At 64.8% G+C, this 93,647-nt stretch carries 92 protein-coding genes, 3 tRNA genes and 2 pseudogenes (1 of these 97 cut by a window edge); 29 read left to right on the plus strand and 68 right to left on the minus strand.

Features of this window, described 5'->3' with window-relative positions; genetic code table 11:
- From pepP to ACZ2IA_RS08900, 22 genes are all read right to left on the minus strand, one after another.
- Positions 1–580, minus strand: the 5' portion of a protein-coding gene (gene pepP / locus ACZ2IA_RS08795; protein WP_470292199.1) for a Xaa-Pro aminopeptidase. Its footprint begins 713 nt before the window's first position; only the first 580 of its 1,293 coding nucleotides appear in the window; its start codon is at positions 578–580; its stop codon lies off the left edge, out of view.
- 209 nt (positions 581–789) lie between these two features.
- Complete coding sequence (locus ACZ2IA_RS08800; protein WP_470292200.1) at positions 790–999, minus strand: dioxygenase; 210 nt, start codon at positions 997–999, stop codon at positions 790–792.
- A gap of 77 nt (positions 1,000–1,076) precedes the next feature.
- Entirely contained in the window at positions 1,077–1,802 is a 726-nt protein-coding gene (locus ACZ2IA_RS08805; RefSeq protein ID WP_470292201.1) for a YebC/PmpR family DNA-binding transcriptional regulator, read from the minus strand.
- A gap of 87 nt (positions 1,803–1,889) precedes the next feature.
- Positions 1,890–2,672 carry a flagellar biosynthetic protein FliR gene (gene fliR, locus ACZ2IA_RS08810; protein WP_470292202.1) on the minus strand — a complete coding sequence of 261 codons (783 nt, stop codon included), beginning with the start codon at positions 2,670–2,672 and terminating at the stop codon, positions 1,890–1,892.
- Positions 2,672–2,941, minus strand: a complete 270-nt coding sequence (gene fliQ / locus ACZ2IA_RS08815) for a flagellar biosynthesis protein FliQ (RefSeq protein WP_470292203.1) — start codon at positions 2,939–2,941, stop codon at positions 2,672–2,674. Before fliQ ends, fliR begins: the two co-directional genes overlap by 1 nt.
- Before the next feature lie 2 nt (positions 2,942–2,943).
- The gene (locus ACZ2IA_RS08820) at positions 2,944–3,444 is read right to left on the minus strand and encodes a GNAT family N-acetyltransferase (protein WP_470292204.1); all 501 of its coding nucleotides are present in this window, start codon (positions 3,442–3,444) and stop codon (positions 2,944–2,946) included.
- Positions 3,441–4,184 carry a flagellar type III secretion system pore protein FliP gene (gene fliP / locus ACZ2IA_RS08825; RefSeq protein WP_470292205.1) on the minus strand — a complete coding sequence of 248 codons (744 nt, stop codon included), beginning with the start codon at positions 4,182–4,184 and terminating at the stop codon, positions 3,441–3,443. Before fliP ends, ACZ2IA_RS08820 begins: the two co-directional genes overlap by 4 nt.
- Entirely contained in the window at positions 4,181–4,588 is a 408-nt protein-coding gene (fliO, locus tag ACZ2IA_RS08830; protein ID WP_470292206.1) for a flagellar biosynthetic protein FliO, read from the minus strand. The genes fliP and fliO overlap by 4 nt, the downstream gene beginning before the upstream one ends.
- Positions 4,589–4,632: 44 nt before the next feature.
- Positions 4,633–5,139: a flagellar motor switch protein FliN gene (gene fliN / locus ACZ2IA_RS08835; protein WP_470292289.1), complete on the minus strand. Its 507-nt coding sequence runs from the start codon at positions 5,137–5,139 to the stop codon at positions 4,633–4,635.
- A 76-nt stretch (positions 5,140–5,215) separates the two neighbouring features.
- A complete protein-coding gene (gene fliM, locus ACZ2IA_RS08840; protein WP_470292207.1) occupies positions 5,216–6,226 on the minus strand; it encodes a flagellar motor switch protein FliM in 1,011 nt (336 codons plus the stop codon).
- A gap of 3 nt (positions 6,227–6,229) precedes the next feature.
- Positions 6,230–6,736: a flagellar basal body-associated FliL family protein gene (locus ACZ2IA_RS08845; RefSeq protein WP_470292208.1), complete on the minus strand. Its 507-nt coding sequence runs from the start codon at positions 6,734–6,736 to the stop codon at positions 6,230–6,232.
- Positions 6,737–6,830: 94 nt separating this feature from the next.
- Positions 6,831–7,922 (minus strand): flagellar hook-length control protein FliK, encoded by a 1,092-nt coding sequence (locus tag ACZ2IA_RS08850; RefSeq protein WP_470292209.1) that lies wholly within the window; start codon positions 7,920–7,922, stop codon positions 6,831–6,833.
- 59 nt (positions 7,923–7,981) lie between these two features.
- On the minus strand, positions 7,982–8,443 hold the full coding sequence (gene fliJ / locus ACZ2IA_RS08855; RefSeq protein ID WP_470292210.1) for a flagellar export protein FliJ: 462 nt from the start codon (positions 8,441–8,443) through the stop codon (positions 7,982–7,984).
- A 17-nt stretch (positions 8,444–8,460) separates the two neighbouring features.
- Positions 8,461–9,852 carry a flagellar protein export ATPase FliI gene (gene fliI, locus ACZ2IA_RS08860; RefSeq protein WP_470292211.1) on the minus strand — a complete coding sequence of 464 codons (1,392 nt, stop codon included), beginning with the start codon at positions 9,850–9,852 and terminating at the stop codon, positions 8,461–8,463.
- A complete protein-coding gene (locus ACZ2IA_RS08865) occupies positions 9,836–10,639 on the minus strand; it encodes a FliH/SctL family protein (RefSeq protein ID WP_470292290.1) in 804 nt (267 codons plus the stop codon). The genes fliI and ACZ2IA_RS08865 overlap by 17 nt, the downstream gene beginning before the upstream one ends.
- Positions 10,620–11,618: a flagellar motor switch protein FliG gene (gene fliG, locus ACZ2IA_RS08870; protein ID WP_470292212.1), complete on the minus strand. Its 999-nt coding sequence runs from the start codon at positions 11,616–11,618 to the stop codon at positions 10,620–10,622. The genes ACZ2IA_RS08865 and fliG overlap by 20 nt, the downstream gene beginning before the upstream one ends.
- Positions 11,611–13,281, minus strand: coding sequence for a flagellar basal-body MS-ring/collar protein FliF (gene fliF / locus ACZ2IA_RS08875; RefSeq protein ID WP_470292213.1), 1,671 nt, complete (start codon positions 13,279–13,281; stop codon positions 11,611–11,613). Before fliF ends, fliG begins: the two co-directional genes overlap by 8 nt.
- Positions 13,282–13,503: 222 nt before the next feature.
- Positions 13,504–13,821: a flagellar hook-basal body complex protein FliE gene (gene fliE / locus ACZ2IA_RS08880; protein WP_470292214.1), complete on the minus strand. Its 318-nt coding sequence runs from the start codon at positions 13,819–13,821 to the stop codon at positions 13,504–13,506.
- A complete protein-coding gene (locus tag ACZ2IA_RS08885) occupies positions 13,818–15,191 on the minus strand; it encodes a sigma-54-dependent transcriptional regulator (RefSeq protein WP_470292291.1) in 1,374 nt (457 codons plus the stop codon). Before ACZ2IA_RS08885 ends, fliE begins: the two co-directional genes overlap by 4 nt.
- 15 nt (positions 15,192–15,206) lie before the next feature.
- Positions 15,207–15,893: a CheB methylesterase domain-containing protein gene (locus tag ACZ2IA_RS08890; protein ID WP_470292215.1), complete on the minus strand. Its 687-nt coding sequence runs from the start codon at positions 15,891–15,893 to the stop codon at positions 15,207–15,209.
- Positions 15,890–19,981 carry an EAL domain-containing protein gene (locus ACZ2IA_RS08895; protein WP_470292216.1) on the minus strand — a complete coding sequence of 1,364 codons (4,092 nt, stop codon included), beginning with the start codon at positions 19,979–19,981 and terminating at the stop codon, positions 15,890–15,892. Before ACZ2IA_RS08895 ends, ACZ2IA_RS08890 begins: the two co-directional genes overlap by 4 nt.
- Positions 19,982–19,985: 4 nt before the next feature.
- Complete coding sequence (locus tag ACZ2IA_RS08900) at positions 19,986–20,456, minus strand: low molecular weight protein-tyrosine-phosphatase (RefSeq protein ID WP_470292217.1); 471 nt, start codon at positions 20,454–20,456, stop codon at positions 19,986–19,988.
- Positions 20,457–20,714: 258 nt separating this feature from the next.
- Here ACZ2IA_RS08900 and ACZ2IA_RS08905 point away from each other — a divergent pair, with 258 nt between their 5' ends.
- The 5 genes from ACZ2IA_RS08905 to ACZ2IA_RS08925 all read left to right on the plus strand — a co-directional run bounded on the left by ACZ2IA_RS08905 (position 20,715) and on the right by ACZ2IA_RS08925 (position 25,509).
- A complete protein-coding gene (locus ACZ2IA_RS08905) occupies positions 20,715–21,953 on the plus strand; it encodes a DUF1615 domain-containing protein (protein ID WP_470292218.1) in 1,239 nt (412 codons plus the stop codon).
- 107 nt (positions 21,954–22,060) lie between these two features.
- Positions 22,061–22,693: a paraquat-inducible protein A gene (locus tag ACZ2IA_RS08910; protein WP_470292219.1), complete on the plus strand. Its 633-nt coding sequence runs from the start codon at positions 22,061–22,063 to the stop codon at positions 22,691–22,693.
- Positions 22,678–23,307: a paraquat-inducible protein A gene (locus tag ACZ2IA_RS08915; protein WP_470292220.1), complete on the plus strand. Its 630-nt coding sequence runs from the start codon at positions 22,678–22,680 to the stop codon at positions 23,305–23,307. Before ACZ2IA_RS08910 ends, ACZ2IA_RS08915 begins: the two co-directional genes overlap by 16 nt.
- The gene (locus tag ACZ2IA_RS08920; protein WP_470292221.1) at positions 23,300–24,916 is read left to right on the plus strand and encodes a PqiB family protein; all 1,617 of its coding nucleotides are present in this window, start codon (positions 23,300–23,302) and stop codon (positions 24,914–24,916) included. The genes ACZ2IA_RS08915 and ACZ2IA_RS08920 overlap by 8 nt, the downstream gene beginning before the upstream one ends.
- A complete protein-coding gene (locus tag ACZ2IA_RS08925) occupies positions 24,913–25,509 on the plus strand; it encodes a PqiC family protein (RefSeq protein WP_470292222.1) in 597 nt (198 codons plus the stop codon). Before ACZ2IA_RS08920 ends, ACZ2IA_RS08925 begins: the two co-directional genes overlap by 4 nt.
- Positions 25,510–25,593: 84 nt before the next feature.
- Here the strand turns inward: ACZ2IA_RS08925 and uvrB are convergent, their stop codons facing one another.
- A complete protein-coding gene (gene uvrB / locus ACZ2IA_RS08930) occupies positions 25,594–27,606 on the minus strand; it encodes an excinuclease ABC subunit UvrB (protein WP_470292223.1) in 2,013 nt (670 codons plus the stop codon).
- A 264-nt stretch (positions 27,607–27,870) separates the two neighbouring features.
- Between uvrB and ACZ2IA_RS08935 the strand changes: the two genes are divergently transcribed.
- Both ACZ2IA_RS08935 and ACZ2IA_RS08940 read left to right on the plus strand, forming a co-directional pair.
- Entirely contained in the window at positions 27,871–28,749 is an 879-nt protein-coding gene (locus tag ACZ2IA_RS08935; protein WP_470292224.1) for a serine hydrolase, read from the plus strand.
- A gap of 269 nt (positions 28,750–29,018) precedes the next feature.
- Entirely contained in the window at positions 29,019–30,758 is a 1,740-nt protein-coding gene (locus ACZ2IA_RS08940; protein ID WP_470292225.1) for an ArnT family glycosyltransferase, read from the plus strand.
- A 61-nt stretch (positions 30,759–30,819) separates the two neighbouring features.
- On the opposite strand, the gene ACZ2IA_RS08945 is transcribed toward ACZ2IA_RS08940, so the two are convergent.
- A complete protein-coding gene (locus ACZ2IA_RS08945; RefSeq protein WP_470292226.1) occupies positions 30,820–31,740 on the minus strand; it encodes a LysR family transcriptional regulator in 921 nt (306 codons plus the stop codon).
- Between the two features lie 90 nt (positions 31,741–31,830).
- Here ACZ2IA_RS08945 and ACZ2IA_RS08950 point away from each other — a divergent pair, with 90 nt between their 5' ends.
- On the plus strand, positions 31,831–32,844 hold the full coding sequence (locus tag ACZ2IA_RS08950; protein ID WP_470292227.1) for a zinc-binding alcohol dehydrogenase family protein: 1,014 nt from the start codon (positions 31,831–31,833) through the stop codon (positions 32,842–32,844).
- Positions 32,845–32,902: 58 nt separating this feature from the next.
- Entirely contained in the window at positions 32,903–33,541 is a 639-nt protein-coding gene (locus ACZ2IA_RS08955; RefSeq protein ID WP_470292228.1) for a LysE family translocator, read from the plus strand.
- Positions 33,542–33,671: 130 nt separating this feature from the next.
- Here ACZ2IA_RS08955 and ACZ2IA_RS08960 read toward each other — a convergent pair whose 3' ends face one another.
- From ACZ2IA_RS08960 to ACZ2IA_RS08980, 5 genes are all read right to left on the minus strand, one after another.
- Positions 33,672–34,508, minus strand: a complete 837-nt coding sequence (locus ACZ2IA_RS08960) for a hypothetical protein (RefSeq protein ID WP_470292229.1) — start codon at positions 34,506–34,508, stop codon at positions 33,672–33,674.
- Between the two features lie 3 nt (positions 34,509–34,511).
- Positions 34,512–36,044: a hypothetical protein gene (locus ACZ2IA_RS08965; protein WP_470292230.1), complete on the minus strand. Its 1,533-nt coding sequence runs from the start codon at positions 36,042–36,044 to the stop codon at positions 34,512–34,514.
- 12 nt (positions 36,045–36,056) lie between these two features.
- Positions 36,057–37,760 (minus strand): OmpA family protein, encoded by a 1,704-nt coding sequence (locus ACZ2IA_RS08970; RefSeq protein WP_470292231.1) that lies wholly within the window; start codon positions 37,758–37,760, stop codon positions 36,057–36,059.
- A gap of 187 nt (positions 37,761–37,947) precedes the next feature.
- Positions 37,948–38,979: an ABC transporter ATP-binding protein gene (locus ACZ2IA_RS08975; protein WP_470292232.1), complete on the minus strand. Its 1,032-nt coding sequence runs from the start codon at positions 38,977–38,979 to the stop codon at positions 37,948–37,950.
- Positions 38,976–40,571, minus strand: a complete 1,596-nt coding sequence (locus ACZ2IA_RS08980) for an ABC transporter permease (protein WP_470292233.1) — start codon at positions 40,569–40,571, stop codon at positions 38,976–38,978. Before ACZ2IA_RS08980 ends, ACZ2IA_RS08975 begins: the two co-directional genes overlap by 4 nt.
- Positions 40,572–40,733: 162 nt before the next feature.
- On the opposite strand from ACZ2IA_RS08980, the gene ACZ2IA_RS08985 reads away from it, so the two are divergent.
- The gene (locus ACZ2IA_RS08985) at positions 40,734–41,264 is read left to right on the plus strand and encodes a YbhB/YbcL family Raf kinase inhibitor-like protein (protein ID WP_470292234.1); all 531 of its coding nucleotides are present in this window, start codon (positions 40,734–40,736) and stop codon (positions 41,262–41,264) included.
- 161 nt (positions 41,265–41,425) lie between these two features.
- Here ACZ2IA_RS08985 and ACZ2IA_RS08990 read toward each other — a convergent pair whose 3' ends face one another.
- Together ACZ2IA_RS08990 and ACZ2IA_RS08995 are read right to left on the minus strand one after the other, a co-directional pair.
- The gene (locus tag ACZ2IA_RS08990) at positions 41,426–42,421 is read right to left on the minus strand and encodes a Fe(3+) ABC transporter substrate-binding protein (RefSeq protein WP_470292235.1); all 996 of its coding nucleotides are present in this window, start codon (positions 42,419–42,421) and stop codon (positions 41,426–41,428) included.
- 67 nt (positions 42,422–42,488) lie between these two features.
- Complete coding sequence (locus tag ACZ2IA_RS08995) at positions 42,489–43,493, minus strand: flagella assembly protein FlgT middle domain-containing protein (RefSeq protein ID WP_470292236.1); 1,005 nt, start codon at positions 43,491–43,493, stop codon at positions 42,489–42,491.
- A 378-nt stretch (positions 43,494–43,871) separates the two neighbouring features.
- On the opposite strand from ACZ2IA_RS08995, the gene ACZ2IA_RS09000 reads away from it, so the two are divergent.
- Positions 43,872–45,638, plus strand: coding sequence for a cation:proton antiporter (locus ACZ2IA_RS09000; RefSeq protein WP_470292237.1), 1,767 nt, complete (start codon positions 43,872–43,874; stop codon positions 45,636–45,638).
- Positions 45,639–45,712: 74 nt separating this feature from the next.
- Here the strand turns inward: ACZ2IA_RS09000 and ACZ2IA_RS09005 are convergent, their stop codons facing one another.
- From ACZ2IA_RS09005 to ACZ2IA_RS09020, 4 genes are all read right to left on the minus strand, one after another.
- Complete coding sequence (locus ACZ2IA_RS09005; protein WP_470292238.1) at positions 45,713–46,639, minus strand: GlxA family transcriptional regulator; 927 nt, start codon at positions 46,637–46,639, stop codon at positions 45,713–45,715.
- Positions 46,636–47,541 (minus strand): EamA family transporter, encoded by a 906-nt coding sequence (locus ACZ2IA_RS09010; RefSeq protein ID WP_470292239.1) that lies wholly within the window; start codon positions 47,539–47,541, stop codon positions 46,636–46,638. The genes ACZ2IA_RS09005 and ACZ2IA_RS09010 overlap by 4 nt, the downstream gene beginning before the upstream one ends.
- A 90-nt stretch (positions 47,542–47,631) precedes the next feature.
- Positions 47,632–47,940, minus strand: coding sequence for a DUF1272 domain-containing protein (locus ACZ2IA_RS09015; protein ID WP_470292240.1), 309 nt, complete (start codon positions 47,938–47,940; stop codon positions 47,632–47,634).
- A 26-nt stretch (positions 47,941–47,966) separates the two neighbouring features.
- Complete coding sequence (locus ACZ2IA_RS09020; RefSeq protein ID WP_470292241.1) at positions 47,967–48,515, minus strand: cysteine hydrolase family protein; 549 nt, start codon at positions 48,513–48,515, stop codon at positions 47,967–47,969.
- A gap of 261 nt (positions 48,516–48,776) precedes the next feature.
- Here ACZ2IA_RS09020 and ACZ2IA_RS09025 point away from each other — a divergent pair, with 261 nt between their 5' ends.
- The gene (locus ACZ2IA_RS09025; protein ID WP_470292242.1) at positions 48,777–49,199 is read left to right on the plus strand and encodes a DUF488 domain-containing protein; all 423 of its coding nucleotides are present in this window, start codon (positions 48,777–48,779) and stop codon (positions 49,197–49,199) included.
- Here ACZ2IA_RS09025 and ACZ2IA_RS09030 read toward each other — a convergent pair.
- A complete protein-coding gene (locus ACZ2IA_RS09030; protein ID WP_470292243.1) occupies positions 49,169–50,011 on the minus strand; it encodes a helix-turn-helix transcriptional regulator in 843 nt (280 codons plus the stop codon). The two genes, ACZ2IA_RS09025 and ACZ2IA_RS09030, sit on opposite strands and share 31 nt — an antisense overlap.
- Before the next feature lie 118 nt (positions 50,012–50,129).
- Here ACZ2IA_RS09030 and ACZ2IA_RS09035 point away from each other — a divergent pair, with 118 nt between their 5' ends.
- Complete coding sequence (locus ACZ2IA_RS09035) at positions 50,130–51,494, plus strand: APC family permease (RefSeq protein WP_470292244.1); 1,365 nt, start codon at positions 50,130–50,132, stop codon at positions 51,492–51,494.
- A gap of 1 nt (position 51,495) precedes the next feature.
- On the plus strand, positions 51,496–52,620 hold the full coding sequence (locus ACZ2IA_RS09040; protein WP_470292245.1) for a DmpA family aminopeptidase: 1,125 nt from the start codon (positions 51,496–51,498) through the stop codon (positions 52,618–52,620).
- 49 nt (positions 52,621–52,669) lie between these two features.
- On the opposite strand, the gene ACZ2IA_RS09045 is transcribed toward ACZ2IA_RS09040, so the two are convergent.
- Positions 52,670–53,275, minus strand: coding sequence for a LysE family translocator (locus tag ACZ2IA_RS09045; RefSeq protein ID WP_470292246.1), 606 nt, complete (start codon positions 53,273–53,275; stop codon positions 52,670–52,672).
- Positions 53,276–53,448: 173 nt separating this feature from the next.
- Between ACZ2IA_RS09045 and ACZ2IA_RS09050 the strand changes: the two genes are divergently transcribed.
- The 5 genes and pseudogenes from ACZ2IA_RS09050 to ACZ2IA_RS09070 all read left to right on the plus strand — a co-directional run.
- Entirely contained in the window at positions 53,449–54,900 is a 1,452-nt protein-coding gene (locus tag ACZ2IA_RS09050) for an aminotransferase-like domain-containing protein (protein WP_470292247.1), read from the plus strand.
- A 106-nt stretch (positions 54,901–55,006) separates the two neighbouring features.
- Positions 55,007–55,327: a quaternary ammonium compound efflux SMR transporter SugE gene (sugE, locus tag ACZ2IA_RS09055; RefSeq protein ID WP_470292248.1), complete on the plus strand. Its 321-nt coding sequence runs from the start codon at positions 55,007–55,009 to the stop codon at positions 55,325–55,327.
- 185 nt (positions 55,328–55,512) lie between these two features.
- Complete coding sequence (locus ACZ2IA_RS09060; protein WP_470292249.1) at positions 55,513–56,202, plus strand: helix-turn-helix transcriptional regulator; 690 nt, start codon at positions 55,513–55,515, stop codon at positions 56,200–56,202.
- Between the two features lie 216 nt (positions 56,203–56,418).
- Positions 56,419–56,790, plus strand: coding sequence for a VOC family protein (locus ACZ2IA_RS09065; protein WP_470292250.1), 372 nt, complete (start codon positions 56,419–56,421; stop codon positions 56,788–56,790).
- Positions 56,787–57,143 (plus strand): annotated as a pseudogene (locus ACZ2IA_RS09070) (EVE domain-containing protein); the annotation flags it as partial. The gene ACZ2IA_RS09065 and the pseudogene ACZ2IA_RS09070, both read left to right, overlap by 4 nt.
- 154 nt (positions 57,144–57,297) lie before the next feature.
- On the opposite strand, the gene ACZ2IA_RS09075 reads toward ACZ2IA_RS09070, so the two are convergent.
- From ACZ2IA_RS09075 to ACZ2IA_RS09090, 4 genes are all read right to left on the minus strand, one after another.
- A complete protein-coding gene (locus ACZ2IA_RS09075; RefSeq protein ID WP_470292251.1) occupies positions 57,298–58,047 on the minus strand; it encodes a head GIN domain-containing protein in 750 nt (249 codons plus the stop codon).
- A gap of 295 nt (positions 58,048–58,342) precedes the next feature.
- The gene (locus ACZ2IA_RS09080) at positions 58,343–58,864 is read right to left on the minus strand and encodes a hypothetical protein (RefSeq protein ID WP_470292252.1); all 522 of its coding nucleotides are present in this window, start codon (positions 58,862–58,864) and stop codon (positions 58,343–58,345) included.
- Positions 58,865–59,052: 188 nt separating this feature from the next.
- A complete protein-coding gene (locus ACZ2IA_RS09085) occupies positions 59,053–59,730 on the minus strand; it encodes a hypothetical protein (RefSeq protein WP_470292253.1) in 678 nt (225 codons plus the stop codon).
- 524 nt (positions 59,731–60,254) lie between these two features.
- Positions 60,255–60,974: a glutathione binding-like protein gene (locus tag ACZ2IA_RS09090; protein ID WP_470292254.1), complete on the minus strand. Its 720-nt coding sequence runs from the start codon at positions 60,972–60,974 to the stop codon at positions 60,255–60,257.
- 462 nt (positions 60,975–61,436) lie between these two features.
- On the opposite strand from ACZ2IA_RS09090, the gene ACZ2IA_RS09095 reads away from it, so the two are divergent.
- The gene (locus ACZ2IA_RS09095; protein ID WP_470292255.1) at positions 61,437–63,299 is read left to right on the plus strand and encodes a DUF3300 domain-containing protein; all 1,863 of its coding nucleotides are present in this window, start codon (positions 61,437–61,439) and stop codon (positions 63,297–63,299) included.
- A 335-nt stretch (positions 63,300–63,634) separates the two neighbouring features.
- Here the strand turns inward: ACZ2IA_RS09095 and ACZ2IA_RS09100 are convergent, their stop codons facing one another.
- From ACZ2IA_RS09100 to ACZ2IA_RS09110, 3 genes are all read right to left on the minus strand, one after another.
- Positions 63,635–64,240: an isochorismatase family protein gene (locus ACZ2IA_RS09100; protein ID WP_470292256.1), complete on the minus strand. Its 606-nt coding sequence runs from the start codon at positions 64,238–64,240 to the stop codon at positions 63,635–63,637.
- 61 nt (positions 64,241–64,301) lie between these two features.
- Entirely contained in the window at positions 64,302–64,685 is a 384-nt protein-coding gene (locus ACZ2IA_RS09105; RefSeq protein WP_470292257.1) for a pirin-like C-terminal cupin domain-containing protein, read from the minus strand.
- Positions 64,686–65,058: 373 nt separating this feature from the next.
- Positions 65,059–65,580, minus strand: a complete 522-nt coding sequence (locus ACZ2IA_RS09110; protein WP_470292258.1) for a hypothetical protein — start codon at positions 65,578–65,580, stop codon at positions 65,059–65,061.
- A 465-nt stretch (positions 65,581–66,045) separates the two neighbouring features.
- Between ACZ2IA_RS09110 and ACZ2IA_RS09115 the strand changes: the two genes are divergently transcribed.
- Entirely contained in the window at positions 66,046–66,381 is a 336-nt protein-coding gene (locus ACZ2IA_RS09115) for a hypothetical protein (RefSeq protein WP_470292259.1), read from the plus strand.
- Positions 66,382–66,401: 20 nt separating this feature from the next.
- Here the strand turns inward: ACZ2IA_RS09115 and ACZ2IA_RS09120 are convergent.
- The 6 genes from ACZ2IA_RS09120 to ACZ2IA_RS09145 form a co-directional block, all read right to left on the minus strand.
- Positions 66,402–66,485, minus strand: a tRNA-Leu gene (locus ACZ2IA_RS09120).
- An 81-nt stretch (positions 66,486–66,566) separates the two neighbouring features.
- On the minus strand, positions 66,567–67,154 hold the full coding sequence (locus ACZ2IA_RS09125; RefSeq protein WP_470292260.1) for a nucleotidyltransferase family protein: 588 nt from the start codon (positions 67,152–67,154) through the stop codon (positions 66,567–66,569).
- Positions 67,142–68,143 carry an XdhC family protein gene (locus ACZ2IA_RS09130; RefSeq protein WP_470292261.1) on the minus strand — a complete coding sequence of 334 codons (1,002 nt, stop codon included), beginning with the start codon at positions 68,141–68,143 and terminating at the stop codon, positions 67,142–67,144. The genes ACZ2IA_RS09125 and ACZ2IA_RS09130 overlap by 13 nt, the downstream gene beginning before the upstream one ends.
- A gap of 195 nt (positions 68,144–68,338) precedes the next feature.
- A complete protein-coding gene (locus ACZ2IA_RS09135; RefSeq protein WP_470292262.1) occupies positions 68,339–69,574 on the minus strand; it encodes a cytochrome c in 1,236 nt (411 codons plus the stop codon).
- Complete coding sequence (locus ACZ2IA_RS09140; RefSeq protein WP_470292263.1) at positions 69,574–70,125, minus strand: (2Fe-2S)-binding protein; 552 nt, start codon at positions 70,123–70,125, stop codon at positions 69,574–69,576. Before ACZ2IA_RS09140 ends, ACZ2IA_RS09135 begins: the two co-directional genes overlap by 1 nt.
- Positions 70,122–72,956, minus strand: coding sequence for a xanthine dehydrogenase family protein molybdopterin-binding subunit (locus tag ACZ2IA_RS09145; RefSeq protein ID WP_470292264.1), 2,835 nt, complete (start codon positions 72,954–72,956; stop codon positions 70,122–70,124). The genes ACZ2IA_RS09140 and ACZ2IA_RS09145 overlap by 4 nt, the downstream gene beginning before the upstream one ends.
- A gap of 341 nt (positions 72,957–73,297) precedes the next feature.
- On the opposite strand from ACZ2IA_RS09145, the gene ACZ2IA_RS09150 reads away from it, so the two are divergent.
- The 3 genes from ACZ2IA_RS09150 to ACZ2IA_RS09160 all read left to right on the plus strand — a co-directional run bounded on the left by ACZ2IA_RS09150 (position 73,298) and on the right by ACZ2IA_RS09160 (position 74,520).
- The gene (locus ACZ2IA_RS09150; RefSeq protein ID WP_470292265.1) at positions 73,298–73,498 is read left to right on the plus strand and encodes a hypothetical protein; all 201 of its coding nucleotides are present in this window, start codon (positions 73,298–73,300) and stop codon (positions 73,496–73,498) included.
- Between the two features lie 125 nt (positions 73,499–73,623).
- A complete protein-coding gene (locus ACZ2IA_RS09155) occupies positions 73,624–73,923 on the plus strand; it encodes a hypothetical protein (RefSeq protein ID WP_470292266.1) in 300 nt (99 codons plus the stop codon).
- A gap of 93 nt (positions 73,924–74,016) precedes the next feature.
- Positions 74,017–74,520, plus strand: a complete 504-nt coding sequence (locus tag ACZ2IA_RS09160) for a glycine zipper family protein (protein WP_470292267.1) — start codon at positions 74,017–74,019, stop codon at positions 74,518–74,520.
- 143 nt (positions 74,521–74,663) lie between these two features.
- Here the strand turns inward: ACZ2IA_RS09160 and ACZ2IA_RS09165 are convergent, their stop codons facing one another.
- Positions 74,664–75,428, minus strand: coding sequence for a class I SAM-dependent methyltransferase (locus tag ACZ2IA_RS09165; RefSeq protein ID WP_470292268.1), 765 nt, complete (start codon positions 75,426–75,428; stop codon positions 74,664–74,666).
- Positions 75,429–75,545: 117 nt separating this feature from the next.
- Here ACZ2IA_RS09165 and ACZ2IA_RS09170 point away from each other — a divergent pair, with 117 nt between their 5' ends.
- Entirely contained in the window at positions 75,546–76,319 is a 774-nt protein-coding gene (locus ACZ2IA_RS09170) for a helix-turn-helix transcriptional regulator (RefSeq protein WP_470292269.1), read from the plus strand.
- A 13-nt stretch (positions 76,320–76,332) separates the two neighbouring features.
- On the opposite strand, the gene ACZ2IA_RS09175 is transcribed toward ACZ2IA_RS09170, so the two are convergent.
- A complete protein-coding gene (locus ACZ2IA_RS09175; RefSeq protein ID WP_470292270.1) occupies positions 76,333–77,517 on the minus strand; it encodes a citrate synthase family protein in 1,185 nt (394 codons plus the stop codon).
- Positions 77,518–77,618: 101 nt separating this feature from the next.
- On the opposite strand from ACZ2IA_RS09175, the gene ACZ2IA_RS09180 reads away from it, so the two are divergent.
- Positions 77,619–79,019, plus strand: a complete 1,401-nt coding sequence (locus tag ACZ2IA_RS09180; RefSeq protein WP_470292271.1) for a CoA transferase — start codon at positions 77,619–77,621, stop codon at positions 79,017–79,019.
- Between the two features lie 295 nt (positions 79,020–79,314).
- Here the strand turns inward: ACZ2IA_RS09180 and ACZ2IA_RS09185 are convergent, their stop codons facing one another.
- Positions 79,315–79,716, minus strand: coding sequence for a YkvA family protein (locus ACZ2IA_RS09185; protein ID WP_470292272.1), 402 nt, complete (start codon positions 79,714–79,716; stop codon positions 79,315–79,317).
- A gap of 83 nt (positions 79,717–79,799) precedes the next feature.
- Here ACZ2IA_RS09185 and ACZ2IA_RS09190 point away from each other — a divergent pair, with 83 nt between their 5' ends.
- A complete protein-coding gene (locus tag ACZ2IA_RS09190; RefSeq protein ID WP_470292273.1) occupies positions 79,800–80,111 on the plus strand; it encodes an H-NS histone family protein in 312 nt (103 codons plus the stop codon).
- 3 nt (positions 80,112–80,114) lie between these two features.
- Here the strand turns inward: ACZ2IA_RS09190 and ACZ2IA_RS09195 are convergent, their stop codons facing one another.
- The 4 genes from ACZ2IA_RS09195 to ACZ2IA_RS09210 all read right to left on the minus strand — a co-directional run bounded on the left by ACZ2IA_RS09195 (position 80,115) and on the right by ACZ2IA_RS09210 (position 83,303).
- Complete coding sequence (locus ACZ2IA_RS09195; RefSeq protein ID WP_470292274.1) at positions 80,115–80,276, minus strand: hypothetical protein; 162 nt, start codon at positions 80,274–80,276, stop codon at positions 80,115–80,117.
- A 77-nt stretch (positions 80,277–80,353) separates the two neighbouring features.
- Positions 80,354–81,124, minus strand: a complete 771-nt coding sequence (locus ACZ2IA_RS09200) for a CDP-diacylglycerol diphosphatase (protein ID WP_470292275.1) — start codon at positions 81,122–81,124, stop codon at positions 80,354–80,356.
- A gap of 86 nt (positions 81,125–81,210) precedes the next feature.
- Positions 81,211–81,900 (minus strand): HAD family acid phosphatase, encoded by a 690-nt coding sequence (locus ACZ2IA_RS09205; protein WP_470292276.1) that lies wholly within the window; start codon positions 81,898–81,900, stop codon positions 81,211–81,213.
- A 341-nt stretch (positions 81,901–82,241) separates the two neighbouring features.
- Positions 82,242–83,303 carry a porin gene (locus ACZ2IA_RS09210; RefSeq protein ID WP_470292277.1) on the minus strand — a complete coding sequence of 354 codons (1,062 nt, stop codon included), beginning with the start codon at positions 83,301–83,303 and terminating at the stop codon, positions 82,242–82,244.
- 416 nt (positions 83,304–83,719) lie between these two features.
- Between ACZ2IA_RS09210 and ACZ2IA_RS09215 the strand changes: the two genes are divergently transcribed.
- Positions 83,720–83,998, plus strand: a complete 279-nt coding sequence (locus ACZ2IA_RS09215) for an SOS response-associated peptidase family protein (protein ID WP_470292292.1) — start codon at positions 83,720–83,722, stop codon at positions 83,996–83,998.
- 211 nt (positions 83,999–84,209) lie between these two features.
- Here the strand turns inward: ACZ2IA_RS09215 and ACZ2IA_RS09220 are convergent, their stop codons facing one another.
- From ACZ2IA_RS09220 to ACZ2IA_RS09230, 3 genes are all read right to left on the minus strand, one after another.
- Positions 84,210–84,599, minus strand: coding sequence for an H-NS histone family protein (locus ACZ2IA_RS09220; RefSeq protein ID WP_470292278.1), 390 nt, complete (start codon positions 84,597–84,599; stop codon positions 84,210–84,212).
- Between the two features lie 481 nt (positions 84,600–85,080).
- Positions 85,081–85,578 carry a VOC family protein gene (locus ACZ2IA_RS09225; protein WP_470292279.1) on the minus strand — a complete coding sequence of 166 codons (498 nt, stop codon included), beginning with the start codon at positions 85,576–85,578 and terminating at the stop codon, positions 85,081–85,083.
- A gap of 350 nt (positions 85,579–85,928) precedes the next feature.
- Positions 85,929–86,303: a hypothetical protein gene (locus ACZ2IA_RS09230; protein ID WP_470292280.1), complete on the minus strand. Its 375-nt coding sequence runs from the start codon at positions 86,301–86,303 to the stop codon at positions 85,929–85,931.
- A 60-nt stretch (positions 86,304–86,363) separates the two neighbouring features.
- Between ACZ2IA_RS09230 and ACZ2IA_RS09235 the strand changes: the two genes are divergently transcribed.
- Positions 86,364–87,158 (plus strand): SDR family NAD(P)-dependent oxidoreductase, encoded by a 795-nt coding sequence (locus ACZ2IA_RS09235; protein WP_470292281.1) that lies wholly within the window; start codon positions 86,364–86,366, stop codon positions 87,156–87,158.
- A 370-nt stretch (positions 87,159–87,528) separates the two neighbouring features.
- On the opposite strand, the gene ACZ2IA_RS09240 is transcribed toward ACZ2IA_RS09235, so the two are convergent.
- The 8 genes and pseudogenes from ACZ2IA_RS09240 to ACZ2IA_RS09275 form a co-directional block, all read right to left on the minus strand.
- A complete protein-coding gene (locus tag ACZ2IA_RS09240; protein WP_470292282.1) occupies positions 87,529–87,825 on the minus strand; it encodes a putative quinol monooxygenase in 297 nt (98 codons plus the stop codon).
- A 404-nt stretch (positions 87,826–88,229) separates the two neighbouring features.
- Positions 88,230–88,868 (minus strand): hydrolase, encoded by a 639-nt coding sequence (locus ACZ2IA_RS09245; protein ID WP_470292283.1) that lies wholly within the window; start codon positions 88,866–88,868, stop codon positions 88,230–88,232.
- A 140-nt stretch (positions 88,869–89,008) separates the two neighbouring features.
- On the minus strand, positions 89,009–89,929 hold the full coding sequence (locus tag ACZ2IA_RS09250) for a LysR family transcriptional regulator (RefSeq protein ID WP_470292284.1): 921 nt from the start codon (positions 89,927–89,929) through the stop codon (positions 89,009–89,011).
- A 462-nt stretch (positions 89,930–90,391) separates the two neighbouring features.
- Positions 90,392–91,802 (minus strand): annotated as a pseudogene (locus ACZ2IA_RS09255) (IS1182 family transposase).
- A gap of 404 nt (positions 91,803–92,206) precedes the next feature.
- A complete protein-coding gene (locus ACZ2IA_RS09260; protein WP_470292285.1) occupies positions 92,207–92,584 on the minus strand; it encodes a YMGG-like glycine zipper-containing protein in 378 nt (125 codons plus the stop codon).
- Between the two features lie 187 nt (positions 92,585–92,771).
- Positions 92,772–93,062, minus strand: a complete 291-nt coding sequence (locus ACZ2IA_RS09265) for a hypothetical protein (protein ID WP_470292286.1) — start codon at positions 93,060–93,062, stop codon at positions 92,772–92,774.
- 392 nt (positions 93,063–93,454) lie between these two features.
- A tRNA-Cys gene (locus tag ACZ2IA_RS09270) sits at positions 93,455–93,528 on the minus strand.
- 42 nt (positions 93,529–93,570) lie between these two features.
- Positions 93,571–93,646, minus strand: a tRNA-Gly gene (locus tag ACZ2IA_RS09275).
- Between the last annotated feature and the right edge of the window lies 1 nt (position 93,647).

A 93,647-nucleotide genomic window follows, 5' to 3' on the forward strand; every position in this document is an offset into this window, starting at 1 on the left:
CCTGCATCGCGCGCACGTGCGCTTCGGCGCTGATCTGGCCGGCGCGGCGCAGCGTGTCGATCTCGCCGGCGTCCTTGATCAGGCGCAGGCTGTCGATCAGCGGCAGCAGATCGTGGAAGCGCGCCGGCGCGGCGATCGCCTGGCGTTCCTTGGCACGGACCCGTTCCAGCCAGCCGCCGACGCGGGCGTCGAACGCGGCGTTGCGGCCGACCGGCCAGTAGACGTCGGCGCGGTTGCCGAGCAGCTCCGGCAGGCGTTGGTCCAGCTCGGCGATCGGGTAGGCGGCATCGAAGCCGAATGCCTCGCGGGCACCGGCCGGGCCGTAGCGGAAACCATCCCAGATCTCACGGTCCAGATTCTTCTCGCGACAGAACAGGATGCTCTGGCCCTTGTCGGCGTCCAGCACCAGCATCGCCTCCGGCTCGGCAAAGCCGGTCAGGTAGACGAAGTGGCTGTCGGCGCGGTACGGGTAGTGGGTGTCGGCGTTGCGGGTGACCTCGGGCGCGGTCGGCAGTACGGCGATCCCCTTGCCCATCAGGGCCAGCAAACGGTTACGGCGGTCGGTGTGGGTCTGGAACATGGAATCCTCTTGGCTTTGTAGAGCGGATGAGGCCGCCGCTAGCGCGGACGGGAGGCGCGCGGGTCTCCTGAACCCGGGCCCCGGCAGCGCGACCCAAGCCGCCCTGCCCCTGTTGTTATGGACATGGCTAGTTTACACCGCCCCACGAACGCACAGCACGCCCAGCGTCAGCCACGCCGCCCGCTTCGGCCTGCCGAACGGCACGGCCATTACGGATTCTGGCGCAGCCACTCGTGGCACAGCTTGGCGTAACGCTCGAACTTGCCGCCGCGCTTTTGCAGCACTTTTTCCCACTCGATCACTTCGGCACGCTCCGGCGCCTGGTCGAGCGAGCACTCCCAGAGCATGAATTCGACCAGAAACGCCACCTCGTCGGGTTTGCCATTCCAGCAAATGTCTAACGCGTTATCGATCGCCATCGGGGATTACCTATTCAGAGAAACAAAAACGGGCCTGCCCCTACACAGGCAGGCCCGGTTGACCAAACGAGGCTCGCTTAGTCTTCGAGTACCGCGGAGGTATACACCTCCTGCACATCGTCCAGGTCTTCCAGCGCGTCGAGCAGCTTCTGCATGCGCACCGCGTCGTCGCCGGCCAGCACGGTCTCGTTCTGCGCGCGCATCGTCACCTCGCCGTCTTCGGCCTTGAAGCCGGCCGCCTCCAGCGTCGCCTTCACGTCGGCGAATTCGTACGGGCCGGTCAGCACCTCCATCGAGCCGTCGTCGTTGGTGACCACGTCTTCGGCACCGGCTTCCAGCGCCGCTTCCATCAGTGCGTCCTCGTTCACGCCCGGCGCGAACAACAGGTAACCTTCGTGTTTGAACTGGAACGCCACGCAGCCGTCGGTGCCGAGGTTGCCGCCGTACTTGCTGAAGGCGTGGCGCACGTCGGCGACGGTGCGGGTCTTGTTGTCGGTCAGGCAGTCGACCATCACCGCCGCGCCGCCGATGCCGTAGCCTTCGTAGCGCAGTTCCAGGTAATCGACGCCCTCCTGGTTACCGGCACCGCGGTCGACCGCACGCTGGATGTTGTCCTTCGGCATATTGGCGTCGAGCGCCTTGTCGATCGCCAGGCGCAAGCGCGGGTTGATCGCCGCATCGCCGCCGCCCAAACGGGCCGCCACGTTGATCTCCTTGATCAGACGGGTAAAGATTTTGCCGCGCTTGGCGTCAGCGCGTTCTTTCTTGTGCTTGATGTTTGCCCATTTACTGTGGCCAGCCATAATCGCCTCGAAAATGCTGCAAAGCGTGCCTAGGCACGCTTTGTCGTCAGTTCAACAACCGGAAATTCACCGCAGTTTAGCAGAAAGCTATGTGACCTTCAGCAGGGCGTCGAGGAAGCCGAACGCGTCGCGATAGATCGTCTCGATCGCCGGCACGGTCAACGGCAGCGCGATGTACATCGCGATGAAACCGACCAGCAAGGTCAGCGGGAAACCGAAGGTGAAGATGTTGAACTGCGGCGCGGCGCGGGTCATCACGCCGATCGCAAGGTTGGTCACCAAGAGCGCGCCGACCACCGGCAAGGCCAGCCACAGCCCCCAGCCGATCATCTGCCCGCCCCATTCGGCCAAGGTCTTGAAGTCGGTCAGCGGCAGCGCGGTGCCGATCGGCATCGAGCGGAAGCTGTCGAGCAGCGTCTCGATCACGAGCCGGTGACCGTCGAAGGATAGGAACAACAGGAAGGTGAACGTCGACAGCAGCCGCGACACCGCCGGCACCGACGCGAAGTGCAGCGGATCGAAGAAACTCGCGAAGCCGAGCCCCATCTGCGTCGCCATCAGCGAGCCGGCGATCTCCACCGCGGTGATCACGATGCGCATCACGAAGCCGATGGTCACGCCGATCAGCAGTTGCTGGAACACGATCAGGATGCCTTCGGCCGACACCAGCGGCACCGCCGGCAACGGCGGCAGCAGCGGCGCCAACAGCAGCGTCAGCATCAGCGCGAAGCCCGCCTTGAAACGGCGTGGGATCGATTTCGAGGCAAACAGCGGATCGGCGACGAACAGGCCGATGATGCGGGCGAACGGCCAGACGAACACGCTGACCAGCGCGTTGATCTGCCCGTCGGTAATCGTGACGACCGCCATCAGCCGACCACGTGTGGAATGCTCTGGAACAGCCGGGTGGTGTAATCGGTGAGCGTGTTGAGAATCCACGGCCCGGCCAGCACCAGCACCAGAAACATCGCCAGCAGCTTCGGGATGAAGGTCAGCGTCATCTCGTTGATCTGCGTCGCCGCCTGCAGAATGCTCACCAACAGGCCGACCAGCAGCGACACGCCGAGCACCGGTGCCGATACCAGGATCATTACGTAGAGCGCGTTCTGCACGATATTGATGACGACTTCCGGACCCATCCTTACTCCTCGTGCGCCGTTGCCGGCGCCTTTCTCATTAGCCAATTGTCGATCGTAACGCCGTTGCGCTCCACCCGATTGGCGCGCAGCAGCCGGTAACCGGCGCGCTCGAACACCGGCCGGGCGGCGTGGCTGGCCCAGGCGGTGAAGTTCTCGACGCCGACGGCGCGGGCCTCGGCCTCGAGCGCGGCGATCATCCGCGCCGCCAGCCCCTGCCCGGCACACTCGGGCGCGACGAACAGCATGTCGAACTCGCCGTCGTGACAAAGCCAGGCAAAGCCGGCCAGCCGCCCGTCGTCGGCGAGCGCCTTGCAGCCCCAGGCGCGGCCGAGCCGCTCGGCCCAGCCGGCGCGCCAGGCCGGGGACATCTCGCCCGGTGGCGCCCAGGCGGCGCACTGCTCGGCGCTGTAGAAGCGGCCGGCGAGACCGTGCACGCTCGCCACGAACAGCGCGTGACAGGCCGGGATATCGGCCTCGGTCAGCCCCGTCAGTTGGAAGTTCATCCGGTATAGAAGCTCTGCACCAGCGAGCCCATCAGCAGCGTCCAGCCATCGACCAACACGAACAGCATGATCTTAAACGGCAGCGAGATGATCACCGGCGACACCATCATCATGCCCATCGCCATCAGAATACTCGCCACCACCAGGTCGATGATCAGGAACGGGATGAACACCATGAAACCGATCTGGAACGCGGTCTTCAACTCGCTGACCACGAAGGCCGGGATCAGCGTCTTGATCGACACGTCGGCCGGGGTGGCCGGCTTCGCCGACTGCGACACCTCGATGAAGAACTGCAGGTCCTTCTCGCGGGTCTGCTTGAGCATGAACTCCTTCATCGGCCCGCTGCCGGCGTCGAGCGCCTGCTGGAAGCTGATCTTGTCTTCGGAGAACGGCACCCAGGCCTTGCTGTAGACCTGGTCGAGCGTCGGGCCCATCACGAAGATGGTTAAAAACAACGCCAAGCCGACCAGTACCTGGTTGGGCGGCGACTGGCCGGTGCCGAGCGCCTGGCGCAGCAAGGAGAGCACGATCACGATGCGGGTGAACGCCGTCATCATCAGCAGCATCGACGGGATGAAACCGAGCGCGGTCATGAACAGCAGCATCTGCAGGCTGAGCGAGTACTGCTGCCCGCCTCCGCTGGCTGGAGTGCTCGACAGCAGCGGCAGACCGGCCGCTTCGGCCAAGCCGGCCGCGCTCAACAGCGCGCCGGCGACAAACAGGGAACGGAGCTTCACTTCGGGGAACCGGTATCAAACGAATCGGCCGACGGGCGGCGACTGGCGGCGAGCGCCGATTTCAGGAGACGGGCAAACGGCGGCTCGCTGCCGCCGGCGGCCGGCGGCAGGCCGGCCGGGCGCGGTTCGCGCGCCAACAGCGTGACCTGCTGGCCGGTCACGCCGAGTACCAGCCAATCGCCGGCGAACTCGACGATCACCACCCGCTCGCGCGAGCCGACCATCACGCCGCTGACCACCTTCAGGTGCTGCGCTACGCCGAACGCCCCACCCTGCAGCCGACGCACCGCCCAGGCCAACGCCAGGATCGCGCCGACCACCAGCGCCAGCGCCAGCACCACCTGCACCACGCCCATAACGGGCGACGGCAGCTGAGGGGCTGCCGTCGCTGCCGCGCGGGCCATGCTGCAAAGCAACAGACCCACGACCAGAAGGCCGAACCGCGGCACTATTTCTGCAGCCGGCGAATCCGCTCGGCCGGCGTGATGATGTCGGTCAGGCGGATGCCGAACTTGTCGTTCACCACCACCACCTCACCCTGCGCGATCAAGCAGCCGTTGACCAGCACGTCCATCGGCTCACCGGCCAGACCATCGAGCTCGACCACCGAGCCCTGCGCCAATTGCAGCAGGTTGCGGATCGCGATCTTGGTGCGGCCGAGTTCGACGGTGATCTGCACCGGGATATCGAGAATCATGTCGAGATTCTGCGACGCGTTGCCGCCAGTGATCGAACCGCTCGCTTGACCGAAATCCTGGAACAGGTTGGTAGCCGGCGCCACCTGCGGCTTGGCCGCCTCGGCGACTGGCTCGCTTTCCTCCTGTTCGGCCAACGCGGCCGCCCAGTCGTCTAGCGTGCTCGATTCACTGGCGGCGCTCGGCGCGGCGAAATCGTCGGGCAGCTCGACCGCCGCCGTGGTCTCCTGCTCGGCTAGCGCGGCCGACCAGTCGTCCATCGAAATCGCGTCGGCGTCAGCCTGTGCGGATGCCTGCTCGCCGGCGGCCTGGTCTTCCATTTTCAGCAAATCTTCATCAGCCACGGCTGTTGTCTCCCATGCCCAGCTCGCCCATCTCCAGGGCGCTGGCAAGAATGTTTTCTACCTTGAGCGCCATGCGCCCGTTCAGCATGCCGTAACGGCACTCCAGCACCGGGATGCCGGATACGTCGGCGACGATGGTCTCCGGAATGTCCAGCGTGACCACATCGCCTTCCTTGAGATTCAAGATCTGGCTGAGCGTTACCTCGGCGTGCGCCAACGTCGCCACCAATTCCACCTCGGCCGCCTGCACCTGATGCTTCATCAGGTTGACCCAGCGGTTGTCCACCTCGGTACGGTCGGCCTGCATCGTACTCGACAGCACGTCGCGCAGCGGCTCGATCATCGAATACGGCAGGCAGACATGGAAGTCGCCGCCGCCCGCGCCGAGCTCGATGTGGAAGGTCATCGCCACCACCACCTCGGTCGGCGTGGCGATGTTGGCGAACTGGGTGTTCATCTCCGAGCGCACGTAGTGGAAGTCGAGCGGATAGACCGGCTGCCACGCCTTCTTGTACTCGGTGAACACCACGTCGAGCAGCCGCTGGATGATGCGCTGCTCGGTCGGTGTGAAGTCGCGCCCCTCGACCCGCACGTGATAGCGGCCGTCCGAGCCGAACAGGTTGTCGACCACCAGGAACACCAGGTCCGGGTCGAAGATGAACAGACCGGTGCCGCGCAGCGGCTTGACCTGCACCAGGTTCAGGTTGGTCGGCACCACCAGGTTGCGGATGAACTCGCTGTACTTTTGCACGCGCACCGGGCCGACCGAAATCTCGGTGTTGCGGCGCATGAAGTTGAACAGGCCGATGCGCAGGTTGCGGGCGAAGCGTTCGTTCAGGATTTCGAGCGACGGCATCCGGCCGCGTACGATCCGTTCCTGACGACCGATGTCGTAGTTGCGGATGCCGGCCCGGTCGCTGGCGCTTTCGCTTGCCGCCTCTTCACCGGTCACGCCGCGCAGCAGCGCGTCGACCTCTTCCTGGGAGAGGATATCGTCAGCCATGAATTACTGAGCCTGAATGATGAACGAGGTGAACAGCACGCTTTCCACCGGCTCTTCACCGCCGGCACCGTCCATCGATTCGTTGATGATCTTCTTGACCTGGGCCTTCAGCTTGACCTTGCCGTCCGGCGTCGACAGTTCCTCGCCGCCCTTCGACGACAACAACAGGATCAGCCCGCTGCGGATCTTCGGCATGTAGTCGACAAACACCTTCTGCGCGTCGGTGTTGGCCAGCTGCGCCTGCATTTCCACCTGCAGCAGCATGCCGTCCTTGCCGGCCAGGTTGACCACGAAGGTGTCCATCTTCTGGAAGATCGGCGGACCGCTCTTCGGTTTCTTCTGCTCGGCAGAAGCAACCGCCCCCTGCGCCGAGTTGCCGTTGATCAGCACGTAGGCCAAGCCGCCGATCGCGCCGATCAAGAGGACCAGCAGCGCGATCACCACGATCATCAGCTTCTGACTCCCTCCCGACTTGCCCGCCTCTTTCAGGTTTCTTTTCTCATCTGCCATTGCCATGTTGTCTTATCGTCCGAGCAAAAGGTATTGATCATTTAATCGGTTATTTTCGACATTTCATTACAAATGAAATGGCAAAAAATTCTGCTTACGCAAACGTGCTCAGAATGCCGCGCGCCGCCTTGATCGTCGCGAGCGCTTCGGGCTCGTCGGTGGCACCGTCATCCTGGCGCCGGCCACGCTGCTGCTGCGAGAACGCCTGGCGCTGGTCACCGGATTGGCCACTCGACACCTGAGCGTCGGACAGCTGGATGCCGTTGCCGGCCAGCATCGACGCCAGTCGCGGCAAGCTGTTTTCCACCGCCTCGCGCGCCTGCGGCGTCACCGTGTTAAACACCACCTGCGCCTGGTTCTGCTCGATCTTCAGCGAGACCTCGATCGGGCCGAGGTGGGACGGGTTGAGCGAGATATGCGCCTGGTCCGACTTCAGATTGACCATCGTCATCAGCTGCTGGCCCATCGCCTGCGACCAGTTGCTGTCCGAGAGGTGCTCGCGAATCGTCAGCGGCAACGCCTGCGGTGCGCTGACGACCATCACCGGCGGCGCCCCGGCCGGCTGGGCCAGCGCGACGGCTTCGGCCAACAGCGGATGGGCATTGGCCGGCGTGCCGGCAGCAGCCGACTCGTTCAACGCCGGCTGGAACAGCTCCAGCGCCTTGTCGGCCTTCTTGCCCGTCGCCTCACCGGTCACCAACGGCTGCAATTGGCCATTCTGCACAGGCTCTGCCTTTGAAGCGTTTAAGGCGGCAACTTGGGGGGTGACCTCTTTACCAGCGGTCCCCAGTGCGGCGTCAGCCAGCGGCAGGTTCGCACCGGGCAGCGTCGCCGCGAGCGGCTCGGCCTTGGCCGTTCCGGCCGGCGCGGCGGCCTGCAATTGCACCGCCTGCTGCACCATCACCGGCGGCACGAACACCGGCATCGCCAGCAAGGTGGCCGGATCCACCGCGGCGGCGGCGGTCTTACCGGCCTCGCCGTCGGCCGCCTCGTGGCTCGCCCCCTTGCCGTCGGCCAGTGCCGCGTCCAATTTCCCGCCCTGTGCCTTGCCCGGCAGCGCGGTAACGGCACTCAGTTGGCTGCCCAGCAGCGCGGCAAACAGGTCGTTCGGCGTATCGTTGACGACGCTGGCGGCGCCGCTGGGCGCAGCCGGCACGGCGGTCGAGGCTTGTACACGGATCGTCATGATTATTCTTTCACGTTGAGTGACGGACTATCCCATGCAGATAGAGGGCCAATTATCGACTAAGACGCTTCGCCCTGGGAGACATTCTGTCGATCCCAGAATTGTCGGGTCGCAAATTCGTCCGATACTTTCTGCTGGCGCCGGCCTTCGGCCAACTGCCATAACGCTCTTTCTCGTTCCAACAACTTCTCGAAGGCCTTTTCGCGCTTCCTAGCATCCTGCCAACCTTGCCGCTCCAGCAAGAAGCGCTGCATCGCCCGGTCGACCTCGCCCTGCTGAGTGTCGACCGCCTCGTTGAGTCGCAACAGGAAGCGCTGGAAGTCCTGCCACAGCACCGGCGCGATACCCTGCGCACCTTGTGTCAGGCTGCGGTTGCGGTATTCCTCGCGAAAACCGCCGAGCTGGCGCAGCCGCTCTTCCGCTGCCTGCAGCCGACCCTGTGCCAGACGCATCCGTTCGGCGGCGGCCTGCTGGTTCTCAGCGGCCAGTCTCAACAGCAGCGCGTACTGGCTCTTGAACATTCGTCTTCCTCAGGCCGTCAATGCAGCACTGCGGCCAACTGCTCCAGGCTAGCGACGTAATCGTGCGCCTCGTGCATCGCCTGGTTCAGGAAACCGGCCATCGGTAGCTGGCGGCGCATCGCCTCGTCCAGCACCGGATCGGAACCGGGCACATAGGCGCCGACGCTGATCAGATCGCGGCTGCGCTGGTAGCGCGAGTACAGCTGCTTGAAGTGCCGCGCCAGGCCGGTCTGCTCGGGCGTCACCACGTCGACCATCACCCGGCTGATCGACTGTTCGATGTCGATGGCCGGATAGTGGCCGGCTTCGGCCAACTGCCGCGACAGCACGAAGTGGCCGTCGAGGATCGCCCGCGCCGAATCGGCAATCGGGTCCTGCTGGTCGTCGCCCTCCGACAACACCGTGTAGAAGGCGGTGATCGAACCGCCGCCCTCTTGCGCGTTACCGGCGCGTTCGATCAATTGCGGCAGCTTGGCGAATACCGATGGGGGGTAGCCGCGCGTTACCGGCGGCTCGCCGATCGCCAAAGCGATCTCGCGTTGCGCCATCGCGTAACGGGTCACCGAATCCATCAGCAGCAACACCTGCTTGCCCTCGGCACGGAAGTGCTCGGCCAACGCGGTCGCGTAAGCGGCACCGTGCAGGCGCATCAGCGGCGGCATGTCGGCCGGCGCGGCGACCACCACCGAGCGCGCCCGGCCTTCGGCACCGAGGATGTTCTCGATGAAGTCCTTCACCTCGCGACCGCGCTCGCCGATCAGCCCGACCACCACCACGTCGGCCTTGGTAAAACGCGCCATCATGCCGAGCAAGACCGATTTACCGACACCGGAGCCGGCAAACAGACCGAGACGCTGACCGCGACCGACCGTCAGCAAGCCGTTGATCGCCTTCACGCCGACGTCGAGCACATCCTCGACCGGCGCGCGGTCGAGCGGATTCATCGGCGCGGCGTACAGCGGCGCGTAGGCATTCGGGTGAATCGGACCCTGTTCGTCGAGCGGCCGGCCCAACGAGTCGAGCACTCGGCCGAGCAAGTTGTCACCGACCGGCACCATTCGACCGCTTTGTGCGCTGCGGCCGTGTTCAGCCAGCCGTTGGCCGAAGCGCGGCGGATGGTCGCTCGCCACCGGCACCACCGGGATGCCCGGCACCAGCCCGTAAACATTGGAGAGCGGCATCAGGAACACCTTGTCGCCGGCAAAACCGACCACCTCGGCATCGACCCGCTGCGCCTCCGACAGCAGCACCTGGCAGGCGCTGCCGACCGGCAACTTGAGACCGGTCGCCTCCATCACCATGCCGGTGACCCGGGTCAGCCGGCCGCTCGCCTGCCACAGCGGCGCCCGCCGCGCCGCCTCGGCGCAGTCGGCCAGATACTGGCGCTGCCGCTCAATCAGCCCGCTCATCCACCAACTCCCGCGAAGTCAGACCCAGCGCGGCGGCCAGCGCCTCGCGACGTCGTGTCAGCGTCAGATCCAGCCGCGCACCGTCCGAATCGATCAGGCAGCCTCCGCGTTCGATCGCCGGGTCTTCCACCCACTGCCAAACGGTCTGCGGCGCCTCGCGCTCGAGGAAGCGGCGCACCACCGCCAGGTCGTCCGGATTGACGCGCAAGCGCGCCGCCTTCAGGTTCGGTGGCAAGGCCAGCAGCGCGTCGCGCAACAACGGTTCGAGCACGGCCGGCCGGCTCGCCACTTCGCTGCCGACCAGCTTGCCGGCCAGCAGCAAGGCCAGCTGCAACAGGTCGTCGGCCAGCACCGGCTCGAAGCGGGCGATCTCGCCCTCCAGCGAGTCCGCCAGCTGTGCGAGCGGCGCCCAGGCGTCGGCGAACTGCTGGTGCACGGCGGCCATTCCGGCGTCGCGGCCGGCCGCCTCGCCGGCCTGCTGCCCGGTCGTCAGGCCAGCGGCATGACCGGCGTCGTAGCCGGTCTGCCAGGCCTCTTGATGGATCGCGTCCAGCTCGGCCGCCGTCGGGTAGCTCAGCGCCGGCTCGATCACTGCCTCGACCGACGACGCCACCTCGGCTTGCACCTCGGCAGGTTCGGCCACGACCGCCGGCGCGTCCGGCAGAGCCGGCTCCGCGACGGTCGGCGTGACTGGACGGACGTTCAGATCGGCGAACTGCCAGGGCGACCAGGCCGATGCCGGCAAGGCCGCGCCACTGAGGACGGCGTTACTCGACGAGGCCTTCATCACCACCCTTGCCGCCTAGCACGATCTGACCCTCGTCGGCGAGCTTGCGCACGATCTTGAGGATTTCCTTCTGCTCGGCCTCGACTTCGGCCAGCTTGACCGGGCCCTTGGCCTCCAGGTCGTCGCGCAGCATCTCGGCGGCGCGCTGCGACATATTCTTGAAGATCTTCTCGCGCAGACTGGCGCTGGTGCCCTTCAGCGCGATCACCAGCGAGTCGGACTGCACCTCGCGCAGGATGATCTGGATCGAACGGTCGTCGATATCGAGCAGGTTCTCGAACACGAACATCTTGTCCTGGATGCGCAGCGCCAGTTCCGGGTCGTATTCGCGGATATAGTTAAGCGCCGACACCTCGACGTTCGAGCCCATGAAGTTGAGGATTTCGGCGGTGAGCCCCACGCCACCGGCCGCGCTCTTCTTGATGCGGTCGGAGCCGGACAGCAGCTGGGTCAGCACATCGTTGAGCTCGCGGATCGCGGTCGGCTGCACGCCTTCCAGCGTCGCGGTACGGATCAGCACCTCGTTGCGCAGGCGCTCCGGGAAGCACTGCAGGATGCCGCTCGACATGTCCGGCTCGAGGTGCACCAGGATGGTCGCGATGATCTGCGGGTGCTCGTTGCGGATCAGGTCGGCCGCCGACGACGGGTCCATCCACTTCAGGCTCTCGATGCCGCTGTTGTCGGCGCCCTGCATGATCTTGTCGAGCAGATTGCCTGCCTTGTCGGCGCCGAGCGCCTCGGTCAGCACATTGCGCAGGTATTCGTCCGATGCGCCGATGCTGGCGCGCTGCGCACACTGATCGCGGAATAGGTTGACCGCGCTGTCGACCTCGTCGTGATTGACGTTGTTGATCGCGGCCATCGCAAGCGACAGCTTCTGCACCTCTTTCGGGCCGAGGTACTTGAACACTTCCACCGCCTGGGCCTGGCCCAGGCTGAACAGCAATACCGCGCTGCGACGGATACCGGCATCACTCATCGGCGCTGATCCATTCCTTGATTACCTGGGCCGCCATGCGCGGATCGGCCTTCACCAGCTCACGGGCGTGTTCGAGGTTGCTGGCGTACTGGCGCCGCATCACCTCGCGACCGTCGACGCTGCCGGCGGCGGTCGTGCCCTCCTCGTCGTCGACCACGGCCAGCAGCGAACCGGCGGGGCCTTCGCCGGCCATCATCGGGCCGCCAGCCCCGGCCAGCGCCGGTTCCAGCGCGGCCGGACGGACCACGTCGCGCATGATCGGCCGGATCACGCCGAAGATCAGGTAGAGCAGCGCCAGGCCGAGCAGACCGTACTTGGCCAGTTCCCAGACGTTGGCCGACATGAAGTCGATCACTTTTTCCCGCATCGTGGCCGGGCCTTCGACACCGGCGAACGCCGCGTTCACCACGTTCAGGCTGTCGCCGCGATCCTGACTATAGCCGATCGCCTGACGAGCCAGATTATTGATCTGCTCGACCTCCTTGGCGGTCAGCGCGGTCGGCTTCAGCTCACCGTTACGATCCGGCAGCAGCCGGTAGTTGACCACCACCGCGGCCGACAGGCGCTTGACGTTGCCCTTGGGCTGCTTGACGTGCTGGATGGTCTTGTCGACTTCGTAATTGGTGGTGATCTCACGATCCAGCGTGCCGGTGGCGCCCATCGGCTGGCCGGACAACGTCACCGAACCAGGTGCGGTGCCCGGCGGCAGCGAGATCGGTGCCGACGCGGCGGACGGCGGCTGATTGCTCAGCGCTCCGGGCACGCCACCCGGCAGCGGCGCGCCGTTGGCGAGCTTTTCGACGATCTGCTGGCTGCGGGTCGCCGACGGGTTCGGCGACGAGTTAGGACGGAAGGTTTCCGAAGTCTGCTCGACTTCGGAGAAATCGATCTGCGCGGTCACCTGGGCGCGCACATTGCCCTTGCCGAAGATCGGCTCGAGGATCGCTTCGATCCGCTTAGTGTAGTCGCCCTCCAGGTCGCGCACGAAGGTGCGCTGGCGCTGGTCGAGACCGGAGGCGTTGTTGAGATCGGGCAGGCTGGACAGCAGGTTGCCGTCCTGATCGACCACGGTGACGTTCTTCGGCGACAGCCCCGGCACCGAGCTCGACACCAAATGGAGGATGCCGGCGACTTGCGCCGCGTCGAGCATCCGCCCTGGGTAGAGGTCGAGCAGTACCGACGCGGTCGGCGGCTGGGCATCACGCACGAACACGCTCTGCTTCGGGATTGCCAGGTGCACCCGGGCCGCCTTGACCGACGACACCGATTCGATGGTGCGGCCCAGTTCGCCCTCGATCGAGCGTTGGTAGTTCACCTGCTCGGCAAACTGGCTGATACCGAACTTCTGGTTATCCATCAGCTCGAAACCGACGCCGCCCGCTTTGGGCAGCCCCTGGCTCGCCAGTTTCAACCGAACGTCATAGACCTTATCCGCCGGCACCGAAATGACACCGCCGTCACCGAGCTGGTAGGGAATGTTCTGCTGTTGGAGCACCGACGTGATCTGGCCGCCGTCGCGATCCGACAGATTGGCGAACAGTACCTTGTAGGACGGTGTGCGGTTGAGCAGCGCCACCCCGATCACGACCGACACGATGGCCGCCACGGCACCGGCAAACAACAGCTTGCGGCTCAGCGGCAATGCCTTAAAGCGGTCAACCACCCGATTGACCTGGCTCCGCCATGCAGGCGTAGCATTCTCGACCTGATCTGACATTCTGATGAATTTGTAATTATTTAGTTTCGGCAACACACACCCGTAGGGATACACCCATACCCCATGGTGAGACCACTAAGCTTATGCCACTTGCTTAGCCGGAAGGTATAATACACGCTGGTTGTAAATTTTGTGATTATTTTAAACGACAACCTGCATAATTATTTTTCAGACCTGGGTATTTATGATTTCCTGATACGCCGACACCAGCTTGTTACGTGCCTGCACCATCGTCTGGAACGACAGGCTGGCCTTTTGCATCGCCACCATCACGTCCTGCAGGTTAACCCCCTCATCGCCCAGCTCGAAGCGCTTCTGCAGGTCTTCAGAGGTCTTCTGCGCCGAGTTGACCTGATCCAGTGTCGACTTGAGCACGTCGGAGAACTCGACTTGCGGCGTTTCGGCGGCGGCTACCGGCTTACCGGCCGCCAGCGCCGTGCTGGCGCGCAGCTCGGAGAGCAGCATATCGATGTTCTGTGTCGTCATTGCACTTCCCCAATCCATTCGGCCGCCGGGAACCCGGCCGCCTCTTCATCACGATATCGCGCCAATTTGTAACGCAGCGTCCGCTCGCTCATCCCCAAGCGTTCGGCCGCCAACCTTTTGACTCCGCCGGCCGCGGCCAGCGTGTCGAGAATGTGTCGCTTCTCCAACGATTTGATGTCCAGCGCCGCATTTTCCGTCGCGCTCCCGGCCAGCACCGGCGGCGCCACCGCGGGCTCCGGTGTTGACGGCGGGTCGAGCAGCAGATCGGCGGCAAGAATTTCCGAGCCGGTGGCAAGAATCACCGCCCGCTGAATGACATTTTCAAGCTCGCGGATATTGCCTTGCCAGCCATGGGCTGTCAAACAACGTTCCGCGTCGGCCGAAAAGGCCAGCGAGCCCCGTCCCGCGTCGGTCTCGTATCGCTTAAGCACACTACGTGCCAAAGGCATGATGTCTTCGCGCCGTTCGGCCAATGCCGGCACGCTCAGCGGGAACACATTGAGCCGAAAATACAGGTCTTCGCGGAACCGCCCGGCCGCCACTTCAGCCGGCATGTCGCGGTTAGTGGTTGCCAGCACGCGGATGTCGAGCTTGATGATGCGCGCCCCACCGACCCGCTCGATCTCGCGCTCCTGCAGCACCCTCAACAGTTTAGCCTGCAATGCCAACGGCATCTCACTAATTTCGTCCAATAATAGCGAACCGCCCTGCGCTTGCTCGAATTTTCCGGGCTGCGAGGCGCTGGCACCGGTAAAAGCCCCCTTCTCGTGGCCGAATAGCGTCGATTCGAGCAGATTGTCGGGGATCGCCGCGCAGTTGATCGCGATGAACGGCCCAGCCGCGCGCGCCGAATGGCGATGAATGAACCGCGCCAGCACCTCCTTGCCGGTGCCGCTCGGACCGCCGATCAACACGGTGGCATCGGACTGTGCCACCCGTTCGGCCAGGGTGAACAGCTGGCGCATGCACGGCGCGACCGCCACCACCGCGTCGCCGCTCGGCGCACCGCGCAAGCGATACTTTTCCACCTCGGCGATCAGTTGCACCGGCTCGAACGGCTTCAGCAGATAGTGCGAGGCGCCGGCGCGCAGCAGCTCGATCGCCCGCTCGATCACGCCGTAGGCGGTCATCAGGATGAACGGCAGGCCGGGATGGCGACGGCGCACCTCGTCGAACAAGGCATAGCCGTCCATCGGCGCCATCTGCGCGTCGGAGATCACCAGGCCGACCGGCTCGGCGGCGAGGCAGCGCAACGCCGCTTCGCCGTCGGCCGCTTCACGCACCGGGTAGCCGGACAGGGTCAGCGTGTCGACCAGCGCCTCGCGCAGGTCGGCATCGTCTTCCACCACCAGAATGGGCAAGGAATTCATCACGGGCAGTTCACTTCATAATGACAGGAAGGCCGGCCGCTGGCCGACCAGCGCCACCAGGCGCGCGGCGATCGCGCTCAGCGGCAGGGTTTCGTCGGCGGCGCCGAGCGCGATCGCCTCCTTGGGCATACCGAACACCACGCAGCTCGCTTCATCTTGGGCGATGGTGCGCGCGCCGGCCTGTTTCAGCTCCAATAGGCCGCTCGCACCGTCGCGTCCCATGCCGGTCAAAATCACTCCGATCGCATGCAGGCCGGCGCCGTTGGCGCCGGAGCGGAACAGCACGTCGACCGACGGCCGGTGACGGTTGACCGGCGCGCCCGGGTTGAGCTCGACCTGGTAGCCGGACGGCGCCACCGGTTTGAGCAGCAGGTGCGAATGGCCGGGGGCGATGTATGCCACCCCGGGGCGCAGCCGCTCACCCGCCTCGGCCTCCTTCACCTGCAGCGCGCATTGCGCGTCGAGCCGGCTGGCGAACGAGGCGGTGAACATCTCCGGCATATGCTGGGTGACCAGGATTGGCGGCATCTGGGTCGGCAGCGCCGACAGTAGCACGCGCAGCGCTTCGGTGCCGCCGGTCGATGCGCCGATCAGGATCACCGTCTGGCGAATCCCACCCTGGCGGTACGGCTGGCGCGGCAGGATCACGTCGGCGCTCAGACTCGGCGCGACCGGAAACGGCGAAAACGAGGTGTTGCTCATGCGTGTTCGTCCAGGAATGTCAGCAGCGCCGGCAGCGGCAACGGTTCGGCCAACCAGTAACCCTGCCCGACGTCGCACGCCATGCTGCGAAGCATAGCCGCCTGCTCGGCGGTTTCGATCCCTTCGGCGACCACCTTGAGGCGCAGCCCGTGCGCCAGGTCGATCATCGCCCGGGTGATCAGCGCATCGTCGTCGCGCACCGGCAGCTCGGCGACGAACGAGCGGTCGATCTTGACCTTGTGGAACGGGAACTGGCGCAGGTAGCTGAGGCTCGAGTAGCCGACGCCGAAGTCGTCGAGCACCAGGCCGATGCCGGTCTCGCGCAGCTCGGTCAGCAGTTGTAGCACCCTCTCGCTATTGGTGAGCAGCATGGTTTCGGTCACCTCGACGTCGATCGAACCGGCCGGCAGGCCGCTCGCCCGCACCCGCTCACAGATCACGTCGATCACCTCGGCGCGGAATTGGCTGACCGACAGATTCACCACCACCGGCACCGAGCGCCCTTCGGCGCGCAGCCGCGCCGCCAGCGCCAGCGCCTGCTCGACCACCCACAGGCTGATCGGCACGATCAGACCGGTCTCCTCGGCGATCGGAATGAAGCGGTCCGGCGCCACCTGGCCGAGCGTCGGGTGGCGCCAGCGCAGCAGCGCCTCGATCGAGTCGACCCGGCCGCTCGCCAGCTCCAACTGCGGCTGGAAGTGCAGCGACAGCTGTTGCTGCGGCAGCGCCTGGCGCAACGCGATCTCCAGTGCCAGGTACTCGGCGGCACGCTGCTTCATCTCCGGCTGGAAGAAGCAATAGGTGTCGCGCCCGCCGGCCTTGGCCTGATAGAGCGCCGCGTCGGCGTGCTTGAGCAGCGCCTCGGCCTCTTCGCCGTCCTGCGGGTAAAAACTGACGCCGATGCTCGGCGATACCTGCATCAACAGGCCGAAGCCGATGTCGGTCGGGTTGGCCACCGCCCGTTGCAGCCGGCCGAGCAGCGGCTCGACCGCCGCCGGCGTCGCCAGCGTCTCGAGCAGGATCACGAACTCGTCGCCACCGTAACGGCACACCAGCCCGTCGCTGCCGACCACCGCCTGCAGCCGGTTGGCGACGTCGCGCAGTATCTGGTCGCCGGCCGAGTGACCGTGGGTATCGTTGATGTTCTTGAAGCGGTCGAGGTCGACGAACAGCAGCGCAAAGCACCGTCCGGCCGCCTCGGCGCGCTCGATCGCCTGGCTCAGCGCCTCCTCCAGCACCACCCGGTTGGGCAGGCCGGTCAGGAAGTCGTAGCGCGCCATCTGCGCGATCTGCGCCTCGGCGCGCTTGCGTTCGGAAAAGTCGGTGATCACCGCGATATAGTGCGACGGCACGCCGTGGCTGTCGCGCACGCACGACAGCGTGCCCCACAGCGCCAGGTCGTCGCCGCGCCGTGGGTGGCCGACCAGCTCGCCCGACCAGCCGTCCGCTCCGGCAGCCAGCCGCCACACGTCGAGCGCCGCGCCCGGCTCGCTCATCAGCGCGTCCGGGCGGCGACCGAGCAGGCGCTCGGCATGGCAGCCGAACAGCCGGCAGCTAGCCGGGTTGGCCGAAATGATCGTCAGCGCGGCGTCCATCACCAACACGCCGTCGTTGCAATGCTCGAACACCAGCGCCGACAGCTTCAGTTCGGCGCTGGCGCGTTTCTCGGCGGTGACGTCCTGCACCGCGCCGACCAGCCGCCGCTCGCTCTCGCCGAACGCCCGCACCTCGCCGCGGAAGCGCACGTGGCGCGGCGCGCCGTCTCGCTCCAGCCGCAGGTCGAGCGCCAGCTCGCCGCTGTCGGCGAACGCCTGCGCCACCGCCTCGGTCAGCCGGACCCGGCCGTCCTCGGGCAGCGCCGCGAACAGTCCGGCCAGCCCCGTGCCCGCCTCCGGCCAAGGCAAGCCGAGCGCGGCGGCGACACCGTCGGTGGCGTGCACCCGTTCCAGCTGCGGATCGGCTTCCCAGCCGCCGATCACCGCCACCCGCTGCACCTCGCGCAGCAGCTCGCTGTCGCGGGCGCGGCGGGTCACGTCGCGCACCGCCAGCATCAGGCCGGCCGGCTGGTCGAGCGTGGCGTCGAGGCGCTCGAAGCGCACGTCGAACACGCCGGGACCGGCGTTCGGCAAGGGCAGCCAGCGCTGGAAATGCACCCGTGGCGCGTCGCCGAGCCGAGTCAGCAGGAAGTCGGCCAGGTCCTCGCCCAGGCAGTCGCCGAGCGTGCGCTGCAACACCGCGGCGCGGGGTTGGCCGAACAGCGCCAGCATCGCGTCGTTGACGATCTGCAGCCGGCCGTCGTTGCAGAAGAACGCGATCGCGTCGGAGGTGACGGCGATCATCTGCCGGTAACGGCCCAGGTCGGCGAGCAGCCGGTACTGTTCGGTCACGTCCGACAGCGTGCCGATCATTCGCCGCGCGCCGTTATCCGAGCGCAGCACCCGGCCGCGCACCCGCACCCACAGCCAGCCGTGCTCGCAGCGCAGCCGGTATTCGGCCTCGAAGCGTTCGGAATGGGCGGCGATGTGCTGGTTGATCAGATGGTTGACCCGTTCGAGGTCGTCCGGGTGGATGCGGCGCCGCCATTCTTTCAGCAGCGCACGCCCCTCCAGCCCGGCGGCCACGCCGAGGAAGGCGCACCAACATTCCGGCGTATCGATCTCGCCGGTGTCGACGTTGATGTCGAACACCAGGTCGCCGGCGCACTCCAGCGCCAGCCGCCAGCGCGCCTCGCTGTCGCCCAAGGCCATTTCGGCGGTGCGCTGGCGGGTGATATCGCTGAACGAGCAGATCACCGCAAACGGCGTTTCTTCGCCGGCCTGGAACAGCGGCCGGGTGTTGATCGAGATCCAGCAGCGCCGGCCGTCCGGGCGCCGCAGCCCCAGCACCTCGCCGCTGAGCGGCCGGCCGTCGCGCAAGGTGCGGCGGTACGGAAATTCCTCGACCGGATACGGGCTGCCGTCGCTGCACAACGGTTGCCAGCCGAACGCCTTGCGCAGCGTTGAGTACAGCTCGTGATGCGACAGACCGAGAATCGCTTCGGCCGACGGATTGTTCAGCAGCATCTCGTCGTCGCACGACACCAGGATCAGCCCCTCGGCCAGGCTGTCGAGCACCGCCTGCAGCCGGCCTTCGCTCTGCTGCAGGTGCTGCGCCGCCGCGTGGTGTTCGCGCTCGCTGCGCTGCGCGGCCAACAGGGCGCTGCAACTGTTGACCAAGGGCATCAGGCTGGCGACCAGCTCGGCGGCGAAACCGCCCGGCCGGTTGGCGACGCCGAGCATGCCGATCATCACGCCGCGATGGTAGAGCGGTAGGCCGAGGTAGTTATGGAGGACCGGGTGACCCGGAGGGGTGCCGGCGGCGCGTGGGTCGCTGGCCGGATCGTTGGCGATCACCGTCTTGCCGCTCGTCAGCGTCGCGCCGAACAGGGTATCGAGGTTGCGGAACAGCATGCCGCCGCTGGCGTGCTGGCGGTACAGCGCCCGGCTCGCCTCGTCCCAGCCGATGTCGCTGATCACATGCGCCTTGAGATAGGGAGTGCCGTCCGGCTCGCGCAACACCTCGCCGATGAAGCCGTATTCGCTGTCGGTCTCGGCCAGCAACAGTTCGAGCAGCAGGCTGAACAGCTGATGCGGATCGTCCTTCTGGATGAAACGGGTATGAATCTGGGTGAGCTTCTGCAGCAGCACCCGGTTGCGTTCGAACTCGACGTAGTGCTGGCGGTTCGCCGACGCATCGTCGAGCAGCAACAACAGGTAGTCGACCCGGCCGCCGGCGTCGCACAGCGGCAGCAGCTGGCCGGTCAACCAGCGCCCGTCATCGGCCGCTCGCTCGAACGCCCAGCGGCCCTGCCGGGCCAGCGCGGCGAGCAGCGCGGCGTCGCCCGGGTAGCTGGCCGATGCGACCAGTTCGGCCAGGGTCTGGCCCGGCAGCTGGTCGACACTCGTCGCCAACAGCTCGCCGAGTCGCGGATTGGCGTAGCGCAACACCAGGCCGGCCGAACGGGCGTCGCATAGCGCCACGCCGCCGCCCAGGCGGGCAAACTGCTGCTGGTACCGGGCCAGCGCCGGGTCGGCGAACACCGCTTCCATCACGTCAGTGCGCCTCGGCCTGCCAGTGCGCGATCCAGGCGTCGCAGGCCGCTTCGAGCAGGTCGAGCACCTGTTCGAAGCCGGCGGCGCCGCCGTAGTACGGGTCGGGCACTGGCTGCCCGGGCGGGTCGAGCGAATCGAGCATCAACGCCAGCCGGGCCCGGTCGCCGGGGCGGGCCAGCGCCTTGAGCTCGGCGAGGTGGCCGGCGTCGGCGGCGAGGATCAGGTCGAAACGGTTGAAGTCGTCGCGGCAGACCTGGCGGGCGCGTTGCGTCGACAGGTCGTAACCGCGCCGCCGCGCCGCCGCGGTCGAGCGCGCATCGGGCGCCTCGCCGACGTGATAGCCGTGGGTGCCGGCCGAATCGACAGTGATTTCCCCGGCGAGGCCGGCCGCGGCCAGCTTGGCGCGCAGGATGGCTTCGGCGGTCGGGGAGCGGCAGATATTGCCGGTACAGCAAAACAGGATTGCGATCATCTGCTTGATTCTTCAACCTTTTGTACAGCCCGACCACCCATTGCGCCGGCCCTGCCGGCGCACTCTTGTCCTGCCCGGTCGAATTTCGGGCGCAAATATGTTAACAGCGTAGCGACCCGCGCGCCGAATCCGCAGCAAATCTTTTGCTCTGCCATGGCCGCGACTGTGGCGGCCGGCGCGGCAGCGCTGACGCTTGCCCCTTGCCGCCCGCCCGGCGGCCGCCTACTCTTGCGGTCTTTACCGTTTTGCGGATGCCCCGTGTCCTACCGTTCCCTGCTTGTCGCCCCGCTGCTTGCCGGCCTGCTCGCTGCCTGCGCCACCTCCCAGCCCGCCGCCCCAATCACCGCGCCGGCGCCCGACCAAGCCGCTTCCGAGCCGCTGGCGGTGCCGATGCCGCCGGAAGGCCTCGACACCGTACCACCACCGGCGCAGCCCAGCGCGACCAAACCGGTCGCCGCACCGGCCTGGCGTGACGAAAAGCAGGGCCGCATCCTGCTTAACCAGCTGCTGCCCCACTACGCCGACGACCGCAAGGGCTGGCTCAACGACATCATGAACGCGTTCACCGCGCTGAAGATCCCGTACACCCCGGAATACTTCTGTGCGGTGATCGCGGTGGCCGACCAGGAGTCGAACCTGCAGTCCGACCCGGCGATGGCGCGACTGCCGCAAATCGTCTGGGGCGAGATCCAGAAGCGCGCCGACAAGTACCACATCCCGATGGTGGTGGTGGAGACCGCGCTGCGTAAGAATTCGCCGGACGGCCGCAGCTACAAGGAGCGGATCGACACGCTGCGCACCAAGCGCCAGATGAACGCACTGTTCGAGGACATGGTGCGCGAGGTGCCGTTCAGCCAGACCGCGTTCGAGCACAAGAACCCGATCCGCGACGGCGGGCCGATGCAGGTCAGCGTGGCGTTCGCCGAATCGCACGTCAAGGCCTGGCCCTTCCCCTACCAGTTAAGAACCAGTCTGCGCGACGAGGTGTTCACTCGCCGCGGCAGCGTCTATTTCGGCACCGCCATCCTGCTGCAGTACCCGGCGCCGTACACGCAGATGATCTACCGCTTCGCCGACTTCAACGCCGGACGCTACGCCAGCCGCAACGCGGCGTTCCAGGCGGCGGTCGCCCGGCTGACCGGCCGCAAGCTGGCGCTCGACGGCGACCTGCTGCTGTACAACCCGGACCGCACCCCGTCGAGCCAGACTAGCAATACCCAGACCGCGGTGCTGTCGCTCGGCAGGCGCTTAGGTCTCAGCAGCGCCGACATCCAGCGCGACCTGAAGCTGGAGAAGGCCGCCGGCTTCGCCCAGACGCCGCTCTACCTGAAGCTGTACGCGCTGGCCGACCAGAGTACCGGCACGCGCGTCGCCCGCGAACGGATCCCGCAGATCGAGCTGATCAGCCCGAAGTTCACCCACACGCTGACCACCGAATGGTTCGCCAACAAGGTGAACGGTCGCTATCAGAGCTGCCTGCTGCGCAAGCCATCCTGAGCACCCTTCACGCTCGGCCGACCGCCGCCTTGCCCTGCAACGCGGCGGCTTTGCCTTTATAGTGTCGGAAGTGAGTCCCCTGGACTCCTGACCCCGCGAGCCATTGCATGCCTGAGCCATCGCCGGATAACCATCACGCCCTGATCGCCTGCCACGACTGCGATCTCGTCTACCGTGAGACCGCCCTGCCCCCCGGCGGCGAGGCGCGTTGCAGCCGCTGCGGCGCGCTGCTCTACCGCGACACCACCCGGAGCATCGAGCACGCGCTGGCGTACAGCAGCGCCGCGCTCTTGGTGTTCATCCTGGTCAACGCCTTTCCGATCCTGGAACTGGAAAGCCGGGGCATCCGCCGCGACGCGACGCTGTATGGCACCGCGCTGACGCTCTACCACGAGAGCATGGCGCCGGTCGCCGCGCTGGTGGCGCTGACCACCTTGGTGCTGCCGCTGCTCGAACTGTCGGCGGTCTGCTACCTGCTGTTTTTCCTCAACCTCCGCAAGCCGCCGCCGGGTTTTGCCGATCTAATGCGCCTCATCCGACTGATCCACCCGTGGGGGATGGTCGAGGTGTTCCTGATCGGCGTGCTGGTGTCGCTGGTGAAACTCGCCCACATGGCGCACGTGCTGCCCGGCCTCGGGCTGTGGTCGTTCGGCGCGCTGATCGTGCTGCTCGCCGCCACCGCCGGGGCGTTCGACCCGCATGAGATCTGGAGGCAGTACGACGCATGCAAAAACCGCTGACCGCCACCGCGATGGGCCTGGTGCAATGCCACGGCTGCGGCCTGCTCTGCCAGGCACCGCCCCCCGGCCAGCACGGCTACTGCCCGCGGTGCGAAGCGCCGCTGCACCCACGTCGCCCCGGCGGCCTGCAGCGCGCCTGGGCGTTTCTGATCGCCGCTGCGATCCTGCTCTTTCCGGCCAACCTGATGCCGATCATGCTTACCACATCGCTTGGCAGAACACAAAAAGACACGATCATGAGCGGCGTGGTATACCTGTGGGTTTCCGGCTCCTGGCCGCTAGCACTGGTGGTATTCGTCGCGAGCATTCTGGTGCCGTTCGCCAAGGTACTGACGCTGTTCCTGCTGTTGATCACCATCCAGCTGCGCTCCGACTGGGCGCCGTTGCAACGCACCCGGCTCTACCGGCTCCTTGAGGTGGTCGGGCCGTGGTCGATGCTCGATATCTACGTGCTGGGCCTGCTCGTTTCGCTGGTCCAGCTGCAGACGCTTGCCACCATCCTGCCTGGACCGGCCGCGCTGGCCTTTGCCGGCGTGGTGGTGCTGTCGATGCTGTCCGCCATGAACCTCGACCCCAGGCTGATCTGGGACCCGATCGGAGAAAACCGTGACTGAGCCCGTCTCGCCCACCCCGCCACCGGCCGAGGTCCGCCCGCGACGGCGCTGGAGCCCGTCGCTGGTCTGGCTGATTCCGGCGGTGGCGGCGGTGATCGCCGGCTACCTGGCGATCCACGCCGTGCTGTCGCGCGGCCCGGCCATCACGATCGCGTTCAAGAGCGCCGAGGGGCTGGAAGCCGGCAAGACCAAGATCAAATACAAGGACGTCGACGTCGGCGAGGTCACCGCCATCACCTTCAGCCCCGACCGCAAGCACATCGTCGCCACCGCCCAGATGTCGCGCGACATCGAGCCATATCTGGTCGACGACAGCCGCTTCTGGGTGGTGCGGCCGCGCATCGCTGGCGGCACCGTGTCGGGCCTCGGCACCTTGCTGTCCGGCGCCTACATCGGCCTCGACGTCGGCCACGCGCAGAAGGAACGACGCGACTTCACCGGCCTCGATGTCCCGCCGATCATCACCGGAGACCAGCCCGGCCGGCAGTTCCAGCTCATCGCCGATGACCTCGGCTCGCTCGACGTCGGCGCCCCACTCTACTACCGACGCATCGCGGTCGGCCGGGTGATCGGCTACAAGCTCGACCCGACTGGTCACAGCGTCGCCGTCTCGGTGTTCGTTGAAGCGCCGTACGACCGGTTCGTCAGCCCGCAGACCCGCTTCTGGAACGCCAGCGGTGTCGAGCTGAAAATCGACGCCAACGGCGTCAAGCTCAACACCCAGTCGATGGCGAGCATCGTGCTCGGCGGCATCGCCTTCGAAACCCCGGACAGCGACGAGACAATGGAGCAGGCCGCACCGAACACCAGCTTCACGCTGGCGCGCGACCGCGAGCAGGCGCTGCGCAGCCCGGATCGGGTGGTCCGCACCATACTGTTCCGCTTTCACCAATCGCTGCGCGGCCTGACCGTCGGTGCGCCGGTCGACTTCCGCGGCATCCTGCTCGGCGAGGTCACCAAGATCGGCGTCGAGTACAACAAGGCACGCAACAACCTCGACATGCTGGTGCAGGCCCGCGTCTACCCGAGCCGGCTGCGCAACCTGTCGCGGCAGAGCATCACCACCGACGAGAGCGACCGCCGCCTCGAATTCATCGCCGCGCAGGGCCTGCGCGCCCAGTTGCGTTCGGCCAACCTGTTGACCGGCCAACTCTACGTCGCGCTCGACTTCTTCCCTAACGCCAAGCCGGGACACATCGTCGATCGCAACGGTGTACTCGAGCTGCCGACCACCCCGGGCGACCTGGAAGAATTGCAGGCGACGCTGAAACGCATCGCCGCCCGGCTCGACAAGATCCCGCTCGACACCATCGGCAAGCAGTTGCAGCAGAACCTCGACACCCTGAACAAGACGCTAAACGAGGCCAACGGCCTGATGAAACAGCTGAACGGCCAAGTCGCGCCCGAGGCGCAGAAGACGCTGCAGCAGCTCAACGACACGCTGCAGTCGGCGCAGCGCACGCTGTCGCCCGACTCGCCGGCGCAGCAGGACGTGCGCGCCGCCGCGCAGGAGGTCAGCAAGGCGGCACAGAGTTTCCGCGCGCTGAGCGACTATCTGGAACGTCACCCCGAGGCGCTGGTCCGGGGCAAACAGGAGGACAAACCATGATCGCGCGCCTGACGCTGGCGGCCGGCCTCGCAGCGCTATTGGCCGGCTGCGCCTCGCCGTCCGCCCAGTTTTACCAGTTGCGTGCACTGGCGCCCGCGCCGACCAACCCGGCCGGCGACAACCGCAACCTGCTGGTCGGCCCGGTGACGGTGCCGGCCGCGCACGACAGGCCGCAGTTGGTGATCGACCAGGGCGACAACCGGCTCGCCATCCTCGAACAGCAGCGCTGGGCCGGCTCGCTGCAGCGCAACCTGGCCGAGGCGCTGGCCGGCAATCTGCGCCGCGAACTCGGCCTCGCCCGCGTCTACCTCTACCCGGTGGTCGGCATGCCGGAAGCCGACCGCCAGCTGCTGCTCGACGTGCAGGCGATCGACAACCGGGTCGGCCTATCGGTGCGCCTCGCCGGCACCTGGACACTGGTCGCGCGCGGCAAGACGCTGGCCGCCGGCCCGGTCAGCGCCGAGGCACCGACCGCCGGCGCCGGCTATCCGGCGCTGATCGCGGCGCAGGAGCAAGCGCTGCTGGCGATCAGCCGGCAGATCGCCGACGGTATACGCGCCGCCGGCGTGTCTAAAGTAAGCGCGATCAGATAGCCCTCATCAAAAACGGCGGCGGGCAACCGGTGTCCCCGGTGCCCGCCGCCGTGCTAGGCTCGACGCAAGGTTGGCCGAAGGCGCCTATACCCCGCCGATAAACGCCCGCTCCTTCAGCGTCTTCAACTGGTCGCGCAAACGGGCGGCGGACTCGAACTCCAGATTGCGCGCCGCCGCCAGCATTTCCTTTTCCAGCCGCTTGATTTCCTTGGCCAGCGCCTTCTCGTCCATCTGTTCGACGCGCGCGATGTCGAGGCGATCCTTCAGCTTTGCCTCGCCGCCGTAGACGCCGTCGATCAGGTCCTTGATGCGTTTCTCCACCCCTTTTGGCGTGATGCCGTTGGCCTCGTTGAACGCCAGCTGCTTGGCGCGGCGCCGCTCGGTCTCGTCGATCGCGCGCTGCATCGAGTTGGTGATCCGGTCGGCGTAGAGCAGCGCCTTGCCCTCCAGGTGGCGGGCGGCGCGGCCGATGGTCTGGATCAGCGAGCGCTCGGAGCGCAGGAAGCCCTCCTTGTCGGCGTCGAGGATCGCCACCAGGCTGACCTCGGGGATGTCGAGGCCCTCGCGCAGCAGGTTGATGCCGATCAGCACGTCGAACATGCCGAGGCGCAGGTCGCGGATGATCTCGACCCGCTCCACCGTGTCGATGTCACTGTGCAGGTAGCGCACCTTCACGCCGTGCTCGGTGTAGTAGTCGGCCAGCTGTTCGGCCATTCGCTTGGTCAGCGTGGTGACCAGCACGCGCTGGTTGAGTTCGATGCGCGCGCGGATTTCCGACAGCAGGTCGTCGACCTGGGTGCCAACCGGGCGGATCTCGATCACCGGGTCGACCAGGCCGGTCGGGCGCACCACCTGCTCGACCACCTGGCCGGCGTGCTCCTGCTCGTACACCGACGGGGTGGCCGACACGAACACCGTCTGCGGCATCATCTGCTCGAACTCGTGGAACTTCAGCGGCCGGTTATCTACCGCCGACGGCAGGCGGAAGCCGTAGTCGACCAGATTTTCCTTGCGCGCCCTATCGCCCTTGTACATCGCGCCGACCTGCGGAATGGTGACGTGTGACTCGTCGATGAACATCAGCGCGTCCTTGGGCAGGTAGTCGATCAGGGTCGGCGGCGGGTCGCCCGGGCCGCGCCCGGAGAAGTGCCGCGAGTAGTTCTCGATGCCCTTGCAGAAGCCCATCTCGTACAGCATTTCCAGGTCGAAGCGGGTGCGCTGCTCGATGCGCTGCGCCTCGACCAGCTTGCCCTCCTTCTGGTACCACTCGATCCGTTCGGCCAACTCCAGCTTGATCTTCTCGCAGGCCTTCAGCACCGTGTCGCGCGGCGTCACATAGTGGCTGGACGGGAACACCGTGTAGCGCCCGACGCGCTGGCGGGTGACGCCGGTCAACGGATCGAACAGGGTGAGCGTTTCTACCTCGTCGTCGAACAGCGAGATGCGCACCGCGGTCTCGGCGCTTTCGGCCGGGAAGATGTCGATCACGTCGCCACGCACCCGGAAGGTGCCGCGCGCGAAGTCCATGTCATTGCGGTCGTACTGCATGGTGGTGAGTCGGCCGATGATCTCGCGCTGCTGGAGCTTTTCACCCTCCTTCAGGTGCAGGATCATCTGGTGGTAGTCGGACGGGTCGCCGATACCGTAGATCGCCGACACGGTGGCGACGATCACGCAGTCCTTGCGCTCGAGGATCGACTTGGTCGCCGACAGCCGCATCTGCTCGATGTGCTCGTTGATGCTCGAGTCCTTCTCGATGAACAGGTCGCGGCTCGGGACGTACGCCTCCGGCTGGTAGTAGTCGTAGTACGACACGAAGTACTCGATCGCGTTCTCGGGAAAAAACTCGCGCATCTCGCTGTAGAGCTGCGCGGCCAGCGTCTTGTTGTGCGCCATGACGATCGCCGGCCGGCCGGTGGCGGCGATCACATTGGCCATCGTGTAGGTTTTTCCGGAACCGGTGACGCCCAACAGTGTCTGGTAGGACAGTCCGTCGGCGAGTCCTTCCACCAGTTGGGCGATCGCGGTCGGCTGGTCGCCGGCCGGTGGGAACGGCTGGTGCAGTTTGAACGGGCTGTCGGGATAGGTGACGAGCATGGCGAACGGGTCTCGAAGGCTGTGCCGGGAGTGGGTGACGGAAGGTCGGTCAACCCCGTCCGCGGCGACGAATGACAGGGCTAGGCTCATTTTACGCGAGCCTGTCGCGTCAAGCGACGCCGAGGACGCTTTTAACCACCCACGGCATTAATTCCTTGTTTACAATGCGGTACGAATCAACCATAGAGCGAGAGAGGGTCGCCGTTTCTGCGTGTTTTCGCAGCGGCCCGGCTCGCTCTAATCTGTTTAACGGAGAGTGACCTTATGCTCAGACTCGCAGCCCGTTGGCTGGTGTCCGCGGCATTGTGCGGCGCCGCCACGGTCGTGGCCCCCTACGCGCTGGCACAAGGAGTGCAAGTGGCCAGCCAGATGCTGGCCGAAACCGCCCCACGCCTTAGTTCCAGTTCGGTCCTGGTGATCAACGGCGCCACCGGTGAGCCGCTGTATCAGAAGAATATCAACCAGCGCATGCCGATCGCCTCGATCAGCAAGCTGATGACCGCGATGGTGATCCTCGATTCCGGTGTGTCGATGGACGAATCGGTGACGGTCAGCGACGCCGAGATCGACCGGCTGAAGAACACCCATTCGCGCCTGGCGGTCGGCACCACGATGACCCGCCGCGAGCTGCTGCTGTTAGCGCTGATGTCGTCGGAGAACCGCGCCGCCCACGCGCTGGCGCGCTCCTACCCGGCCGGGCTGCAGGCCTTCGTCGCCAAGATGAACCAGAAGGCCGCTAGTCTCGGCATGCATAGCACGGTGTTCTACGACCCGACCGGCCTCGACATGCGCAACACCTCGACCGCCGCCGATCTCGCGCTGATGGTGAAGGCCGCCTCCCAATACCCGCTGATCCGTCAGGACAGCACCACCACCGAGCACTTCGCCACCATCGTCAACGGCCGTCAGCTGCACTACAAGAACAGCAACGCGCTGGTGCGTCAGGGCGAGTGGGACATCGGCCTGCAGAAGACCGGCTACATCCAGGAAGCCGGCCGCTGCATGGTGATGTACGCCAACGTCGGCACCAAGCCGCTGATCATCGTGCTGTTGGCCGCCGGCGGCAGCGCCGCGCGGGTCAACGATGCCAAGTCGCTCAAGAACTGGCTGGAGGCGCACCCGTCGTACTGGCTGGCCGGCTGAGCTGTTCGGCCAAGCATGACCATCACGCCGCTCCGTCCCGGGCGGCGTTTTTCATAACCCAGCCTCGTCCATCAGGCCGAACACCCTGCCAAACCATAACGGTGGCATAATGCCCCCCCCCGACGGTTTCGTCAGGGCCGCCAGTGGCCATGCCGGCGTTCTTCTCGCCGCTCGCCTTGCCGGTCGTCATACTCGGTCCCCCAAGAGCTGAATTGACTCGGCACCGACTATTGCACTAACTTTTGAATTCACAGTTACTTTGTAATGTTATGAGCAGTAAAACCCTGTCTTCCCTGGCGCATCCGGCCACCTCGTCGACCGCTTCCCGCGCCGCGCTCGCTATCGTAGTGGTGCTGACCATGCTGGTGTACGCCCTGCCGGGCGCGATCGGCCATACCCCGTGGAAACAGGACGAGGCGTATAGCTTCGGCATCATCCAGCATATGCTCGAGACCGGGCAGCTGCTGGTACCGACCAATGCCGGCCAGCCGTTCATGGAAAAGCCGCCGCTCTACTACTGGACCGCGACGGCGTTTGCGTCGGTCCTGCACGGCTGGTTGCCCCTATACGATGCCGCCCGCATGGCCAGCGTGTTCTATGTCGGCCTGGGCACCTGCTTCGTCGCCCTGTTTGCGCAGACATCGTTCCGGACGCGCAGCGTGTTCCACTGGCGCGTACTGATCACGGTGGCGCTCTACGCCGGCACCGTCGGCATGGTGAAGCACGCGCACGACCTGTTCACCGATATGTCGCTGTGTGCCGGCACGGCCATCGCGCTGTACGGCCTGCAGCGCATCGCCAGCGCGGCCGGCGGCACGCTACGCGATGCGCTGTGGCTGGGCCTCGGCGTCGGCATCGCCGCCCTGTCCAAGGGTGTGTTCATCCCCGGAGTATTCGTCGCGACCAGTGTGATCCTGCCGCTGTTCGTGCGCACCTGCCGCACTCGCGCCTATCGCAACCGACTGTTGCAGGCCGCCTTCGTCGCGGTGCCGCTGGCGGTGAGCTGGCCGATCGCGCTTTATCTGGATTCTCGCGAACTGTTCAACGCCTGGTTCTGGCAGAACAATGTCGGCCGCTTCGTCGGCTTCTCGGTGCCGCAACTGGGGGCCGGCGCCAACCGCACCCGGGTGATCGAGGCGTTCCTGTTCTTCGCCTTCCCGGTCGGCATCCTGGCGCTGAGCTACGTCGTGCGGGGCGGCTGGCGCAAGATCGAGCGCGCCGAAGTGGCGATGCCGTTGCTGTTCGTCGGCATCGGGCTCGCGGTGCTACAGGCCTCGGCCACCTCGCGCCACCTGTATCTGCTGCCGTTCACCGCGCCGCTGGCCGTGCTGGGCGCACGTGGGCTGATGCTGCTGCCGCGCGGCTTCCTGCGTCACTGGAACCGTATCGTGCCCTGGGTATTCGGCGTGCTGGCGCTGACGGTGTGGCTGATTTATCTCGCCTCGCTGTCGCAGCAGACGATGCAGACGCTGCTGCAGCCGCTGGCGACCTGGCTGCCAATGGACTACACCATGCCGATCAAGCCGATCCCGGTGCTGTTTGCGCTGACGCTGACCGTGACATGGTTGAAGCGGGCCCAGTGGATCTCGGTCAATACCCGGGTGGCGGCGGCGCTGCAGTGGCTGTTCGGCATCGTGCTGATCTGGAGCCTGCCGTTCACGCTGCTCTTGCCCTGGATGGACCAGGCCAAGGGCTATGGCGCGGTCTACGCGCGCATGGAAGCCGCGATGCGCCACGACTGGCAGTCAGGCGACTGCATGTCGTCGCTCGAGCTGGGCGAATCGGAAGCCCCGCTGCTCTATTACTTCACCGGCATCCTGCACCAGCCGGTGGCCTCGCCGGAACAGGCCCGGGAATGCCGCTGGCTACTGATCGAATCGAAGGGTCAGCCGGCGAAAGACCCGGCGGGCTGGTCGCCGGTCTGGCAGGGCAGCCGCGACGGCGATGCCTCGGAATTCCTGATGCTGTTCGCGCGCGCTTCGCACTTGCCGGGCGCTAGCGCCCAATAAGCGCCGCCCCGGCCTGCACTTTCCTCAGGAGCGCAGGCCGGGCCGTTCGGCCAACCTTCCGCTACAGCCCGGCCTCCCAGTACGGCACCGCGCCGTAACACTCACACAGATAGTCGACGAACACCCCGATCCGCGCCAAGGCGGCGCGCTGCGGATAGAGCGCGTAGACGTCCTGCGCCGGCAACCGGTAGCCCGGCAGCACCGTTACCACCCGGCCCGCCCGCAAGGCATGGCCGATGTCCCACACCGACTTGATCGCGATCCCGCCACCGGCCGCGCACGCCTCGCCGAGCGCCTCGCCGTGGTCGCAGACCAACCGGCCGCCGACCCGCACCGTCTCGGCCCCGTTCGGGCCGTCCAGCGTCCAGTTCTGGTAGCGGGTGCCGGGGTCGGCGAGCAGCAGGCAGTCGTGTTCGGCCAACTCGGCGGCACAGTGCGGCACGCCGCGCCGAGCCAGGTAGTCGGGCGACGCGCACAGCACCCGGCGGCTGTCGGCCAGCTTACGCGCCACCCAGTCGCTGTCCTGCGGCCGACCGATACGGATCGCCAGGTCCATCCGCTCGGCGACCAGGTCGACCACGTTATCGGTCAGCTGCAGATGCACCGCCAGTTGCGGGTAGCGCGCCAGAAACGCCGGCAGGAACGGCGCGATGTGCTGGCGGCCGAACGACGCCGACGCGGTCACCCGCAATACCCCGGCCGGCTCGGCACGGCTGGCGCGCAAGCGCTCCTCGGTGTCTGCCAAGAGCGCCAGCGCCTCGCGGCCGCTCTGATAGTAGAGCTCGCCCTCGGCGGTCAGCGACAGCCGCCGCGTGGTGCGCGTCACCAACCGCACGCCGAGCCGCGCCTCGAGCCGGATCAGCCGCTTGCTGACCAGCGCACCGGACACACCGAGCCGCGCCCCAGTGCCGACCAGGCTGCCCTCCTCCGCAATCGCGCAAAACAGCGCGAGTTCGCCGAACTCGTCCATCATTCTCGCCATTTCGTTGTCAATCTATCGCAGGATTATGGCTTTATCCGGCGATAAAGTCGTCCCACAATGACGCCATTCCTCACCGTTCGGAGACCCCACATGAAAGCCGTCGCCCTGACCCGTTACCTGCCGATCGACCACCCCGAAGCGCTGCTCGACGTCGAGCTGCCCACCCCGACCATCGGCGAACACGACCTCTTGGTGCGCGTCGCCGCGGTGTCGGTCAACCCGGTCGACACCAAGGTGCGCGCGCCGAAGGACAAGGTCGAGACCAGCCCGCGCGTGCTGGGCTGGGACGCCGCCGGCACCATTGAGGCGGTCGGCGCCAAGGTGAGCGGCTTCGCCGTCGGCGACACGGTCTACTACGCCGGCGACATCACCCGCCCGGGCAGCAATGCAGAACTACAGGCGGTCGACGCGCGCCTCGTCGCCAAGGCCCCGGCCACGCTGCGGCCGGAACAGGCCGCCGCGCTGCCTTTGACCGCGCTGACCGCCTGGGAAGGACTGTTCGACCGGCTCGGCATCGACCCGGACGGCGCCGACAAGGGCAAGTCGCTGCTGATCATCGGCGGCGCCGGCGGGGTCGGCTCGCTGGTGATCCAACTGGCCAAGCACGCCGGCCTCACAGTCATCGCCACCGCCGGACGGCCACAAAGCGCCGCCTGGTGCCGCGACCTGGGCGCCGACCTGACCGTCGGCCGCGACCAGTCGCTAGTCAAAACCTTGGCCGAACAGAACATCCACGAGGTCGACTACATCTACAACGCCGCCGACACCGACGGCTGGTGGGACGATATGGTCGCGCTGATCCGCCCGCAGGGCCGCATCGTCACCATCGTCGAGAACAAGGGTCCGCTGTCGCAGGACGTGCTGAAGACCAAGAGCGCCGCGTTCGGCTGGGAATTCATGTTTACCCGCGCGATGTACCGGACCGCCGACATGGCCGAACAGGGCCGCATCCTCGAACGCGTCGCCGCGCTGATCGACCAGGGCGAACTGAAGCTGACCCTGGCCGAAACGCTCAGCCCGATCTCGGCGGCGACGCTGATCGAGGCGCACCGCAAGCTGGAGAGCGGCACGATGATAGGCAAGCTGGTGGTGCACGGCTGGTAAGCTGACAAAAACGACATTGGCGGCGCTTCGGGTGCCGCTTTTACTGAGGGGGAACAAGATGGCATTGTCGACATGGCTGATCTACTGCACGATTGCACTGGCGACCGCGTTCAGCCCGGGGCCGGCGGTGTTGCTGGCGATTTCGAACTCGCTCACTATGGGCGCGCGCCGTGCGCTGATCTGTTCGACGGGCAATGTGCTCGGCGTGTTTATCGTGTCGGGCACGGCGATGGCCGGCCTCGGCCTGCTGCTGAAGAGCTCGGCGACGCTGTTCCTGCTGCTCAAGGCGTTCGGCGCGGCCTACCTGATCTACCTGGGCGTACGCCAGTGGAGAAGCCGCGCCAACCTGTTCGAACAGGCCGCTGCGACCGCTCCGGCACACGCCCCGTCGATCCGCCAGCTGTTCAGCCGCGGCGCCCTCGTCTCCATCACCAACCCCAAGTGCATCCTGTTCTTCACCGCGCTGTTCCCGCAGTTCATGCGTCCCGACCAGGCAGTGGCCGAGCAGTTTCTGGTGCTGACCGCGACGTTTGCCGCCTGCACCGTGCTGTCGCATCTGGCCTATGTGCTGCTGGCGCGCTCGCTGAAGGGCTGGTTCACCACCGACTGGCGCGCGCGGCTGTTCAACCGGGTGTGCGGCGGCGCCTTCATGCTGCTGGGGGTCGGTCTGTTCCGGCTGAAGAATCACACCAGCTGAACCGATAGTGCGAGCAGGAAAAAGGTTGGCCGAACGCTGTCACAAGCGTTCGGCCAACCTTTTTGTCGTTTACAAGCGATGGACGACTCACCGGGTGGTCGATCCCCCCACCGGTGGCGTGCTCAAACCCTTACTGCAAAGGATTGAGCAGGGCCGGTTGACCGAACTCCACCAACTGGCCATTGGACTGCTGGAAGTAGCTGTGCCAGAACGACTGCAATGCCTGCATCGTCTGCGGGTCGCGGTAGACGCCCTTGCGCTGTTTGCCATCCTCGGCCAACAGGCCAGCGCCCAGTACATAGACGCTGGCGCGGTTGAAATTGCCGAACAGCTGGTTTTGCTCGACCCGCTTCAACTCGATCGTCGGGTCGATCTTGCGCACCGCCTGCTTGGCGTAAAAACTGGACAGCGAGGAGTTTTCCAACATGTCCGACGCGACCAATACCACCTTGCGGCGCGCGGTCGAGGCCCGCACCCGGCTGGAAATGTCCTTCAGGCTGGCCACCACATCCGACTTGCTGATCTCGCTGGAAGCGCCCCCGAACAAGGCCTTCAGCGCCCTGCCGGCGAGCTGGCCGGCCTGCTGGGCCTGCACGCCGAGGCACTGATCGAATTTGGCCAAGGCCGGCTTGGAGACGTCATTGCGCGCCGCCACGTCAAGCACCGGGTCGAGCTGATACGCCGTCAGCACCTGGGTGTAATGCCCTTGGGTAAACGCGGAAAATTGCGTCACCGACAGCGCATTCCCCGGCTTGATGAAAGGCTTGATATTGTCGGCGATCATCTGCTTCAGATTGCCGTCAAACAAGGTAGTCTGATCCACCAGCACGAACAGCTCGGTCTCGACCGGTTTGGTCGGACGTGCAACGCCCGCATAGTCGTAGCAGCTTTTCAGCGCGTTGGCGGTGCCGGCCTGCACGGTGCCGGCCATGCCCAAAGCTAACAGCAAGGTTATCGATTTCATCACGGTTCAATCCAACAGGGAGTCGAGATCGGCGGCGCGGCGTTCCCGCTCTTCTTTCTGCGCTTTCAACGCGGCCGCCACGTCATCGAACAGCGCCGGGGGCAGCGTGCTCAAATAGGCCTTCTTGGCGTCCTTGTCGGCCAGGGTATCCAGATGGCGCAAGACTTCCTCGAGACTTGGTGCGGCATTCGGAGCCACCTCGACGGCGTTTCGCTGCGCCGGTACCGGGGAGCTCACCACGGCCGGCTGAAGTGGGGTCTGCTCCACGTAGGCGCGGGCCACCTCATGCTGACGCTCGTTGGTTCTCTCCAAGGTGTCGTTGCGGCGTTCTTCTTCCATAAAGTCACGGAAGGTCTTGCTGGTGTGAATGCCATCGGTACCGGATTCGCTGTTGCGGTACATCAAGCGCTGCTGCAATTGCTCCAGCTTGGCCTGCGCCGTATCGGCGATTTCCTTGTAATGCTCGCGAACATCCGAATAGGTCGCGTAACGTCCCGACGCTATCGAGCGATGAGCGGCAGCACTCTCCTTACCGGCAAAGCCCCAGTGGAAACCGAAATACACGCCGAGTATCTGCAGAAACACGAACAGAAAGGCCAGCACGATAAAGGTGCCCCAGCCGCCGTGCCGTTCGATCGACTGACCATCCTCACGAGCCTTGTCCTCGGCCTTTTTCGCCTGTGCCACGTCGGCATCAGGCAATTGTGCCGCCGTCAGCGGAGCGTTCATGTCCAGCGCGTCGATACTGGTTGCCCCTGGTGAAGACTGCCCCACCGTCTCACGATGAATCTGTGCTTCCAACACTTGGCCACGCACGTAGGTGGCCCCTCCAGCTATGAGAGCCACAAATAAGGCAACGGCAATCGCCAGCTTGTAGCTGGGCTGGGTGCCGACCCGATTGGCTAGTTGGGTATAACCCGGTTGGTCGTCATCGATTTGCTGCGGCTTGGCCAGCGCAATGGCACCAGTGGTGAGTTTATGTTTTCGCCCCTCGTCAACCCACTCGCGGCGAGCTTGTTTGATCTGACTGGAGATGAACAGTTTATGACCGGCAAAATGGGTGAATGCCACCAGTACTGCCGAAATCAGAAAAGCAATAACGTATGCCCCCTTCTCCTGCAGGTTTTCGCTAGCCCCAGGCAAGGTGTAGCCGGCCAGGACATAGCTGAAACCCATCGCTTCACCAAACACCATGGCGATGGTCAGGATCCAGATCAGTTTCGGGGTTTCCTTGCGCCCCAGATCGCCGGCCTTGGTCAAGTAGCTGATCTTCTGGTTAAAGTCATATTCACTCTGGATGCGAATGAATTTCTTGTAGTCACGGCACAGGGTGCGTTCGGCCTTGAACCAGCCGGTTTCCTGGGCGCGATTGCTGTCACGAGACAGTGCGGCAATCTTGCCGATCAGCGGGAAGCTGTACCAGGTGTTATGCCACCACCATTTCAACTTTTCCCACAACAGCATCACCGCCACCCCGGCCAGCATCACACTGACCACGCTCCACGCGGCCAGCGGATAGGTTGCAAATAGTTCTTTCATGACAGTTTTCTCTCAGAGCTTTTTAGGAGTGAAATCGGCGACGTAAAACCCGTGCTGACCTCGGTATGCCAGTTTGCCGGCCTTGGCGACGGTGCCTCCCTGCAAGGGAAACAGTACGTCGAGACATTGCACGCCGCGCTCGTCGTGGGCAAACATCCGATACAGCACCCCCTTGCTGCCGCGATAGGTATTGACGGCAGGGTTCAGCAGTAGATCGGGCTTGGCGTTGCGATGGGCCTGCGGGTTGTAATCGAGGTAGACCTTGAGTTCGGGCGGATGCACCGGCACGGCACCGTCGCGCAGCACCTCGACCCTGTTGAGCATCACCAGGTGGCCATTGACCCGATCAAGCCAACTGGTGTTGTAGAGGCCGGTCAAATGCTCATTGGCCACGTACACCTTGCCGCTGCCGAGCGCCCGCACCTCTCCGCCAGCGCGCGGCCGGTCACGCAGACAACTGGTCAGCAGACTCGGCTCGGCGGCTTGCGCTTTTGGAATCAACGAAAAGCCCCCCTCCTCACTCAGCAGACGGCCTGTATCGACCCGAGCATTCACCGCATTGGCCGGCGATCCGCCAAAGTCGATCGTGCCAGCACCGCTGGCCACTGCCTTCGCGACATTTGGGGTCTTGGCTGGGCTGGCCTGCGCCGCACTTGGCGTTTTGTTAACAGCAGCCTCTGACGGGGCACCGGCGGCACTACCCAGGCTCACGGCAGGAGCGGCGGGAACCGCCTTGCTTGCTACCGGACGTTCTGCGGAGCTTGGCGGCTGCTTAGCCGCCTTGGCCGAGGAGGTCACTTTGGTACGGGGGGTCTTGCTTGGAGCCGTAGTCGCACTCGTGCTGAGCTCATCCGCGGGACGGTAATACTCGATACGGGGCGTGCGAGCCGCCAGGTAGCCACGCAAGGCAGCTTCGTTGTTCACATCGATGATCTCGACCCGGCGGTTGAGCTGGCGACCTTCGCTAGTACGGTTGTCGGCAATCGGCAGCGTCTCGCCAGCCCCCTGGTAGTAAAGATTCATCTCAGGGACCCCCTGTTCACGGAACAGTTTGGCCACCGCACGGGCGCGGCGCTCGGACAGGTCGGCATTCAAGCGCGAATCGCCGGTGTCGTCGGTGTGGCCGATCAGGATCAGCTTCTTGTCGGCCAGCTGCTGACGCAGCACCTCGCGCTCATTGGTGGTGGACTTGGGCGACAGGTTGTAAAGCTGCACAGACAGACTGTATTGACGGGCGATGTCGGTGAAGTAGCGTCGAGCCTCGACCGTCAGCACCTCAGAACCCGTCTTGAAGTGTCCACCGCCACTGCGTTCGGGTAGGCTGATTGAGAGGCCAATGGGCTCCGACTGTCCATCGAGCTGAATGGGAGTAGACCTCAGGTCGATCTGGTAGCGCTGGGCAATTTTATGCAACTCGCAACGATGGCGATCCATCTTGCTACCAATTTGCCACCCAGCCGTGCCAGCCAGCCCAGCCCCCAAAGCGGCGCCGGCCAAAGCCGCATTCTTATCATTACTGATCGCCTTCCCAAGGACGATACCCAGACCCGCCCCCAATACGGCTCCTGCCGTGACCCCGATATTTCGGGCATTGTTCGAGCACGGATCGTCGCTGGCAAAGGTATCGGCCACCGCTCGCCGGCCTTGTTCCATATTGGCGCAGCCATTTAAGGCCAGGCTACCTGCAACTACCAAGCAAAGCGTCTCTCGTTTCATGCCAAAAAATTAATTACAAAATCATATTTTTAGCATTTTGCACGTTTATTACCAATTTTTATTTAATTTACATTAAGTAAAGCAATTTGGACTCGCAAAGATCAAATTGGCCGACAAAAACAAAAAAAGCTTGGCCGAACGCCCCTATCGGCGTTCGGCCAAGCTTTTTTGTCGGCGAGCGCTCGGCTCAGCCGCGCCCAAACGCGATCAGGTGATCCAACTCCAGCCGGATGCCGATCGCCTCGCCGATCGCATGGTCGTGCTGACTCGGCACCTGCGCAAGCACCCGCTGGCCGGACGGCAGGCCGAGGGTGTAGTGGAATGCAGTGCCGCGAAAGTCGCGCGCCAGCACCGTCGCCTTGAACGCGCTGGCGTCGTCGTGCACCACGTCGTCCGGGCGCAGCAGCACGTCGACCGCGTCGCCGGTGGCGAAGCCGCTGGGCAGCAAGCCGCAGAATTCGCCGAGCTCCAGCGCCAGGCACTGCGGGCCGCTGATGGTGCCCGGCACCAGCACGCCCTGGCCAATGAAGTCGGCGACGAAGCGGTCGGCCGGCTGGTGGTAGAGCCGGTACGGCGTGTCCCACTGGCGCAGCCGGCCCTGGTGCATCACGCCGACCTGGTCGGCCATCGCGAACGCCTCATGCTGGTCGTGCGTGACCAGGATCGCGCTCATGCCCTCGCGCTTGAGGATGTCGCGCACCTCGCGCGACAAGCGCTCGCGCAGGTCGACGTCGAGGTTGGAGAACGGCTCGTCGAGCAGGATCAACTGCGGCTTGGGCGCCAGCGCGCGCGCCAAGGCGACGCGCTGCTGCTGGCCGCCGGACAGCTCGTGCGGGTACTTGTCGCCCGAATCGGCGAGACCCACCAGCTCCAGCAGCTCGGCCACCCGCGTCGCGCGTTCGCGCCGCCCATTGCCCCGCAGGCCGAAGCCGACGTTGGCCGACACGCTCAGGTGCGGAAACAGCGCGTAGTCCTGGAACACCATGCCGACCGGACGACGGTGCGCCGGCACCCGGCCGAGCGACTGGCCGGCCAGCCGTATCTCGCCGCTTTGCAGCGGCTCGAAGCCGGCGATGCAACGCAGCACCGTGGTCTTGCCGCAGCCGGAGCTGCCGAGCAGGCAGCCGATCTCGCCGTCGGCGAGCGCGAAGCTCATTGCGTCGATCACCGGCGCAGCGCCGTAGGATTGGGTGACGGTATCGAATTCGAGCAGCATCATGACGCCGATTCTTTCTGGCGGGACAGCACGATCACCGGCACTAGGCCGGCGAGCACCAGCGCGATCGCCGGCAGCGCGGCGCGCTCCCATTCGCCTTCGGAAGTGAAATTGAAAATGCGCACGGCCAGCGTGTCCCAGCCGAACGGACGGGTCATCAGCGTGATCGGCATTTCCTTCATCACGTCGACGAACACCATCAGCACGGCGGTGAACAGCCCGCCGGACAGCAGCGGCAGGTGCAGCCGGCCGAGCAGCCGCACGCCCGAGTAGCCGAGATTGCGCGCCGCCTCTTCCTGGCTGTGGGTGATGCGGTGCATCGCCGCGTCGACCGCCGAGTGGCCGACCGCCAGGAAGCGCGCGGTGTAGGCGAGCAGCATCACCAAGAGCGTGCCCTTCAGGATCGCGCTGGTGCCCTCCGGCCAAGCGGAGTGCGCCAGCAGCCAGTTGTCGAGCCAGGCGATAGGCACGAACACCCCGACCGCCAGCACCGTGCCCGGCACCGCATAACCGAGCGTCGCCAGCCGTGCGACCAAGGCGCTCTTGGCATCGCGGCGCTGTGCGTACGACAGCAGCAGCGCCACCAGCGTCACCACCAGCGCGGCGATCAGCGCCAGCAGCAGCGAGCGGCCGACATAGCCGACGAAGTCGGCGTCGAACTCAGCGTCGAACACCGACCAGGCCCACCAGGCTAGCTGCGCCACCGGCAGCACGAAGGCGAGCAGCAGCACCAGCAGCGCGAAGCCGCTCGCAGCCCAGGCGGTGAGGCCATGCAGGCGCAGCCGCGGTTGCGGCGCTGCCTTGCCGGCCTGCGTATAGGCGCGCCGGCCGCGCGAGCGCTGCTCGAGCACCACCAGCACGAACACCAGCGCCACCAGCAGCGACGCCAGCTGCATCGCGGTCGGCAGCGAGAAGAACGAGAACCAGGCCTTGTAGATCGCGGTGGTGAAGGTGTCGAAATTGAAGGTCGCCACCGTGCCGAAGTCGGCCAGCGTTTCCATCAGCGCCAGGGTCAGGCCGCCGACGATCCACGGCCGCGCCATCGGCAGCGCCACGCGCCAGAAGCCGGCCCACGGCGACAGGCCGAGCGACTGGCCGACCTCGAGCGCACGCCGGCCCATCGTAGCGAAGGCGTTGCGCGCCAAGAGGTAGACGTAGGGGTAGAACGCCAGCGCCATCACCAGGATCACCCCGCCGGTCGAGCGGATGCTCGGCACCCAGCTCGAATCGCCGGTGGTGTCGCGCAGCCAGCTCTGGATCGGGCCGGTGAAGTCGAACAGGCCCAGCTGCGAGAACGCCATCACGTAGGCGGGCAACGCCAAGGGCAGCATCAGCGCCCAGTTGAAGAAGCGCCGGCCGGGAAAGTCGTACACCGCGGTCAGCCAGGCGAGCGGCACGCCCAGCGCCAGCACACCGACGCCGACCCCGCCAAGCAGCCAGGCGGTGTTGACCAGGAGTTCCGGCAGCTGGAAGTCGAGCAGGTGCGACCAGAGCTCGGCGTCGGGCCGGGCGACCGAGGCGAGGATCAAGAGCAGCGGAACCAGCGTGATCAGGCTGATCGACAGCGCCACGATGCGCCAGCGTGGCAGGGGCATGTCTCTCCCGTTGGATAGTTCGCGAGCCGTCGATTATCCCGGCTCGTGCCGGACGATGCAAACGCAAATCGATCGCATTCGTTGACGGCGCGGCGAAAAAACCGCGCCCGACGACCGGCAGTGCCGATACTGCAGGTAGTCTCTCTGCCCGGAGCGCCCACCATGCGTACCGCCCTGCTCGCCCTGCTGTTGATCGCACCACTCACCGCCCGCGCCTTCGAGCTGACCAGCCCGGACATCAAGCCCGGCGCGACGCTGTCACCCAGCCAGGTGTACAACGGCCTCAGCTGCCGCGGCGGCAACCACTCGCCGGCGCTCTCCTGGCAAAACCCGCCGGCCGGCACCAAGAGCTTCGCGGTGACGCTGTTCGACCCGGACGCCCCGGGCGGTGGCTGGTGGCACTGGATCGTGTTCGACCTGCCGGCGGCCACCCGCAGTCTGCCCGCCGACGCCGGCAGCGGCACCGGCCTGCCCGCTGGGGCGCAGCAGGGACGCAACGACTTCGGCCAGACGGGCTTCGGCGGCGCCTGCCCGCCCGCGGGCGCTACGCCGCACCGCTACGTGTTCACCGTGTACGCGCTGAAGCTCGCGCATATCGCGCTGCCGGCCGACGCGTCGCCGGGCAAGTTCGGCCTGCTGTTCGAGCAGGCCGCGCTCGGCAAGGCGAGCCTGACCGCCCGTTACGGGCGCTGAGAGCCGCTAACAAAACGAAGTTTCTGCGAAGCTAAAACCCTCCCGGCGTTGTTGTGCTGCCTTGCCGGGACCGCTTCGCTGGGTTTTGTTAGCGACTCTAGGCCATCGGCAAGCAAAAACGGCGGCCCGCGGGCCGCCGTTGTCGTGTCGGGAAGCGTCGCTTACTTGTAGCCGACGCGGTCCATCAGCATCACCGCGTCTTTCTGGCGGCTGCCGGCGTTCGACACGTTGATCAGGTTCTGCTTGAAGCTGCCCCAGGCCGCCACCTTCGGGACCGGCTTCACCTTCGGGTTGGCCGGGAACTCCATGTTCACGTCGGCGAACAGGTTCTGCGCCTTATCCGACGACAGCCACTCGAGGAACTTCACCGCGCCGGCCTCGTTCTTGGCGTATTTCACCACGCCCGCGCCGGAGATGTTCACATGGGTGCCCTTGTCGGCCTGGTTGGCCCAGAAGATGCCGACCGGCAGCTTCGGGTTCTTTTCCATCAGGCGGCCGTAGTAGTAGGTGTTGGCGATGCCGACGTCGCACTGGCCGGCAGCGATCGCTTCGAGCATCTTGGTGTCGTCGCCGAACACCGGGGTCGCCAGGTTGGCGACCCAGCCCTTCACCACGCGCTCGGTCTTCACCGGGTCGTCGTTGGCGATCAGCATCGCCACCAGCGACTGGTTGTAGACCTTCTTCGAGGTGCGCAGGCACAGCTTGCCCTTCCACTTCGGATCGGCCAGATCCTCGTAGCTGGACAGCTCGGTCGGTTTCACCTTCTGGGTGTTGTAGAAGAGGGTGCGGGCGCGGATCGACAGGCCGAACCACTCACCCTTCGGGTCGCGCAGGTGCGCCGGGATGTTGGCGTCGAGCACCTTGGACTTGACCGGCTTGAGCAGGCCCAGGCTCTCGGCCTGCCACAGGTTGCCGGCGTCGACGGTCAGCAGGAGGTCGGCCGGGGTGTTGCTGCCTTCGGCGCGCAGGCGCTCCATCAGCGGGCCTTCCTTGTCGGACACCAGCTTGACGGTGACGCCAGTTTCTTTCTGGTACGCATCGATCAGCGGCTTGATCAGCTGCTCGCCGCGCGCGCTATAGACCACTACCTCGTCGGCGGCGAACGCCGAGCCGGCAAAGGCCGCTGCAACGGCGGCCAGAATCAGCGACTTCTTCATGGGTTTTTCCCTGCGCTTTTGTTGTTGATGACGGAGGCAGGATACTAGCCCATAACAAGAACCGTTATCAATCAGCCCGCACCGGAGCGACCGCCGCGATTGCCGTAGCTGTGGCACCAGCCGCCACCGGTTCGGCCGACTTGGCCGCCGCGCCCGGCGCCGGTGCTCCTGCCGCAGGCGGGCAGGCCAGCTGCTGGCCGATCTTATCGACCGCCTCGTTCAGCGCCGAGTCGACTACCTTGCCGTAGTCGCTCTGCCAGAACGCGGCCGAGCCGAACGGCGCCGGCTGCGGCGGGAACACCTTGCCGTTGGCGACCTTGTGCACCCGCTCGGTGGCACGCACCGCGCCGGTGGCCGCGTCGTACAGCCACAGCTCGACGTCGAACTGGCGTTCGGTGGCGCGGTACAGCACGCCGGAATCGAGAAGCGCCGAGAACGGGCCGTTATAGCGCGCGCCGCTGTCGCGGTAGCGGGTCGCCTCCAGCAGCGACATGCGCAGGCCGCGGTCGCTGACGCCGGTGTCGATCACCCGACCGGCCAGCACGTAGCGGACGTTCTCGCGCCAGCCCAGCTGTCGCGCGCCGGCGCTGCCGGTGGCCGGTTCGGTGACATTCGGGTCGGGCAGCACCGACACGTCCGGCTGCGCGCGCGCCTTGACGCGCAGGCTCGGCTTGGCCGAAAGGCGGCTGGCCAGCTCGACCGGCAGCTGGTAGGCGAGCCGGTTCATGTCCGACATCTGCGCCGGCCGGTCGACGGTGAAATACGTTGCCAACAGCGGCGCCGGACCGCCGTAGCAGCGGTTGTCGACGTAAGGGCTCTCGGCCGGGAACGGCGCAACCGGGCGCAGCGCCGGCACGATGCGCGGTGGCGGCAAGTGGGTGGCCTTCTTCGGCTTGTGCACGGTCTTTTTCTTGGCGACCTTCTTCTTCACCGGCTTGCACGCCACGGTGGACGCCGCAGGGGGCGTTACCGTGCTCGCCGCCTTGGTGGCGGTCGCTGCGGGCGGATCGGCAAGCACCGACAGCGGCAGTGTCAGGGTGGCGAGCAACAAGGACAGGCGGACAGGTTTCATGACGTGGGGGCCGACGACGGAGGGCAACGAGATGCCGCTAGATTATCAGGATATATCGGCTTTTTATCGGCGACGACGCGACCGGCTTGAGTTCGGCTCGCCGACGGTGCGTCCCCCAAAACATGCCATTCATTTAATATTCTAATGTTACAATTTGTACGATATTAGAAAGCAATCGGCATCAGCAGCACGATTGCCCGTCATCGCCCTGACCGACCCCACCGGTCTAGAGCCACTAAGAAAAAACCCTTGGCGTTGTAGTGCTGCCTTGCCAAGGCTGCTTCGCTGAATTTTGTTCGCGGCTCTTTGAAACGGGCGAACCGTCACTCATCAACCCGGCCGGCGCCGCACGCGTCGGCCGCCCGTCACGAGGTGCCCATGCACGGAGCCGACTTCCTGCGCGATCTCGCGGTGATCATGCTGATCGCCGGCGCCACCACCGTCCTGTTTTCCCGCCTGCGCCAGCCGGTGGTGCTCGGCTATATCCTGGCCGGCCTGATCATCGGTCCGCATACCCCGCCCTACCCGCTGATCACCAACCCGCACACGATAGAGACGCTCGCCGAAATGGGTGTGGTGTTCCTGATGTTCTCGCTCGGACTCGAGTTCAGTCTGAAGAAGCTGCGCGAGGTCGGCTCGACCGCGCTGGTGGCGGCGCTGATGGAAATCGTGGTGATGATCTGGGTCGGCTTCGAGATCGGCCGCTTCTTCGGCTGGCGCACCATGGACTCGCTGTTCCTCGGCGCGATGCTGGCGGTGTCGTCGACCACCATCATCGTGAAGGCCCTGTCCGAACTGAAGCTGAAGCGCGAGCGCTTCGCGCAGCTGGTGTTCGGCATCCTGATCGTCGAGGACATCCTGGCGATCGGCCTGATCGCGCTGTTGTCCGGCATCGCGGTCAGCGGCGACATCAGCGTCGGCACGGTGGTGGCCACCCTCGGCAAGCTGGGGATCTTCCTGGCGGTGTCGCTGACCGTCGGCATCCTGGTGGTGCCGCGGCTGTTGGCCTACGTGGCGCGCTTCGACAACGACGAGATGCTGCTGGTGACGGTGCTGGGCCTCTGTTTCGGCTTCTGCCTCTTGGTGATCGAGCTCGGCTACAGCGTCGCGCTCGGCGCCTTCGTGATCGGCGCGATCATGGCCGAGTCGCGCCAGCTGCACCTGATCGAGCGGCTGATCGCGCCGGTGCGCGACATGTTCTCGGCGATCTTCTTCGTCGCGGTCGGGCTGATGCTCGACCCGAGCGTGCTCATCGACTACTGGCTGCCGATCACGGTGATCACCGTGGCGGTGGTGCTCGGCAAGCTGCTCAGCTGCGGCACCGGGGCGTTTCTCGCCGGCCAGAACGGCCGCACCTCGATGCGGGTCGGCATGGGCTTGGCGCAGATCGGCGAGTTCTCGTTCATCATCGCCGCGCTCGGCGTCAGCCTGAAGGTGACCAGCGACTTCCTCTACCCGATCGCGGTGGCGGTATCGGCGCTGACCACGCTGCTCACCCCGTATCTGATCCAGGCGGCCGACCCGCTGTCGCACCGACTCGGCAAGACGCTGCCCGGCTGGCTCACCTCGGTATTCGGCCTCTACACCCGCTGGTTGAACGGCTTGCAGCTGGCCGGCGACAACGCGCTCGCCGCGGCGATCGTGCGCCGCTGCCTGCTGCAGATCCTGGTCAATCTGTGCCTAGTGGCCGGGGTGTTCCTGGGGATCGCGGCGCTGTTCGAGAGCGGCCAGCTCGCCTTCCTGCCCGCCCCGCTCGACCACAAGAGCATACTGTGGGGCGCGGCGCTGCTCTTGTCGCTGCCCTTCCTGGTCGCCTGCTATCGCAAGCAGAAGGCGCTCGGCCAGATGTTGGCCGAAATGACGGTACGCGGCAGCGCCGGCCGCTACCCGGACACCGCCCGCCAGATCATTGCCGAGCTGGTGCCACTGTTGGGCATCGGCATGATGCTGCTGGTGATCTCGGCGGTGAGCGGCAGCCTGCTGCCACCGCTGCAGACCCGGCTGGTGGTGCTGGCCGTGGCGATCGTGGCGGTGCTGCTACTCAGCCGCCAGCTGATCCGGCTGCATTCGCGGCTGCAGATCGCGCTGAAGGAGACGCTGGATACCCCGCCCGATCCTCTGCGACCGGAACGCCAGGATCACTGAGCGTTCGGCCAAGCTCGAACACGACAAACCCCGGCTCGCCGGGGTTTTTGCTGGTCACGACGTTGGCCGAACACTCACACGTGGTGAGACTCCGCCAGCCGGCTCGCCTGCCGCCAGGCGCGCGCCGACGCGAAGCCGGCCGCCAGCGCGGCCTTTTCCTTTCCCATGCCGCCGGCGCGCCACTGCTCGGCGAGGCCCAGCCGCAACACCGTCTGGTAGCCGAGCACCGTGGTGCCGCTGTGCTCGCGAAACAGCCGCGCCAGGTGGCGCGGGCTGACGTGCACCCGTTCGGCCAACGCCTCCAGCGACCAGCGCTGCGCCGGATCGGCGGCGATCAGGTCCTGCACCGCGTGCACCTTGTCGTGCAGGTGGTTGCGGTAGGCGAGCCACGGCGACAGCGCCGGGTCGGACGGGCTACGCCTGAAGTACACCACCATGTGCCGTGCCACCTGGCGCGCCAGCTCGGCACCGGCGAGCTCCGCCACCAGGAACAGCGCCAGATCGATGCCGGCGCAGATGCCGGCGCTGGTCGCCACCGGCCCGTCGCTGACGAACACCCGGTTCGCCTGCACCTGCGCGCCCGGCACCCGTTCGGCCAACGTAGCCAGCAGGCTGAAATGCGTGGTGCAGGCGCGCCCGGCGAGCAGCCCGGCCGCACCGAGGAACAGCGCGCCCGAGCACACCGCCGCCAGCCGCGCGCCGGACGGCGCCACCCGTTCGGCCAGCCAGCGCACCAGCGCGCGCCCTGCCGGTTCGTCGACATCGTGCTCGTCGTTGAGCGTGCCCGGCACCAGCACCAGCGCGTTGGCCGGCACCGTGTCGGGCAAGGGTTCCAACCCGCCGAGCGCCAACCCGACCGAGCTGGCCACGTTCGGTTCGGCGGCGACGAAGCGCAGCCGAAACGGCGCACCGCAGCGCGCCGCCACCCGGAATGCCTCGGCCGGCCCGGCTAGGTCGAGCAGCAGCACGTTCGGCGGCAGCGCGAAGATCACCTCGTTCATGGACGGCTCACGGCCAACAGCCCGGCCCGCGCCAGCCAACGTTGGCCGAACACATTGAGCAGCAGGCCGGCCATCAGCATCAGGCTGCCGGCCGCCTGCCAGCCGTTGAGCCGCTCGTCGAGCACCAGAGCGGCGGTGAGCAAGCCGACCACCGGCACCAGCAAGGAAAACGGCGCCACCTTGCCGGCCGGATGGCGGGTCAGCAAGCGGCTCCACAGCGCGTAGCCGAGCAAGGTCGCGACGAAGGCCAGATAACCGGTGGCGAACAGCGCCGCGCCAGTCAGATGGGTGAGCGTGTAAGCAATCTTGTCGGCGCCGTCGAAGGCCAACAACAGGCCAAGGAAGGGCAAGGGCGGGATCAGGCTCGCCCACACCACCAGCGCCAGCGGCTCGGGCTTGTAGCCGGCGCGGCCGATCGCGCGCACCACCACGTTCGAGGTCGCCCAGCACAGCGCCGCGGCGACCGTCAGCGCGAAGCCGACCAGGCCGAGCGCCCCGCCCTTGCCGATGCCGATCAGCACCAGCCCGGCCAGTGCACAGAGGAGCCCGAGCAACTGCGCCGGCTGCCAGCGCTCGCCGAGCCACGCGGCGGCGATCAGCAGGGTAAAGAAGGCCTGCGACTGCAGCACCACCGAGGCGAGCCCGGCCGGCATGCCGAGCTTGATCGCGGTGAACAGCAGCGCGAACTGGCCGACGCCCATCGACAGCCCATACGCCGCCAGCCAGCGCCACGGCAGCGCCGGCTTGCGGATGAACAGCAGCGCCGGAAACGCCGCCAGCGTGAAGCGCATCGCGCCGAGCAAGAGCGGCGGCACGTCGGCCACGCCCCATTTGATCACGACGAAATTGACGCCCCACACCAGCACCACGACGAGGGCCTGCAACAGGTCGGCGATAGGCATCGCGAGTTCTCCGGAATACAAAATTCAATTCAGCACAATAGCATGAGCGCACCGGGCCGGCCGTTCGGCCAACCCGGGCGCCTGCAAGCGCTAGCGTTGTTCCGGCGGCAAGTGGTTGATCGCCGCCGAGAACGCCGCCTGCGTCGCCGGATCGACCGGCCGGTAGACCACCTTGCTGCTCGCCGGGTAGTTGCCGAGGAAGTTGCCGCGCCGCCAGTTCGTCGACGGGCGAATCGGCCGAGGCACAAACCCTCCGCCGCAGTTCGGGCAGACATTGCCCAGCACCTGATCGACGCAGCTCGCGCAGAAGGTGCACTCGAAGCTGCAGATGCGCGCGTCGAGCGAGTCGGGCGGCAAGGCCGTGTTGCAGTGTTCGCAGCTCGGTCTGAGTTCCAGCATGGTGTTTCCTCCGTGAATGACAACGCTTACAGCGCCGCCAGCGCTTCTTCGACGCTGGCGATACGGGCGAAACGGCCCGACAGCACCAGCTCGGTGCGCTCGCGGATCTCTGCGGCCGTAAAGGTGCGACCGCTGAACGGATGCACCATGTCGAAGGTCAGCGTCGCGGCGGTGACGTAGTCGACCAGGTAGCCCAGGTCGGACGCGACCCGGGTAGTGGTCTCGCAGCACTGCTCGGTGCGGATGCCGCTGACGATCAGCCGGCGGATGCCGCGTTCGGCCAACCAGGCCCCTAGCTGCGTGTCGGTGAACGCGTTGTGCACATGCTTGGTGAACAGCGCGTCCGGCGCGTCCGGCAGCCACGCCATCGGCGTGACCAGGCCGCTTTCCGGTCGGAATTCCGGGTCGTCGTCCTGGTGCAGGATGTACACCACCGGCGCGCCGGCCGCGCGGCAACCGGCGATCAGCGCGAGCACGCTGTCGCGGAACGCCGGCAGTTCGCGCTCGTCCCAAAAGGGACGATGTTGAAAAGACTGTTGTACGTCGATCACGAGCAGCGCGGTGTCGGCAGCCATCACAGATTTCCTTATGGGTGGAAGATGGCCATAGCTTAGTGACAACCATGTCCCACTGCGACGGCATTTCCCGACAGCGACGGGGCAAATCCGGACATTATTGTCCGACGCTTTCTGCGGGCCGGTCCGATCCGCCCCGGCCGCCCCGCTTGCAATGACATCGCACGATGATAGTTTTCAATCAACGAACGATCACCCTGCTTACCATTTGCCGGCGGTGCCACGCTCCGCGTCGTCCCGCCGGCAGACAAAGGAGGCCCCATGCCGTCCCGCATCCAGCTCGTCCGGGTCTACGACCTGCCCCCCGATACGCCAAACGCCTTCCTGGTCGACCGGCTGTGGCCACGCGGCGTCAGCAAGGCCCGGCTGCAGAACGTGCCATGGCTGAAAGACGCCGCGCCGTCGACCGAACTGCGCCGCTTGCTACACCAGGAAGCGGAAAGCTGGCCGAGCTTCTGCCGGGCGTACTGGCAGGAACTGCTGGCCGATCCAGCGCGCTGGCAGCCGCTGCTCGACGCCGCGCGCCACGGCGACGTGACGCTGGCCTACGCCAGCCGCGACACCGAACGCAACCACGCGCAGGTATTGAAGCAGTTCCTGGAAGCCCAGCTGGCCGGCGACGACCCCGGCACCCGGCTCTCGTCGCCGGTCTGTTATGCGGGCGAGTTCGACTCGAGATCATGAGGCCGCGCGGCCGACTGGCGCGCCGCCTCGCCCTCGGCGAACTGGGCCAGGAAGCTGTTGAACAGCTCGGCGTGGCTGGCGATGCCGAGCTTGTTATAGAGATTGCGCCGGTGCACCTTGACCGTTTCCGGCGAGATCGCCAGCTGCTGCGCGATCGCCTTGCTGGAAAAGCCGCGCAGCGTCAGCCGGGCGATCTCGGCCTCGCGCTCGGTCAGCCGGCCGTTGCCGAACGCGTCCAGCGTCTGGCCGAGCCGGTCGAGCAGCGACGGCGCCTGCGGCTCGCGCCGGCACCAGCGCTGGTGACGCTGCATCGCCGCCAGCACCCAGGGCTGCACGCACAAGAGCCGCCCGATCGCCAGCTCGTCGAACGGCTCCGCCGCCCCGAGCGACAGCGACAGCACCGCGCCGTCGTCGAGGCTGAGCAGGAACTGCACCTCGTCCTGGCCGACCTCGCGGCTGAAATAGGTCTGGTAGTACTCGCTCTGGCGGAACTGGTCGGGCGCCACCTCGTCGAGCCGGAGCAGGCCGCGGCGCGGCCGCTCGCAGGCGGCCTGGTAGAACGGGTCCAACAGGTACAGACCCTGACAGTAGTGCGGCACCGGCGAGGGGCCGGCGCCGGTGGTGCCGAAGGTGCACTCCTCGAGCACCTGCGGCCGCGCATCGGGGCGGAATTCCACCGCCAGCGCGGTCTCGACCGGCGCGAGCTGGCGCAGCAACAACACCAGCGCCCGCCAGAAGCGCGGCGTGCCCAGCTCGTCCAAGAGCCGCGCCAGGCCCTGGTGCAGCCCCATCTCCCTCAGCAGTCCTTCCATACACCTCCCCCATCCGGGTAACCCATCGTGGGAATGGGTCGTCATGACGGCTCACCATACACTGCTCTTCGTCACGCCGGCCACCTGAAGTCGGCGGGCACTACAAGGAGAAGAGAGCATGACCCAAACCGATAGCGGCGGGCTGAAACGCTCGCTCGGGGTCGCCGACGTGGTGATGATCACCGTGTCAGGCGTCACCCCGGCCAGTTCCATCTTTGTGATCGCCCCGTTCGCCATCCAGAGTGCCGGCAGCGGGGCGTTTCTGTCCTTCGTCCTCGCCGCCTTGCTGGCGACGGCGTTTGCGCTCTGTTACGCCGAACTCGGCGCCGCCCACCCCAGCGCCGGCGGCGAGTACGTGATCATCCAGCGCTTGTTCGGCCGACTGGCCGGGCTGCAGATGTATTTGTTCGTGCTGTGCATGCTGCTGTTCATCCCGGCGGTGCTGGCGACCGGCGCGGCGACCTATTTGAACAGCGCACTCGGCACGCACTTCGACGGCGCCACGGTGGCGCTGGCGATCGTGCTCGTCAGCTACGCGATCGGCATCCTCGACATCAAGGTCAACGCGCTGGTGACCGGGCTGTTTCTCGGCCTGGAAATCGTCGTGCTGTGCCTGATCGCCTGGCTGGGCTTCAGCGAGGCGCAGCAGCCGGCTACGGTGCTCTTGGCGCCGCAGATGGCCGACGCGCACGGCGCGCTGGTGGCGGTTCCGGCCGGGGTGGTGGTGGCGATGATCGGCACCGCGGTGTTCTCGTACAACGGCTTCGGCGCGGCGATCTATCTGGCCGAAGACATGCGCGAAGCCGGCCGGCCGATGGCGGTGGCGGTGCTGGTGACGCTGGCGATCGTGGTGCTGGTCGAGCTGGTGCCGCTGACCGCACTGATTCTGGGTGCGCCATCGTTGGCCGAGCTGGCCCGCCATGCCGACCCGATCGGCTACGTGGTCGGTCAGCTCGGCGGCCCGGTGCTGGCGCGGGTGATCAGCGCCGGCATCTTCCTGTCGGTGTTCAACGCGATCATCGCCATCGTGGTGCAGAACAGCCGCTTCCTGTACGCCAGCGGCCGTGACGGGCTGTGGCCGGCGCCGATCAGCCGCGCGCTGGTGCGCCTCCACCCGCGCTATGGCACACCGTGGCTCGCCACGCTGCTGTTCGCCGTCCCGTCCGGCCTGCTCACCTTCAATTCCAGCCTGGGCGAGCTGACCTCGTTCACGGTGATCCTGCTGCTGCTCGCCTACCTCGCGATGGCGCTCGCCACGCTGATCAGCCGACGCCGCCGCGACATCGCCCACCCGTATCTGATGCCGCTGTGGCCGCTGCCGGCGCTGCTGGCAATCGTCGGCAGCGTCTACACGCTGTGGACCATCCTGGCGGGCAGCCCGCCGCGCGACTTCCTCATCATCGGCGCCATCGTGCTGGCGGGGCTCGCGCTGTTCGGCCGCCGCGGCAGCCAGCCGACCCCGCTTCCGCAACAAGGAGAATGACATGACACAACGCGCCCGCGACCTGGGCATCCGCATCGGCTTCGGCCAAGCCGGCCCGTACAACGCGATCACCGACGTGCCCGGCGTACGCGTCGGCCACGCCGGCGTCTACCGCGACTTCGCCGACGGCCGCGCCGCCCGCTCCGGCGTCACCGTGATCGAGCCGCGCCCCGGCCCTGCCCGCCTCGCGCCCTGCTTCGCCGGCGTGCACGTGCTCAACGGCAACGGCGACGCCACCGGCCTCGAATGGATCCGCGAGGCGGGGCTGCTGACCAGCCCGCTCGCCATCACCAACACGCACAGCGTCGGCACGGTGCGCGACGCGCTGATCGCGATCGAACGCGAAGCGCTGCCGGACCACGGCGCGGTGTACTGGAACATGCCGGTGGTGATGGAAACCTTCGACGGCCTGCTCAACGACATCAACGGCTTTCACGTCCGGCCCGAGCACGTGCGCGAGGCGCTCGCCGCGGCGAGCAGCGGAAGGTTGGCCGAAGGCAGCGTCGGCGGCGGCAGCGGCATGATCTGCCACGAGTTCAAGGGCGGCAGCGGCAGCGCGTCGCGCCGGCTGGCGGCCGAGGACGGTGGCTGGACGGTCGGCGCGATCGTGCAGGCCAACCACGGCCGGCGCGAGTCGCTGCAGGTCGAGGGCTATCCGGTCGGGCGCTTTCTCGGCTACGAACAAGTGCCCTCGCCGTTCGCGGCGCGCACGCTGCCGCACCCGGGCATGGGCTCGATCGTGGTGGTGATCGCCACCGACGCGCCGCTGTTGCCGCACCAGTGCAGCCGGCTCGCTCAGCGCGCCTCGATCGGCATCGCCCGCACCGGCGGAGGCACCGAGGACTCGAGCGGCGACATCTTCGTCGCGTTCGCCACCGGCAACGACGGCCTGCCGGTGGCCGACTACGCCGGCAAGGGCGCGTTCATCACACCGGTGGCGATGGTCAACAACGACCACATCTCGGCGCTGTTCCAGGCCGCCGCCGAGGCGGTCGAGGAGGCGATCGTCAACACGCTGCTCGCCGCCGGCAGCGTCACCGGCCATCTCGGCCACCGCGCCGAGGGGCTGTCGGCCGAACGGCTGCTCGGGGCGCTGCATAAGGCCGGCTGGAGACCACACGATTAGGCAGCAAGCGACACGGCCCGACATAGTCGGGCCGTTTTCCTCATAACGACTACAGCACCAGCATCAGCTCGTCGGCCATTAGCCATAGGGCGGTGCCGGCCATCAGCGCCGCCATCACGCCGTTGAAGACGCGCAGGCCGCGCGCGGTGGCGAGCAGGTGGCGCAAGCGGTCGCCGGCCAAGGCCCAGACGCCGATGCACGGCAGGTTGATCAGCGCGCAGGCGAGCGCCAGCAGCGCCGCGTTGACCAGCAGATTGCCGTGCTGCGGCATGAACAGGATCGCCGCGTTGATCACCATCACCCACGCCTTCGGGTTCAGCCACTGGAACGCCGCCGCGCCGAACAGGCTGAGCGGCTTGCCGCTGCCGCCGTTGCCCGGCTCGCCGGCGCGCCAGATCTGCCACGATAGCCACAACAAATAGACGCATCCAGCGATCGCCAGCGGCACCCGGATCACCGTCAGCCAGTTGAGGATGTACGCCAGCGCCGCCGCTACTACGCCGACCTGAAACGCGTGCCCGCTGCTAATGCCGAGCATATGCGGCACGGTGCGGCGAAAGCCGAAATTGACGCCCGAGGCGGCGAGCATCAGGTTGTTGGGGCCGGGGGTGATCGACATCACGCCCACATAAGACATCAGGGCCAGGTCCAGCATGGCAGCCTCCTCCAGAAACGATGGCTCCATGCTAGGACGTGCCGGGCAGTGGTGACAGAGGCAGCTATCGACTATTGTCACGGTGACAGTTACAGCACAGCGGAAACTGTCACCATCACAATTTCGGTCCACTGTCCCTATGCCGACGTCACAGTGCGCGGCAACCTAAAGTCATGAACACACCGCTTACCACCAGCCGCTACCAGCAACTGGCCGACGAACTGGCCGGCGCGATCGCCAGCGGCACGCTGCCGCCCGGCGCGCGGCTGCCGTCGGTGCGGCAGAGCGCCAAGAGCCGCACGCTCAGCCTGAACACCGTCACCGCCGCCTACCGGCTGCTGGAAGACCGCGGCCTGATCGAGGCGCGGCCGCAGTCCGGCTACTACGTGCGCGCCCGGCTGCCGGCGCCGTCGCGCAGCGCGCTGAGCGACGCCGGCGCCGCCCGGCCCACCGACGACATGGTGCTCGACCTGATCGGCAGCGTGCTCGCCGCGCAGCAGACCCCTGGCTTCACCGACCTGTCGCTGGCCTGCCCCAAGGGCGGCGACTTCTATCCGGGCGCGAAGCTCGCGCGGCTGCTCGCCGGCGTGCTGCGCCGCCAGCCGCAGCTGATCGGCACCTACCCGCTACCGCCGGGCTCGCTGCGACTGCGCACCCAGATCGCCCGGCGGATGCTGGCGCTCGGCATGCGCGCCACGCCCGACGACATCGTGCTGACGCACGGCTGCATGGAAGCGCTGCAGCTGGCGCTGCGCGCCACTACCCGGCCCGGCGACGCGGTCGGGCTGGAGTCGCCGACCTACTTCAACCTGTTGCCGCTGTTGGCGAGCCTGGGGCTGAACGCGGTCGAGATCCCCACCCGGCCGGACAGCGGCCTGTCGGTCGACGCGCTGGAGATGCTGTTGGCCGAAGGGCGGCTCGCCGCCATCGTGGCGATGCCGAACGTGCACAATCCGCTCGGCTGCAGCATGCCGCTGGCCGCCAAGCAAAGGTTGGCCGAACTGGTCAACCGTTACCGGGTGCCGCTGATCGAGGACGCGCTGTACGCCGAGCTGCAGTTCGCCGACAGCCCTGCGCCGCTGGTGAAGGCGTTCGACCGCGACGGCTGGGTGCTGGTCTGCGCCAGTTACACCAAGACGCTGGCGCCGGACTTTCGCACCGGTTGGCTGGAGCCGGGCCGCTTCGGCGACACGATCCGCCGGCTGAAATTCGCCTCGACCGTGTCCGAGCCTGCGGTGTTGGCCGAAACGGTCGGGCTGTTCCTCGAATCGGGCGGCTACGACCACCACCTGCGCACGCTGCGCCGCCACTACGCGCGCCAGGTCGACACGGTGCGCGGCCTGATCGAGCGGCACTTCCCGCCCGGTACCCGCGCGACCCGGCCGTCCGGCGGCTTCCTGCTGTGGGTCGAGCTGCCGGAGGGTTGCGACACGGTGGCGCTGTTCCAAACAGCCCTGAAGGAGCAGATCAGCCTGATGCCGGGCACGCTCTACTCGCCCGGCGGCCACTACCGCAACTGCCTGCGGCTGTCGTGCTGCTACCCGATAGACGAGCAGTACCTAGCGGCGCTGACAAGGGTCGGCCGGCTCGCCGCGCAGCAGCTGGAGGCCGGCCCGCCGTCTTGACCCTCGTGGCGGCGGTGTGCGACCCTCCGGGCTCTTTTCCGCAACACCCCGGCCTGGACGACCCGGCCGGCGTATCGTCACGGGGACGACCCCGACCGAGTCAAAAATGATCAACTCCTGGATAGCCCTGCTGGTCGCCGGGCTGCTTGAAGTGTGCTGGGCGATCGGCCTGAAGGAGTCGCACGGCTTCACCCGGCTGTGGCCGTCGGTGTTCACGCTGGTGACGCTGACCGGCAGCTTCCTGCTGCTCGCCTGGGCACTGAAACAGCTGCCGGTCGGCACCGGCTACGCGGTGTGGGTGGGCATCGGCGCCTGCGGCACTGCGATCATCGGCATGGTTTGGCTGGGCGAAGCGGTGTCGCTGCTGCGCGTCGGCAGCCTGCTGGCGATCGCCACCGGCATCATCGGCCTGAAGCTGGCGGGCTGACCCCGCACCTGCCCCATCCCGCAGCCGATCGATGCCCGCATCGATCGGCTGTTTTCATATCCAAGCAGCCGTATTGTCACCGTGAACACTCGCACCGCCAGCTGTTCATGACCCGCCACAACGACCGCGCGCCGCTGCCGCCAGTATGGCAGCATGAGCCGGTCCCGCCCCGCCGAAGGAGCCTCATGTCCCGCGCCGAACGTCTACTCGAGCTAATCCAGCTGCTGCGCCAGCACCGCTACCCGGTCAGCGGTGCCACCCTGGCCGACACGCTCGGCGTCAGTCTGCGCACCCTGTACCGCGACATCGCCAGCCTGCAGGCGCAGGGCGCCAGCATCGACGGCGAACCGGGGCTGGGCTATCTGCTGCGCCCCGGCTTTCTGCTGCCACCGCTAATGTTCTCCGACGAGGAGATCGAAGCGCTGGTGCTCGGCTCGCGCTGGGTGGCCGACCGGGCCGACGGCGCGCTCGGGGCGGCGGCGCGCACCGCCCTCGCCAAGATCGCCGCGGTGCTGCCGGACGACCTGCGCCACGACCTCGACACCAACGCGCTCTTGATCGGCCCCGGCGCGCCGCTGTCCGACGGCGAAGCGGACCTGGGTGTCATCCGCCAGGCGATCCGCCGCGAGCGCAAGCTCACCCTCGACTATCGCGACCAGCGAGGGAGCGCCAGCCAGCGCACCGTCTGGCCGATCGCCCTGGCCTTCTTCGACCGCGTCCGCGTCCTCGTCGCCTGGTGCGAGCTGCGCGAGGACTTCCGCCACTTTCGCACCGACCGGATTGCCGCCATGACGCCGAGCGAGCATCGCTACCCGCGTCGCCGCCAGGCACTACTCAAAGACTGGCGCGAGCGCGAAGGCATTCCAACGCGATGAGGCTTCGACTACTGACAGAATCTGACAGCAGCACTCCCTAGTCTGACAGGACCGGAGCCGATCGGCGGCTTCGGCCAACCTTATAGAGCCGCTAACAAAAAACAGCGAAGCGGTCTTGGCTAGGCGCGCTGCCGCAGACAGTACAAGGAGTACGGCAAGGCAGCGTAACAACGCCAAGAGGTTTTTGTTAGCGGCTCTTAACAGCCTGGAGTCACCATGTCCGATCCCAACTACGTCCTGCTCTACGTCGACAACGCCGCCGCCAGCGCCGCCTTCTACCGCGAGCTGCTCGACAAGGAGCCGGTCGAAGCCTCGCCCACCTTCGCGCTGTTCGCCCTGTCGTCCGGCGTGAAGCTCGGCCTGTGGTCCCGCCACACGGTCGAGCCGGCCGCCGGCGCGCTGCCCGGTTGTGCCGAGCTGGGCTTTCCGGTCGCCGACGCGGACGCGGTCGTCACCCAGCATGAGGACTGGCGCGCCCGTGGGCTCAAGATCGCCCAGGCTCCCTGCGCGATGGACTTCGGCCACACCTTCGTCGCACTCGACCCGGACGGCCACCGGCTGCGCGTGTTCGCGCTGAGCCTGCCATGAACGGCAACTGGCTCGCAGTCGCCTCGCGCGACCATGTGCAACGCGGGCTGTCGGCGGGCTTCATGCAGCTCTCCCACGGCAAGGCCGCGCCGCTCAAGCGGCTACAGCCGGGCGACCGGGTCGTCTATTACTCGCCGACCACCGTGTTTGGAGCCCGGGAACGGCTGCAGGCGTTCACCGCCCTCGGTCAGGTCGCAGCCGGTGAACCGTACCAGGTGACGATGGGCGACGACTTCCAACCGTTTCGCCGCGACGTGCACTGGCTCGACGCCCGCCCAGCAGCTATCCAGCCGCTGCTCGAGCGGCTCGACTTCAGCGCCGGGCGGCGCAACTGGGGCTACGCGCTGCGCTTCGGGCTGCTGGCGGTCAGCGAGCACGACATGCGGCTGATCGCCGCGGCGATGGAGGTCGACCTGGCCAATACCGGCCGGCGGGACAGCAAAAAAGCCACCGGCCCCGTCAACCGTGACGGGGCCGGTGGCTTGATGGGGAATGGGGAGCGACGCTTCAGTCGAAAGAGACTCGCCCCGACCCCGAGCGAGCCACCGAGCGCTGCACGGGGCTGCCGTAAATCCGGACATCGCCCGAGCCCACCACCACCACCTGCGCCGCCTGCGACGCGTAGGCCTCCACGGCGCCCGAACCCGACACTTCGACCGCGACGGAGCTGGCTTTGAGGGCGAAGACGTCCACCGCACCGGAGCCGCTGACCCTGGCCTCGACTCTCTCCTTCCGTCCCGACGCGGTGACGTTGCCCGAACCGCTGATCTCGACACGCAATACCCTGCCGGCCAGGCCCGAGGCCCTGAAGTCCCCCGCGCCGGCGATGTTGACCGACTCCAGCCCCGGGCCGGTCGCCTCGATCCGGATCGGCTCGTGCATCACCACCGACCCATTCAGCCTCACCAGCAGCCGGCCGTTTTCAAGCGTGGTGCTGAGCAGGGGCAGGATGTCGGCCGGCGCGGTCACCTTCAGCATCGAACTATCGGCTACCGTGTACGACATCCGCACCGGCGCCTCGATGGTGACGCCGGAGTAGGCCGGCAGCCTGCGATCCTCGGTTCTGAGCGGCTCCTTGGCGGTCACCGTGGCTTGGCCGCCCGATACCACCTGGCCATTGATGATGACCACGCTTTCGCCACTGCCGTCGATCACCACATTGCTGCTGGAGTAGCTGGCGGCCAGGCAAGACGGGCTGGCCGCCAGCAGGGCGCACAAGGCAACGCCCAAGGTCGCGCCAGAGATGAGTAGTTTCATGATGTTTTCCCGATCGACCCCGGTGATGAGCCGGAAAGTACCACCATCTCAGTAGAGCGCCATCCGCACCGGTACCATCACCATGGCCAGGTCGCCGCCCCTCAATCGGGAGCATAGGAAAGCCGCCGCCGTGAAGCCAGCCGCCACTGCGCCGGGCGACGTGGAGCCGACGAGCAGATGGCGCCGTTCCCTCCAGCGCGGCGATCACCGCCCCATCGCTCAGGACCGCTCGTGGCCGTTATGGAATGTCTGCTCAGCCGACATTCGAAGTGCCGCGGTCCAACGAGTAAATCGCCTAGTCAGACGAGGAGCCTTTAGCGCTGACGTCGCGAGCCGGAATAAGTAATTTGCATACCCCGGCCAAGGAGACGCCGAATGCGACATGGGTAAGCACCGTTACCCAACCGCGAGAGACCGAGAACCAGGGAAAGATCGCCGTGAATCCGTACAGGTTGATGCCGTAAATGGCAAGACCATAAACAGCGCCGGCAAAGAGGGCCGATCGGGTACGCAGTCGGCTGGCGCAGAGCGCGGGAATCGTGGCGTAGGCGACGGAAAGAGCGAAATGAATCAGCGTCGCAACCAGCAAGACATCCCATTGGCCCAGCGACGCTGGCGGCAGGACACGGCGCCCCATGGCGATGGCCGCGGTCAGACGAGCATCCCGTAGCAGCGTCTCGAGCACCGGTACGGAAGCCAGCCACCAGAGGGTCATTTGAACCGCAGTGGCGATCGTTCCAGCCGCGAAGCCGGCGAGCACGGCCACTTTGGGGCGCGACGCAACACGCCTGATCGTGAAGAGCCGATGTTCCGCCATTGTCTCTCCGATCGTGTTTTCCAGGGCGCATGGCACATGCCGAAACAGCCCGGTGAATCGCCACTCTAGCTCGATCGCGGGCCGAGATCAGACGGTGGCTTAACGGCGATGCTGTCAGCCCGCTGGAAGCTGTGCCCAGCGCTGACGGGGTAATGGGTGAGCACTCGTCAGCCAGCGCAAGCGAGTCGTCATCGACAGATCTTGTTCTTGGAGCATTCGGTCAACAGCGTCATCAGCCTCTTCTTGCACACCATTTGATTTGCGGTGGCGTAGTAAAGCGCGGACTTATCAAAAGCCCCTGTTTGATTGCTCGCTTTCTGCTGTTTGGCAATGACTTTGCCATTGGCGTCGATGCACTCTTTTTGCTTCTGGATGTCTCTATCGAACCCTCTTTTTTTCGCAAGCTGCACGAGGTTGTCGGGGTCATACACGCCATCGTATTTTTTTATGAATAACGACGCCTCTTCTGGCGTGCTGATCGACTCAAAGTCACTGTTGTACGAGCCCCTCTTTGTCACTTCTTCGTCTTGTCGTTTCTTGTTCAATATCTCTTGACGACGCTGTTCCTGGGCCTTCCTCTCTTCTTCCCTTTGCTTTGCCGCAGCGCTCTTTAGTTTCGCTAGCTGATTAATCTGGTTTTCTGAGAGAGGCTTGCCATTCATTGTGGCATTCAGTAACTGCTTGGATGAAAGGTAGTCGGAGTTTGACAATCTACCGGTCTGTTTCGAGCTGTCTAAGGTCGCCGAGATTCGCTGATACTCGTCACTGCTCAGCCTTGGGTAATTGCCACTCGATTTATAGACACTTGGAATTGAAGAGCAGCCGGTTGCAATGCACGCGGCCAAAACAAGGTACCCAATTTTCATTTTTACTACCAATTACTTGAATCATTGCGTGGTATGTTACCGCAACTGTCTGGTAAATGCAGGCGCTCCGGCAGGGCCTTGAGGGTCGGCTACCAGGGCGCTGGATGGACAGGATAGACACCAGCTCGTCAGGGTGGCTGGCGGAGGGAGGACGAGCCGCACCGTCACCGATACCCTCAGCCCCGGCTTTAGCAGACACCTGCGAGAACGCGATCCTCCTGTTTGGGTCAGCCTTTCGGCCGGCCACAGCCGGCCGGGGTAAAGATCGACGACAAGCCGGCGGTAATGACTAGCGAACAACACAAACGGCAGCGCCGAGTTGGCGAGCCCCGCGATCGACTTCCAGTGCAGGAACGGATTAAGAGCCGCTAACAAAGCCCGCGAAGCGGTCCCGCTGTCGCACTGCCGCAGACAGTACAAGGCGTACGGCAAGCCCGCGTAACAACGCCGGGAGGGTTTTGTTAGCGGCTCTTTCTTCGAAGAGGCGCCTCATTAGGACGGCCAGCGACAGCCGGCCAACGATGTCAGACCATCTCATCTCCGCGTTCGGCCGACGTCGCGGTCTGTCCGAACAGAATCCGTCGGGTCTCGTCCGAAATCGGCTCGGCTTTGCGTGAATAGACGTCCGCGGCGCCGTTGTAGGCCCGGAGGGTGGCGGGCCTGGCCGCGATCGCCTCGAACCAGCGCTTGAGGTGCGGGAAGTCGTCGAGATCCTGGCCGTGCGCCTGGTGCGGCACGATCCAGGGGTAAGCGGCGATGTCGGCGATCGAGTACTCGCCCGCCACGAACTCGCGGTCGGCGAGCCGTTTGTTCAGCACCCCGTACAGCCGATTGGTCTCCTTCTCGTAGCGTTCGATCGCATACGGCACCTTCTCGGGCGCATAGACGTTGAAGTGTCCGTTCTGGCCGGCCATCGGCCCCAGCCCCGCCACCTGCCAGAACAGCCACTGCATCATTTCCGCACGGCCGCGCAGGTCGGTCGGCATCAGACGGCCGGTCTTCTCGGCGAGATAGAGCAGCATCGCGCCGGACTCGAACAGCGAGATGGGCACCCCGCCCCCTGGCGGCTCGTGGTCGACCAGCGCCGGGATCTTGTTGTTGGGTGCGATCGCCAGGAATTCCGGCCTGAACTGCTCGCCCTTGCCGATGTTGACCGGGATGATCCGATAGCGGAGTCCAACCTCCTCCAGGAACATCGTCATCTTGTGCCCGTTCGGCGTCGCGCAGTAATAGAGATCGATCATCGTCATCCTCCGGTGGGTGATGGATGACACTATGCTGGCGAACATGGCATTTGAATAGGACCACAAGCCTCGAAAGTGAGGGAGCCAATTTCCGAACTGGCGATCGGCCTGCCGGTCGAGGGCTCGCGCGCCGCATCGACAATTGAAAGCGGCGATCCTCGATGGCCGCGTGCCGCCCGGGGAGGATCCGAGCGGACGAGATCGATGAGGCGATCCACCGCCTCGCGCGGGTGAGGCGGGGACGTGCCGCGGCCTGATATACGGACTAACTCAGCGCAGCGACTCTAGCCAGACGCCCTGCCGCAGACAGCCCAAGGAGTATGGCAAGACCGGGCTATAACGCAAAGTTTGTTAACGACTCTAAGCCTTTCCGGTGAACGCCAATGGCTATAGTTGAGCAGGAGCGTTAGCGTCACTCACAGCCTGAGTGACTTGCCTAGCCGAGTTCAATGGGGTCTAGGAATGCGCTCCCTATTCGTTCTGCTGCACCGCTTCCTCGTCGTGCTGCTCTGCTGCCTGCCGCTGGCCAGCGGTGCCGCCGTCAGCCGGTATTCCCCCCCACAGCTGGATCAATTGGTAGCGCCGGTTGCGCTGTACCCCGACCCGCTGCTCTCGCAGGTGTTGATGGCGTCGACGTACCCGGCCAACGTCAGCGACGCCGCACTATGGTCGCGAGAACACCGCGACATGAGCGGCGATGCGGCAGTGCTGGCGGCACAGGATATGGACTGGGACCCGAGCGTACAGTCGCTGGTGGCCTTTCCCGAAGTGCTGGCGATGATGGGCAGCCATCCTAGCTGGGTGAAAAAACTGGGCGATGCGTTTCTGATGCAGCCGAACGACGTGATGGACACGGTACAACGGCTACGCGCCAGGGCCGAGCAGGCCGGCTATTTGAACGACAGCGAACAGCAAAGCGTGCTCGTCGAGCCCGACAACGCCATCGCCATCGAGCCGGCCAACCCCGAGCTGGTCTACGTGCCCTATTACGACCCGACCATCGTCTACGGTGACTGGTTATACCCGGCCTATCCGCCTTACTACTTTCCGCCGCCAACAGGCTATGGTTTTAACCCGGGCTTCTACGGCATCGGCTTTGGCACCGGCATCATCATCACCCATTCGCTGTGGGGTGGCTTCAACTGGCGCCATCACCATATGCACATCAATGCCGCCCGATTCAACCACCTGTTTATCCATCACCGGCTCAGGGCAGACGTTGGCGAGATGCCGTGGCACCATGGCCCGCAATTCTGGCGCGACACTCTGACCCCGACGCCGGAGCTGCGCCAGCGTTTCGCGCACACTTCGCCGCTGAATGCCGGGGCGCAAGCACTACCTACGGCGCCGCCCACTGCCCACCAGGCCACTCCGGGCCTGATGCCACGCCCGCAAGGACCAAGCCCCAGCGCACCGACCACCGGATTGGGCACGCCGCACGGGATGGCCACCCAGCCTGGGATGAATCCGGCTCAGCTACCGCGGTCGAACCCGGGTATCGGGATGGCTCCGATCCCAAATAACCAAGCTGTGGCCCCGGCCCTGCCTGGGCAAGCGCCGGCAGCGCAGGGCATCACGCGCACGCCGCCAGCCGGCTTTAACAAGCCGCCGATGCCGGGCAGTAGCCAGCAAGACACTTCGGTACCAGCACCAGCGTTCCACCCCGAGCCGGCTCGGGCAGGCGAGCCCCCGCCCCCTCGTCTAGGCGAAATGGCTCCCCACTTCGTACCCGGCGTGAGCCCGGTCCCGCTGCCGCACCCGAACCCGGGCACCGGAGCGCTTCCAGCGCCCAATCACCAGCCATACTCGGCCCCGGCCTTGGCGCCGCAAGCACCCAGCGCTCCACAGGCCATCCCGCACTCGCCGCCAGCCGGCTTTACCAGGCCGCCGATGTCGGGCAGTGGCCAGCCTGTCCAGCCGGCGCCTTATCACCCCTCGATCCAACCGCCACCGTCCCGTCCCGAGCCGGCTCGGGCAGCCGAGCCCCCGCCCCCTCGTCCAGTCGGAATGGCTCCCCGCTTCGTACCCGGCGTGAGCCCGGCCCCGTTGCCGCACCCGAACCCGGACACCGGAGCGCTTCCAGCGCCCAATCGCCAGCCCAACCCGGCACCGGTCCGGATGCCGCCAACACCGTATGTCGCACCGCAGAACATCCCTCGTCCGCCGCCCGCGGTCTATACCAGGCTGCCAATGCCGGGCAATGAGCAGCCTTATCACCCGCCGGTGCAAGCGCCGCCGTTCCATCCGCAGCCCGCTCAGACCGGTGAGCATTCTTCTCATCAAGGGGGCGGATACCGGCTGCAGTCCGATCAAGCGCCACGGTAATGAATCGCCAGGGACGAGTCAGGCGGGAACCCCGCTTGCCGGCAGATTGCTTCGGCGCCGTCAGGCGACAGAAAACCCGCAGAGCCTTGCGCTGTGCGGGTTTGATGAACTTGCTTGGGCGTTTCGGGGCTGAACCGTGGTACGAGCGTCTATCGAAATAGGATCTGAAAGCCTTACCAGACAACATCAACCGAGAATGAGCGACAAGAAATACTCCCAAAATCACCCCCCAGATCTCATTCGTAGTGAATCGTTCGGAAGTTCCACATTCGATGTCGGGCCTTCCTCAACCCGACCTTTCCGCACCAACGCCCATGGCGATTAGCCTTGCTTGGCTACCAGGAAACTGCCGTTGACGTTGCCAAAGAAGGAATGTGCTCAGCCAAGATCTCGGCAAAATCCTGTCCGGTCGGGTTGCGCCAGTCACCCTGAAGCTCGGCACCTACGGCCGCCCAGGTGATGGGCTTGATACCCGCCTGGGTCATGCGTGCCACGGCCATTTCCTGTACCAGTTTGTTCCAGGTGCCGGAAGCATCAACAACCGCATAGACGTCATACCCTTCCGCAGCGGCCGCCAAAGCAACAAAGGTTAGGCAGACTTCGGTGGAAACCCCCGCAACGATGAGCTTTCTGCGCCCAGTCTGCTTCACCGCTTCCACGAAATGCTTGTTCTCCCACGGGTTGATTTCACCGGGGCGATGCACAACCGCCGTATCCGGATAGAGCGCCGCGATCTGTGGCAGCAGGGGGCCATTCGCGCCATCGTCGCCGCTGATGGTGATCACGGTTGGCAGCTTGAACAGTTTCCCGAGTTTGGCTAGCGCGATGGCGTTGTTGATGAACTCCAGTTGACCCTGGTCGGCCACCCCGTTGGACAGGCCGGTTTGATGATCGACTAGCAGCAGTGCGGCGTTGTCGGCAGTAAGGCGTTCGTAACTCATGACATTCTCCTTGTAGCGGGTGCGATGAACTCCGGCAAAACGAGACTTGCTTCTGCTGGTCTCAGTGGGAAGAGGCTAGTCGACCCATCTGACCGGATCGGAAGCGCTCAAACACGGTAGAAATGTCCGCCTGCGAATTCATGATAAACGGTCCTTGCGTCACTATCCGCTCGCGGAGGGCGACGAGCGCCCGGGCCTGTACCTCGGGATCAAGCGCCATTGCCGTGGTTTCAGCGGCGCGAAGTCCGATCATCTGGTCGCCATGGAGCACGTCGTCGTGCGGACTGCTGCCGATACGAAGCTTGCCATTCAGGGTGTAGATCAAGGTGTTCCAACTGTCACGCCGCACGAGTTTGGTTTGGCCTTGTAGCGTGTCATCCAACGGGTCGAATGGTTCGGCCAACGTGATCGGCGACGTCGCTTCGCCGTAAGAGCCGGTCAGCACGCGAGCTCTGTGTCTACGGGACGCGCACGCAGCTGAAGAGCTGGAACCCGCTTTGGGCGGTCTTCGTCGGCTATTGGGACATCGCCCGGCTGGCCCGGCAAACCCAGCGCTGGTCCGACAAACTGCGCCTGTGGTTCAAGCCGCCGGCGGGCTGCCCGCCGACCTCAAGGCGCAGGCCGCCGCGTCACTAGGTGGGGCGGAACGCGCAGGGTGTTCCGCCGTTATGTTGATCGGTGTACGGCTCTTGCTTTGCCACGGTGTAGGTGGAACGCCCCACAAGGGAGCTTCCATCCCCCGGGAATGCGGGCGGAGCCATGTTCGGTCATCGAATTCGGGATGGGAATCCTTTTCTTGTTCCCAGCGTGATGCCAGCTTATTGGCCGGTAAGGTTGGAACTGTTGCTATGCAGTAGTTCGGTTCTTACTGCCGAGGTATCGCTGACATGCCAGGCGTTGTGCATGTGACCGAAGTCTCGTTGCTGTTCGTCTCGCAACTGCAGCTCTGGCAGGAACGACATGTCGGCCATGATATTGCCCAGGTAGACGGTTTCGCCGGCTTTCACCTCAAACGGCGCATCGACCCGGTAGTGCTTGAGATAGGCGTTGGCATCGGAGCTGGCTTCATCGCCCCAGCGCGCCCAAGCGTCTCTGATTTGATAGCGACCCGGCGCGAGCGACAGCAGCACCAGTTGACCTTCAACAGGCAAGCCTTGTTCGCCGTACAAGGTGTCAGTAACAAAGTTGGCGCGGGCGGTGCCGCTGCTGCCATTGTCGAGGCCGTTCCAGTTGACCTCCAGCGTGCCGTTGGCCGGGACAATCGTCCGACCGGTCAGCGATACGATGACGTAAGCTTGGCCTGCCGGCGGGGTCAGGCTGCTATTCAGCGGCGGGTCCATGTTGGAACATCCGGCCAACAGCAGAGCGGCGATCGATAGTAGGGTGTAACGCATAGCACTCCTCCTTACCCAGGTCCGGTCGGGGCCGGCGCGGCGCGCCGGGCATCGAACCATCCCACAACCGACCACGTGATCGGCTTGTGGACGAAGGCTTGGTCGAACTGGATTCGGCCAAGCTCGGCCGGTATGAAGACGGGGAGACTGGCAGGCATGTCATTCCCGAGCACATAACCACAGTCATCAGTGCAGGGAAGTGACGTTTGTGCGACTCACCACCTGATGACAGTCAGCGGATGAACCCTGACAAAACTCTGTATGGATCGTCCGACAGCTAGGAGTCCCCGGATCTGGCGCTGCTTGTAATCACCATCCGGCCGTGTTTACGTATTAACCTGGTGCGGAGCCATTTTATTCCCAGGGCTTCCGCACTCGGATGGCATGTTGAGTGATGCTTGCTGACAAGGCTTGAACGTCGCCGCCGCTTCATGCCTGCTTCGTGGATTTTGCTGCGAAGAAACCGTGTCCGCCGGAGTCAGCCTGGTTCAAGCCCTTGAACACCTTGAAGACCCTCTCTACCCCAGCAACGGCACCTTGCACGACCTCAGACCTTCGCCCGCGAAAGGATGGTTAAGCTTCTGGCTGCCCTTCGAGCGCATGATCGTCCGAGCTGCGACAGATAGTTCTGAATACCCCCCAAACTGCCCTGATTTTTGGGGGTATGTTAAAGACACTTCACGACACGACACGAACAACAAAAAACCCCGCGAACCTTTGTTCTACGGGGTTTTTGCCATGCCGTGATACGGCATGAAGCTATGCTGTGGTGCCGCGAGCGGGACTCGAACCCGCAAGCCTGAGGCGGCAGATTTTAAGTCTGCTGTGTATACCAATTCCACCATCGCGGCCGAATTGGGCAGGGCCCAATCGAGCCGCGTACTCTACCACAGCCGGCAGCCGCTTGTCCTGCCAGCCCCCCGCAAACATTGCTACTGGCCTGAAGCAAATCGGGCGAGGTCGGCCGGCGTGTCAACGTCGGCGAGCACGCCGGCGTCGTCGACCGGCAGCAGTTGCAGCCGGTCGGCATGCCGCTGCAGCAGCGGCCTGGCGCCGACGCCGCCGGACAGCGCGATCAATTCTTCGTAATAGTTTCGGCCGAAGCCGACCGGGTGGCCGCGCACGCCCTGATAGCTCGGCGCGACGATCGCGTCGGGCGCGAGGCGTTCGGCCAACCTTGCCAAGGTCGCCGGCGCCAAGCGCGGCATGTCGCCGAGCGCGATCAGCCAGCCGGCGGCGTCGGGGCGCTGGCGCACGCCGTGCGCCAGGCTGTGACCCATGCCGAGCGCGGCGTCCGGACAGCGGCTGCTGGCGATGCCGGCGGCGGCGAGCAGCACCTCGTGCTCGACGTCATCGGGGCCGAGCACGACCAGCGTGTCGGCCAGTACCGCCTGCAGGCGACGCGCGGCGATCAACAGCAGCGGTTCGCCGTCGAGCCGGGCCAGGCGCTTGTCGGCGCCGAAGCGGCGCGCCTGGCCTGCGGCGAGCAGCAGACCGCAGGGGCCGCTCAGCGCCGGCATGCCGCTTCCAGCGGGGTGACGCCGACCGCGCAGCTCGACGGCGCGCTGCTGCTGACCAGCCGGTTGCGCAGCTGTACCAGCTCGGCCAGGATAGACACGGCGATCTCGGCCGGCGAGCGGCTGTGGATCGCCAGGCCGATCGGCGCGTGCAGCCGCGCCAACTCCTCTTCGTTCACGTCCAGCGTCAGCAAGCGGGCGCGGCGCGCCTCGGTGCTGGCCATCGAGCCGATCGCGCCGATGTAGAACGCGTCGGTCTTCAGCGCCTCCATCAGCGCCATGTCGTCGACCTTCGGATCGTGGCTGAGCGTGACGATCACGGTGCGCTTGTCCGGGCGGAACGCCAGCACCGCGTCGTCGGGCATGCCGTCGACCCAGTTGACCTCGCCGGCCTGCCAGTTGCGGCGCTGCTCCTCGCGCGGATCGTTCAGGTAGACGGCGAAGTCGAGCGCCGGCGCCATCTGCGCCAGGTACTCGGACACCTGGCCGGCACCGACGATCAACAGCCGCCAGCGCGGCCCGAACACCTGCACCAGCTCGTCGTCGCGGAAGCGGATCGACACGTCGATCTCGGCCGGCTCGACGCGCGACTCGCCGGTGACGAGGTTCAGCCGGCGCTGCACCAGCTCCCGGCCGGCGACCGCGTCGAGCAGCGCGGTCAGCGCCACCGGCTCGGATACCGGCTCGACCACCAGTTCCAGCGTGCCGCCGCACGGCAGGCCGAAGCGGCGCATCTCCTCGGCGCTGATGCCGTAGCGCACCAGCTCGATCTTGTCCGGAAACGCCTCGGCGAAGCGGCGCATCAGGTCGTCCTCGATGCAGCCGCCGGACACCGAGCCGGTGAAGTCGCCGTCGGCGGTGATCGCGAACAGCGAGCCGAGCGGCCGCGGCGCCGAGCCCCAGTTGCGCACCACCGTCACCAGAGCCAGCCGCTTGCCCTGTTCGAGCCAGCTCACCGCGCTTTTCAATACCTGATAGTCGACTGCGTTCATCTGTGTCTGCCTTGGAATTCTGAATGCCTGTCGTCAGCCGGCTCGCAGCGCAAACCGGCTCAGGACAGGCGCCGATGCGAACACCGGCCCTGTGGAAGACGGCCCGGCGGGCGTAACGCCCACCGGGCCGTCCGGTGCAAGGTCGGCCGAACGGTTTCCCTGCCGGTTCGGCCAACCCGGTGCCCTGCTCCTGCTTTAGCGCAGCGCCTTGACCTTGTCGGCGGTGACGTCGGCCGGCTGGCCGCCCCAGCTCGCGCGCAGGAAGTTGCTCAGCTGCGCCAGCTCCTTGTCGTCGAGCTTGCGCGCAAAGCCCGGCATCTCCTGCATCGCGCCGTTGTTCGGGAAGCGCTGCTCCTCGATGCCGTCGAGCATCGCCACGATCAGGTTGCGCGGGTCGGCGTTGCGGACCGTCGAGTTGCCCTTCATCGCCACCGTCACGTTCGGCTTGCCCTCGCCCTCGCGGCCGTGGCAACCGGCGCAGACCGCGGTATACATCTGCTTGCCGGCGCTCAACTCGGCGGCGTCGGCGGCCACCGGTTTGAGCGGCGCCGGCGCCGGCGCCTTGTCGCCCACCAGGTAGGTCGACATCGCGGTCAGGTCGGCCTTGCTCAGGTGCTGGCTGGAGAGGTGCACTACCGGGAACATCTCGCCGTACGCCGAGCCCTGCGGGGCGATGCCGGTGGCGAAGAAGGTTTCCAGATCCTTCTGCGTCCAGCCGCGCGCGGCGAGGCCGGCCGGGGTGATGTCCGGCGCGCCGATGCGGCCGAGCACGCCGCCGGCCAGCGGCTTGTCGAGGTCGAGCTGGCCAAGCTTGCCGCGCGGCGTATGGCACTCCGCGCAGTGACCGAGCGCACCGGCGAGATAGCGGCCGCGCTGCCAACCGGCCGACTGACCGGTCGAGGCGTCGGGCAGGCTGTCCTTCAGGAACAGCATGTTCCAGAACACCACGCCGAAGCGCATATTGAACGGAAACTTCAGCTCGTCGTCCTTGTTGGCGACCTTGGCCGGCTTCACGCTCATGAAATAGGCGTACAGCGCGTCGGTGTCCTCGCGCGACAGCTCGCGGTACGAGGTGTACGGCATCGCCGGGTACAGACGCTTGTCCGGCGTCACGCCGTCGTGCAGCGCCTTGTAGAAGTCGTCGGCGCTCCAGTTGCCGATGCCGTGGTCCTTGTCCGGCGTGATGTTGGTGCCGAACAGCTTGCCGAACGGCGTCTCCAGCGCCACGCCGCCGGCAAACTGGGCGCCGTCCGCCGCGGTGTGGCAGGCGGCGCAGTCGGCGGCGCGGGCCAGGTACTTGCCGCGGGCGACCTGGTCGGCCGACGCCGGCGTCGCCGCCTTGTTGTCCGGCGACGAGGCCTGCGCGCCGCAGCCGGCCAGGATCGCCGCGGCCAGGCCGATCAGCGCGAAGCGAAAGGGTTTAGCGATCATCACTTGCTCCCTTTCACCAGGCCCGGGGTGTTCACCACCACGTCCTTCACCGCCTCGAAATAGCGCACATAGCCGGTGCAGCGGCAGATATGGTCGTTCAGCGCCTCGGTGATGGTCTCCTCGACCTTGTCCTTGTCGACCGGCTCGCGCTTCAGTTTCTCGACCAGCACGGTGGCGGCGTTGACGAAGCCCGGCGTGCAGTAGCCGCACTGGAAGCTGTAGTGCTCGAGGAATTTCTGCTGGATCGGTGACAGCTCGACCACTTCGCCCTGGTCGTTGCGCTTGCCGTGGCCTTCGACGGTGCGGACCTTCTTGCCCTGGAAGAAATGCGCGCCGGTGATGCAGGTGCGGATCTCCTCGCTGGTGCCGTCCGGGTTGTCGAGGATCGCCACGCAGGCGCGGCAGACGCCCTGGCCACAGCCCAGGCGCGAGCCGGTCAGCGCGACGTATTCGTGCAGAAAGTCGATCATCATCAGGCCTTCGGGCACCTGCATCGGGCCGACGGCCTTGCCGTTGATGGTCAGCGAAAGCGGCTTGTTGGCAATGCTCATGCCAGAACCTCCTGGATTTTTTCGGGTGTTACCGGCAAGTCGGTGAAGCGATGGCCGATGGCGTGGGCGATGCCGTTCACGATGGCGCCGACCACCGGAATCATCACCACCTCGGCGATGCCCTTGGGCGGGTCGGTCTCGGTGACCGGCGGCAGCACCTCGCCGGTCTGCTGCCACACCGCCACGTCCTTGGCGCGCGGCAGGTGGTAGCGGTTGAAGTTCCAGGTGCCGTTGCCCGGACCGTCCTCGTAGAGCGGCAGGAATTCGTGCAGCGCGTGGCCGATGCCCATCGCGACGCCGCCCTGCAGCTGGCCGGACACCAGTTGCGGCGACAGCTGGTTGCCGCATTCCATGATCGAGTGGTGGTTCAAGAGTTCGACCTTGCCGGACGCCTCGTGCACCGCCAGCTCGACCAGGGTGCCGACCGCGCTGTAGTAGGTCACTTCGGCGTTGTTCATCTGCACCGGCGGGACGTAGACCTTCTTGCGGTCGAGCACGTGGTAGCCGCCCTTGGTCGACATCTTGGCCTTGGTCGCCGCGTTGGCGCCGGCGCCGTAGCGCAGCGACAGGCCGTCGATCGGCAGCCGCACCGGCTTGCCGGCGATCTCGAAGTCGGCCTCGGCCCAACGCCAGCGGTTGAACACGTGTACGGTCGCGCCGGTCACCAGGCCCAGCTCGTGCGCCTTCTTGACCAGCCGCTCGAACGGCAGCGCCTCGAGGCCGCCGGCCGACAGCTTGCCGTCGACCCAGCGGGCGTCTTCGACGCGCACCACCAGCGGGCCGGCCTGGCCGCCGCCGATGCCGTGTGTCCAGATCGCCATCGCCGCCGGCCACAGGCCGTGCATGAACACCACGCGCGCCGCTTCACGGGTGCTGTGGGTGTAGTAGAACGCCGAGTTGGTGGCGCTGGCCGGCGACGCGTACGTCGGCGACCAACGCGGGTTGGCCGACACCTTGTCCTGCTCGGCCTGGCTCATCAAATAGGGATTGCCGCTGGTGACGACCGGCAGGTCGGCCCAGTCGGTGACCGAGAAGTGCGCATCGCCCGCAGGCAGGCCGAGCCACTTCGCGACGGCGAGCGCCTGCGAGGTGCTCATGCCGGTGCCGATCTCGGCGCCGGTGTGGAACAGGCTGATCGTGCCGTCCTCGGCGATCTCGACCTTGGCGAACGACGACTCGGCGCCAGTGCCGAAGTCCTTCTGCACGCAGGCGAAGCCGACGCCGTAGCGCTTGCCCGGGTGCTTGGCTTCGAACTCGGCCTTGTTCTTGGCGCGGTTCGCCCACAGCGGGTGCGCCTTGGCCTTCTGCATCACCTCGTCGGCGCGGATCGCGCCGGCCGGGATCGCGCCCTGGGTATTCTTCATGCCCGACTTGAGCACGTTCTTCAGGCGGAAGTCGATCGGGTCCATGCCGAGCTTCTCGGCGATCTCGTCGACCGCCATCTCGGTGGTGGCCATCGTCTGCAGCGTGCCGTAGCCGCGCGCCGAGCCGGCGTCGATCGCGCGCGAGGCGATCGCCACCGCGGCGAAGTCGTTCTTCGGGAAGTAATACACCGACTGCGCCGCGGTCGCGCCGACCATCACCACCGACGGCGAGAAGTTGGCGCGGCCGCCGCCGTTGGCCTCGAAATCGCCCTTGAATGACTGCAGCAGGCCGGTCTTGCGGTCCACCGCGATGCGGTAGTGCATCTTGAACGCGTGGCGCTTGATCGAGGTCTGGAACTGCTCGTAGCGGTCGTTGGCGAAGCGCACCGGCTTGCCATCGCCGTACAGCGCGCTCACCAGGCCGTAGTACGGCACGTTGTAGTGGTCCTTGGAGCCGTAGCCGACCGTGTAACAGGGGTGCACGAACAGCTGCTTGACCGGGAAGCGCGCCTTAGCGCCGGCGACCATTTCGGCGGCGCTCTCCGCCACCTCAAGCGGCCCTTGGCTCGGCACGATCAGGTGCAGCACCTGGTTGTCGGCGTCGTACCAGCAGTTGGCGTTGTCCGGCTCGAGCGCCGCGGTGTCGACCGACTGGGTGTTGTACTCACGGTCGAACACCAGCCAGTCGGCCGACGGGTGATCGAGTTCGTCCTGGATCTTGCCGGCGTAGAACATGCCCTGCTCGCCGAGCTTGCCGTGTTCGACCCCGTCCGGCCACACCGGCTGGCGCTTGCGCATCATGCTCGGGAACACCGGGGCGTTCTTCAGGCTGGAGAACACGTCGTCGTCGAATGGGGTATCGCCACCGACGCGCACGAAGCGGAAGGTGCCCCATGGGTCGCGCTCGAGCGGGCCGGTCTCGGCGCCGTAGCGGATGATCTCGTCGTGGAACTTGAGCGTGTCCTTGGCGAAACGGAACTTGGCGAAGTCGTGGTAGATCAGGATCGCCACCGCGTGGCCGAGGTAGGCCGGGGTCTTGCCGGTCGGCAGCAGCATGTCCTCGCCGTAGAAGCCCGGGAACTTCACGCCGTCGCGCGCCAGGTCGTCGGCGGTGACCAGGCGATCCGGCTGCAGTTCCTCGCCCAGCAGCGACAGGTCGAAGCCTTCGTAGCTGCGGTCGGCCCGGGTCGCGCGCAGGATGAACGCGTGCGACTGCTGGTCCGGCCAGTGCGGCATGTCGCGCGCGCGTACGTCGCGCGCGAACACCTTGGCCCCGGTGACCTTGGCGACGCCGTCGATACGGAACTTGGCCTTGCCGTCCTTGCCGTCCCACTTGATCGGCGTGAGCAGCTTCTCTTCGAACAAAGCCGCGAACGCCTTACCGCCGAACGGGGCGACGTACACCGACACCCCGGCGATCACGCTGGCTTTCAGAAAACTTCGACGCGAGAGGTCGAGGTTCGCCATGGATTTCTCCTTACAAAACTCGCGGCTATCCCCAACCGCAAGCCGATATCGGTTGTATAGATAGCCGCAAGAGACCCTGTCTAGGCGTTATGACGTGGGCAGATAAAAATCTCTATTTTAAGATATTTCATGAAAAGACACCAGCCACTAACTGGCGTTACTACTAGCTACCTAACACTTTCCGCCTCAACCTAGCGCAGCGCTGGCGAACCGCTGCCGATCCCCATCAGGCCCGACGTCGCGTTAACAATTGAAAACATATTGGCCGGGCAATCACACACTTGCTTAACAGCGCTATCGGATAAAACAAGTATCAGCCCCGATCGCAAACGGAGCGCGCCGTGTACGCACAGTTTTTCCAGCTTAGTCGACTGGTCGCCAGCGTGCTGGGCGCCGCCACCGTCCCGTTTGCCGTACCGCTGTGCCGCGCCGACACCGGGGTGCATCACGCGCCGACCGACGCACTGGCGTCGTTGACGCGGCTCGAGCGCGTCAGGCGACTCGGCCCGGCCCAACCGGCAAGGCGGCCCCGCCGCCGCTGACACCGCGCTCCGGTCGGCTGCAGCCGACTGCACTATGGTCGGATCAGGAAATCATCCTGTCGACCAGCCGGTAAGCGGGATTGGACGCCCACTGACCTGAACGGCCACGGGCAAAGGAGACCAGCATGAAATGGCTCACCTATCTATTGCTCGGTGTCGCGCTGCTCGGCCCGATGGCCGAACAGGCCGACGCGCGCGCCCACGTCTTTATCGGGATCGGGGTCGGTCCGGTCTGGGGTTATAGCCCCTACTATTACGACCCTTATGACGGCCCCTATTACCATCCGTACTACCGCCCGTACTACCGGCCGTATTACCGACACTACTACTACCCGCCGGCCTACTACCCGCCGCCAGCGGTAGTGGTCGAGCAACCACCGGTGTACGTGCAACGGCCATACGGTCACGACTACGACGATGACTGAGGCGGCCGAAACGGCCCAAAGGGCGATTTACCCGTAGGTGATGAAGACCTGCCCGGCCAGCCCCCGCAGGATCGCAATGAGTGAGGCACTACGATGAACCGCAAACTACTGCTGAGCGCGCTGCTGAGCCTGCCGCTGCTGGCCGCGTGCACCACCGTGCCGAGCGGCCCGAGCGTGATGGCGCTGCCCGGCTACAACAAGAGCTTCGACCAGTTCCGCCAGGACGATGCGGAGTGCCGCCAGTTCGCGCTGTACCAGGGCGGCGGCCCTACGGCCAACCAGAACGCCGTGAACAGCGGCCTCGCCAGTGCCGCGGTCGGCACCGCGGTGGGTGCGGCCGCAGGCGCCTTGCTCGGCGGCAACCACCGGGGCGCAGCGGTCGGCGCCGGGGCGGGCCTGCTGTTGGGCAGCGCCGCCGGCACCGGCAGCGCCCAGGCCGCTAACGACATAACGCAGCAACGCTACGACAACGGCTACGTGCAGTGCATGTACGCCAAGGGGGAAAAGGTGCCGGTGTACGGCGGCATGACCAACCGCAACGAACCGGCCTACGGCGGCTATCCGCCGCGTCCGGGCTATTCGCCGCCATACCACTAATAATGGTTTAGGCCCGGCGGGCTGCCCGCTCTTGCCGCCGTGCGGCGGAGCGGGCCGGTGGCGAAGTCCGCTGGGCTCTACTCCGCAATAGGCCAAGCCCCGATCGCTCGGGGCTTGGGTCATCTATTACTTGCGCGGAGTGATCAGCACAGGCGGCGCGCCTCGACCCAGGCGGTGTCGCTGCTGAACGAGTCATCGGCCGCGACGGCGAAGTAGCCGCGCACCTCGCGCGACAAGGCGGCGAAGGTCTCGCGCAGCGCCGCCACCCGGCCGGGCGGCGTGCCGATCCGTGCCACCCAGCTGTCGAACGGCAACGGCAACTTCCAGCTATCGCTACTAATCACGTCCAGGCCGACGCCTTCCAGCATCGCGCGCCATTCCGACACCCGGTAATTGCGCACATGCGAGGCGTCGCGCAACAGCTCGATCGTCTGCAGCACCGTGTCGTAGAGCGGCGTCTCCGGCGCGACCACGTCGATCACCACCAGCGTGCCGCCCGGCGCCAGCACCCGCGCCGCCTCATTCAACGCCCTCCCCATGTCGAGCCAGTGGTGCGCCGAGAAGCGCGTCACCACCAACTCGAAAGCGCCGTCGGCGAACGGCAGCGACTCGACCGGCCCCTGTTGGGTGACGATCCGGCCGTGGCCGCGCTGTTGCGCCGCATCGGCGACCACGGCCAGCATCTCGGCCGACAGGTCGTACGCCACCACTTCACCGGCACCGCCGGCCGCCAAGGCAAAGCTGGCGTGCCCGGCACCACAGCCCAGATCGAGTGCCCGGGCCGGCGCCAGCCGTTCGGCCAACGCCGTCAGGCGCGCCAGATCGGCGCCCTGCGCGTGCACGCTGCTGCTGAGGTAGTTGCGGGCGGTGTTGCCAAACTGCTGCTGCACCAGGTTCTGCTGATCCATGATGGGCTCCTTCGGTGGGATGAACCGTAACGATGAACCCAGCATAGGAGCGGCAAAATACTGGAACAAGAGCGCATCCTATCCTAGTATCTGACACTACCCGTCAACGAAACCACCATGTCCAACAATCTCGGCGAATTCATCCGCAAGCACCGCGAACGGCTGCGCCCCGAAGATGCCGGCGTGCGTGCGATCGGCCGGCGCCGTACCCCGGGGCTGCGCCGCGAGGAGCTGGCGCAGCTGTGCGCGGTCAGCCCGACCTGGATCACCTGGCTGGAACAGGGCCGGCCGGTGTCGCCGTCGCCCGATACGCTGGTCAGGTTGGCCGAAGCGTTGCAGCTGACCGCCGCCGAGCGCCACTACCTGTTCACCTTGGCCGGCAAGCTCGACCCGGCCAGCGAGCCGGAACGCCACAACGCCGCCGACGCGGTGCTCGGCAGCGTCGCGCAGATCGCCGCGCCGGCCTACGTGCTCGACCGCCACTGGAACGCGCTGGCCTGGAACGAGGCCGCCACCGCCCTGTTCGCCGGCTGGCTGGACCGCGACGACGCCACGCCCAACCTGCTGGCGTTCACCTTCCTGTCGCCGGCGGCGCGCACGCTGATCGACGACTGGCCGTACCGGGCGCGCCGACTGGTGGCCGAATTTCGCGCCGACTGCGGCCGCCGTGTCGACGATGCGGCGATTGAGGCGCTGATCGCGCAGCTCGCCGCCGCCAGCGCCGACTTCGCCGCGTTCTGGCAGGACTACGACGTCACCGAGCGCGAAGGCGGCTTGCGGCTGTTCCACCACCCGCAGCGCGGCCGGCTGGCGTACGAGCAGGCCACCTTCTACCCTGCCACCCGCCGCGACCTGAAGCTGGTCATGCTGCTGCCCGTCACCGAGTCCTGAATCGACCTCACCGCTACCGCGGCAGGGGGCCGACATAGGCGGCGCGCGGCCGGATCAAATGCCCGTCGGCGCGCTGCTCCAGCGCGTGCGCGATCCAGCCGATCGCGCGGCCGCAGGCGAACAGCCCGAACGCCGTCCCTTCGGCGAGACCGAGATGGCGGCGCAGCGCGACCAGCGCAAAGTCGATAGACGGGCGCAGGCCCGTCAATTGCTCGACCGCGTCGACCAGCGCCTGCCAGCGCGGCCGCTGCGGCAGGATTGGAGCCAGCAGCTGCGCCGCGCGCACGTCGCCGTCCGGATAGAGCGGATGGCCGAAGCCGGGCAGCCTCTCGCCGCGCTCCAGCCGCCGTCTCAACGCCGGCAGCGGCTCGGCCAGGTCACCGAGCTCGTCCCAGAACGCCTCGATCCGCGCGGTCATGCCGCCGTGCCGGCCGCCGGACAGCGCCGCGAGGCCGCCGATCAACACCGCGCGCAGGCTGGCACCGGTCGAGGCGACGCAGCGCGCGGTGAAGCCCGACGCATTCAGCTCGTGATCGGCGCACAGGATCAGTGCCATCCGCACCAGTTCCGCCCCGGCGTCGTCGAGCCGCCACGCCGCCGCGCACTGCAGGTGCAGCGGCGCGGCGCCGACCGGCGTGCCGAGCAGACTGGCGAGCAGCACCCGCAGCAGTTCGCCGCAACCGGCCGCCAGCCGCACCGGATCCTGCTGCCACACCGCCGTCGCGTCGTCGCCGCTCGCCACCGCGAACAGCGGCAGCAGCGCGCTCTGCGGCCCCTGCCCGGCGTAGCTTGGCGCCAGTGCCTGATAGGTCGCCGGCAACGGCGTCACCGCCGCGCCGAACGCGTCGGCCTCCGCACACTGCCACAGCCGCGCCGCCACTTCTTCGACGCTAGCGGTTTCGGCCAACCTTGAGGCGTCCTCGCCACGGTAGTAGAGCCTGCCGCCCTGGATCAGCGTGATCGCCGACTCCAGCACCGGCGTGCCCCAGTCGAGCGCCGCCTTGGCGACCTCCTTCGGCTTGCGACCACGCGCACGCTGGCCGGCCAGCCGCTCCACCTCGTCGCGGCGGTAACGGCGCTCGCGCGGGTCGTCGGCGTCGTGGGCGCGCAACAGGCCGCGGCTGACGTAGGCGTACAGGGTCTGGCGCGACACGCCGAGCCGTTCGGCGGCTTCGGCGGCGGTGAGGTACGGGGACATGGCACGGGCTCCGACAGGCAATAACTTGATTATATTAATCAAGATTGACGATTTATTCGCCCCGACCTGTAATGGGTTTGTCCCATCGCAAGGAGCCCTCGATGAACCTCACCTCCCCCACCCAGGCCTTGGCCGAACTGTGGCAGGCCGTCGGCCTGGACCCTACCGCGCTCGCCCACGCCCGCTTGAGCGGCTGCGAGCCGGTGCTGCCGTCCTCGTTTGCGGTCGGCACCGCCGCGCAGGCCAGCATCGCCGCCGCCGGGCTGGCCGCGGCCGAGCTATGGCGACAACGCGGCGGCCACCGCCAGGACGTGGCGGTCGACATGCGCCACGCCGCCGCCGAATTCCGCAGCGAGCGCTACCTGCGCGTCGACGGCGCGCCGGCGCCGGAGCTGTGGGACGCGATCGCCGGCGCCTACCGCTGCGGCGACGGCCGCTGGGTGCGGCTGCACACCAACTTCCCGCACCACCGCGACGGCGTGCTGGCGCTGCTCGACTGCGCGCACGATCGCGGCAGCGTCGCCGCCGCCTTGCAAGGCTGGAACGCACAGGACTTCGAGGACGCCGCCGCCGAACGCGGCCTGGTGGTGGCGATGCTGCGCAGCTTCGACGAATGGGACGCGCACCCGCAGGGCCGGGCGTTGGCCGCCCTGCCGGTACTGACGCTGGAGAAGATCGGCGACGCGCCGCCCGAACCGTTGCCGCCGGCGACGCGGCCGCTGGCCGGCGTGCGGGTGCTCGACCTGACCCGGATCATCGCCGGGCCGGTCGGCGGCCGCACCCTGGCTGCGCACGGCGCCGACGTGCTGCTGGTCACCTCGCCGAACCTGCCGGCGATCGCGCCGCTGGTGATCGACACCGGCCGCGGCAAGCGCTCCTGCCAGTTGGACCTCACCGACGCCGCCGACCACGCCACGCTCGCCAGGCTGGTCGACGGCGCCGACGTGTTCGTGCAGGGTTATCGCCCCGGCGGCCTGGCCGCGCTCGGCTTCGCCCCCGAAACGTTGGCCGAACAGCGTCCCGGCCTGGTCTACGTATCGCTGTCGGCCTACGGTCACGTCGGGCCGTGGGCCGGCCGGCGCGGCTTCGACTCGCTGGTGCAGACCGCCAGCGGCTTCAACCACGCCGAAGCCTTGGCGGCCGGTCGCCGCGAACCGCGGCCCTTGCCGGCGCAGGCGCTCGACCACGCCGCCGGCTACCTGATCGCGCTCGGCGCGATCGCCGCGCTGCACCGCCGTGCGACCGAGGGCGGCAGCTGGCTGGTGCGCGTGTCGCTGGCGCAGACCGGGCTGTGGCTGCGCCGGCTCGGCCGGGTCGACCACGGCTTCGCTGCCGTCGACCCGGATCTCGCCGCGGTGCAGGAGCTGCTGGAAGACAGTCCGTCAAGCTTCGGCCAACTGCGCGGCGTGCGCCACGCGGCCCGGCTGTCGGCGACACCGGCCGGGTGGGGGCTGCCGTCGGTGCCGCTCGGCCACCACCGGGCAGAGTGGCTGGCGCGCTGAGCCGTCCTGCGTAGCCGAGCACACCGTCGCGGGAAATGAATGGCTCGACCAAAAACCAACGCTCCAAACAGGGCAATGGTTCGGCCAACGTTGACCGAACCATTGCCGCCGCAACCCGGCTAAGAGCCGTTAATAGAAATCCCTCGGCGTTCTTGGCCAGCTTTGCCGTGCACCAGGCATTGTCTGCGCCAGTGCGACGAGTCACGCCGTTTCACGAATTTCCAGATCGCTCCATTTGAACGGCATTCCAAGGTGGCCCCGATAACCCGCCATTGCGAGCTGGTCGCTAGCCGGTTCAGGACGCGAATAGTCGCCACAGCAGATACAGCAATCCCCCGCCGAATACCAGCACGAATAGCAGGGCCAACAGCACGCCATGCTTCAGCCAAGTTTTCCGCCGCACCAGCCACGCGGTGGCCCGGGCCCGGCTTTCCGTTTTGGCCGGCAACGGCAATAGCCGCAGCGCCAGCCAGATAATCCCCGCCGCGACCAGCGTATCGTCGAGCACGCCCAACAGCGGCACAAAATCGGGAATCAGGTCGATCGGGCTCAGCACATACGCCGCCCCAAACAGACACAGCCCGCGCACGTACCACGGCGTGGCAGGGTGGCGGAATGCAAAAACCAGCGTCACGACGTCGAGCCGAATCAGGCCGGCCCAGCCACCCAGTTTCCGGAAAAGCGCCATTTTTCCCATTCCGAATTGTTAAAATGTTTTCCAATCATTGACCACACCGAAAAGACTGGCTAAATTCACGGCAAACTGAACAGGAAAAACAAATGGACCTCAGCACTCTCGATTACACCCAGCTGCTCGATCTGAAAACCCAACTGGAGCGCGAAATCAACGCCCGCCAGGCCGAAGAAAAGGCCAGCGCCAAGCGTCAGATCCTGGAGCTGGTCAAAACCTACGGTCTGACCGTCGAAGAAGTCCTCAGCAAGACCCATGGCAGCAGCACCCGCAAACCGGTGGAAGCCAAATACCGCAACCCTGACGACACCAGCCAAACCTGGACCGGTCGCGGTCGCAAACCGGCTTGGGTGCAGCACTACATCGACGCCGGCTTCAAAATCGAAGACCTCACCATCTAAGTTCTACTCGATTTCAAACCGGCGCGTCACCGACGCACAGACTAAAAAGCCTCCCGACCGGGAGGCTTTTTTTGCGGCCGCAGCGCCAATCGCCGCCAAGGGCTCATCACCAAGCGCGAGCGCCGCATCCGCCTCGAGGACCAGCAACAGCACATCGAACACCATGCGCCAACTGGAGCGCCAGCCGGCTCCGGTTTCCGGGGCCGGCTCTCGATGGCGTGGTTCTGCCGACTGCCGCTAACTCAGTTCAGTACATGACAGCCGTGATCCTGCACATCGTCTTCTGACGAGCCTTCATTACCCACGGCAAGATCAGCCTTGCCGGCCAGCAGGTAGAACCCGTCCTTTCCGTCAGCAAAACGGGTACCGACCACTGCCACGGTAACGTCGCCCATGTTCTCACGCGCGCCTGGCAGGGCCTCGGCTACGTTCTTGAACGGCTCCACCCCGGCCAGCTCGCTACCCATCACGCGACGCACCTGATAAGGATGCCCGCCTAGGCCTCCCGGCAGCTGAGCCCAGTCGATACCGATTTGGGCCTGTTTTGAGGCCAGCAGATCCCGTACATCGGCCCGAACGCAGGAGATATGAATGTGCAGCTGGTTTTGGCTGCGTCCCTTGCTCGAGTTGATCGCTAGGGACACCGCCTCGCGCGGCACCTCACTGCCACGCTTTTGGCTCATGAAACTGCGTGACTCCCAAGCCTCGCCCCAGTAATCCGGCGCGCCGGCTGCCAGCAGCTCCGGGCTTTCGATACCGGTGACCCTGCCGGTAGGGATCAACAAGTATTGCAATACCCCTTTAAGATCTTTCTTCACAGAGAAGCCACTTTCCTCGCTTTGACTAATGTCGACCTTGGCGCAAGGAGCAGGTGCGCCAGTCTGCTTCAGGTTGGGAACGCACTGGTCATGCACAATGCGCCACAACGCATTGGGATCCGCCAGCGCGGAAAGCGAAGAGAATAGGCAAACACCTGCCAGCAGCAGTTTTTGTTTTACAGAAAATCCAAGCATGTTCGAAACCTTTAATCGTTAAAAAAACAGCCACGACCAATTCAGGCCAGCATCGCCCCACCAGTCGGCTCGACGAGCGGGGCAATTCAAGGGATCCGGTAGAAGGGGTTGGGTATCAGGAAGGTTCGATCGGCGTAACCACCGGCTAGATCGCTAGGCTGATCGCCTACGTTCGCCAGGATGGAATAACCCGCAGCCACAATTTTGGCGCGCTCAGGGGCTTTGAAATCGGTGGCGGATTTAACGTGCAGATCGTTGGGTTTGTGGGCAACCGCAACAAAGCCATCGAAGCCGACCCGGTGTAGATTGGCTTCGGTCGGGGCGCGGTTGCTTTCCCTGCGGCCGGTAATAAAGAATACCGAGATATTGCGTGAACGCGCGGTGCGGAACAGGTCGAGCACCGGAGCTATCGCCTCCGCCTGTCCCATGCCTTCCCATGCATTGGCGCCACACGGACCGTGATCCAGATCGCAGCCGCCAAACGGGATATAGCCGAAGTCATTGATGCGAATTTCCCGCCAGTTCGATAGCGACGTTTCATCAACATCCAGCACCAATGCGGGCTTGGGCACATTAAGCGGGTGTGTGGCCAGATAGGCCTGAGCTTCAGCGGCGACAGCGGCAATATCACGCCTGTATTGCCCGGAATGCTCGTACTTCAGCAGGGCGGCCTTTTCTTCCCCCAGATTGGGGAGCACTTCGGCCCAGGCATTTTTGTAGAAAGCCAAGCCGGCTGTCGTTGCCAAGCCAAATAACACTGATCTGCGCGATATCATCGCGGCTTCTCCTTCGTTAACTGCTTGAATCGGTCAAGTCGGTAACATCCACTCTTCGAACTGAATCGTGAAGCGATTCAGCGCTACTTTCCATTTATGAACTGGCATCGTCCACCCCTTACTGATATTCCGTCGCGCCAAGGCAAACAATTTGACTACAACTTCATCGATTTGGTACGAACTGCAGTTTTAGATAATTTTGTGCAGACTCGTGTTACAGAGGCTTGAATCACCTTAGATTTTCTAGGAGCCGGCGATTTACTCAATCACTCCGAAAAAAAGCCGCAGGTTTCCCCGCGGCTCAATGACTGAATGATTGGAAGTCTCGCGATGAAAGCGATTTAGAAGTTGTGCTTCAGGTAGGTACCAAAGACATACGACTTGTCGCCCACACTCTTGGTCGCAAGCTGGTAGCCCTGATTAAACTTCATCTGGGCGTACTGCACACCAAGCAGGGTGCGCTTGGACAGCGAGTAGTCGAGGCCGACGGCCACCTGCTTGATACCCCAGTCTTGGGTTGCACCGTCAACCTTCGGATTCTTGTACTGCGAGTAGGTCAGCTTCGGCTTGAACGCACCGATTTGGTAGGAGCCAGTCACCGCCCAGCTCTGGCTCTTCAGTTCAGCATTGGTGTCGTTAATGCCAAATGAAGTGCCATCACCGAAGCCCTTGAGCCAGTTGTAGGTCGCAGCCAGGTACAGATTGTTGGCGTCGTAGCCACCTTCAATCCGGTTGATCGAAGCCGTCTTGTCGTTGTTGGCACCCTGATTCTGGATAGCCTGGTAAGCATAGGCACCAAAGAAGCCAGCGTTAGTGTAGGCCAGACGCGCACCCAGCTGGGTCGCCTTCGGCTTGCCGGCTACCGCGGTTTCATCCGCGCCGTACTGCAGGATGCCGCTGAAGCCGGCCAGGTTCGGGGTGTCGTAACGGATCGAGTTCTTGGTGCGGGTATCACCGAAGTTGCCGATCAGGTCGACACCATTGTCATAGACAGGGAACGCCAAGTTAACTTGGCGGGAGTCATACCAGATATCGGAAGCTTCGGTCTCGGAAGTCACGTCGGTCAGGTAACCGAGACGGATCTTACCGAAGCCACCTTCCAGGCCAACGAAAGACATACGGTTGGCGAAGGTGCCGGACGAAGTGCCGGTAGCCTTGCCGGTGCCATCCAGGGCAAAGCCGCTCTCAACCTGCCAGATGGCCTTCAGACCATTGCCCAGGTCTTCATTACCCTTGAAGCCGATACGGCTGGAGTAATCATCAACCCCGGTAATCGTTTGATTGGTTTTGGCGGTATTGTAAACGTTCACACCGCCACGGATCGAGCCGTAGACGGTAACGTCGGCGTGCGACAGAAGCGGAGCAGCAGCAAGCAGTGCAGCAACGAGTTTCAGCTTTTTCATTGTTCCCTCTGTGGATAGGCAAGCTTCTTTTTGATGTAACGCAGCAATGCCTTCAAATTAATCCGGCCGGGTTTTGTTTAACTAAACTTACAAAGCGGCAAGCACGTGGAAAGGGTTTGCAAATTAGCCTGAGCGCCGTCAAAAAACCGACGCGCCCTCTCCGAATTGATAGCAGTCACAATGGTGACGGGTGCGATTGTATTGCATGAAGATAATGAATAACGTTACAGAGATAATAAATAACATTGCAAACAAATTAAACACACCGCATTCATCTGTATGCAAAATCCTTTATCCAATAAGCCGAACTTGGGTTATCCCGGGTATTGTAGACATCCCAAGCCGAACTCCCCCGGTTATCGTGGACACCTCGGTTCCTATAAGGGTACGAAGCGATCGAGGCGCACCGGGGGCTGATTCCCAGCTGGGCCAATGACCGTTCCATCGCCAAGTTCACATTTAACACCCGTGCCGAAATGGTTGCTGTTAAGCCCGCATTCCGAGCTGCTCTCAAGAGCCGACGCTGCCTCATCCCGGCCAGCGGACTCTACGAACAGCAGGACATCGCCCACGGACGCAAACAACCCTGGTACATCAGCAGCGGCGACGGCCTCGCAAAGAGCATTCGAGTGGCCGGCCATTTTTTCGGGTGGATTAGGACGGGAATAGGCGGATTTAGAAGGGATAAAATATGAGTATTTTAGGTGCCAATTCCAATAAAAAAGCCCGTAAATCTGATTAGATCTACGGGCTTTTTTATGGAGGCGAGGTTCGGAATCGAACCGGCCTGCACGGCTTTGCAATGCACTACATAACGATATTTATCAATAGATTACAGAAAAACCACACTAACAACCACTCCACAAAAACAGTGGCTAGCAATGCAAAAAAGGGAAACTTAACAGGCTAGCTTTTGGTGATGAGCGTGTTTTCCAGCCGGCCGCCATTGTCGAGGTATGTGGATACCCACTCTGGTTTACGACCGTGGCCTGACCAGGTATCTTGAGCATTCACCGGGTTTCTATACTTGCTTGGGAGCATCTGCTTTGGCCTCTCAGCCTTTGTATCAGTACGAATAGCTTCTGGCTGTTTAGAAAACGAAGCAAGGTCCAGACCCGCCGACTTCGCGAGCTTCAAGATTTGTAGCGCCGCACTTTTCTGCTCTTTTTTCTGCTCTTTGACTCGACGCGCCTTCATGGCTTCTTGCGCTTCGCCAATCAGACTATCCAGCTGGAACACTGTCAGTGAAGCAAGATCAAGTCCGACGCTTTTAGCGGTAGGATATTTAACGGGCATGTATAGCCTAGGGTGAAAGAGTGGTTGAAGCGAGGCTTCTGATGCTGGCACCAGCCGACTATTAGGTACCGTTACAGGTGATGACATCGACCCAATTGAGAGAAGATAGCTTACTCTCTTCTCTTGAGCATCAGGAACTATTGGTTACGAATTATCGGGTCGTAGCTGACAGTTGGCGCCCCCTGGGAGCCATCGCCGGCTGAAACCCTTCACCGGCAAGGATTTCAAGATAGTGTCACCGGCATCAACTACCGGCCACTAATCGGCAATGGGTTGCCCAAGCTGCACTTCGTCGCGTGCTTGGCCGCTCCCAGTCGTCGTCATCGTGACCGGCTCCTGTGGACTCGAGTTCAGATCGCGTAAAGACGCCTAACGCCTAGGCTCAGGGCGGCCAGCACGCACAGCGGGCTGGCCGCCCCCTACCGCCGCGCCTTGTTGGGCGGCATACGAGACAACGCCGCCGGCTCTCTGGCACGCAATGCTATCCCGCATACGCCCGCTTTAATTCATCAATGTCGATCTTCTTCATTTTAAGCATTGCCGCCATGGCTCTTTGGGATTTTTCTGAATCGGGGTCATTGATCATCTCGAGCAAAGCACTGGGAACAACTTGCCATGAAGCGCCGTACTTGTCCTTGAGCCAGCCGCACTGCTGTGCCTTTTCATCCCCGCCCTCAGATAGCTTCTCCCAGTAATAGTCCACTTCTTCCTGCGTCTCACAATTGACTTGGAACGAGATGGCCTCGTTGAATTTGAACACCGGGCCGCCGTTGAGTGCAGTAAACGCCTGCCCATCAAGTTCAAACTCCACAGTCATTACCGTTCCCGCCGGTTTGCCGTGGACCTCATGCCCCACTTCTCCATACCGAGCAATGTTTACGATATTAGAATTTCTAAAGATAGCAGTATAAAACTCAACGGCCTCCTCGGCTTGATCATCAAACCACAGACATGGCGTGATCTTTTGAATGTTTTGCATGGTGCCCTTCCTAGTCGGGTGTAATCACGTTTGAGGATGACCGCGGCTACCAGTTCGTCGTCTGCAGAAGCCCAAGATCGACAAGACTAGACCAACGGGGCTGTCATCAGCCTGCCGCCTAACGTTTGAGTTCCGCCGCCGCCATTAGAGCAATTCACACCGGCGTAGAAATCGACGAAAACTGACAAGACACGCGTGGTCTGTTGCGGACCAAAAGACAGCAGAGGTCGTTGCTCCGAGCTCGTGGCCTCCTAACGCCACGCCGCCACGATGACCGCGAGGGATTGCCGTTTCCGGCCAATGCCTCCCCGGCTAAGCCAGCCTTTCCACTCGCCCTACCCCCCAAGCCTTTACAGCATTTTTACGCGCCGTCCCGCAATTTTTATACCCACCTTACCGAGCGTTTCCTTTACTTGAAATGTACCGGACAGTGCTTGCCGCCAGAGCAGCACACGCCCCCGCAAGGCGCTGCCGCAGGACCAGCCGGCGTTGGTCTGCGAACTCTTACCATCCGACATGCTGGCCAGCTCCGCCTCGGGCCTTGAACCGGCCATCAGCCCGGCCAACATCAGCCGGCAGGCTTCGCGGGTCGCCAAGGCGCGCGGCCTGCCACCCGATCGGGTGCAGGTGCTGATCGCCGCCCACACCGTCGGCCGGACCTTCGGCGTATCGGTGAGCCGCGGGTCAACGTACTGTCGTTGAATTTGGCGCTCCAGAGCCGGCACGCAAGCGAGTCTCCACAAACCGAGTAGGCCTCGCTAAGCTTCAATATGGGGAGGTATGACATGCATATTGATCTTGCTGGAAAAAAGGCGCTGGTCACTGGCTCTTCATCGGGCATCGGACTGGCAATTGCCAGAGGGCTGGCGGCGAGCGGTGCGGATGTGATCCTGCACGGTCGCAATCTGCAAAGACTCGCTCAAGCCCAGTCGACGTTGAGTCAGGCCTTCCCCACTATAGCCATCGCCAGCATTGCGGCCGATCTGGCGACCGCCGGTGGCGCCCAACTCATCATCGACGCCCATCCCAAGGTGGATATTCTGGTGAACAACGCCGGCTTCTTTGAACCGCGAGCGTTTGCTGAAACCACTGACGCGCACTGGCAATACATGCTTGACGTCAATGTGATGAGTGGCATCCGATTGTCACGCCATTACCTGCCACTCATGCTGCAGGCAAATTGGGGGCGCATCGTATTCATCTCGAGCGAATCGGCTCTGCACATCCCGGCAGAGATGATCCACTATGGAGTCAGCAAAACGGCATTGCTGGGGGTGTCACGGGGGTTGGCCGAACTGACCAAGGGTTCTGGCGTGACGGTTAATGCCGTATTGCCGGGGCCGACCCGTTCAGATGGTGTCGTTGAACTCTTCGCCACGATGGCGCAGATCCAGGAGCAGTCGCAGGAGCAGGTGGAACGGGACTTCGTCGCCATGCATCGCCCGACCTCGCTGCTGCGCCGGCTGGCGACCGTCGAGGAAGTGGCCAATATGGTAGTCTACACCTGCTCACGCGAAGCATCTGCCACCAACGGCGCCGCATTGCGTGTTGATGGTGGCGTGGTACGTACCATCGCATAAGAGCGTCACGGAGCACCAGTCCATGTATCGAACTACTTGAATGCCTGCTTTAGGCCGAAAGCGGGTATTCACCAATGGCCGCTTTCGGCCGATTCTGTTGAAAAACTCGGTCCACTGCTGCAGAACGCCACAAGCCATGCAAAACCTGGGCAAATTTGCCTACTAAATGAGCAAAATCGTATCGGTTTGCTGAAATTTTGCACAGAAATGAGTCGTGTTAAGCCTGATGCAGGGGCATGAATTAGTTTTTCAACAGAATCGACCCGAAGCGGTCGTTCACGGAGACACAGCACCATTTCCAGATCGATCTCGACTCATTGAAAACGATCTGGATTTTTGGACAGCTGGAAACGCTCCCTCGACGATCACGTCAGGCAACGAGGTCCAAGTTGTAGAACAACTCGACTTTTTCCACTGCATCGATGCCTTCTGCTTGAAAATGAAGGATATGCTCGCTTTCCTTATGATGCTTATGCTGTGCTTCCGGAGTCGCCCAGTGCTCCACAAAGACGAAACGACGCGGGTCATCCTGTTGCACAAATAGCTCATATCGCAAGTTGCCTTCATCCTTGCGTGACGGTTCAACCACAGCAGCCAAGCTTGCCCTCAATTCGTCTTCGCGCCCCTGCTTCGCGTATAAAACGGCAAGCACGTAAAAATCGCTCATCGCATCGGTCCTTGTAGATTGGCAGTTCTGGTATTCGGTGCCGAACAGCTCGCTAACAGGCTGTTCGTATCTTGCTTACCTGGACCTGATAGTCAAGCTTGAGGCTGAAGCGATTGAAGAGAACTACACTATCAACACTGTTGCCATACGACGCAGCCAGCTTTGAATACCTGATATCCAAAATAAACTCACAAAGGACATCGCGGAAGTATGGGTATCGCAGCACATTAAATTCGATAGATTCAGCCGAGCTCTGGGCCGTGCAATACTCCCGAATACCACCTTTTCCGCAGGTTACGTTTGCTGGCGTTTACCACCTCTGACCATCCCCGTACTGCTTCGTTGATGGACTGGTTAGGGGGTCCGATCCAGTCAGCCCCCATCCAAGACCAGCCAAGTGGCTTTTATGTCCTGTCGTATGAGAACTGGATGCCGGCCGTACCGCCCGTTTCGATGAACAGATTTATGAAGGCCGGCACAGTATCGCTGCGCGCCCAGTCGCATTGCAGTTCGCAGAACAGCTGGGCCACACTGATCATCTTGGCACCGGCCTGCTCAATGCGCCGCAATGCGGCCTCGTGGGCGGCTACGGAGGTGCCTCCCACTGCATCTGCCACGACGTACACCTCATAGCCCTCGTTGAGGGCGTCCAGCGCCGGGAAGGTCAGACAGGCCTCGGTCCACAGGGCGGTCATGATCAGTTTCTTGCGCCCTGTCGCCTCGACAGCTTGCTTGAACTCCACATCCTCCCAGGAGTTGATCGAGGTGCGATCGCATGTGGGTAAATGGCCGAGTACCTTCTGCAGTTGTGGGATCGGTGGTTTGTTCAGGCCAGACTTCACATTGACCGTGGAGTGGACGATGGGTAGCCCGTAAGCCACTGCAGCCTTGGCGGTTCCCACGATGTTGTTGATCAGTAGTTGCCGGTCCATCGAGGCAATCGAGTTCACTTGCACCGGCTGGTAATCGATGATGACGAAAGCAGCGTTTTGTGGGGTAAGAAGGTGATCACTTTTCGGATCACGGATAGCTTCACTGGTCATCGTATTCTCCTTGGTCTTGGGTAGGCAGACAGTCAAGTGCAGAGACGCACTGCACACAGTGTAGGAGCCCACCCAAGAAGCAGAAGACGGCGATCGTAAAACACGCTGTTCTGCAAAGCAGAACAGCGCCCGTCATGTGGCTAGGGCATGATTTCCCAGGGCAACGGGCGAGAAAATTGATTACGCAAGTAATCGAGCACGGCGCGGACTTTGCGGCTCTGGAACCGGCGGCTCGGATAAAGCGCGTAGATGGTGTCGGCGATGGGCGTGTCGGGCATCGCCTCGATGAGGCGCCCGTCACGCAGCGCATCGGCAGCGATGAACAGCGGCAGCAAACAGATGCCGAGGCCAGCAATGGCAGCATCGCACATCACTTCGCCGTTGTTGAACACCAACGTCGACTTCACCACGGTCGGCCGGACCCGACCGGCCGGCTCGGCCGGCTCGAACTGCCACAGCTGCCCGGAATGAACATGGGCGTAGCCGATGCAGCGATGTGCCGCCAGGTCGTCCAACGATTTGGGTAAGCCATGGCGCGCCGCGTAGTCCGGGCTGCAGCAGACTATGCGGCGGCTGACGGCCAGTTTGCGCGCTATGAGAGACATGTCCTTGAGTGGCTGAGTGATCCGGATCGCCAGATCGTAGCCGCCACCGTCCACATCCACCATGCGGTCATCGAGATCGATGATCAGGTCCAGGCTGGGGTGCTGCTGCATCAACTCGAACAGCATGGGGCCCAGGTATTTTCTGCCAAAGCTCATCGGCGCAGCGATGCGAACCTGCCCGCACAGATCCCCCTCCGCCTCGACCGTCGACGCGGCGGCATCGTCGAGCTGCAGTACCAACTCCCGGGCCTTGTGATAGAAGAGCTGACCGGAGTCGGTCGCGACCACCCCCCTCGTGGATCGGTGCAGCAGCTGGGTGCCCAGTGCCTGTTCCAGGTCGTTGATCCGCTTGCTGATGACCGACTTGGAGAGGTCCAGGCGCATGGCGGCCGCCGTAAAACTGCCGGTCTCCATCACCAACAAGAAGGCTTCAATATCGTTGAGTCGATAGCGCATTGTTCGATATTAGCAAACTTGCTGTTCGCGCTTGCACAGCTAACGTCGTCGCTCTCTCATCTTAATATGGGGGCTTAGCCAGCCGCCTCTGAGGGGCACGTCCATGAAGCGGCTGCACCCCGGACACCGTGTGGCGCTGGATCTGCCGGCACACGTCGGCGCAGGTCGTGCTGCAAGGCCGAGTACGAGTCAATGGGCGCGGAACCGGCGAGCGCGACCGAATCTGACGCTCCTTATGAATCGCCCCGACTGTCGTAGCCTCACCTGTGAGTCCGCTCTTGGCCGAGGCTGTGTAGAAACGCACAGGGAGAAGAAGAGCTGAATGTAGATGCCGCATTTTGCGCAGAGTGGTCACGCAGGACGATACGGCCGCCTAGTCGCTCGTGATGCCGCCCGTAGGGCTTTCGTACCGCATAAGGCCGAGAGGGTTAGTTTTCCGACCAGGACGAGAGCGGCATGGGCTCACGCCCTCATCGCTTGGATCATTTCGCCGATTCCCAGAATGCGCATCACGCGTTTCAGGTTATAGGCCAGAACGTGAAGGCTCATCTCGGTGCGCACGCGCCCGAGCGTCCGGGTCAGAAAGTGGGTGCTCCCCATCCAGTGCTTGATGGTGCCAAACGGGTGTTCCACCGTCTGTCGCCTTACCCTCATCATCTCCGGCTAACGATCCAACCGCTCTTGCATGGCGTCAAGCACCGCTTCGTGTTTCCAACGTTTGATCCGCCTGTACTCACCGGTAGTACAACGCTCCTTGAGCGTGCAGCGTGGACACGCAGCACTCCAGTACACATCCAACGTCATTCCGCGTTCGACCGTCGTAAATCGGTGGATAGCACGTTGGCCAGCAGGGCAGCGATATTCATCATCGACAGCTATGTAAATGAAGTCCTGCTTATCGAAGCGGCCGTCTGCCAAGCTGTTGGAGGTCATCACCTTGGGCACGATCGGGGTGATACCGGCGCGCTCGCATTGCAGAATCTGCTCGCCCTTGTAGTAACCGCGGTCAGCCACCACGGTGAGGCCTTCGACACCGGTGGCTTCACGTGCCTGTTCGGCCATCCGACTCAGCTGGTCACGATCGACGCCCTCGGTGATGATCTCGTGCGCGACGATCAGGTGGTGCTGTACGTCCACCACGGTCTGCAGGTTGTAGCCCACGATGCCGCCATCGCGGTTTTTCATGGAGCGCGCATCGGGATCGGTCAGGGATAGCTGTTGATCGGGGCTGGCGTGCCTCTGCGTTTCGAGCGCCTTGAGCTGCTGCATGATCTTGTCCTGCAGCCGGCCCTTCTTCAGTTCGGCCACTTCCGGCTCGGCGCGGTCAGCCGTGTCCATGGCAGTCAAGTAGCGCTCAATGCTCTCCTCAATCTGCGCCATGCGGCACTGCATCTTGGCGCTGGTGAAGTTCTTGTCGCGGTTGTTGACGGCCTTGAACTTGCTGCCATCAATGGCAACGATGGCCTGCGAGAACAGGTTCAGCTGGCGGCACAGGACGATGAACTGGCGACACACATTGCGGATCGCCTGCCCGTTATCCTTGCGGAAGTTGGCAATGGTCTTGAAGTCCGGCCTCAGGCGACCGGCAACCACATCAGCTCGATATTGCGTTGGGTCTCGCGCTCCAGGCGGCGGCTGGACTGGAGGCGGTTGAAGTAGCCGTAGAGGTAGATCTTGAGCAGTACGGAAGGGTGATACGACGGTCGGCCGGTCGCCAGCGGATCGATGCGCTCGAAGCCCATCTGCCGCAAATCGAGCTGGTCGACGAAGGCTTCGACGACACGGACCGGGTTGTCTGGCCCAACATAGTCATCCAGGCACTCGGCAACAACGTGGCCTGGGTTCTGTCCGCGCCTTCGATGAATCGCTTCATGGAGCCCGCCTCGCGACATGCGTTGCCACAGTCTACGGCGAGTGAACGTTTTTACACCGCCTCGGCCGTAAGCGGCCCCTCTCGGCTCTGAATATGAGATTGCATTCACTTGGGTGCATAGAATCGCAGCAGTCTGAGGCGGTGCTAGCAGCCGCCTGTGACCCTGCCCTAGGTACTTCCGAGCGGATCATGCAGGTGCCTATTTTCCGCCCCATTAAGCGGGCAGGCGTGGCGTGGTCATGAGCGCCCGCCCGGGGGCAACGCGCACAACCAGGGCGCCGAGCTGATCGAACCACTACCCGACCAGCCCAGATTGTTCTGATCAAATTGAATACAGACGAAAAAAAACCGCTGCCTGAGATCAATCAGGCAACGGCGTGCATTCTGAACGGTGTAGGCTCTAGTCAGTCATCCTCACGGTCATCATCGTCGTTGTCACCCCATTGGCCTTGCTGGTTGTCCCAGTGGCGTTCGTAGCGGCGATTGTCGTAGTGACGGGAATAGCTGCTTCGTGGGTAATACTGCTCGTTGTAGTCAGCGTTCTCGTAGCGAACCTCACGTGGGCGGCCATAGCCATAGCCGTAGTCATTACTGATTGCCGCACCAACAGTCCCACCCAGTATTCCGCCCAGAATGGCGCCATCGTACCCGCCAACAGATCTGCCGATTGCGGCACCTGCGGCGCTGCCGAGGACGCCACCCAACAGGGTGAAGTCATCAGCATTAGCCAGGCAACTCAGTCCGAACGCGAGAATTGCCGGGAAAAGGAAGCGGGTCTCCATGGGGTTGAGTCTTTATGTTCGCTTAACGACCCCAGCATAAACTACATACCCGTTGCCATCTGAGGGCAAGTGTTAGCAAATGTTGCCCGTCCGTCATTACGCCGGTCACCGTCGCTCACTTTTGTCGTCACGACTCAATCGCCGATCGCGCAAGGTATCAGTCGGCACGATGACCTCTTCGCCCTCCTTAGGCCGAGGCTTTCAGTACTAGCCCGTCGACGTCAATATAAGTAGCATAGCGCTTGGGCAGAAGCCGCAGCGGGTTGGCTACGAAGGTGCTGTCTTCGCACAGCGCCAGCCAGTCGAAGCACCGCGCGAGCGCTCCGACGTAATGGCGGATACTGGAAGGGGCCAATCCGAGGTCCTGCTGCATCCCTCCCACCCAGTCCTCTGCCCAGTGGTAATTGACCGACCGCAACAGAGTTTTGCCGATCCGGTCGAACAGCGTTCCCAGGATGGGCTTGTCGGTGGGTGACACGGCAACAACCGCGGATCGCATCGCCGATGGTGGCGATTTCTGGGTGCTCGTCGATCAGCTCGGGAGGAACAACGCCACGGTCGGGCAACACTTCCAGGCGAGAGACATAGGCGTCGCCTTCGGTCTCGGTCTCAAACGTCAGGGATATTGTTTTGGCAGGAGATTTTTGCGCCGGACGATAAACTCCCAGGATCTGCTAGGGCGCGTTGTCTTTTCGTGGCCATTTGAAACTCGCGTTGACGGCAATAAATAGATTCTACGCGTGGTCGTCCACTGCTCCCGAGTGGTTACGCCCGGATTTCAATGGAATTGGTCAGAATAGAGCGAGGAAAATTCAGAGAGAATTAAATGCAAAAACGCCCGTAAATCATTGAATTTACGGGCGTTCTATATGGAGGCGGGGGTCGGAATCGAACCGGCGTACACGGCTTTGCAGGCCGCTGCATAACCACTCTGCCACCCCGCCATAACTGGCTGTCAGCTCGCCTTTCGGCCAACTGCGTAAAACTGGAGCGGGAAACGAGGCTCGAACTCGCGACCTCAACCTTGGCAAGGTTGCGCTCTACCAACTGAGCTATTCCCGCA

Source organism: Crenobacter sp. CS_VA4, from assembly GCF_055597485.1.

Coding starts and splice junctions, on each gene's coding strand:
- ACZ2IA_RS08800 (WP_470292200.1), bottom strand. CDS start 999: ATGGCGATCGATAACGCGTTAGACATTTGCTGGAATGGCAAACCCGAC.
- ACZ2IA_RS08805 (WP_470292201.1), bottom strand. CDS start 1,802: ATGGCTGGCCACAGTAAATGGGCAAACATCAAGCACAAGAAAGAACGC.
- fliR (WP_470292202.1), bottom strand. CDS start 2,672: ATGGCGGTCGTCACGATTACCGACGGGCAGATCAACGCGCTGGTCAGC.
- fliQ (WP_470292203.1), bottom strand. CDS start 2,941: ATGGGTCCGGAAGTCGTCATCAATATCGTGCAGAACGCGCTCTACGTA.
- ACZ2IA_RS08820 (WP_470292204.1), bottom strand. CDS start 3,444: ATGAACTTCCAACTGACGGGGCTGACCGAGGCCGATATCCCGGCCTGT.
- fliO (WP_470292206.1), bottom strand. CDS start 4,588: ATGGCCCGCGCGGCAGCGACGGCAGCCCCTCAGCTGCCGTCGCCCGTT.
- fliN (WP_470292289.1), bottom strand. CDS start 5,139: ATGGACGACTGGTCGGCCGCGCTAGCCGAGCAGGAGACCACGGCGGCG.
- fliM (WP_470292207.1), bottom strand. CDS start 6,226: ATGGCTGACGATATCCTCTCCCAGGAAGAGGTCGACGCGCTGCTGCGC.
- ACZ2IA_RS08845 (WP_470292208.1), bottom strand. CDS start 6,736: ATGGCAGATGAGAAAAGAAACCTGAAAGAGGCGGGCAAGTCGGGAGGG.
- ACZ2IA_RS08850 (WP_470292209.1), bottom strand. CDS start 7,922: ATGACGATCCGTGTACAAGCCTCGACCGCCGTGCCGGCTGCGCCCAGC.
- fliJ (WP_470292210.1), bottom strand. CDS start 8,443: ATGTTCAAGAGCCAGTACGCGCTGCTGTTGAGACTGGCCGCTGAGAAC.
- fliI (WP_470292211.1), bottom strand. CDS start 9,852: ATGAGCGGGCTGATTGAGCGGCAGCGCCAGTATCTGGCCGACTGCGCC.
- ACZ2IA_RS08865 (WP_470292290.1), bottom strand. CDS start 10,639: ATGAAGGCCTCGTCGAGTAACGCCGTCCTCAGTGGCGCGGCCTTGCCG.
- fliG (WP_470292212.1), bottom strand. CDS start 11,618: ATGAGTGATGCCGGTATCCGTCGCAGCGCGGTATTGCTGTTCAGCCTG.
- fliE (WP_470292214.1), bottom strand. CDS start 13,821: ATGACGACACAGAACATCGATATGCTGCTCTCCGAGCTGCGCGCCAGC.
- ACZ2IA_RS08885 (WP_470292291.1), bottom strand. CDS start 15,191: ATGAATTCCTTGCCCATTCTGGTGGTGGAAGACGATGCCGACCTGCGC.
- ACZ2IA_RS08890 (WP_470292215.1), bottom strand. CDS start 15,893: ATGAGCAACACCTCGTTTTCGCCGTTTCCGGTCGCGCCGAGTCTGAGC.
- ACZ2IA_RS08895 (WP_470292216.1), bottom strand. CDS start 19,981: ATGGAAGCGGTGTTCGCCGACCCGGCGCTGGCCCGGTACCAGCAGCAG.
- ACZ2IA_RS08900 (WP_470292217.1), bottom strand. CDS start 20,456: ATGATCGCAATCCTGTTTTGCTGTACCGGCAATATCTGCCGCTCCCCG.
- ACZ2IA_RS08910 (WP_470292219.1), top strand. CDS start 22,061: ATGCCTGAGCCATCGCCGGATAACCATCACGCCCTGATCGCCTGCCAC.
- ACZ2IA_RS08915 (WP_470292220.1), top strand. CDS start 22,678: ATGCAAAAACCGCTGACCGCCACCGCGATGGGCCTGGTGCAATGCCAC.
- ACZ2IA_RS08925 (WP_470292222.1), top strand. CDS start 24,913: ATGATCGCGCGCCTGACGCTGGCGGCCGGCCTCGCAGCGCTATTGGCC.
- uvrB (WP_470292223.1), bottom strand. CDS start 27,606: ATGCTCGTCACCTATCCCGACAGCCCGTTCAAACTGCACCAGCCGTTC.
- ACZ2IA_RS08935 (WP_470292224.1), top strand. CDS start 27,871: ATGCTCAGACTCGCAGCCCGTTGGCTGGTGTCCGCGGCATTGTGCGGC.
- ACZ2IA_RS08940 (WP_470292225.1), top strand. CDS start 29,019: ATGAGCAGTAAAACCCTGTCTTCCCTGGCGCATCCGGCCACCTCGTCG.
- ACZ2IA_RS08945 (WP_470292226.1), bottom strand. CDS start 31,740: ATGGCGAGAATGATGGACGAGTTCGGCGAACTCGCGCTGTTTTGCGCG.
- ACZ2IA_RS08950 (WP_470292227.1), top strand. CDS start 31,831: ATGAAAGCCGTCGCCCTGACCCGTTACCTGCCGATCGACCACCCCGAA.
- ACZ2IA_RS08955 (WP_470292228.1), top strand. CDS start 32,903: ATGGCATTGTCGACATGGCTGATCTACTGCACGATTGCACTGGCGACC.
- ACZ2IA_RS08965 (WP_470292230.1), bottom strand. CDS start 36,044: ATGAAAGAACTATTTGCAACCTATCCGCTGGCCGCGTGGAGCGTGGTC.
- ACZ2IA_RS08970 (WP_470292231.1), bottom strand. CDS start 37,760: ATGAAACGAGAGACGCTTTGCTTGGTAGTTGCAGGTAGCCTGGCCTTA.
- ACZ2IA_RS08975 (WP_470292232.1), bottom strand. CDS start 38,979: ATGATGCTGCTCGAATTCGATACCGTCACCCAATCCTACGGCGCTGCG.
- ACZ2IA_RS08980 (WP_470292233.1), bottom strand. CDS start 40,571: ATGCCCCTGCCACGCTGGCGCATCGTGGCGCTGTCGATCAGCCTGATC.
- ACZ2IA_RS08985 (WP_470292234.1), top strand. CDS start 40,734: ATGCGTACCGCCCTGCTCGCCCTGCTGTTGATCGCACCACTCACCGCC.
- ACZ2IA_RS08990 (WP_470292235.1), bottom strand. CDS start 42,421: ATGAAGAAGTCGCTGATTCTGGCCGCCGTTGCAGCGGCCTTTGCCGGC.
- ACZ2IA_RS08995 (WP_470292236.1), bottom strand. CDS start 43,493: ATGAAACCTGTCCGCCTGTCCTTGTTGCTCGCCACCCTGACACTGCCG.
- ACZ2IA_RS09000 (WP_470292237.1), top strand. CDS start 43,872: ATGCACGGAGCCGACTTCCTGCGCGATCTCGCGGTGATCATGCTGATC.
- ACZ2IA_RS09005 (WP_470292238.1), bottom strand. CDS start 46,639: ATGAACGAGGTGATCTTCGCGCTGCCGCCGAACGTGCTGCTGCTCGAC.
- ACZ2IA_RS09010 (WP_470292239.1), bottom strand. CDS start 47,541: ATGCCTATCGCCGACCTGTTGCAGGCCCTCGTCGTGGTGCTGGTGTGG.
- ACZ2IA_RS09015 (WP_470292240.1), bottom strand. CDS start 47,940: ATGCTGGAACTCAGACCGAGCTGCGAACACTGCAACACGGCCTTGCCG.
- ACZ2IA_RS09020 (WP_470292241.1), bottom strand. CDS start 48,515: ATGGCTGCCGACACCGCGCTGCTCGTGATCGACGTACAACAGTCTTTT.
- ACZ2IA_RS09025 (WP_470292242.1), top strand. CDS start 48,777: ATGCCGTCCCGCATCCAGCTCGTCCGGGTCTACGACCTGCCCCCCGAT.
- ACZ2IA_RS09030 (WP_470292243.1), bottom strand. CDS start 50,011: ATGGAAGGACTGCTGAGGGAGATGGGGCTGCACCAGGGCCTGGCGCGG.
- ACZ2IA_RS09035 (WP_470292244.1), top strand. CDS start 50,130: ATGACCCAAACCGATAGCGGCGGGCTGAAACGCTCGCTCGGGGTCGCC.
- ACZ2IA_RS09040 (WP_470292245.1), top strand. CDS start 51,496: ATGACACAACGCGCCCGCGACCTGGGCATCCGCATCGGCTTCGGCCAA.
- ACZ2IA_RS09045 (WP_470292246.1), bottom strand. CDS start 53,275: ATGCTGGACCTGGCCCTGATGTCTTATGTGGGCGTGATGTCGATCACC.
- ACZ2IA_RS09050 (WP_470292247.1), top strand. CDS start 53,449: ATGAACACACCGCTTACCACCAGCCGCTACCAGCAACTGGCCGACGAA.
- sugE (WP_470292248.1), top strand. CDS start 55,007: ATGATCAACTCCTGGATAGCCCTGCTGGTCGCCGGGCTGCTTGAAGTG.
- ACZ2IA_RS09060 (WP_470292249.1), top strand. CDS start 55,513: ATGTCCCGCGCCGAACGTCTACTCGAGCTAATCCAGCTGCTGCGCCAG.
- ACZ2IA_RS09065 (WP_470292250.1), top strand. CDS start 56,419: ATGTCCGATCCCAACTACGTCCTGCTCTACGTCGACAACGCCGCCGCC.
- ACZ2IA_RS09075 (WP_470292251.1), bottom strand. CDS start 58,047: ATGAAACTACTCATCTCTGGCGCGACCTTGGGCGTTGCCTTGTGCGCC.
- ACZ2IA_RS09080 (WP_470292252.1), bottom strand. CDS start 58,864: ATGGCGGAACATCGGCTCTTCACGATCAGGCGTGTTGCGTCGCGCCCC.
- ACZ2IA_RS09085 (WP_470292253.1), bottom strand. CDS start 59,730: ATGAAAATTGGGTACCTTGTTTTGGCCGCGTGCATTGCAACCGGCTGC.
- ACZ2IA_RS09090 (WP_470292254.1), bottom strand. CDS start 60,974: ATGATCGATCTCTATTACTGCGCGACGCCGAACGGGCACAAGATGACG.
- ACZ2IA_RS09095 (WP_470292255.1), top strand. CDS start 61,437: ATGCGCTCCCTATTCGTTCTGCTGCACCGCTTCCTCGTCGTGCTGCTC.
- ACZ2IA_RS09100 (WP_470292256.1), bottom strand. CDS start 64,240: ATGAGTTACGAACGCCTTACTGCCGACAACGCCGCACTGCTGCTAGTC.
- ACZ2IA_RS09110 (WP_470292258.1), bottom strand. CDS start 65,580: ATGGACCCGCCGCTGAATAGCAGCCTGACCCCGCCGGCAGGCCAAGCT.
- ACZ2IA_RS09125 (WP_470292260.1), bottom strand. CDS start 67,154: ATGCCGGCGCTGAGCGGCCCCTGCGGTCTGCTGCTCGCCGCAGGCCAG.
- ACZ2IA_RS09130 (WP_470292261.1), bottom strand. CDS start 68,143: ATGAACGCAGTCGACTATCAGGTATTGAAAAGCGCGGTGAGCTGGCTC.
- ACZ2IA_RS09135 (WP_470292262.1), bottom strand. CDS start 69,574: ATGATCGCTAAACCCTTTCGCTTCGCGCTGATCGGCCTGGCCGCGGCG.
- ACZ2IA_RS09140 (WP_470292263.1), bottom strand. CDS start 70,125: ATGAGCATTGCCAACAAGCCGCTTTCGCTGACCATCAACGGCAAGGCC.
- ACZ2IA_RS09145 (WP_470292264.1), bottom strand. CDS start 72,956: ATGGCGAACCTCGACCTCTCGCGTCGAAGTTTTCTGAAAGCCAGCGTG.
- ACZ2IA_RS09155 (WP_470292266.1), top strand. CDS start 73,624: ATGAAATGGCTCACCTATCTATTGCTCGGTGTCGCGCTGCTCGGCCCG.
- ACZ2IA_RS09160 (WP_470292267.1), top strand. CDS start 74,017: ATGAACCGCAAACTACTGCTGAGCGCGCTGCTGAGCCTGCCGCTGCTG.
- ACZ2IA_RS09165 (WP_470292268.1), bottom strand. CDS start 75,428: ATGGATCAGCAGAACCTGGTGCAGCAGCAGTTTGGCAACACCGCCCGC.
- ACZ2IA_RS09170 (WP_470292269.1), top strand. CDS start 75,546: ATGTCCAACAATCTCGGCGAATTCATCCGCAAGCACCGCGAACGGCTG.
- ACZ2IA_RS09175 (WP_470292270.1), bottom strand. CDS start 77,517: ATGTCCCCGTACCTCACCGCCGCCGAAGCCGCCGAACGGCTCGGCGTG.
- ACZ2IA_RS09180 (WP_470292271.1), top strand. CDS start 77,619: ATGAACCTCACCTCCCCCACCCAGGCCTTGGCCGAACTGTGGCAGGCC.
- ACZ2IA_RS09185 (WP_470292272.1), bottom strand. CDS start 79,716: ATGGGAAAAATGGCGCTTTTCCGGAAACTGGGTGGCTGGGCCGGCCTG.
- ACZ2IA_RS09190 (WP_470292273.1), top strand. CDS start 79,800: ATGGACCTCAGCACTCTCGATTACACCCAGCTGCTCGATCTGAAAACC.
- ACZ2IA_RS09195 (WP_470292274.1), bottom strand. CDS start 80,276: ATGGTGTTCGATGTGCTGTTGCTGGTCCTCGAGGCGGATGCGGCGCTC.
- ACZ2IA_RS09200 (WP_470292275.1), bottom strand. CDS start 81,124: ATGCTTGGATTTTCTGTAAAACAAAAACTGCTGCTGGCAGGTGTTTGC.
- ACZ2IA_RS09205 (WP_470292276.1), bottom strand. CDS start 81,900: ATGATATCGCGCAGATCAGTGTTATTTGGCTTGGCAACGACAGCCGGC.
- ACZ2IA_RS09210 (WP_470292277.1), bottom strand. CDS start 83,303: ATGAAAAAGCTGAAACTCGTTGCTGCACTGCTTGCTGCTGCTCCGCTT.
- ACZ2IA_RS09220 (WP_470292278.1), bottom strand. CDS start 84,599: ATGCCCGTTAAATATCCTACCGCTAAAAGCGTCGGACTTGATCTTGCT.
- ACZ2IA_RS09225 (WP_470292279.1), bottom strand. CDS start 85,578: ATGCAAAACATTCAAAAGATCACGCCATGTCTGTGGTTTGATGATCAA.
- ACZ2IA_RS09235 (WP_470292281.1), top strand. CDS start 86,364: ATGCATATTGATCTTGCTGGAAAAAAGGCGCTGGTCACTGGCTCTTCA.
- ACZ2IA_RS09240 (WP_470292282.1), bottom strand. CDS start 87,825: ATGAGCGATTTTTACGTGCTTGCCGTTTTATACGCGAAGCAGGGGCGC.
- ACZ2IA_RS09245 (WP_470292283.1), bottom strand. CDS start 88,868: ATGACCAGTGAAGCTATCCGTGATCCGAAAAGTGATCACCTTCTTACC.
- ACZ2IA_RS09250 (WP_470292284.1), bottom strand. CDS start 89,929: ATGCGCTATCGACTCAACGATATTGAAGCCTTCTTGTTGGTGATGGAG.
- ACZ2IA_RS09260 (WP_470292285.1), bottom strand. CDS start 92,584: ATGGAGACCCGCTTCCTTTTCCCGGCAATTCTCGCGTTCGGACTGAGT.